The sequence below is a fragment of the Blautia parvula genome (assembly GCF_020215665.1).
GTDB lineage: Bacteria > Bacillota > Clostridia > Lachnospirales > Lachnospiraceae > Blautia > Blautia celeris.
Genome location: NZ_CP084061.1, coordinates 2924021 through 3039363 on the forward strand (window position 1 = coordinate 2924021; position 115343 = coordinate 3039363).

Below are 115343 nucleotides of genomic sequence, written 5' to 3' on the forward strand. Positions count from 1 at the left end.
TCATTGGCATCCAGCTTGTCGCCTGCCTCTTCCAGAGCTTTCTCTGTCTGGAATACCATAGCGTCAGCATCATTCTTGGTGTCTACAGCTTCTTTTCTCTTCTTATCCTGTGCTTCGTACTCAGCAGCTTCTCTTACTGCTTTATCAATATCATCATCGGACATGTTGGAGCCTGCTGTGATAGTGATGTGCTGTTCTTTGCCTGTTCCCAGGTCTTTTGCAGATACATTTACGATACCGTTGGCATCAATATCAAAGGTAACCTCGATCTGCGGAACACCTCTTCTTGCAGGCGGAATTCCGTCCAGACGGAACTGTCCGAGGGATTTGTTGTCTCTTGCAAACTGTCTCTCACCCTGTACCACGTTGATATCCACTGCTGTCTGGTTGTCGGCTGCTGTGGAGAAGATCTGGCTCTTCTTGGTAGGAATCGTTGTATTTCTTTCAATCAGCCTTGTTGCGATACCGCCCATGGTCTCAATGGACAGAGACAGCGGAGTAACATCCAGAAGAAGGATATCGCCTGCGCCTGCATCGCCTGCCAGCTTACCACCCTGTACGGAAGCACCCAGAGCTACACACTCATCCGGGTTCAAAGTCTTGCTCGGCTCTTTGCCTGTGAGCTGTTTTACTTTGTCCTGTACAGCCGGGATACGTGTGGAACCACCTACTAACAGTACCTGGCCCAGTTCGGAAGAGTTCAGTCCTGCGTCAGACAGTGCGCGGCGAACCGGCTCTGCTGTTCTCTCTACCAGGTCATGTGTCAGCTCATCGAATTTGGCTCTTGTCAGGTTCATATCAAAGTGCAGAGGTCCGTTGCTGTTCATGCTGATGAACGGCAGGTTAATGTTGGTTGTGGTTGCGGAAGAAAGTTCTTTTTTCGCTTTCTCGGCAGCCTCTTTGATTCTCTGCATTGCCATTTTGTCTGCGGAAAGGTCTACACCTTCGGCTTTTTTGAATTCAGCGATCATGTAATCTGCAACTTTCTGGTCAAAGTCATCGCCGCCCAGACGGTTGTCGCCTGCTGTGGATAATACTTCGATCACACCGTCACCGATCTCAATGATGGAAACATCGAAAGTACCGCCGCCTAAGTCGTATACCATGATCTTCTGCTCTTTTTCATTGTCCAGGCCGTAAGCAAGTGCTGCTGCTGTAGGCTCGTTGATGATACGTTTTACTTCCAGGCCTGCGATCTTACCTGCGTCTTTTGTTGCCTGACGCTGAGCATCGTTGAAGTAAGCGGGAACTGTGATAACTGCCTCTGTTACTTTCTCGCCCAGGTAGTTCTCTGCATCACTTTTCAGTTTCTGAAGGATCATTGCAGAAATTTCCTGCGGAGAATATTTTTTGTCGTCAATTGCCACTCTGTAATCCGTTCCCATATGTCTCTTAATGGAAGAGATTGTTTTATCTGCATTGGTAACGGCCTGACGTTTTGCCGGCTCACCTACCAGTCTTTCTCCTGATTTTGTAAAAGCAACTACGGACGGTGTTGTTCTTGCGCCTTCTGCATTGGCGATAACTACCGGCTGACCGCCTTCCATAACACCTACACAACTGTTTGTTGTACCTAAGTCAATACCTATAATTTTACCCATGATAAATTCCTCCTGAATTTAAAATCAATTACTTTTCCTGTTCTAAGCGGTTTAACGCTCCGCCAGAGCGTTTCATCTATGAGATATAATCCGAGCGGGCTGTCCCGCCGGAGAATTTGGGTTGCGCCTCCGGCGCACCATCTAAAACTAATTGGCAACCTTCACCATGCTGTGTCTCACTACGTGGTCTTTGTAAAGGTAACCTTTCTGAAACTCTTCTACAACTATATTCTCACCGGCTTCTTCATCCTCCACATGCATCACTGCATTGTGGTAATCCGGATTAAATTCCTGCCCTACTGCTTCGATGGCCTTTACGCCAATCTCTTCAAAAACGGTCATCATCTGCTTGTATATCTTTGTCATGCCGTCCGCAAAGGGGCTTTCCTTTTCATTTTCCGGAACTGCAGCCAGACCTCTTTCAAAGTTGTCAACCACCGGAAGGATCTTATCGATCACTTCACGCGCACCGATCTCATACATGGAAGCTTTTTCCTTCTCCGTACGCTTTCTGAAGTTGTCGAACTCTGCCATCTGGCGCTTTACCATATCGGTGAGCTCTTCTATCTTCTCATCTTTTTTATCTTTTTTCTTTTTACCGAACAGGCCCTTTTTCTCGGCTGTCTTTCCTTTTGCCTGCTCTTCTGTCTGGCCTTCTGCTGCCTCAGCAGCCTGGTCATCTTCCTCAACGGCCTCTTCGCAGGTGGCCTCCTCTGCCAGAGCCTTGTCGTCTTCCTCTAAGATTTCTTCTGCCTTCTCTTCAGAAGCCGCATCCGGCTGCATCTCTTCATATAATTCTTTTTCTTCTGACACGAATCCGTACCGCCTTTCTAGGTTTTCTTAAATATATTGTCCAACTGCGTCTTCAGCGTCTTCAAATTGTTCACAACATTCTCGTAATCCATACGCTTTGGGCCTATAATACCGATGGTTCCCTGCATACCGTCTCCCAAATCGTATGTGGCTGTCACAACGCTGCAGTCTTTCATAGTTTTAACAGGGGTTTCATTTCCAATGTATACCTGAATGCCGGTATTCTCTTCGGAATTCATAGTATCCTTTACCAGATCCACCAGCTCCTGCTTTTCTTCAAAAGCGGAAATCAGTTCACTGGCCTTGGAGGTGTCTGCCAGCTCCGGATATTTGAAAATATTCGTTGTTCCGCTGGTGTATATCTCCACCTCATCATCATCCACCGCAATGGCATTGGCCACCGCGTCAATGACGCTTCCCACAACCGCGCTGTGGATACCTGCCTGTTCTTTCATCTTAGTGATCATACCCAGATTGATCTCCTCAATGGTGAGGCCGTTTAGCTGGGTATTAAGAAGCAGGTTCAGCTTCAGCACTGTGTCATCATCCATAGGCTCCTGAAGGGTTATCATGTGATTCTTCACTATATTTCCTTCAATCACCAGAACTGCCAGAAGCTGCATCTCAGCCACTTTGGAAAGCTGGATGAATTTTAATTTGTTCCTGTGATAGGTCGGGCCGGTAATCATGGTCGCATAGTTAGTGTTGGATGCAAGAACCTTCACCACCTGTTTGAGCACCTTCTCCATTTTGTCGGTCCTCTCGATCATCAGTTCCTTGATCTCCGAAACTTCCTGTTCCTTCTCCCGCATCAGCTCATCCACATAGAGACGATAGCCCGCGTCTGAGGGAATCCGTCCTGCTGAAGTGTGGGGCTGTAAAATGTACCCCAGTTCCTCCAGGTCTGACATTTCGTTCCGGATGGTTGCAGAGCTGAGATTCAGGTCAGTGTATTTTGAAATCGTTCTCGATCCAACCGGTTCGCCGGTTTCCAGATACGTCTGGATAATGGCTTTTAATATCTTTTTCTTACGCTCATCCAGTTCACTGTCCATTATAATCTCCTTTCTGCTTCCGCATTGATGGCCCCGGATGTTGTTTCCGGTGTTGTTAGCACTCGTTTGTATGGAGTGCTAACATCTATGTTCTTAAGATAGCACCAGCGTGTTTATTTGTCAAGGGCTTTATATTTTTTTTAGAAAGTTTCAGAATCCGCAATAATAGGAAAGAAAAGGGACGCAAAAAAAACAGAGGGGAGCCGTTCAATATTAACAGCATTCCCTCTGTTTTATTATAATATCAGTAATTTCTTCCCGCTGTCCTTTATTTGGCAGGGACTATATAATAGTTTTCCTCTGTCAGTGGCGTTCCGTCCTCCGGAATGGATTTAAGAAATAAAAAGCTCTCGATCCGGTCAGTATCCAGTACCCTGTTGAGTCCGAATGTGTGGACATATTCTTCCCCCTCATCTGAGGAAAATCCACGTCTGCCCGGCCCGCCGTATAAATAGGAATATATGGTGCCGTCTTTCATCTTTACACCTTTCAGCTCCGGCGGATCTTCTGTTAACTCCACATCAATCTCTTCTCCGGAGTCATTATACCCCTTCTCTTTCGTCTTGGTTCTCGGAAACCGGTATGCCACCTGGGCAGAAATCGGTGATATCTCTATCTTTTCCACCACGGCACCGGTGTCTCCCAGAGCTGTGCCCGGGCTGCATATTCTTACCATGTCAGACCTTTCCAGGTTCCAGTCAAAGCTCCAGGTCCCTTCGATATTTGGTCTGTATCCATCCAGATACAGACCACCGAGTCCTGTCAGCTCCAGATGGATGGGTTTTTCCATAAAATAATCTTCACTCTCTGCGTTAAAAAGAATAATATTGTATTCCATACTGCCGTCTTCCAGCACATAAGAAATCTCCTGGTCTTCCGTAAACGGCGTCCCGTCCAGATTCACTGCCTTTCCATCCTCAGGGCTCTGCACAATGCTGTCAAAAAAATAAGATGAAAGGTTTACATAATCCTTCTCGTTTTCTTCATCGTCTATATTTTTCCCATCAATGGTAATCAATGTCCGGCCAAAATCAGGCTGTTCTCCCTGCGGTGGTTCATATCCCTCCACCTTTAAAGAGATGCGTAGAAAATGCTGATCCACAATTGTCTGTACTGCCGTAACCGTAACCCCCTGGTCCGTCACAGACTGATTAATGGGAGCTGCCATATGGGTATCTTCCAGTTCACGCTTCTGCTCCTCCTTCACAGCCATTCCGTCGGAAAGGCTTTCGCTCCACTTCATATAAGCTGCCCCGCCCGCGGTAACCGTACCGAAGGCAAGAATGGCTGCCGCTGCCAGAATCCAAAGCCTTTTCCCCGGCATTCTTCCCCCTGTTCTTCTTTCTGCTGCTCTTTCCTCTGCCGCTCCTGCCGCCGCGTCCTTTTTTATAGAAGCAAAGGCTTCATTGGCCTTCTGCCGGACTTTATCAGGAATCTCTACCTCTTTCCTGAGTTTCTCTATCATCTCCTCTTCTTTCATGCTCATATCAATTTCCTCCTCTCTGCCTTCGGATAATACTCCTCTGACATCTTCTTTCTGGCCCTGGCAATCCTGGTCCGGACAGTTGCCTCCGGTATCTCCAGGATCTCAGCGATCTCTGACATTTTAAAGCCTTCCACATAGTACAGGATGATCACAGTTCTGTACTTCCCATCCAGCATATCAAGCGCCTCATTCCATTCCAGATTGCCGTAGCCCTCCTCTTTTACTTCCACCTCAGGCATCTCGTCTGTGAAGAAGAGGTTCTCTTTTTTCTTCCTTATGTCATTGCATTTGTTGATCAGTATTCTGGTCATCCAGGTACGGAAATACCTATCTTCCCTGAGCCGGTCTATTTTCTCCCAGCAGGTGAGGATTGTTTCAGAGATGGCGTCTGCCGCGTCCTCCTCGTTGGAAAGCAGAGAACGCGCAGCTTTGTACATGTTCTGCATCTGAGACTGCATCAGCTCCGTGAATGCGTCCGCATCCCTCTCCTTTGCTTTTTTGATCAGATTATTCATATCAGGTTCCTTTCTTCCGTACGTACGTTTCCACATGTTTTTCATGTTTCTGCTTATTAGACCTAAGGATCGCCGGAAATGTTTCAACACATTCTTAATTTCTTCCAGACCTCATTTCCAAAGCACGGCCGCCTGCTGTTATTATCTTTTATATAAAAATGGCCGGCGTCCCGTAATATCCGGTGCGCCAGCCATTTTTATGCTGCTGCTTTTTTATTAAATACTTTATTGATCACAAATACCACAACGATCAGAGCCACAACTGCAAATCCCAATGATACAGCGCTCTTGGTCGCCCCTGCAATGATAAACGCAATAAGAGCGATCACACCGTTCACAAGCGCATAGGGCAGCTGGGTCCTCACATGTTCGACCAGATCACATTCCGCACCTGTGGAGGACAGGATCGTGGTGTCAGAGATTGGCGAGCAGTGGTCTCCGAACAGTCCTCCGGATAAAACCGCGCCTACGGCAATGGCAAACGGAATGGAGAATGCCTGCGCCATTGGTATGGCAAGAGGCATCATGATCGCAAAGGTTCCCCATGAACTTCCTGTGGAAAAGGACACGAATGCACCGAACAGAAAGATTGCCGCAGGAACCAGTGCCGCGGAAAAGCTCATGGATTTCAGCACATCCACAATAAACTGCGCCGTGCCCAGTTCACTGATCATGCTCCCCAGGGACCAGGCAAGAATCAGGGTGATTGCCACATCCGTCATCCCTTTCATACCGCCCACATACACCTTGAATGTCTCGCCGAAATTCATGACTTTGAAAAGACAGATCATTAGGATCAGAACCAGCGCCCCGAAAAAGTATCCCATAGTAAGTGCAACCCTGAACTCGTTGCCGTCCACCTTCTTAAACGGAAATCCCAGCGGTGCCAGCGTGGCAAACAAAGTGACAAATACAACTATGATGGGAAGGATCACCATGATCGGTTTTGCGTTCTTTTTGGAGTATACCCCGGTGTTTTCTTTTTCCGCCTCATGCTCTGTAAAGTTATAATCTGCCTTTTCTTTCTCTGCCTTTTGCTCCGCTTTTTTCATCTGGAAAAAATCTATCTTTGTAAATGCGATCAGCGGAATCATGATAATTGCCAGAATGGCATAAATCTGAAACGGAATGGCCTGCACAAAGGTAGTGTAATCTGATGCCTTTACGCCCAGATTGTCAAACTCTGACTGGATGAGTCCCATAATATACACACCCCAGCCGATAAACGGGATCAAAATAGCCACCGGAGATGAGGTGGAGTCCAAAATCCAGGCCAGTTTTTCCCTGGAGATTTTCAGCTTGTCAAACAAAGGCCGGAACACAGGTCCCACCAGAAGGGGGGTTCCCAGGTCGGAAAAGAAGATAATGATCCCGCCTGCCCATGCGCAGAGCTGTGCCTTTAACTTGGTGTTAACATAGCGGTATGCGCTCTGCCCGAAAGCCTGCGCGCCTCCTGACTTTTCCATCAGCTTGATAAATCCGCCGATGAACACCACCAGTACGATAACACCCGCATTATAGCTGTCTGTAAGCTGTACGAATAAATAATCACCGATCATAGATTTTACCGCTAAGAACGGGTTACCGTGGCTGAATATCAATACACCTGTAAGTCCTCCGCAGAAAAGGGAAAGAATCACATTTCGGCTCTTGATTGCCAGGATAACAGCTATGATGGGCGGCAGTAAACTTAAAATACCGTAATTCATAGGTTTCCTCCCAATATATAATATTTTCACGCAGAAAGGGCCGTGACCGGTTATCTGAAAGCGGCCATGGTCCTGTATTTCTGCCCTTTTTATGGGCAGTCCATGAGTAATATTACATGATTCTGAATAAATTTACAAGAATTTTATTTCGTTACCGGGGAAATATATTTTCGGCAAAAGAAAACGGCGGAGTAAAATCCCCCGTAAGGGACTTTGCCTCCGCCGCTCATCTATGCTTGGGCTTGTGAAGATTAGCTTGTGAAGATTTAATTCTCTGATATCTCTTCCAGATTTTTTCTCAGCTCTATCATCTTGTCACGCAGCTCTGCTGCCATCTCGAAATTCAGATCCGCTGCTGCTGCCCGCATCTGTTTCTCCACGTCCTTTATCAGCTTCTGCAGTTCCTTTTTGTTCATGGATTCCGGGTCCTTTATCAGTTTCTTCTCCGTCTCGGCTACACTCTTGGAGATACTGATAAGGTCACGGACTGCTTTTTTGATGGTCTGCGGTGTGATGCCGTGGGCCTCGTTGTACTCCTGCTGCAGCTTACGGCGGCGCATGGTCTCGTCAATGGCAAGACGCATGGAGTCTGTTATGGTATCCCCGTACATGATAACACGTCCGTCTGAGTTACGGGCCGCACGGCCGATGGTCTGGATCAGGGATGTCTCGGAACGCAGGAATCCCTCTTTATCTGCGTCCAAAATGGCCACAAGGGTGATCTCCGGAATATCAAGCCCTTCACGGAGCAGGTTGATTCCCACCAGCACATCAAAGACATTCAAACGCATATCACGGATGATCTCCGTGCGTTCCAGGGTATCAATATCAGAGTGCAGGTATTTGACACGGATGCCCAGCTCTTTCATATAATCCGTCAAATCCTCAGCCATCCGTTTTGTCAGCGTGGTTATGAGTATCTTATTGCCTTTTTCCACTTCTTTATTGACCTCTCCCACAAGGTCATCAATCTGTCCTTCCACAGGCCGCACCTCCACCATGGGGTCCAGAAGCCCTGTGGGACGGATGATCTGCTCAGCACGAAGCAGTTCATGGTTTGCTTCGTAATCTCCCGGGGTGGCGGATACGAACATGATCTGGTCTATTTTGCTCTCAAATTCCTCAAAGTTCAGAGGACGGTTGTCAAGGGCTGACGGCAGACGGAATCCGTAGTCCACCAGCGTGCTCTTTCTGGAGCGGTCACCTGCGTACATACCACGTATCTGGGGGATGGTCTTATGGGATTCATCTACAATGATCAGATAGTCATCCCCGAAATAATCCATCAGTGTATATGGCGCCTCCCCGGGTTCCAGCCCGGAAAGATGACGGGAATAGTTCTCGATTCCGGAACAGAATCCTGTCTCCTTGAGCATCTCAATGTCAAAGTTAGTCCGCTCTGAAATCCTCTGGGCTTCCAGCAGCTTATCCTCACTGCGGAAGTATTCCACACGCTCCTTCAGCTCCTCCTCGATGCCAACAGCCGCCTTCCGTATCTGCTCAATGGGCACTACATAGTGGGAGGCCGGGAAAATAGCAATGTGATTGAGCTGAGATTTTATTTCACCGGTCAGGGTGTCAATCTGGGTGATCCGGTCAATCTCATCCCCGAAAAACTCCACCCGCACTGCCATATCTGTATAATCCGCCGGAAAGATTTCAAGAACATCCCCGCGCACACGAAACGTACCGCGGTGAAAATCCATGTCATTCCTGTCATACTGGATATCGATCAGCTCTCTCACCACATCGTCACGGTCTTTCTCCATACCCGGTCGGAGGGAGATGATCATGTTCTGGTAATCCTTCGGGCTTCCGATACCGTAGATACAGGATACACTGGAGATGATGATGACATCCTTCCGCTCACTCAGGGAGGAGGTGGCGGAGAGACGGAGTTTGTCTATCTCGTCATTGATGGATGAGTCTTTGGCGATATAGGTGTCGGATGAGGGGACATAGGCTTCGGGTTGGTAGTAGTCGTAGTAGGACACAAAGTATTCTACTGCGTTCTCAGGGAAGAACTCTTTAAACTCACCGTAGAGCTGGGCGGCAAGGGTTTTATTGTGGGCAATGATAAGGGTCGGCTTCTGGATCTGCTGGATGACATTGGCCATGGTAAAAGTCTTTCCAGACCCCGTAACCCCTAGTAAAGTCTGGCATTGGTTGCCTTCTTTGAAGCCTTTCACGAGGGCTTCGATTGCCTGCGGCTGGTCGCCGGTGGGCTGGTATTCTGAGTGTAATTTGAACTCCATAATGTATGTTTACCTCCGTGGTGACCCAACAAAAAGTTCGCCTATAGACCAAAAATTCGTAAAACAGAGTATTCAGTACCGTGGTCTATAGGCGAACTTTTTCCATTTTACGAATAAAGGTCACCAAAACCTGTTTTGGGATACGTCGTAACACCAGATAATACCTGGTGGAAATAGTATTCTTTAAAGTCACTAAAAATTATAACATAGGCATATAAAAATGTATAGGTAAAAGCGGAACATTTGTTCTTTTTCTTTCTTTTCCCGGCTGAAAATGATGATTTTGGGCTTCGTCCTCTTATAAGATTTTGTTCCTGTAACAGGATTTATTTTAATATATCCGGAGATAACAGCCTCTTTTATAGCCAGATTCAGTATTTCCTGCCCGTTCTCTCCTGCCGATGGACTGGCTTTCGCAATACAGGCAAGCAGACTGTCCAAATATTCTACATTCGTATATTTCACTTTTACTTCTTAATAAACAAGCAGGATTTAATAGGAAGCAGACCAGATAATTTTTAAAACTTTACAAATATAAAAACCGGCATCTGCCGGCTTTTATATGTAACTTATTCTATTTTTTCGCATGCACGCTCTGCCTATGTCAATTTTCTGCTGCTGCTCTTTTTATATTCCGCATTTCATTTTTTTCTATGGCCACTCTTGTAATGATCAAAGCCAATATTAAAATAACACCTCTTATCAATTGATTTACATTTGACGTTCCACCTAATAATGTCAATCCGTTATCAAGCATGAAATAGGTCATAACACCAATGATCAATTTATAAATACGTGTACCAGAGCCTCCCTGTACCGGAATACTCGCCAAGAACATGCAGAGCATTACTTTCATCTCCACTCCTGCGCCCATTGTATTAGATGCCCCTCCAAGACGAACTACAACAAATATTCCTGCAATACCCGCAAGCAGGCCTGAAAGTGTATAAGCCACAATCTTTACAAGACTCACCGATGTCCCGGTAAATTCCATAGCAAGTTCATTTTCACCGATTGCACGTGTATATTCTCCAAAAGGCGTAAACCGGAAAATATATCCGAATATGATCAATACAACAAGGGCAATCAGCAATTTTATACCCAGGTTATCTAGCTTAAGCATCTGCTCATTGCAGATAAACACCTGAGACTGCAGCCACCAGTTTAATACAGCTCTGATTGCCAGCAGCATTGCCAGTGTACACATAAAGGAGGGAACTTTAAACTTTGATATAACAATACCATTTAGCAGACCTACTGCTGCCCCTACCAATATGGCTGCCGGAAACATGGCCCAGAAGCCAATGTTCAGAGCTGCATAAGCCCCCGCTGTTCCTGCCAGACCGATAATAGAACCACAGGTGATATCCGTTCCTCCCATAGCCACTGCAAAAATCATCCCCACTCCTGCCAAAAGATAAGGTACAGCCTGATTTATAATGTTCAGAATATTATTTACGGCAAATACCTGACCGCCTGTTAAAATGACAGCTGCTAATGTAATGACGAAAAAAATAATCAGGGGCATGACTGCGCCTATGTCAATATTCTTTTTACTCTTCTTCATCAGATCATCGCCTCCACTATTTTCTCTTCAGCAAATCCCTCATCCCTGCTCAGCATCCCAGAAACTTTTCCATCTTTCATAATGAGCACTCTGTCAGACATTCCCATCACCTCCGGAAGTTCATCGGATATCAAAAGGATTGCTCGTTTTCTTTCCTTCGCCTCTTTTTCCAGCAAATTATAGATATATGCCTTTACCCCGATATCCACTCCTCGTGTGGGACAATCCAGAATAATAAAATCCAAATCCTGGATCAGCCATCTGCTGAGATTCACCTTTTGCTTGTTTCCCCCTGACATGCTGTTTACCGGAGCATCTACACTGACACACTTTATTTCAAATCTTTTTTTTGCATCATCTGCCAGTTTTTTTAATTTTCGGGGGCTTACAAACCAGCAGGAGGATGCCATTTTGGACAGCGATGGAATCTGGATATTTGTAGAGATTTTAGCCTGCAGCATAAGCCCTTCTGAATCCCTGTCTTTTGAGAGATATGCCCCATGGTTCCCTGTAATGTCTTTTGTCCGCTTTACCGCCTTGACACCATCCTTTGAATAGATCAGAATCTCCCCGCTCCGGATATGTTCTTTGCCGTAAATAGCGCGTCCCAAATCATGAATACCGCCATCTGACAATCCGCAGACTCCAAGAATTTCTCCTCTGAACAGATCAAAACTGATACTCTGCAGCTTGTCTGTCGTTAGTTCCTTTACACTGAGCACCAATTCTCCGCTATTGGAAGCTTTTTTGTCTTCCCTGTAATAGTGGGCACTCACCTCCCGTCCAATCATGACCCGTTTTAATTCATCCAGATTAAATTCCTTCTTTTCCACAGTCATAACTGCACTTCCGTCGCGCAATACCGTAATACTGTCACAAAGTTCCAAGGTCTCTTCCAAGTCATGAGAAATCATAATGATCGAATGCCCATTCTTAACAAAGTCTGACATGATCTTATATAATTTCTGACGGTTATCATGTGACAATGCCTGTGTGATTTCATCCAATACCAAAATATCAGGCTCTATAGATAACGCTTTTACCAGTTCCACCAATTTTCTCTGTTCTATAGACAAATCCTGAGTCAATACTTTTAAAGGAATGTTCTCAAACCCGTATTTTTCCAAAATATCTGATGCGGCCTTTTCCATGGTTCTCACATTTAAAATTCCATATTTCGTAAACTGTTTTGTGTGTCCCATAAACATATTGACTGATACAGGAAGGGTTCCCAGAACTCCCAGTTCCTGTACTACCATTGCCACTTTGCAATTATTGGCATCAATCGGACTTTTAGGCGCATACTCTTTCCCGTTCAGAAACATGCGGCCGCTTGTAGGAATCTGAATCCCACAGATCTGAGAAGTCAGAGTGGATTTTCCAGACCCATTCTCTCCTATCAATCCCCTGATTTCTCCCCGCTTAAGCTGAAAATCCACATCAGCATTGGCATGGGTAACGCCATACCACTTATTTAATTTATCAATCTGTAATATCACTTTATCTGCCATCATTTCGATACTCCTTTATAATTGAGTTTTGAAATGACACCACAAAGGATAACGATCACACCAAGCAGGATATCCTGCCCTGTTCCGGAAGGTACACCGAGCAGTGTCAAACAGTTAAACAATCCGGCGATCAGCAGTGAACCAAACAATACCCCTGCCGGAACACCGATAATGGACTCAAAGGATGTGGCAAGCAAAAACACTGCCAGGGATTTAAATATCTGAGACACTGAGTTCATTCCCGTGACTGCTGTCAAATGGCCGTTAAAGCTGATATAACACATTGCGGCCACTCCGATGAACAGACCGCCGATCAACGTACCAATCAGCAGCGACTTATCTTTTTTGACCCCCATTGCGCCGGCTACTCCCGCATTACATCCCAGTGCACGTATATTCATTCCAATTGATGTATAATTATATAGAAAATAACATACTGCAAATCCGGCCAGCCAGACAATGATCATTCCCGGAATACGACCAAACCCTCTTGATGCTCCCATCTCCAGTACAGCCGTTCCCTGAGTTTTTGACATCCATTCAGAATACATTCCCATTACTGCCTCATACACCAGCGTCATTCCAAGGCCTGCGATCCATGAAGGGATTCTTGCTTTCAAACCAATGGTTACTGTCAATAATTCACAGCAGGCGGCACAGATGAGACAGCCTGCGATCAATCCTGCATAACCCAGGCCAAGTTCAGCGCTTAAGTATGCCCCCACATTCCCTGCTAAAATAACAGTAGCTCCAATTGACAGATCCACAATTCCCCCTGTCATGATAAACACCATTCCAAAACCGACTAATCCCGGAAATACTGCATGTGAAACTGTTGAAATGATATTTGTCGTGGAAAAGAATCGGTTCCCTGTCAGCACATTAGCAAGGACAAACAGCAGCGCATAACATACATAAAACACAGCCATCTTAAACCAGCGTTTGTTCTTTATTGAAGATTTCTCTGCCATAACATTCCCCTTCGCTTATTCTAATCCGGCTGCTTTCATCTCATCGGCCGAAATAGTGCCTTCCTGATACTTTGCGTTCAGTCTGTCTTCCAGAGAATAAGCGGTTACTATGTTGTCCTCAAAATCCTTTAATGACATACCAAGCATTGCCTGACATTCCTTGTCTGAATAGATACAATCCCCTGCGATATATGTATTAAACAGATCCATCTCCTCTACCGGAATACTAAAGGCAGGTACCATATCAACATAAGGCGCTGTACCATCTTCATTCAGCATAGGTGTACCATTTAATTTATTACACATCAGCGCTGAAGCATAAGAACCACACACTAAAAAATCGCCAATCAGGAATTGTACATAATCCTCATCCTTCATAGAAGAAAGAATCTTCTCATCAAAATCTGCTGTAATGATCTTCATATTCTTATCATTATATTTCTTAAGAGTTTCCAGTGCCGCAGAGCCAAATGTTGAAGCGCCTGTTGCCATAATGAAATCCGCATCCGTATGTGCAAGATACATATCTTCCGCCTGCGTCACCGCCTGGTTTGAATCATCTGTATGCTGTGTTCCCAGTATCTTTCCACCTGCCTTTTCAAAGGTATCAGTAAATCCCTCTATACGGGGAGTACCTGACGCATCTCCCACACCGGAAGCGAGGATAAAGCAGGTTTCATATCCCTGTTCAATGGCAAATTCTGCCATCTGTACACCGTAAGAATAGTTGTCCGGTGTGGTGGCACCGCAGTAGGTCTTATAGGTAGCTAATTTATCTGTGATTGCCTGATCTGTAGGAACTTTGTCTGCCAGAACAAACGGAACTCCTGCCTTTTCACAAAGCTCTGCAACCGACAGATACAGGGAATCATTTGGAATCCATAATACAAGTCCATCACAGCCAGACGCGATCATATTTTCAACATCAGTCACCAACTGATCCAGGGATCCGTTATCGCATACTCCCATTGCTTCATAGCCACAGGCTTCGATCACGTGTGACGTATTATTAGCCAGTGTATCAAGTGCATAATCACCAGCCGCAAAATAGTTGTACCCAATCTTTCCTTTTGAAGCTTCAGATTTTCCCTCCTCTGAAGCTCCGTCGGCTTCGCTCGCCGCTTTTGTTTCTTTTTTTGCTGTTGTTTCTGTTCCCGATTTGGAAGCCTCCGCCGGAGATGCTCCGCAACCTGCCAGACTCAGAAAAATTACAGATGCTACAGTTGCCGCAATTGCCTTTTTTAATCCTTTTTTCATACCGTTTTCTCCTTTTACTCTGTTAACTTGTGATCAAGTTACTTTATGACACAAAGTTTATCGAAAAACAGTATGTTTTTCAACGCACAAAACTTTTCATTTAGTGGAGAATATTATGATTTCTTGTTGCTGCATTTGCGGTAGCTTCCAGGTGAAACTCCTACATATTGCTTGAACACTCTGCTAAAATATTTCTCATCTGCATATCCGATCAGCGGAGCTATTTCATTTACTTTTAAATCTGTCTCTTCCAGAATTTCCTTTGCTCTCTCCACACGATAATAATTCATATATTGGACCAGGGTCTTCTGTGTTTTTTTCTTATAAAGGTCGCAGAGATAATTAGGTGTCAGATTAACTGCCTTTGCAATATCCTCCAGCGTGATTTCCTCTGAATAATGCTGATTGATATATTTTTGTGCCAGATATATACGTTCATCGGGACGCTGCATCAGAATCTTTATTTTACTAAGATACCGGCATGCAAAAAGATAAATCCAATCCAGCAGATCATTTAAGGTCCCATAAGAATCCTTTAATTCATAATACTCTTTGGATATCTCAGCCCATGTTTCTATGGAAATCAGATTTGACTTGTACATACGCCTTTCAAACTGTATATAAAACTCCTCCGCCATAGCATATGCAAAATCCACTGCTCCCTCTCCATACATCTGTATATTTTCCACCTTGTGTACATACCATATTCCGAACATTTCCATATCACAAACATCCAGAATATTGTTCAGTCTGCTCTTTTCCTCTACCGTATAATTATCATTCCAATGATCACTCTTATGATTCAAATCACTCCATCGAATGATCCGGTCTGTCCCAACCAAAATGCGGTTTCTGCAAATGTACAATGCTTCTTCTATATACTCGTCCAAACGGTAAATAGATGTACAGGTATGCGGAACTGTGATGGTATATTTCATTTCGGGATGTACTTCAATGACTGCTTCACATATTTTCTGTTCCATATCAAGAAATTCCTGAAAATCATATACATTATTTAGCACGACTAAAAAGTATTTTCGAAACTGATACACAGCAAACTCTCCGGCTGGTATACTGGAACTGAAAATATCCAGGATAATATGAAAAAGAACCGCGCTTGTCTCTTTTTCCTCACGCCCGTCCTTGCCATCTAATACTACCAGGCCAATATTAAACCTCCCCTCGCTCATATTCATTTCATACTCATCATTAATCTCCCATAAAAGCTTTGTCCTGAAATACGCATTGTTGCTGCTGATATTTTTAAGAAACTGCTGTTTTAGCTTATTAAGTCTCATTTCTGTAAACACTCTGAATTTCTGCTCTGCAAAGCTTTCCATACTTTCTCTTCTCAATATATTCAACAGCTTACTATCTTCAACCGGTCTGTAGATATATTCATACATCATATGATCCATTCTTCCATTATCTCTGAAAATCCCCGCATAGTCAGAGATAACAATGGTAATTATATTTTGTCTTATATTGAGTTCTTCCGCCAGTCTGTAAATTTCCCTGGCTCTTTCATCTATGATCACGACCTCCACAGATGCAGCGTCCAAAGACTCTATGGCCTTAATGACTGAATCTGTTTCATCAATAACTGCATATTCAAGCCTTTCTGAAGCAATCATTGTCTTTAGCTGTAGTATAAGCTGTGCGTCGGGCGATACGATCAACAGATTTTTCACGTTAATCCCTCCTGAGTATATGCAGCGAAAGCCAGCGCAAATACGCTGGCTTTACACACTTTGTCTTTAGTTATTGTTACTTCTCTTTTCTTCCAATTGTCTTCTGATCTCTTCACTGTCTGAATCGCTGAGGTCCCAGAAAAAGCACACCAGCGCGCCGAGGAAGAACAAAATAGCCGGAAGGAGATTGACTGTAAAGTTAATTCCCCTTAAAGTTTCTGCTGATTGCTGGATATTTGCCTGATAACCGAAGAATCCCAGAAGGAGGGCTCCTACAGCTCCGCCTACGGCATTACCTGCCTTGGTCGCCAATGTAAACATGGCATAGGATGTCCCATCCGTCCGCACTCCGCTTTTCAATTCCTGATAATCGATAGCATCTGATGTCATGGACAGTGTGATTGGAAAGGCCAGATTAAACGCTCCGAAAATAATGTGTCCAATGATCACTAATACAAGATTATCAAAGGGAGCCAGGTAAACGATCAGCAAGCCAACTCCCTGCATGGCAAGACCCGTCATCAGGGTTCTTTTCTTACCAAATTTGCGCATAAGCGGCGCCACAAAAAAGGATGCCAGCGTACCGCCTATTGCAGGAATCGTCATAATTACTGCGATCAATGTAAATGCCCCGAGACAATAGATCACATAGTAAGTTGTAATAGCAATCCTTCCCATAAAAGCAGTCATCTGAAGCAAAACAATGGCAAATACCAGAATCAAATATTTATTGCTGACGATATTCTTAATGGTCACCTTCAACGGTATTTTTTTGTCATTATTACCCGGCATGATCCTTTCTTTACATCCAAGGAAAACACACCAGAATAGAGGTACCGAAATAATACAATAAATCATTGCCGTCATGAAATAACCACGGCCTGTCGCTACTTTTGCACCATTGGAAAATGCAAGCATGATAAAGCTGGAACACACATTGATCAGTATCATACCAACACCCATACCAACTGAACGGCAGGCATTGATTTTGTTCCTCTCATCCGCATCTGTGGTCATAACGCCAGCCAAAGCGCCGTAAGGAATATTTACCAGTGTGTACAGCATACCGGCAATAATATACGTCACGGCAGCCCATGCAATTCCCTTCGTCCCATTTCCAAATGGAGCAGTAAATGTCAATATGATCGCCAGTGCCAAAAATGGACTGCCAAATGCTATGTACGGACGAAAACGTCCAAATCTGCTCTTTGTGCGTTCTGCAATCGCCCCCATCATGGGGTCATTGATTCCATCCCAGATCCGTGCGCACAGCATGATAGCAGAAACAGCAACCGGCGCGAGTCCTACAATATCCGTATAAAATATGGTAAGATACGAACCCACAAAAGTCCAGCCGAACTGGCTTGCCAAATCACCCAGTCCATAGCAGAACATACTCCATTTTGTAACCCTTTTTTCTTTCATTGCCTCATCCCTTCATCACTTTCTTAATTTTTTGATTTTAAATTGTTTTTATTGCAATTATCATAACATATTTCTCTTCATTTCGTTTTATCTGCAATATCAACATGTTGCCGGAATGAGCAAAAGTTTCTCTGCCAGAAACAAAAGAATTTACACCATTACTTTTTCTCTGAATCGGATAGACAAAAGATTAATGTACATGGCAAAACGATAGTCATCAATGATCCCCATATCACCCTCAAAACAATAAATATGATCTGCGTACTTTTTAAATTGGGGATAATAGGCATCCGTGAGCACAAACAGGGCCGCGCCCCGTTCTTTGATTTTCCTGATGATCTCGTTTACATCAACCGCATCAGATACAATGGGGGCAAGCATAATCACCATATCCTTTTCTGTCAGATTTTTGATATCCTCCAGTTGTTCCGATGCAGAATTTTTTATCTCACTCATATGGCCAGTCATGATCAAATCGCCCTGAAAACGGTATTCAGAAAACACGGTCCCATTGGTATAAAAATTAACCTTTTTACTGTTTTGGATTGAATCTATGATCTGATCCATTTTCTCAACACTGATATCCTCCCTCAGATTACTGACCTGTCTCTCCATCAATGCCAGATAAGCCACCAGGTCATCTTCATACTTTGCTTTTGCATTAAAAGAAACATATCTGTTTAGCATCTCATAGTTCTTTATCGTATTGATCAGGTTATTCTTAAAATCCTGAAACCCACGGTAACCCAGCTTTTTACTAAGCCGGCTAATGGTGGTTGGCGAAACATAGCAGAGTTCTGCCAGATCATAGATTGTGCAGTTCTTTACCTTATGAATATTTTGCAGAATGATTCCCACAACGGTATGGTAAATATCCCCATCTTTGCTATTATTATAATATACCTGCAAGCCTTCCAGTGCGTGCATATCAGACCCCTACCTTTCCTTCCATATATAACAATTCTTCTTATACCGTCCATACTACTATAAATGTCTCATAACTTCCAGCAGAAATCTCTACCTTTTTATCCTACGCAGCCGTCTTTCAAATACCGAGACACCTATTCCCACATAATACACACCAGCCGCCATTGATATCAGGATTTTAATGCTTTCTATCAGCCATCCCTCTGACATCCTTCCCAGACTACCCAGTGTCAGTGCAAAGCCGCAAAGCCAGGCCGGAAGGTATGGCTTCTCCCGGAATATCACATTTGCAAACAGGACAGCGCTCCCGCCCATAATAAACAGGACCAGAAAAAGCGCCGCATTTTCATTAAAATACTTACCCAACAATTTTATCTGCCAATCAGCCAGATTTCCCCAGATAACGCCGCCTGTAAATCCGAGCATGATCCCATTTGCTCTGCATGCCTGATTGCCCGCTGCCACATAAATTCCTGCGCACACCAATGCGATCCAGCTGCACTCAATACCGATTATTCCTCCGAGTACAGCCCATACAGGCGGCAGCAATGCAACTCCTAACGCTAAAATATATTTTTCTTTTTTTTCCATGATCTCCTCACATAAAGAAACGGCCATGTTTCCATGGCCGGCTCTTTTCATATTTCTACTGAATGTTTTGTTCTGCGTACAGCGACGGTAAAATCGATGCCAGATTTGCCATCTCACAAGCATTGTGTTCTGCCAGGCCCAAGAGTGTATCCAGTGTTTCTCTGGGTGTATCCGGTCCCATAGCACAAAATAATCCGTCAGGTCCAAACTGATACCCCTTCCAGAACCGGCTTCTCAGCTCAATCCCACTGCCGTCTGCCATTTCTCTGACAAAATGACAGACCACACCGGGCTGAGGGGCTGACAACGGTTCTGCGTCGATAGCTTTTGATATCACATTTCCTCCATCTGCCAGCAACAGGGAGGATTCCTTCGCTAATTTCCCATCAATCCCCAGATTTTCCGGGACAAGATGATCTAAAAATATCAAATCCTCCACACCTTTTCCCACATCTTCACTGGACCATCGAAATCCGGCTTTATAATGGTCCCGCGGATTCCAGATACGGTACCGCAAAGTCTGGTCCTCTTTTGACCACCAGTTATTCCAGAACTGATACATTTGAAAAGTCACTCCGGGCATTTTGTTCAGCATGGCAACGTATCCACCGCCATTTGGAAGCGTACATACTCCATACTCACACTTCATATACCCGTCCTTCAAAATATCATTCATATTGCCATTTTCTGCAAGAAGAGCATCTTCTACTGGTATTTCCTGTCTGCTTCGCAGATATTCCAGTGCCTCTTTTGCTGGTGTGGCAGGCTGCCTGTTCAAATATTTAGCATAAGGCTGACGCTTCTCTTCCTCCGTCAATTCCGGCTTTTGAATGGCTCTGCTTTTCATGGTGATTCCCCCATTTTTTCTATTATATTACATACTGTTCCATATACCGTTTACTGAGCTTCAGGCTGTTCAGAATAGCTTCTTCTGTACCCTCAAACGCCTTATCCTCTACTTCGATACAAGTATACCCATCGTATCCTATATCTGTCAATGCACTGACATATCTTCCCCAGTCTACATCCCCCAGCCCCGGTAGCTTCGGTGACATAAATTCAAGCGGATACGCCATAATCCCGGCACTGTCCAATCTGTCCTGATATATTTTGATATCCTTATAATGCACATGAAAAATTTTGTCTTTAAACTCATAAATTGGTTTTATATAATCTATCATCTGCCATACAAAATGAGATGGATCATAATTAAGTCCAAGATATTCACTTGGCAGGATTTCAAATACCTTTTTCCAGACTGCAGGAGTGGTCATCAGATTCTGCCCACCCGGCCACTGATCCGGTCCAAATAGCATGGGACAGTTTTCAATAGCAATCCTTACAGAATACTTTTCAGCCGTTTCTATGATTTCCGGCCAGATTTCCTTCACTAATTCCAGATTCTGCTCCACGTTTTTCGTCTGGTCTCTTCCTATAAATGTCGTAACCATTCCCACACCAAGTTTTGCACTTGCCTGTATCAATGCCTTTAAATGAGAGACTGCCAGGCATCTCTTTTCAGGATCAGCATCCATAGTATTGGGATAATAAGCCAAAGAAGAAATTTCTACCTTCCTCTTCCCAGCATATTCCAGAATATGCTGTGCGTAAGTATCATCCTCTATAACACGCTCTGCGTCAATATGTGACACGCCTGCATATCTTCTCTCTGCTTTTCCCTTTGGCCAGCAGGCAACCTCCACACACCCGAATCCTAATTCTGATGCTGTATCCATCATTTCTTCATAACTGCTCTGCTCTAAAATGGCAGATACAAAACCTAATTTCATGATGACACCCCCTGTTTATAATCGGATTTCCTTACCAAGTTCATCGGACTGATAAATCGCTTCCAAAATCTGTGTGACAACAAAGGCCTGTTCAGGCTTTACCAAAGGCTCTGTGTCATTCAGAACCGCATTCAGCCAATGTTCTGCTTCTATTACTCCCGGATCCCCTGCTCCGCCTTCAAAATAAGCCACATTTCCTTTTGCGGATATTTTTTCTTCCATAAGCTGACCATTCTTCCCTCGGTTATAGATCAGTTCATCTACCGGATATCCCATACCTGAACGGATTTCCGCCCCTGCCTTAGTTCCGCAAAGTGTTGTAGACGCCTCTCTGGAATCCAGCATATTGATCGCCCAGGCTGCTTCCAGATTGATCACAGAGCCATCCTTCATTTTGATAAAGCCCATGGCAGAATCTTCAACCTCATACGTGTCAGGGTCCCATGCCCCAAATTCATTTCCTTCAGTAGCTTGCTGTAAATGTCCCAGTTTATAGAAAACTTTTCCTGTTACACTCTCCGGCTCATAGTTGTCCATCATCCACAGAGTGATGTCTAATGCATGGGTTCCGATATCAATCAGCGGCCCTCCGCCCTGCAGCGCTTTATTCGGAAAAACACCCCAGGTGGGCACTGCTCTTCTTCTTACGGCATGTGCTTTTCCATAATAAATTTCACCAAGCTCTCCGCTTTCGCAGGATTTTTTCAAATTTTGGACCTCTGGTCTGAAGCGGTTCTGATAACCTATCGTAAACTTTTTACCGGATTTTTTCCATGCATCCAGCATCTTCTTTGCATCCTCTGTGTTGTGGGCCATGGGTTTTTCACACAATACATGCTTCCCCGCTTCAAAAGCCGCAACCGTGGCCGGACAATGGACCACATTTGGAGTCAGCACATGTACCACATCGATTTCCTTGTCCTTCAGCATTTCATTGTAATCTGTGTATACCTTTGCATTTTCTGTTCCGTATTCTTTGGCAGCTTTCTCTGCACGTTCTTTAATAATATCGCAAAAAGCTGTCATTTCACACTTATCGCTCTGGCTCTTCAATGCCGGCATATGCTTGTTATTGGCAATTCCGCCGCAGCCGATCAATCCAATCTGTAATTTTCCGTTCTTCATACTTATCTCCCCTTTACGAATTTAAAATCTTAGTATTCAATGCTACAAAGTGTTTCAACTGCTCTTCTGAATCAATAGTTTCATCAAAATGATGCCCCTCATACTCGCTTGCAATATAACCTTTATATCCCAGATCCCGAATTGTTGTAACAATCTCTTCAAACGGAATACATTCATCGTGTTCATCGTTATCCAGATAATAAAATTTTCCATGGATATAGAACGCACAATCAATGATATCCTTGAGCTGCTCTATTCGTGCCGGTGCACTGAATTTTGCAAACATTTCTTCGGCTGTATGTTTTTCAATTTCATTAAAATCCCCGTTTAAGATCCGGTCAAGATCTCCACCTTTTTTATGTAGTTCCGTGATTTCCTGTATCTTATCTTTTCTGCATCCAAAAGAAATCGCCTGATCAATATACAGCTGATGAGGGTATTTCTGGAAAATGCTAAAATCAGGTACAAATCCAAGCACGCCCCTTCCCTCATTCTTCATAATAGAAAAATACTCTTTCCATACAGGTACTTCCGGATGATGTGGGTGATGCATCTCAATGGTTAGTTTCATGCCCAGTTTCTTGCAGAACGGAATCATTTTTCGGAAAATATCCGGTGAAATCGCGTGCTGCGTTCTGACCATTGGAAATCCGGCTTTTTTCGCATATATTAAATCATTTTTAGTAAACTGGATGATTTCCTCTTCTGTCAGATCTCTGTCTGTCCTTATTCCCATATCAATATACGCACTCCAGCAAACAGGTTCAAGCTCATATTTTTCAAGCAGACTTTTGAACTCTGCCAGCCAATTATCCGATGGATACGGATATTCCGGGACCATCTGTGCTGCTACAATTTCAATCCCCTCATATCCCATATCCTTAGCCTTTTTCAGAACCCCTTCCAAATCCAGTTTTTCATGGATATATTCTGTTGAAAAACTATATAAAGAGATTCCCAATTTAATATCCTGCTTCATATATGTTCCCTCCTATTCCGCAATCTTTTTCTCCGTAACATCACTTTCCAACACCAGATATTGGCCGAAATAACCGGTATACGGAACTCTGTGTTTCATATATACATTCAGTTCATGAACTCCCGCTTCAAGGCCTCCATCTCTGAATACCTTTACCGTACCCTTGTCCCGCACAAACCAGTATTCTTTAAAACACTCTGAAAGTTCATCCATGAGAAATAATTTATTATTGACTTGCAGTTGAATGTCCTCTTTGGGAATCTCAATCCCATCTATTTTAAAGGTAAGTGCTTCGATACAGCTTAAAAAAGCTCCGCGATAGGACGGATATTTAATATCAAACTCATATCCTGTCTTTAAGCCATCCACGAACGTATTCCTGATATTCCCTTTGCAGATTAATATTTTATTATATGCCTGAAAATCCATAACATCTGCTCCCCTTTCTATTTTTCAAATTCCACTGCCTTTCCTGTTGCAGAAGATTTCCGCACTGCATCCATCAGGCACAATACCCGTCTTACTTCCGAAAGCCGGATTGCATCCTCTTCCAGCCCTTTTCTCGCATTAATGTAATTCACAAAGAAATCCCTATGCTCTGTATGTACTTCCGGTAATTCCTCCTCATACAGTAATCCCGGTTCCGGCTCGCCAAAGCTTCTGGTGGGGCCAGCGGAAGTCATGGTCAGTTTTCCGGGAACGCTCTCCAAAAGATGCTTTGTTCTTACAATTTTACCTTCTGTATTTCCCTGTGCCCGAAATGTTCCATCAATCACTGCACTTCCAGTGCTTCCTCCTATAAACCATGCTCTCTTAGGAGTCAGATAATAAGTACCGAGTTCGATTTCGGCAGTTATATGGTTTGCAAACTCAAAAATAATTTTAAAATAATCATCTACATTTTTATTGATGACATTTTTCAAATCAGCATATACTGTTAAAATTTTGCTGTCTACCATCTGCGCGATCTGGTCAATCAAATGAACACCCCAGTCATACAGCATTCCGCCTCCCATCTCAGGGTAAATGTGCCAGTCATGCATATTTCCATTAAATCCATATAACTGGGATTTTATAATATAGATATCCCCAAGAAGTTTCTGATCGTAAACTTCTTTCATTGTCCTGTAATCCACATCCCAACGTCTTTGCTGATGGACAGTAAAATGTACGCCCGCTTTTTCTGCTATTTCTACCATTTCGTCAAACTCTTTCACTGTCATTGCAGCCGGCTTTTCGCAGATAATATTTTTCCCGGCTGCGGCGCATTTTGTCACCATCTCAATGTGCAGTGGATTCGGGACTGAAATAATAACGGTATTGATATCTGCTTTTTCCAGCATGGTCTCCACATTCGTATAGCGTTCAACACCTTCCGGCGCATCTTCAAGCTGAGACGTATCTGTATCACAGACTGCTTTTAAACTAATCTCATCCAAAGTCTGCATCATATTGGCATGTTCATGCCCCATAAACCCAAATCCGATAATACCAAGTTTAATCTCCATATCTGTCTCCTATTCAAAAAATACTTCTTTTCCTGTTCTTGCAGATTCGTAAATTCCCTCTACGATCTGTGTCACCACCATGGCTTCCCTTGGCTTGATGAATGGCTCCGTATCCTCACGGATCGCTTTAATGAATTCCTGTGATTCACGGAACATTGGAGCCACTGGCTGTATTGCAAATGGGGCACCGGGAATACTCATATCCGGTTCCATCACGTATGGCTTTCCATGAGAAACTCCATTGATCCTGACTCCGCCTTCATTAAACATATCTACACCCGCCTCTGTTCCGCAAAGTGTTGTCTTCATATCTCCGCTCAGCATATTGATCATCCAAGCCGCCTCTACAAGAATGGTGGCTCCATTCTTCATTGTGACCAGAGCAAAACCGGAATCCTCAACCTTAAATTCCTGTTCTGTCCAGCCGCCCCAGATATTTCCTTCCGGCTTATCTATCATCTTTCTATAGGTATGTGCTTTCACACTTAACGGCTCATAATTATCCATTGCCCAGAGTGTCAGATCAAGAGAATGAGGCGCTCCATCAATCAGGACTCCTCCCCCGTTTTTGCCGGATAAATACTCTCCCCATTTTGGAACTGCTCTGTAACGGGTCGCATGGGCTTTGGCAAAATAGATTTCTCCAAGCTCGCCTTTATCACACATCTCTTTGATATACAGGGCTTCCGGGCGGTATCTCCACTGATAACCGATAGTCAGTTTCTTATCAGCTTTTTCTGCAGCTGCGATCATTTCTTCACATTCCTTTTTTGTGGTTGCCATGGGTTTTTCACATAAAACATGATTACCGTTTTCAAGGGCTGCCACTGTCATTTCACAATGCAGCGGATTGGGGGTTGCTATATGAACAATGTCTGTTTCCACTTCCGCCAGCATTTTTCTGTAGTCTGAATAGATTGCCACATCCGTCAGTTCGTACATTTTAGCAAGCCTATTTGCTTTCTCCACCGAAATATCGCACAGAGCAACAATTTCCACGTCTTTGTTTGCTTTTAATCCTGGTATATGTTTGTCCTCCGCGATCCATCCGCATCCAATCACTGCAACCTTATAAATTTCTTTATTATCTTTCATTGTTTTCTCCTTCTTCTAAATTAATATAGTTTCTCTTGCCTCTATTAACCCGGGTACCGGATCATTTTCTGTCATATATTCCAGTCCAATATATCTGTCATATCCAAGCTTATCAATCGCCTCAAATACATGCCGGTAGGCAATCTCACCTTTTGTGATTTCATTTCGGCCCGGATTTCCTGCTGCGTGAAAATGTCCGATTTTATTAATATTTTCGGTAATGTTCTGGATCAGGTTTCCCTCTGTAATCTGTTGATGATAAATATCAAACAGGATCTTCACATTGTCACTTCCAATCTTATCAATGACATCAAAGGAATCCTCTGAGGTAGACAGATGGTAACCCGGATGATTTACCAACAGATTGAGTGGCTCTATTACCAAATTCATGTTTTCTTTTTCCACAATTTCTGCCGCCTTACGCATGGTGTCTAAAAAAGTTTTCCTGTGTTCTTTTCTGGTGATTTCTTTTTGAAAGCTTTCAAATTCCCATCCTGCCTGAGCGATCAGGGTCCTGCAGTTAAGTTTTTTTGCTGTTTCAATACTTTCTTTTAATCCGTTCAGATAATCATTTTGTTTCTCTTTGTCACCCGGGTTGACAAATTTTGTACAGAAAGTTGCAATCTCCAGTCCCAGTTCTTTCCGGACTTTCGCAATTTCATCTACATCCTTATCCCACCATGTCCAAAATTCAATCGCCTCATAGCCAGCTTCTTTCACCTTTTTCATAGATTCCTTAAAACTGCCTTTGTTCATAAATACTGCATCAATACATACTGAATATTTCATCTGCACACTCCTTTCTTTTACCAAAATATTATCATGTATTCCCTGTTTTTCGCGCCTCCAGATGAAATAGTTATTCTTATATCAAAAATAAGTTTCTGTATGAGAAACTTATTGCAGGCTTTGAATCCTATCTTTATTTTACCCTACCATATCTCCCTACAATACGTCTGCAAAATGTGGTTTCAGACGTTTTAATATTTCAATACCAAAAACAAATATCATGATTGTTACAACCCAGAAATAGATTCCCTGCTTCCAATGAACAGTAAGCCATGTTTCGCAACAAACACATGAGTAAGTAAATTATAAACAAAGTCCTTTTTCCGGTATGACAAAAGAAAAATGGGGGTTTTGTTATGGAAAAACTGTTAACCGGATGGAAGATATTGAAGATGTACACCAGCACAAGTAAGGTACGCCATAAACCGAAAGATATTCTGGTGACTGCTCTGTTTGTAATACTTGCTAATGCGGACTACTGGGCAGAATTGGAACTGCTTACAAAAGAATATCCGGATTATCTCCGTAAATATATCGAACTCAAAAATGGAATTCCATCACACGATACTCTGAATCGTGTAATGGAAATGCTGTCTGTGAAGGTTCTCCAACAATTGTATGGGAAATGGCAGAAGCTCTTAAACAGAAATGAAGGAGGTGCCTTGAAAAAGGTCATCTGTATTCACGGAAGAAAGATGTGTTCCAACAAAAAAAGAAGGGAAACCTCCGCATATTGGTTCCGTATGGAGCCGGGAGGGTCAGCTCATTACGCTAGATGCAATAGGGTAGATAAGTACCAGTTTTACTCATTGCCTATTCAATCTACTGTGGTGTGACACGAACGTACCGTAGGCAGTTCAACCTGCATAAAACGATCCCTGCGAATGAGGAGCTGGTTATCAGTCTAATTAACGGACGTGAAGTCCAAGAAAGGAAGACGACATACCGATTGCTCCATCATTATAACAGCTTAAGCAACAAGATGGATAATTCCTTACTGGCTGTAAGGGATATTAACCATAAATATATTGTAGTAGAAAAAAATTTCGACACAACAAAAAACCATTATCGACAAAGTTCCTATACATATCTGATTCTTATCAGGAAAAGGCATTTTTCATAGACACGGAAATTTTTAAGCTCTCTTCCCCCTCCTGTCCAGCTCCATCCGGACATCACCATACTCCTCATCCAGCCCATACCTCCTCAGCACCAACGCCACCACTCCGCAAACCACCAAAGGTATCACCATAAATCCCAGCACCGCCAACTGTTTCCGGCCATCGGGCCGTATAGATGCCTCCACTAATCCGGAAAAATTCTGCTGATTCATGATAAACCCTGCCAAACTCTGTCTCAGAGCACCGGCCAAACCGCCCCCTATCGATACAACAGCGGCGATAAATGCTACCGGAAATACGGCGCGCGCTCTTCCGGTCATGTAGTCCACATGATCGAACACATCCGGTTCCATGGCCCACAGCATTGCCCACATAAATCCGTTTCCGATTTCTCCCAATACAAACGCCGGATAATAGACGGGCTGTATTTTCATACTCACAAGCATCAGCAAGCAGGCCGCTGCATAGATTCCTGTTCCCAAAAGGGCACACTGTTTTTTGGTAAGTTTCCTGTTCAGAAGCAGTACGGCAAAAAACGCAGCCAGGGGGATTCCATAACGAATCCCATTCATAACTGCAGCGTTTCCGGTTTCTCTTAAAATCCAGAAAGAATATTCCCCTGTAAGAGTGGCGAACACAGAGGTTCCGAACATCAGAAGGCCCCCATAAACCACCAGGATCAGAAAATACCGGTTTGTTAAAAAGGCTTTAAAATCCCCTGCGCAGTTTTTCAGGCTCATGCTCTGGCTCTCCGGAATCCGGGGAATATTTATCTCTTTCAGAAGAAAACTTCCTGTTAATATGGCGATAATTATGAGAACTGTAAATACTGTCACATACCGTTTTCCTCCATCTGCCCCCATGATTCCCGGCGCGGCGAGCCGGCCCGCAGGAAACACAGCACAAATCGCCGCCAAACTGCCTGCTATGCCCTTGACAGACGCCAGATTCCACCGCTCTGCTGCGTCCGCGGTCATCCCTGCTATCAGTGCATCTGCCGGGTAAAGAAGCAGCTTTACACTGGAACTCCAGACAAATATCACAATCTCCGCATACACTAATCTCGCTCCCATGGCGTTTCCCGGAACATGCATACTCATCAGTACACTTACCGCCAGCAGAAAAATCCCGCTGTATATCCAGGGTTTGCTGCGGCCTGATCTTTTACGGGTTCTGTCCATCACGAAACTTAAAATAAATACCGTCAGTGACGAAACGATCAGAGCAGCCATCATGATCATCCATACCCCGGAACCGGAAACCTCCATCCCCTCCAGCATATAAGACATCATACCCGATGCCGTGAGAAACGGCAGTAACCTTCTTCCAAATTCCACCGCTCCCAGGCCGCACCTCTGCTTCCGGCTAAAAGCCTTTACGCTTGCTGCAGTATTATCCATACCTTCTCCTCCCCTCTCCGAATCTCATCTTATACACTAATATACCCTAATACAATCCCGCTCACATATCATGTTTAATACCTGTCAATATTTATTTTAATTATACAATTTTCAGTCAAATCCTTCAATCCTAATCTCCGGTCCGCACCAGGCAACCGCGTATCCTCGCTTTATCATCACAGATCAATAGGGTATAATATTACTGCATAACACTATGACCTTTCCGTGTATACAGTACCCCCAAAAATTACAGCAAGTAAAATCAAGCATGCCCCCCTCCATTTTCTTTATAATGCATATAGGGTGGTTGAAACGAGGTAAACTGAAAAATGTATGAATGGCAGAAACAGATTCAGATCATTGTGGATGAGATCGATCAAAGTATCAAAAATTATAATGACGAATCCCTGACACTGCACGCTCTATCCGGCAGGCTGGGTTATTCTGAATTTTATACAACAAGGAAATTCAAAGAAATATCAGGTATGCAGTTCCGGGATTATCTCCGGCACAGAAAATTGGCATTCGCGTTAAAAGAAGTCCGGGACAGCGAAAAAACGCTTATTGATATTGCTTTTGCTTACGGTTTTTCATCCCATGAAGCTTTTACCAGAGCATTTAAGACAGAATACGGCGTCACTCCAAGTGAATACAGGAAAAAACCGAAACCTGTGGTTCTCCGGACAAAAATAAACCCTTTCGACCGCTACTTTCTAGGATTAGGAGAAATTGGAATGATAAAATCTACAGATGATATCAAAATTTATTTTATAACCATTCCCGCGCATAAATACTTACACATTAAAAACTATGAGAGCAATGGGTATTGGGACTTCTGGCAGAAACAGGCTCTGATCCCCGGACAGGACCGGGAAACGATCTGCGGCCTGCTGGACAGTATCAAGGGCAAGCTGGATGATGACGGCGGCAGTGAATCAGACAGCGGCAGCGGCCAGATCACAGCTTATATCAATGATCCGGACGGCAGACTCTGTGATTGGGGTTTTCCGCGCACAGAGTGTTATGGCGCACGTCTTCCTGCTGACTACAGCGGTGAAGTTCCGCCGCAGATGCTTATGATCGACGTTCCCGAAGCAGAATATATTGTTTTTGAACATGGACCCTTCGATTATGAACAGGAAAACCGCAGCGTGGAAGAAAAGATTGAAAAGGCAATGTCCTCCTTTGATTTTACGGACACCGGTTACTGCTATGATACATCCCCCGGAAGAATCATATATCTTTATTATAATCCCGAACGTTTCTTTAAGTATGTCAGACCGGTGAGAAAATAAATATTAAGTTTAAGACGGCGGTTTTGCCATATCATTCAAAACCGCCGTTTTCACTGCGGTCATGAATCTCCGAAAATCCTCCCCCTGTAAAAAATATAAAACTCTCTGTTGACATTATCCACACCTTATGCAACAATAGTTATGTAACATATGTTACCTTACAAACTTTACATAGAGAGGTTCGTACATGCCGCCCAAAGCCAAAATATCGAAAGAAATGATTTTGAATACGGTTCTGGATATCACAAGAGAATCCGGATTTGAAACGGTCAATGCCAGAAGCATTGCAAATAAACTGCAGTGTTCCACCCGGCCAATTTTTACCTGTTATGAAAACATGGAGGAATTAAAAAAAGAATTTCTTACATTCGCATATGAATATTACAAACAGTACGTGATACATTATCAAACTTCCGCCCATACCCCCTTCTGCTTATTACTTCCTCTTTCATACCTGGAATTTGCCGACAGGGAGCCGCATCTGTTTAAACTGCTGTTTGTAAATGATATGGATCTGATGATGACCGATGCAGAGGACTTTTACAGGGAAAGTGACAATGAAAGAAATGCAGAACGTTTCTCCGCGTCCATGGGATTGGAACCGGAAAACGGGAAAGCCATATTTCTTGATCTATTTCTCTATACCCACGGCATCGCCGTTCGGACCGTGACGAAAAAAACAGCTCTAAACAGAGAAACCGCTGAAAAAATGCTCAGAAATGTATTGTCTGCTTTTATAAAACAGGAAAAGCCGGATTGGGAATTTCCGGACGAAAGGGGTGCCGTATGAAAACAAATCCATACCTGACTGACTTTTACAAGCATTACGACGAGGACAGCCGGCTGATATCAAAACACGGCTCTGTTGAGTTTCTCACCACAATGCATTATATCGAAAAATATATAAAACCCTGCCACCGGGTACTGGAGATTGGTGCCGGAACCGGCCGGTACTCCCATGCATTGGCGCGTCAGGGATACACGGTAGATGCCGTGGAACTGGTTGCGTACAATATAGAGGTTTTCCGCAAAAACACCCGGGAGGAGGAACGCATATCCATCACCCATGGAAACGCCATGGATTTATCCGCCTTCCCCAACGATACCTATGACATTACGCTGCTTCTCGGCCCTCTGTACCACCTGTACAGCAGGGAGGATAAACTGCAGGCACTGCGCGAAGCCATCCGTGTGACGAAAAAAGGAGGCGTGATCTTTGCAGCTTATGTGATATCTGACGGCTGTCTCCTGGATGAAGGATTCCACCGGGGCAATATCAATGTTGCGGAATATATAGAAGGGGGCCAGCTTGACCCCCATACATTTGCCGTCATATCCAAACCGAAAGATTTGTTTGAACTTGTAAGAAAGGAAAACATTGATGACCTGATGTGTGAGCTTCCCGTAACCCGACTGCATTACGTGGCAGCAGACGGTTTCGCCCTGTATATGCGCGAAGCAGTGGACGCAATGGATGACCGTGCATTTGCGCTTTATCTGAAATACCACTTTGCCACCTGTGAACGGGAGGATCTGGCAGGTATCACAAGTCATGCGCTTGATATATTCCAAAAATAGACATCTATTCTGTCAAATCAGGTCCTTCTTCTCCGCCCCGCATACGGAAAGAAATGCAAACAGCAGGGAAATCAGTGTCAGAATTACCGGAAACACAGCATTGTCCGCCAGCGTAAAGTCGCCTACATTTGCCTGCGTCAGAAAGATCAGCAGAAATGAAGTGACGATCACTGCCTTGGAGGATTTCATCGCCAGGCCTGTGAACAGGGCGATAAAACTCATGCTGACAATAACGGCTGATTTCAGAAGCAGTTGGATATAAAACCCCAGACTCCCCATATGATAATCCAGTATAAACGATGACGCCATGAACCTGGAACCTATTAAAATAGTGCTGTAAAGCAGTAATTTTGTAAGCACCAACGCTGTAAAATTAAAGATCCACACAGCCGCCATCTGCGAAGCAATAATCTTCTGGCGCTTAATGGGATAAGAAAACATAAGATTCATGGTCTTATTCTTATAAGCACTGACAATAAAAGTGGACAGCATCACACTGGTAAATACAAGGAATACCATACTGGTAAACAGCTCCACCGACGCGGAGATCACTTCATTTCCGGGTGCCGCATCCGGCACCCCCGTGTCGGGATCATTGGCAATACCGAGAAAAGCCAGGGCAAACATAAAAATCCCCAACAGCACTGCTGCTGCCACAGCACCCCACAAATATTTCTTAATGTTATTTTTTCTATATTCCAGTTTTATTAATTTCCACATATCCATATTCCTCACTCCCCATCTGCCGTCAGCTTCAAAAAATAATCCTCCAGAGTCTCCATCTGTTTTCCAATAGAGATCACTTCCACTCCATTGTCATGCATGACCCTGGTGATCTCCTGTGTGGTGACACGGCTGTCATAAATACGGATTCTGTGTCCGTCCATGATCTTGAAGTTATCCAGTTCCAGTTTATCGGCCAGCACATAGGATGCCCGTTTGTTATCATTGACCTCCAGATAGATATAAGAAGTATTCATCTCCGCAACTTCTTTCATTGGCACTTCCTTCACCAGCTTACCGTGGTCAATGACGCCAATAGTGTCTGCAATGCTTTCAATTTCTGATAGAATATGGGTGGATATCATAACCGTGATATGGTATTCTGCGCAGAGCATTTTAAGCAGATCGCGGATCTGTTTCATTCCTGCCGGGTCCAGGCCGTTGGTCGGCTCATCCAGAACCAGAAGTTCCGGTTTCGTGAGGATAGTCCTGGCGATTCCCAGACGCTGCTTCATGCCCAGAGAATAGCTTTTGACCGGCTTGCTCCCTGCTTCTGTTAAATGCAGCAGTTCAAGGGCATTTTCAATGCTCCCCGGATTGTGGTATCCCATGTATTCACAGTGCAGTACCAGGTTGTCATACCCGCTCATGGTTTCATAAAAAGTGGGAAATTCTATGATACTTCCCATCCGTTTCAGCACCCCATAGGATGTGGGTGTAAGTTTTTCCCCGAAGATTTCGATCTCTCCCTCTGTAGGCTTCCACAGATTGGTGATCATTTTCATAACCGTTGTCTTGCCTGCCCCATTCGGTCCCAGAAATCCGTAAATCTCTCCCTTTTTTATATGGATGTTCACATCCCGGACCAGTTCCTTCTTTCCTATAGATTTTGTCACGTGGTTCGTCTGAAGAATATATGTCATTTCTCTTCTCTCCTTCCCTTGATACTTCTTATTATAGAGAGCCCGATTTGCAAAACTCTTGCATAATTCTTACGAATTTCTTTCGCGGGATGCTAAAATGTCATTTTCCTCAGTTTTACGGTAAAGGTTGTGCTGACATCCGGTTCACTCACAAGGGTAATGTCCCCTCCCATCTTCACAGCCAGATTCCTGGCAATGGTCAGGCCCAGGCCGTTCCCCTGGATTTCCCGGTTTCTGGAGTCCTCCATGGTGAAAAGCCGCTCAAACACGGTACCGGCAAAGGCTTTCTCGATTCCCTTTCCTCTGTCCGTCACATGGATCAAGGCAAATGCCCCTTCGGTACGAACAGCTATGCCCAGATACTTTCCGTCAGAACCATACCGCACGGCATTGGAGATCAGATTAAAAAGTATACGCTGAAGCGCCTCCTCATTGCCCTCAACAAACACCGGTTCCTCCGGGATCTCAATCTCCACCTGAAATTCCTTCTGGGTGAGCAGCTCATAAAAATCCAACACATTTTCCCTGCAGCACTCACTCAGATTCACACGTCCCATCTCTACTTGTGTGTCCCCGGATTCCAGCTTGGCAAGTGTGAAAAACTGGTTGATCAGCTCCATAACTTTCCGGGCCTTCTGTTCCACCTTCGCAACCATCTTGTCCTTCCCCTCCGCTTCCAGGCGCATGATTTCCAGATAACCCAGGATAACGGTCATAGGTGTCCTGATGTCATGGGAAATGTTGGAGAGCATATTTTTCGCAGAGATCTCGGACCGCCTGAAATCTGCCTGGATTCTCTGCCTGTCATCCAGAAGACGGTTGATCTGTGAGGACAGATGAATGAGAGCTTTATCATCCGTAAAGACCATAACCTTTTCGTCACTTTTTTCGTCCAGTATCTGCTCCAATGTATCTCCCATATCCCCGATTTTCTTCTGTATTCCCTTCCGAAATATGAACCGCTGGTACAGGACCACAAAAGACAGCACTGCAATAACTGCAGCCAGAAAAAATATGATCGTATCCTGACTCATTTGATCTCTCCTAACTTATAACCGATTCCCCAAACGGTTACGATATATTTCGGTGTACGGGGATTATCCTCAATTTTAGTCCTCAGTCTGCTCATGTGGACGTTTACTGCGTTCTCGTCCCCACAATAGGCATCATTCCAGATAAGGGAATAGATCTGGGCCTTAGTGTATACCTTTTTCGGATTCTGCAGAAGCAGCTTCAAAATGCCGAACTCTTTTGCGGTCAGTTCCACGCTCCTGCCGTTTTTCAGCACAGTGTAATCATCGGGATTCAGTACCAGCTCCCCATATGCGATGCTGCTGTTATTGTCTTCTGATCTGCCCAGGGCCGCTGCTGCATACTGGTTGGACCTGCGCAGATTGGCTTTAATGCGGGCCAGTGCCTCAGTCACGGAAAATGGCTTCGTGATATAATCATCCGCGCCAAGGCCCAGCCCAAGAGTTTTGTCAGAATCGCTGTCTTTTGCCGAGATAATAATAACCGGAACCACACTTTTTCTTCTGATTCGCTGCAATACCTCCATACCGCTGATTTTAGGTATCATCAGATCAAGCAGCACAAGATCATAAGACACAGATTCAAACATACTGCAGGCTTCTGCCCCGTCATGGGCTGTATCAGCCTCAAAATTTTCCGTTATTAAAAAATCCTTCAGCATTTCACTGATTTCCGGATCATCTTCTACGATCAACAGTTTCATATATCTTCTCCTTCTTCTGCGGATACCTGTACCGTATGAACTACCATAGAAAAAGAAACTGCTGATACATAGAATTTCCTGTATTCTATGAGTCAACAGCTTCTCCATTTTCATTTTCTGCCAGTGTTATATTCATCCGCCCATTTGTCCGGGAAACAAATGTTAAGCCTTATCAGCCTTTCCTCCTTCGCCAAGACGGCCGGAGAAATCTGCGCTTACCTTGTTGACAAGTATTCGGTTCTTTTATTTATTATAGCATGGCAGCAGATATTTGAACACCGTTTTCGGCCCCCCTTCTTTATAATTTTAAGATTCGTTTGCTGCCTGAATACGTTGTCATGAAATAAACCGCATATATAACAATCGAAAGTCCTGCTGCAAAAAAGATATTCTGAAATGCTTCTCCTTTTGTCAGATATGGAATATTTCTATATGCTCCTGCCATAGTAAATGCCGCGTTGAGGGCCGCCAGGCTAAAGGGCAGACCAAAGTACACTTTCATCTGGGTCATAAGGGATTTTCTCATCAGCTTCTCTCCTGCGCCCATTTTAGACAGAAGAGCATAACGCTTTTCATTTTCCGCTGACTGGGTAAGCTGCTGCAGCGCCAGCACGGCTCCGGCGGTCACCAGAAATATAATACCCAGATAAATTCCCACATAGGAAGAGGTCAACTGGTCTGACATGATCTCTACATTGATGTCTTTCTGACTTATATAGATAAAGTTCTTCGCCTTATTCAGATCCGCGGTTGCCTCCTCATATGCGATATTCGCATTTCCCTTAAACATGCCATTATTTACTTTCAAATACGGTGTACCTGTTTCAGCCGTCTTCTGCGGCACCACCAGAGTCCCTATATCGCCGAAGATATTACTGTTGTACAGTGTTGTTTCATATATGCCGCCTTCCTTCAGGGTAAGCTCTTTGCCTCCTATCTTAAGCGGCTCCTTCTGCTTCCCGGCATATTCTGACAGGAGGTCTTTCGCATCCGGTTCATTGTAGGTAAATGCATATTCATTTTCTCCTAAAGTGATCGGCTCCAGCTTAAGCAGTTCTCTTACCTTATTGTAATCATCAGCACCTAGCAGCAAAACAGGAGGATCCTCAAAATTTCTTCTTACTTTTGTATTCTCTGTACAGATGGCAAACAGGCTGCTTTCTGTCAGGTTTTCCTGTTCATACATGGTCAGATCCGCAGAACTTTCCAGATACTGCGGAAGTGCTGCCCCCTGCTGCTCCAGCTTCTCCAAAACAGACATCCCGTTCATCTCATCATCCGTGGAATCCCCAAAGTAATAGTACTCAACACTGATGTCATAAGGCGCTGTCTTATCCTTTTTGATGATGGCACTCTGCCCCAGCCCCATGCCTATCCCCATAACGGAAACAGACAAATACATAAGGATACTGACAACTGCAATGGATATCCCGGCTGTTTTTATACGGCTTCCAAGCTGGTTCACGTCAAAGATATGCAGCTTTCTGTAGTAAAACCTCTTTCTCTTCTTCATGATATCTGCGGCAATGCCGGCTGCTGATATAAAAAACAGGACTGTGCCGGCTGCCGCCAGGGCAGCACCTGCTGTCAGGGCTTCCAGAAATTTTGTTTCTGACAGGCAGAATATGAGCAGAAAGGCCGAGACAAAAAGCAGAATGGAGAGGATTCCCAAAAGCACATCTCTTTTCTTTGACTCCGGCACTTCCTCATTCTTTCTGTCCGCATAGAGCAGATCGATCAGCTCCATCTTCTTTAATTCCCGAACATTGAAAAAATGGACAAACGCAAAGGTCAGGCCAAAGAAAATGACAGCAGCCACAGCCGCACCGAAAGAAAATATAAAACTGTAACTGCCTAGCCCCGCCCCTGAGATTCTGGCAGTAATCATGGACAGCACCTGAGATGTGCCGATTCCCAGCAGAAGTCCGGATAGAAGAGCCGCACTGCCAATCTTCATGGTCTCTTTCATCAATAGCCTGCCCACATCTCTTCTGTCCATTCCCAAAGTAAAGTAGACACCAAACTCCTTTTTCCTTCGCTTCATCAAAAAACGGTTGGCATAGGAAACCAGAAATCCAATGATCATACAGGACACAACGGAAACCGCTGCGATCGCCCCCTGGGATGCTGCCAGATAATTGAAAGTGTCCGGGATTCCCAGAATCTCAAACTGATCTTTGATGGAGTTGAAGGTGTAAAAAAGACATACGGCAAAGGTAAGGGTAAAAAAATAGATAAAGTAATCCTTTGCACTTTTCTTCACATTTTTAGCTGCCAGCTCTTTAAATACTTTTTTTGATATTCTTTTCTTAGAACGCATGACCCTTGTCACCTCCCAGCAGGGAAACTACCTGCATAATCTTGTCAAAAAACGCTCTCCTGGAATCAGCCCCCCGGACCAGCTCATTGAATATCCTGCCGTCCTTCATAAAGAGAATGCGTTTGCAGTGGCTTGCTGTAAAAGCATCATGGGTGACCATCAGGATCGTGGCATGCCTTTCTTCATTTAAAAGTCCCAGGCTGTCCAGAAACATGCCTGCGGATCTTGAATCCAGTGCGCCTGTGGGTTCATCAGCCAGGATCAGGGAGGGGTTGGTAACAATGGCTCTGGCACAGGCAACCCTCTGCTGCTGCCCTCCCGACATCTCATAGGGATACTTCTCCAGAATCTCTCCGATCCCCAGTTCCTGGGCAATTTTGTTGATCTTACCGTCTATTTTCTTCGGATGTTCTCCCAGGATCGCCAGGGCAAGCGCAATATTGTCACGGCCTGTCAGTGTGTCCAGCAGATTAAAGCTCTGGAAAATAAATCCCAACTCCTCTCTGCGGAATCTGGCAAGGGCGGTTTCCTTCATATCCGTGACGTCCTTTCCGTTTACATAAATATGGCCTGCTGTTGCATGGTCAACGGTTGATATACAGTTTAATAGAGTGGTTTTGCCGCTGCCGGAGGCACCCATGATTCCCAGGTATTCTCCTTCCTGTACCTCAAAGCTGATATGATTCACTGCCTTTGTAAGACTGCCTTTATTTTTATAAAATTTTTCAATATTATCTACTTTTAAAATTGTTTTCATTTCTTCCTGTCTCCTTTCCTGTTCCCTTCTTTCTGCACACAGTGTACCATTATTTTTCTGCCGGTAAAACGTGTTTTCATAACATTAAAATTACATTTTTGTAATATAAGAGCACAGTCAAAAAAGCTTCCCAATTCCCTTACTCAGGTATTGAGAAGCTTTTTTTTAATTGAAAGATCAGTTTTGTCCCTTCCCCCTGCTTTGACCGGATCGCCAGAGGAATGTCCATCTTGTCACAGAGTTTTTTACAGAGATACAGCCCCATTCCGGTGGATTTCTGGACCACCCTTCCATTTTCTCCGGTGAATCCTTTTTGAAATACACGGGACAGATCACATGCCGGGATGCCGATTCCGTTGTCTTCCACGGTAAATTCCACCATATTCCCCGCTGTCTCTTCGGCTCTGAAAAAAATGCAGGATTTTTTGCTGCTGTCACTGTATTTTACCGCATTTGTGACGATCTGGCCCAGAATGAAGACCATCCATTTTGTATCGGTGAGGATTTCGTGATCCAGATTCTCCAGTCTGGGAAGTATCCCTGCTGCCACCATCATTTTCGTGTTCTTTCGGATCACTTCCATCACCATATGTTTCAGACTGGCAGGCTGAATGATGTAATCAGACTCCAGACTGCCGCTTTTTGTATAGTATAGCATCTGCTCCACATAGGACTCTATTTTTTCCACCTCTTCCTCCAGGCTGGACGTCAGAGGCCCTCTGTGGTTGTCTATGATCAGGTGTTCCACCGCGATCGGCGTTTTTATTTCATGTGCCCAGGTCTGCACATAGTTTTTGTATTCCATCATCTCAAGCTGCTGGTCCGCGATCACATCGTTTAAGTATTTGCCGTTCCTCTTAATGATCCTGTATAAAAGTCTGCCGTCATAAAAATCAGGCTCCTCTATGATCTCAGACAGATAGGATTTCTCCTCCAGTTCCTGCCAGGTACTTTCCAGATGGTCATAATACTGCTTCTTGCGGAAACAGTCATAACAGGCTGTACAGAAAAGGCCAAGAAAATACAGAACTGCCACAACAGCGATCACCAATTTATCCGTACCCATGATCCAGAGAAACTGGGCCACTAAAAAGCAGGTTAGAAATCCTGCGCTGATGGCAAACCATTTATCCCTGACATACTCTGAGAATTTCATACCATGTACCCCTGTCCCCGTTTTGTGACCAGGTAATGATCCAGGCCCAAATCAGCCAGTTTCTTTCTGAGGCGGTTGATATTCACATTCAGGGTGCTGTCCTCCACAAATTCTTCCATTGCCCACAGACTGCAGATCAAATCTGTGCGGGAAATAATACTCCCTGCATGTTCCATCAGCATTTTCAAAATGCCCATCTCATTTTTTGTCAGATCCGCCTCTCTGCCCTGGAAAGAGATTCTGCTTTTCATAAGGTCAAGGGACAGGCCGTTGTGGGTCAGGACCATGGATGGTTTCCTTCCGTAAGCCCTGTGCAGCACGGTAGCGATATGGGCCAGAAGCACATGCATATTGTAGGGTTTGGTGACAAAATCATCAGCCCCCGCGTGGAGACTCATAAGCTCATCCATATCACTGTCTGAGCTGGTGACAACGATCACAGGCACATCTGTCTGTTTTCTTACCTCCTGGCAGATATAAAATCCGTCCTGTACCGGCAGATTCAAATCCAGCAGCACCAGGTCAGGTGCTTCCCGGAGTATCTGTCCTGCCACATCTTCGAACTGCTCAGGCAGAATACAGGCATACCCCTTTTTCTCCAGGGCACTGCAAAGCTCTTCCCTTATTTTCCTGTCATCTTCCACAATCAGTATTTTTTCCATTTTGTGCCTCCCATGCATGGCCTGCCGGTCTCCGGCTGCAGAATAGGACCTATGTTCTATCGCTTCTTATAAGCCATATTCCTTTAACAGTTCTTCCTGATACGCCAAGTCCTGAACTGCCCTCAGCATATCCTCTTTCCTGTCATCCAGAAGCAGCCGGCGGTTCAGTTCGTTGATACGGTTAATACCTTCACACCGTCCTTCTTCTCGACCTTCTTCTCGACCTTCCTCCCGCAGGGTTCTGTTATGCTGTTTTCTATTATAGGTTGTCAGCAACACATTCATCACCTCCGCCCGATTCTGACTCAGGATATCTGCCAGAATATCCTGTTCGATACAAAACTGTACTGCCTGGTCAACGGCAATTTCCAAAGAGAATCCCTGATTCAGCTTATCACGCACTGCCTGAATAAAATATGCATAATCTGACAAACGTTTGCATTTATCCATAATTTCCTGATTATGTCCTTTATTGATATTCAGCACCACAGCCCTGCACTCCAGTGCGGGAGCCTCACCGGTCGTATCGTCAAAAGCATCAGACAGCAAAAGCTCTGATCTATCCGGCACATCCCGGGTTCCGTTATAAAAGATAATATACCTTGGAACAGGAAGGCTTATACGGGTGGAAGAATAGATATCCAGATCCTGCTTTTCAATATATCCCCGAAGCATATCCGCAAAGTATAACAACCCCCTCAAAGGCATATTCGGATTCCAGGTGCTCTGATGTTCATACAGGTTCAAATCACATCCGATCAAAAAAGCCACATCGTTTTTCATTCCCAGATAAATCACATCTTTTAGTGTCATAACAATCAACGCATTGGCGTCTGTATATTCCGTTCCATTCACCGCATTATACAGTGAAAGCAGCTCTTCCCTGTCATGAAAAATCATGCGGAAAAGCCGGTCCTTATATTGCCGGTAAACATGAATCCTGCGGAAAACCGTCTGTATCCCACGTACTAATTTTAATTTCATTTATCCTCCTTCATTGTAACATACACCTGCCAAATGGTACAAGAAAGATTTCTGCCCATAGGCATCACCTGCTTCTTTTCAATTATTTTTCAAGTGGAACTTTTGCAGAACTGCAAAGAACTTTCATTGGCATAGACTGCCGTCAGAATAAAAACAGTATAACACAAAGCCTCTCTTATGTCTACACATAAAACAGCAGCAGAACCATTTTCATGACTCCGCTGCTGCCGACTCAAACGAATCCCTTTTTATCACCGCATGATGATATAAGCCGTATATCCTCCATAGAGCACCAGAAGCAGTACTGCTTCTTTTCTGCTGATCTCTTCTCCCTTTTTTGCCAGGAAAAAAAGAAGGATGCTCATAACCAGCAGCACGGCTCCGTCATAGATGGACTCCATACTTATAGTCATCGGGGAGATTGCTGCTGACGCACCAAGGATCAGCAGAATATTAAATATATTGGACCCTATGACATTGCCCATAGCCAGATCATTCTCCCCCTTTGTGGAGGCAACCACAGAAGTTACAAGCTCCGGAAGGGAGGTACCGATCGCCACGATGGTCAGACCAATGAGTGTCTGGCTCATGCCGAAGGCTGCGGCAATCTCACTTGCACTGTCAACCACCAGCTCTCCGCCTATGATGATCATGGCAATACCCAGAACCGCATATACAACACTCCTTACAGGACTGAGCTTTTTGCCGATATTCTCCTCCTCAGGCCGGATGGTGCGGGTCTTCAGTGCTGACTTGATCTGCATATACAGAAATCCCGCGAACAACAGAAGCAGAACCAGCCCCTCCAGGCGTCCGATCTGCAGAACTCCCTTTCCTCCGCCAATGGAAAACATGCAGAATAAAAGCAGCAGCCCTGTGACCAGAATAGAAAAGGGCATCTCCTTTTTCAGCAGGCCGCCCTGTATTTTCATGGGGAGGACCACACCGCACACGCCGATCACGGCCAGGCTGTTGAACAGGTTGGAACCAATGACATTACTGATGGCAATATCATTATTTCCTGACAGGGATGCCATGATACTGACCGATGCCTCCGGCGCGCTGGTGCCGAATGCTACAATCGTCAGACCGATGATAATGGACGGAACCCGCAGCGTCTTCGCTATGGAAGAACAGCCGTCCACAAATAAATCCGCTCCCTTTACCAGAAAGACAAAGCCGAGCAGCAGCCAAAGATACATCATATTATTTCCCTCTCTTTTTAAGTTGTAAAATTATGACACAAATTTCCATCATTTCCTATAATATGATGAATACCGCCTCCAGTCAAGTCTAAAGAAGGGGATGTTCCGCTCTGGCCTTCAGGCGTTCCCAGCGTCTGTCCACCTCTGTCTGGATTTCTTCTGCTACCCGGCTGTAGGATTCCTCCGCCAGATGACGTGTCCTGCCCATAAGCTGCAGCCAGTCTGTGACCGGAATCTTCTTCTTCCGTTTCTCCGGATCGTAGTTCAGTGTGGTAATGCCGTTCTCTATCTCATAGAGGGGGAAATAACAGCAGTTCACAGCAGCTTCAATGACCCTTCTCTCCGTGTTCGGTTTATCTCCCCAGTTCAGAGGACAGGCGGACAGTGTCTTTATATATGCTGTGCCGAAACGGGACGCATACTCCCTGGCCTTTGCCGCTTTTTTGATAAAGTCTGCCGGATTGGATTCTGCTGCCGTAGCTGCGTAAGGCAGATTTGCGGCAGCCATGATCATGGGCATATCCTTGTGGAAAAATGTCTTTCCGTACTGCTCTTTTCCAATATGGGACGTGGAACTTTTTGCGCCTTTGGGTGTTGAATAGGACAATTGGTATCCGGTATTCATATATCCCCCGTTGTCATACTCGAAAATGATCAGATGATCATTTCTGAGAGCAGTTCCAAGTGCTGACCCCATGCCGATATCCATACCGCCGTCACCGCTGACCATAACAAAGGTGATCTCCTCATCCGGCAGTTCTCCCCGCTTCCGCCTCTGCCGGAAAGCCTCCACAACTCCTGCCAGCGTGGCGGCGCCGTTCTGGAACAGATTGTGGATATAGGGAACACGGAAAGCGGTCTTTGGATAAGAGGTTGTGACTACCATACCGCAGCCTGTCTGAAACAAAAGCACCACATTTCCCTCAATGCCCTTTAAGAGCAGATTTACATTGACCGGAATGCCGCAGCCGGGGCAGGCGCCGTGTCCGGGAGCCAGACGTTTCGGCATGGCTGTGCTCTCGTTTACTCTTCCTCCCGTCACTTTTATGGTTCCATTCTCCTCCATCCGGCTGGATATATATCCCGGTGATGCATCCTCTTTGCTGATCGGGGCAAAATACTGCTGCACCTGCAGATCTTCCTCTCCGGGATAGACCCCCAGGTAATCAAAAGCTGCTGCCTGTCCGTCCAGACACTGCCGGAAGAGCTCCAGGGCGTCCTGCACATAGAAATCCCTTCCGCCCAGCCCGTAAACGCGGCTTAAAACCCTGGCTTTACTGTTGTGGTCCTTCAGAGCTGCCTTCAGCTCCAGTGTCATGTTGCCTCCTCCGGCACCGTAGCTGTCCTGCCGGTCTGCTGCCAGCACAGTCACTGCGCTTCTGCACAGCTCATACAGTTCCTTCGCAGGGAAAGGCCGCAGGGCGTGAAGGGTCACAACACCCGCCCGTATGCCCTCTTCCCGCATTCGGTCAGCCGCTGTTTTTGCTGTATGATAAGAAGAACCCAGCAGAAATAAGATCACCTCCGCATCCTCATTCCTGTAGCCTTCCGCCAGCGGGTACTTTCTCCCTGACAGGGCTTCATAATCCTCCAGCACCTGGGGAATCACCCTGCGGGCCTGTTCCATAGCAAGGTGGAGCTGGTATTTATTGTTGAGCGTATCCGGTTCATTCATATAGGAGCCAATGGACACCGGATGTTCCAAATCCAGCACGGAGTATTCGGCATCGTAAGCACCGATAAAATCCCCCACGGTTTTGTCATCCTCAAACACGTAGCATTTTTTCTTCTGGTGGCTGGTAAAGAATCCGTCAAAGGCCACGATCACCGGCAGCCTGACTTTCTCGGCAATTTTAAGGGCACACAGATTCATGTCATAGACTGCCTGCGGAGTATCCGCAAATAAAATGATCCAGCCTGTGTTCAGCGTATACATAATATCACTGTGGTCCCCTTTGATGGACAAGGGGCCTGAGACAGTCCTGCAGGCCACATTGAGTACCATGGGAAAACGGGTACCCGACTGTACCGGAAGCTGTTCCAGCGCGTACAGCAGCCCATTGGCACTGGTGGCATTAAAAACCCTTGCCCCTGCTGCTGACGCGCCGTAGCAGATACCTGCTGCACTGTGCTCTCCCTCCGCTGCGATCAGGGAAATATCATGTTCTCCTTCTGCCTTCATCAAATCCAGGAATTCCGCGATCTGCGTGGACGGGGTGATGGGATAATAGCCCATTACATGGTAATTGATCTGTTTTGCCGCATAAGCCGCCAGTTCATTTCCGCTTTCAAATAATATTTTCTGTCTCTCCATCAAACCAGCCCTCCATCCATTCTCCGCTCTTCCAGATAAGAATCGCTCGTCACCCAGGAATTTGCCCCTGCATCCTCAAATTCCAGATGATCCACGATCAGATCCTTGTTTCTGACAAACCATTTTTTATCCGGGTGTTCTCTCTCAATCCCCTGCACCAGAGCGTTGACAGGGCATACATCCACACACCGCAGGCATCCCTTGCAGTGATGATAGTCAAGACCTTTGTTGACCATTGCCTCTCTGCCCTTGTATTCCCCCTTCACGAACTGAAAGACCATATCAGGGCATGTGGAATCGCACAGGCCGCAGTTGATACATCTGTCCTGGATGAACAGGGGAATGTATCCTTCCCTGGACGCGGAGAGATCATTGGATACCGTACTCCCATAGCGGGTGTTTACGCCTCCGTACGGAGCATTTTTATAGCCCCACCGGTTCTGTACCTCTGTGTAGGGAACTTTTTCATATCTGCCGTCAGGAGAAAAATGTACCTCCTCCGCCGACTCATATCCCCGTTTCACACCCTCCAGATTCCGCTCCAGAAGTGCGGGATACTTCTTTCCCACCGTGTCTCTTACCAGATCATACACCCGTTCCGGCGGTATGAATCCGGCGGCTTTTACAATGGCTCCAAGCATCACCATGTTTACCCGGCTTTTGCTCTCCATGGCGATTTTCAGGGCATCCACTGCATAGACACTGCCTGCGTAAAGCTTCAGATCATCCCTGAGCGTTTCCGGTGACTCCGGGGAATTGATCACAACTTTCGTCTCCTCCAGAACACCGGCTGTGACCGGCAGTTTCCCCGCGAGGGCTTCGTGAAAGAGGCCCAGGATATGGGGCTTTTCCACCGGACTGCTGATGCGGATTTCCCTGTCCGGCGCACACCAGCGGATGAATGCCTTTACCGGTGACCCTCTCTTCTCAGAACCATAGCTGGAAAAACTGGACGCATTGAGCCCCAGATACGATGCCCCCAATTCTCCCAAAAGCTTTCCGCACAGGTTTGCACCGAGGCCGCCTATACTCTCCAGGCGAATCTCATAGCAGCCCTCTTCGTTGACAATGGGCAGATTTATTTTTTCATCCATTTGCATTCTCTCCTTCTTCTCAGTTACCACTTATTATCCATAAAATCACAAAAGTTATACCAAAAGAATGCACGGACCATGTCAAAGGAAACACATAAACATCACGTTCTGTGGGAATGACTATAAGGCATCCGGTCCATCGCGGAGCAATTTTTAATGGCCGGATGCGTAACAGTTCGGCTTGTCCGAACTATTACAGACAAGGAGGTAATAAATTATGAATGAACCGCATTTTTACAGCAGAGAAGGATGCAGCACACTGATCGAAGTCATCTGTGCAGATCCAAAAGCCAGCTTTTCCTGCTGCGGAGAAGAGCTGACGGAATTAACGGCCAACACATCCGAAGGAGCCTCAGAAAAGCATCTTCCGGTTGTGGAGCAGAACGGAAATACGGTCACCGTAAATGTCGGAAGTATTGCCCATCCCATGACAGAGGAACACAGCATCGGCTTTATCTGTCTGGAAACGGAAAAGGGCCTGCAGAGAGTCCGTTTAAAGTCAGACGGCGATCCCAAAGCCTGCTTTGCCCTCACAGAGGGGGACAAACCCGTGGCAGCCTACGCATACTGTAATCTGCACGGATTTTGGAAAACAGAGATCCATTAGAGCGCATCTTAAAAAAGCTCCGGTCCAAAGGGCGTAAAACCTTTTGAACCGGAGCTTTTTTGAAAAATGTTTTCAACAGGCCGTGCATCACTGTCTGCAGGAGTTGCGGCTTAAACCACTTCATCTAAAAACACCCCCCGGATAGGACGGATAAACACGGCTTCTGCCGGAAGCTTCCCGGGCACACGGTATCCGAAAAGCCAGGCCGTCAGATCCCGGATGTGGATTTTTATGATCCCGGAGGTGTCTTTTCCGTCTTCTGCCGCAGACATACGTTCAAGAAAAGATGCAGTCCGGTCAAGGGTCCAGCGAAACACTCCCTGATTCTCCGCTAACAGCTCATCCGTTATTTCCAGACAGAAGACCAGACGTTCTGCAGGCGCTTCCTCCGCCAGGCGGATCACCTTCACAAAATCAGGCAGGCTCACGATCCTTGCCATAACAGCGGGTCTGGCCCTGCCCTTTTCCCGTAACAGGGGAGGTTCTGCCAGCAGAAGGCGCTGCTCCTGCCCGTCAAGGCCCCATGTCCCCAAAAAACCGGCGGTTTTCCCCTTCTCCTGAATCTCCTCCAAAGTTCCGTTCTCACTTTCCATCTCTTTTACAAGACGCCTCATATATTCCGCATCACGTCTGGTGAAAACTTCATACCTCTTTCCAAGCCACCGTTCCATCCATCTGCCTGCGCTCTCCATAAGTTCCTCTGATGCACCACCGGTGATCTGCCGCACTGCCAGTGTGCTGTCCTGAATCCGCATTGCCGGCAGTTCCCATTCAGGCTGGTCAAAAATAAAAGTAAAACCAAAAGGAAGATAAATCTCTTTTGCCGCGGGCATAAGAAAAGAAAAGGGCATCCCCTCTGCTCTCATATCCGCCAGCGCCCGCTCCATAAGCCTGCGCATATATCCTCTTCGCCGCCCAGCCTCTGCTGTGGCAACGCCTACGATATAATCGCATTTCCACAGCCTGTCCCCTGCATAGACCTCATAGGGATTTCTGTGGAGCATGGAGAGGATTCTGCCGTTTTCCTCAAGAACCAGAATCCGGTTGTCCTTTGTCTTTTCTTCCATATAGTAATCCACAAAAGATGCCGAATCCTCCGGGAATGCCTCCTCCCAGAGACTCCTGCACCTTTTTTTCTCAGAACTGTCCAGATACCGCACTTCCATGCCGCACCTCACACTTCTGCCTTGAAATCAATCTGTCTGACTTCATATTTTCTGGCAAATCCCACGGGATTGTAAGACATCTTCGCCTTTCTCAGCCCTTCGATGCCCAGGTCATCCTCGCGGTTTATAAGCTCTGCCTCCGGAAATTCAGCCAGAAGAAACTGCTGGTTAATGAACTGGTACAGTCCGCGTATCTCAGGGTTGGCCTTCTCTATATGAATCACTGCCATATTCTCCAGCGGATTATAGCTGCCAATGGTGAACGCTTCCAATTTGCCGTCAATATAGACACCACCCATGCGGACCTGGAGATTGGAGCAGTTCTTCAGGATCTCGTGTATACCTTCCACCTCGTAGTCCAGGTGCTCTTCCACTTCCTCACCCTTCTGCTCTCTCCAGTGGTCCAGGAATTTCCACACATCCCCTCTGTCGGAACAGCAGAGACGGCGGTATTCATACCTGCCCTCATATGCCCTCTTAAATCCGTTGAGATGATTTTTTTTCTTATGCAGCTTCTTTCCGGACAAGCTCCTCATAGCATCCCCATCATACAGATAATCCTTCAAATCCTCCTGCTCAGTCACAAGAAATCTGTCTTTCTGCTCCATAAGCCCAAGAGCCATCACTGCCTCCTCATCGGCAAGATGGATGTATAAAGGTTTCTTCAGCACTGTATTAAAATACTCCACGATCTCACCAAAGTAATGTTCCAGATCTTCCTGACTGCAGATCGGCATAGCTGTCCCTGTAATGCCGTCGTTCTCCATCAGCCACTGGATCGCCCTGCCGTCACTGACTGCAAAACGGACACCGTAAAGTTTGCTCCAGATGAAGCTGTCCAGAAACACGCTGTCACACGTTTTATTCGGCCGCCTGCAAAAAAGAGGGGTGAGTCTGTCTATATCTTCTGCTTCTACCGGTTTAAAATGTAAATCCATTCTGTCCTCCATATCTGAAAATCATAGTATCTGTCCAACAGGCCTGCGCACTTACTGCACTGACCATATATGTTTATCTATAACATTTTTTTCAGATTATATACTACATTCAGAAATATGAAAAGAGACTTCGTCACATTTTAATCGTAATGCACCTCCACCGGCATGCCTTTTTCTGCTGATTCCATAATAGCCAAAATGGCGATGGCGGTTCTTCTGGCATCCTCCATGGAGACGCGGAACTCTCTGCCGTCCACCAGGCGGTCAATAAAATCGCGGATACTTTCATAGGAAAGTCCCTTGCAGCGGTCAAAGACCCGGTTGGATACCAGGATATCCGGCGTGCTGGCTTTCTCCTCCGTCACCTCCTGGATCAGGTTATGACTGGACAGATCCATATTGATCATGCCTTTTGTGCAGAGAACGCTGAATTTGTAATCATTCACATTAGTATTTCCATTGGGGGTGATCCATCCGTTTTCCATATGGGCAATGCCGCCGTGCTCAAACTCTATGGTGGTCAGGTAGATATCATCGGTATCCACGCCCATTTCCTCCAGAATTCCTTTCCGCTTCACTGCGTAGACACGTTTTACCTCATCCTGGAAGATCCAGCGCAGAGTGTCGAGGCTGTGGCTGCCCAGAAACCAGAGGATTGAGGACCTGGAAGCCCAGGAAAGCATATCGGTCGCCACCCATTTTACATCGCTGTGGCGGATATAGCCTGTGTAAGGTGTTCCCAGTTTTCCCGACTCCACCTCCTGCTTGGCTGTGTTGAAGGGAGGATTCCACCGGTTGTGCAGGTCCACCATGCAGCGCACATGGTTCTCCCGCACGGCCTTGCAGATCCTCTCAATGTCCTCCCTGGTGGTTGCCAGTGGTTTTTCGATCAAAATATCCTTGCCCGCATTTGCCATTGCCACCGCAATGTCCGCATGGGCAAAGTCCGGCGTCACAATGGCTACCGCGTCCACATCCGGGTCTGCTGCCAGACTGTGATAGTCTGTGTACACCTTCCCGATCCCGTATTTATCCGCGATCTCTCTGGCGCGCTCCTCCCTGCTGTCACAGATAGCTACGGGATCAGCGCAGATATGCTCCGCATAGATAGATGCGTGTGTCTGTCCCCAGGTGCCTGCCCCCACAATACCCATTCTGATTTTCTTCAACTCCATAAAAATTCCCTCCTGTAAAAACGATTCTCTCTTACTGCCAGATTGCCTGCAGCTCCTCCAAAAGTGCCTTTACCTCCAGCGGCTTCACCAGATATCCCGTCATTCCCGCCTCATAGGCCTGCGCCTTGTCCTCATCAAACGCATTTGCCGTCATGGCCAGAATCGGGACCATTCCCCCTTTGTGTTTTTCCAGATCCCGTATTCTTCTGCAAGCCTCCAGACCGTTCATGACCGGCATACGGATATCCATCAGTACCGCTGAATAATACCCTTTCGGTGCCTTTTCAAATGCCGCTACAGCCTCAGCACCGTTTTCGGCTGTATCTGTCTGTATTCCGTGCATCTCCAGAAGAGACTGGGCGATCTCTCGGTTCAGGTCATTGTCTTCCACCAGAAGAACGCGGCGGTCCCCAAAATCCTGTTTTTCCATCTCTGCTTCCCTGCTCACCCCGCACGCTGTCCCCAGCCTGGAGAACGTATCAAAAATAGTGGAACGGAAAAGTGGCTTTGCGATAAAGAAATTGGCCCCTGCCTGTCTGGCCTCCTCCTCTATGCTGCTCCAGTCGTATGCAGATATGATGATGATCATGGTCTCTGTCCCGGTCAGTGCCCGGATGCGGCGTGTTGTCTCAACACCGTCCATATCCGGCATCCTCCAGTCAATCATGGCCACATCTATGGTCCTTCCCTCTGAAACGGCATCGCTGACCTGCTTTACAGCCTCACGGCCGGAAGTCACCCAGATGGAGTGGGCGCCTATCTCCTCCAGAATGGCGGATGTCTGCTCACACACCAGCTCATCGTCATCCACCACCAGAACCTCCACATCTTTCATAAGCTCTCTGGTCTTCCGTCTGTACTCTTCCTCCTCATCGTCCTCCACCAGACCGAGAGGAAGGCATACCGTAAATCTGCTTCCCTCGCCCTTACGGCTCTCCGCCCGGATACTGCCGCCCATAAGCTGGACCAGATTATAGACAATGGAAAGCCCAAGGCCGCTGCCCACATTGTTTCTGGCGCTCTCTGAACTCTCCTGCTCAAAGGGCTGGAAAATGCGCTTCATAAATTCCTCCGACATACCAATGCCGTTATCCTCAACCATAAGGCATACATAGGCATGTCCATTGGTACGTTTTTCCTCCCGGGTACACACAAGGATCTTTCCTCCTGCCGGTGTGAACTTCAGGGCATTGGACAGCAGGTTCATAAGTATCTGTTTGATCCTCAGGGCATCCCCCACATAGTAATGTTCAATGGGTTCGATTTGCCGGGCCTCAAAATCTATCATTGCCTCCACAGCCTGGGGATAGATAATGGAGGAGATTTCTTCGTACAGCTCAGCGAAATTAAATTTTCTGCTGTTGATCTCCATTTTTCCGGTCTCTATCCTGGACATATCCAGAATATCGTTGATCAGGGACAGCAGATATCTGGATGAAGCGTCAATTTTCCGGAAACAATCCTGGACTCTGGGTGTTTCCTCAATTTTCATCTGTCCGATGGTGCTCATGCCGATAATGGCGTTCATGGGAGTTCTGATATCATGGCTCATTCTGGACAGGAAGTCCGATTTGGCGCTGTTTGCCGCTTTGGCTGCTGCCAGTGCATCACGTAAGAGCTGCTCCTGTCTGGCCTGCTCTGCTCTCTGGCTGTCAAGCACCTTCACCAGCTCTATGGCCAGTACATCTGTCCCTACAGGATTATCCACGCAGATAAGCTGTATGGATATCCAGTGGTATTTTCCGTCGTGGCCCTTTTCCTGCATTTCCATGTAAAGCTCCCGCTCGCCGTTTTTAAACCGTTTCAGAACGGATTCCCTTCCGGAAAATTTCTCAAAATCTTCTCTGTAAGAGGGATAGATATCCTCCAGCGTCCGTTTCTGCATCTCTTCATAATTCCCGGTCCTGGCAAACGGGCAGTACTGTTCCTCAATAAAACAGTTGTAAGTATTCTTTGTCAGGTTAACACTCATGATCAGAGGATATGCCGTGCAGGTAGCTGCCCGCAGGGACTGGTTTTCAATTCTCTGCTCCAGCTCCTGCGCTGCCTGCAGAAGATGCATCCGCGTAATATCCGTAAAGATAGCCTGCACAACATCCACGCCGTCCGCATTGACCAGACGTTCCATGATCACACTGATCCACATAGGCGCCCCGTCTTTTCTTCTTGCCTGTCTTGTGTAAGTCACGGTACCGCCGCCCACACGCAGGCTGAGTATCTTCTTTTCTATTTTTTTCCTCTCGTCTTCCAGAACCATCAGAAGCGGACTATAGTATTTTTCTCTGTACTCCTCCTCAGATTCATAGCCGTAAGATTCCCAGACTCTCCGGTTGACATTGACGATGCGGTACGGCGGCTCCGGTTCAAACTGCAGAATACCGCAGGGTATGGAATCATAAAGCTGCATGAGAAAACGTGTCTGCCGGGCAGCTTCTCTTCCCGCCAGTTCAGCCTGGAGTTCTCTCTCCTTCTTCTCTGATATATCCGCGATGAAGCAGTAGATCACTTCCTCCCCGTCCTCATCCCACACACGTTTCCCCATGTCCGATGCCCAGAACCAGCTTCCGTCCTTTTTCATGACACGATATTCCACATAATAGAGATCACTCTTTGCCAGACTTTCTTCTGCCAGCCTCCTCATACCGCTGTAATCTTCCGGCAGTATAAAGCCCCTGCAGCAGTTTTTAGTACACTCGCTGAATTCCTCAGGCCCCACATAGCCCATGAGACTGCACAAATTATCACTGATCCACTTGGCAGAATACACCTCATCCCTACGGCAGATCATCATTCCGCCGGGAAGCTGAGACAGCATCAGCTCTATCTGCCTGTCCTTATCCGCCAGCTTTTCTTCCAGCTTTCTGTAAGCATCCCTGCCCGCCTGAACCGGAAACAGCTCTCCCTCCTGGATATCTGAAAAATCCACGGAATTATGGATATGAACCGTCTTCAGCTCATCCCCCACTAACCGAAAGATAAATGTAATCCTCTGATGCGTCTTAAAATACAGCCCGGTATCCTCTCCCGGCTGAATCCAGCTGTCCCCCTCACAGAGAAAGCAATCCCCGGAAAGCGCCCTTGTCACATACCGCTCCCCGTACATATGACAGCGCGCCAGATCTTCCCTGCCCTCCAGAAAACAGGCTGCCACAGCCTCCTTCCCCTCTGCCCGCTGCTGCGGCCCGGCCCCCAGCCAGACAATATCGTCATCAAACGTAGATATCAGAAACTCCACATCCGACTCACAAAAATATCTTCTCAAAATCAGCGAAGCAAACCCCTCTACTCTCTCCTGCATCTCATCATACATACGATTATCTCCTTACAAACCGTCACCCCGGCCGTTCCCATTTCCCTAATGATACTATTGTATCATTTAATCCGGCAGGATTCCATAAAAAATCCCTCCCATCCTCCATATTTAAGAAACTCAAAAAAATCCCTCCTCTTCTCATCTCACTTACCGCCCTATAAAACCAGGTGAAAGGGGTACGGCAGAAGGCGGCTGGCAGAGGGGCCCAAAAAAGAGGCCCCTCCGGTCCCCCAGAGTAAGCCTCTTCCCTCTATTTTTCAAACAAAAATCTCTCCGGCAGCTCCACCTTAAAATCCACCGCCAAATCCCTGAAATTCTCCGCAGTGATCGTCTGCAGCTTATCCGGCCTCATAGACAGCATCTTCACCAGAATCTCCGCCGACTTTTCAACTGTATGCATCAGCCCAAAAGTCAGATCAAAATCCTCCCCTGAGCAAAACATCCCATGGTGCGCCCAAACAGCCACATCATACTTTTTCATCAGTTCGCTGGTAGCAACCGCAATCTCTCTTCCGCCCGGTACCATCCAGCCCACAACGCCGATTCCATCCGGGAATACCACAGGACACTCGGTTGCCATTTCCCACAGCTCCCTGGTAAACACTTCATCCTTCAACGGCAGAACAAATGTAAGTGCGATCACATTTGTAGTATGCGCATGGTAGATCACCCTGTGCTTCCCGCCGGTCGCCTGCATCTTTACCTCATGATTCATCAGATGGGACGGCAGTTCACTGGTAGGTCTTCCCCCGTTCACCAGCCCCCAGCAGATGCGGTAATTTTCACCCTTGTCATCCAGCTCGATCACGGCAATAGAATCCTCCGGGTCGCTCATAACATTGCGGAAGTACTTCCCGCTCCCTGTCACCAGAAAATACTCCCCGGCCAGTGCGGGAACCGCTGTCCCGATCTCCTTCCACTCTCCATCCTCTGACAGCTCTTCCCTTATGGACTCTGCTTCCTCTTTTTTTATACGGTAAGTCAGATTTCCGCCGTTTCTCTCATGCCATCCCTGGTTCCAGCCGTCATCTGCCATTCTCATAAAGCCCTGTACAAATTTTGCTTCTAATACTCTCATTTTTCCTGTTCCTTTCTTTCTCCTCTGCGGATAACCATGCCTTTTGCCGGACATGTTTCCCTGCAGCCGCTGCGGTCTGCTATGCGCGTTTGCTGAGCACCTCATTTTCATACTGCTGCACTTCTTTAAACCAGTCCTCTTTTTCCGGAACGCTGCACTGTCCGCAGAAATAATTCCAGACATCCCCAAACGGATACAGCTTCAGCTCTTCCTGGAGCATCATAAGCTCTGTGAATTCACCGTTATTCTGCAGTTCTTTCAGCTTATCATTGGGCTGGAGCAGTGCAAACAGAAACGCTTTCTGCATATTCCGCATTCCCACTACCCATGCACTGATACGGTTGATACTGGCGTCAAAGAAATCCAGTCCTAAAAATACGCGGTCAAGCGCATCATTCCTCACGATCTCTTTTGCGATCTCTTTTGTCTCATCGTCAAACAGCACTACATGGTCAGAATCCCAGCGCACCGGCCTTGTCACATGAAGGGCAAGCTTCTCATTAAATAAAAGCATGGCCGGAATCTTATCGGAAACCACTTCTGTGGGATGATAATGCCCGTTGTCCATCAGACTTAAGATCCCATTGTTGGCTGCATAATTGATGCAGAACTCACTGGACCCCACCGTATAGGATTCCATACCGATGCCGAACACCTTGGATTCCAGGCATACATAGACCTTTGACCTGTCATAGTCAATGGATAAGATCTGGTCCAGAGAATCCTTAAATCTGGCCCTGGGAGACAGACGGTCAGCCGGTACGTCCTTATAGCCGTCCGGAATCCAGATATTCATCACGCAGGGCTGGCCCAGTTCCTCTGCAAAATACTGGGAAATGCGGATGCAGGCCTGTCCGTGGCGGATCCAGAACTGGCGGATCTCCTCATCCGGGCTTGAAAGTGTAAAGCTCTCTGCCTTCTCATGGGAGAAAAATGTGGGATTGAAGTCAAGTCCCATGCCTCTTTCTTTTGCAAACTCCACCCATTTCCGAAAATGTTTTGGCTCCAGGGCATCCCTGTCCACGAACTCCCCATCCTCAAAGACAGCGTAATTGGCATGCAGATTCAGCTTGTGCTTTCCCGGGATCAGGCTCAGTGCCTTGTCAATGTCATCCATAAGTTCCTGGGGTGTAGCTGCCTTTCCCGGGTAGTTGCCTGTTGTCTGGATACCGCCGGATAATGGCCCTTCATGGTCAAATCCCTGCACATCATCCCCCTGCCAGCAATGCATGGAAATGTGGATGTTCTTCAGTGTCTCCACTGCCCTGTCTGTATCAACTCCTATATTTTTATAAATCTCTCTGGCGGATTCATATCTCTGTTCTGTCGTCATATTGTTTTCCTCCTGACTTTCCTGTTATTTTTAAAATACTGTTTTCACGGCTCATATATTTTCATCTCAAAAGAATCATAGACACACTGTCTGGCTGCTTTTAAATCTGCCAGAACTCCCTTTGCCATCATCTGCACCATCAGGTTGCCGATAGCAGTTGCCTCCGTAGGACCTGCCAGTACCGTTTTTCCGGTGCTGGCTGCAGTGAGCCGGTTCAGATACCCGGCATTGGCACCGCCGCCTACCACGTGGAGCTTCTTATAATGCACCCCTGTCATTTCCTCTATCTCCCTCACGGTTTTTCCGTAACACTGCGCAAGGCTTCTGTAAATGACACACGCAAGCTGTCCCGGTGTCTTCGGAATCTGCTGTCCCGTATCCTCACAGTATTCCTGTACGGCCTTGATCATAGATTCCGGTGCCAGAAAACGGCTGTCGTTGCAGTCCACCAGGGAGGAAATCGTCTCCCCGGATGCCATTTCGCACAGCCCGGCAAAGGAATAGGCGTCCTGCAGTTCTTTTTTGAGAGACTGGATCATCCACAGCCCCATGATATTTTTCAGATAACGGAACCTGTAATCATAGCCGCCCTCATTGGTAAAATTCAGCCCTCGGCTTTTCTCCGAACAGTCCGCTTCCTTTCGCTCCACTCCCATCAAGGACCAGGTGCCTGAGCTTATGTACAAAGTTTTATCCTCATTGGAAGGCACAGCCAGAACTGCGGACCCCGTATCATGGGTAGCGGGCAGAATGACCTGACAGTCAAATCCCACTTCTCTTTGTATCTCCTCCGTAAAATTCCCCAGTACCGTGCCCGGCTTTACCACAGGCTGAAAAATCCGCCGGGGATATCCCAGCATTTCAATCAGCTCAAAATCCCAGTCCTTTGTCTTTGGACTCACAAGCTGGGTTGTGGTGGCATTGGTGTACTCAGACGCCTTTCTGCCTGTGAGCAGAAACTGGAAATAGTCGGGCACCAGGAGCATGGCAGATGCCTTTTCCAGACATTCCGGATGTTTTTTCTTCACAGCCATGAGCTGATAGATCGTGTTAAAGATCTGTTTCTGGATCCCTGTCCTTCCATACAGCTCCTGCTCTGGAAGTACCTCATAGACAAGCCTGTCCGTGCCCTCTGTCCTTTTATCCCGGTATCCCACTGCGTTTCCCAGAACCTTGTCCGTATCATCTAAAAGCACAAAGTCCACAGCCCAAGTGTCGATTCCCATACTCACAGGTATCTTCCCGGCCTCCCTGCATTTTTTAAGTCCTGTCTTGATTTCCTCAAATAACTGTTCCAGGTCCCAGCAGGCTTCCCCGTCCTTCACGGTGAGCCCGTTATAGAAACGGTGCATTTCCTCCATCACCATACGTCCCTGCTCCATATGGCCCAGAATGTGGCGTCCGCTGGACGCCCCGATGTCCACCGCCAGATAATATTCTGTCATCCTTTCCGACCTCCTTATGCTCCCATTTTATCGGAAATAACACAAAAGAAAAAGTACACGGTTTGCATAATTTTATAACCTTATTTGCAGTCTGCGGATTGCATTTTTTTCTCCTGCATATTACTATAGATACAGAAGGATTCCATAGGAGGGAGGAAGGCCATGAACCAGGAATTGTTAAAAGAACTGAAAAAGATAACACCGGAGGAGCAGGCACTGCTCAACGGGCAGAAGGGAATCAATCCCTCCCTCTACAATCTTGAGCATTCCATGACCATTGACAACAAAAAGCTGCTGGAGCACGGGAAACTGCTGCAGATCCGCCCTCATACCCGCTTTGTCCATTTCCCGAAACATAACCACAATTACGTGGAGATGATCTATATGTGTTCCGGCAGCACCCGCCACCTGATAAACGGCTCGGAGGTTCTTCTCGGCACCGGGGAACTGCTCTTTTTAAGTCAGACTGCCACCCAGGAAATATTTCCTGCAGGATATGACGACATTGCCGTCAATTTTATCATACTGCCTGAGTTCTTCGGCCAGCCTCTTGATATGATCGGTACGGAGGATAATATGCTGCGGACATTCATCATCGAATGCCTGAAAAACGGCAGCCAGAATGTCCATTATCTCCACTTTAAGGTGGCAGATATTCTGCCTATCCAGAACCTTGTGGAAAATCTTATCTGGACCCTGCACAACAAGCAGCCCAACAAAAGAAGCTCCAACCAGGTCACCATGGGTCTGCTCTTTCTGCAGCTCATGAACTATATCGACAAAGCGGAGATTGGACGGGAGAATTATGAACAGGAACTGCTGCTCACTGTCTTTCAGTATATCGAGGAACATTACAGCGATGGGGAATTGTCTGAGCTTGCACAGGAACTGGGCTATGACCTCTACTGGCTCAGCCGTATCATCAAGCGCCATACAGGAAAAAATTACAAGGACCTGCTCCAGGAAAAGCGGCTGAACCAGGCAGCCTATCTGCTCCAGAACACATCCCTGTCCGTGACGGATATCGGTCTGAATGTGGGATACCACAACTTCAGCTATTTCTATAAGATATTTAAGGCCCGCTTCGGCATGTCTCCCCGCTGCTACCGTCTTTCCAGGGAACCGGAATCCCGCTGAATTTCCGGCACCGGGCAGCGAAGGCAAAAAAGGCGCATCTCCCGGCGTCCGTTCAAACGCCGGTGCAGATGCACCTTTCTACTTCACTCTCTTATAGAGCGCTTTCATCTTATCTTTTGCCCTGCTCAGTCCCTCCATCAGAAGGGGGCTGAAGCAGCCGCATTCCCCGTTGCGTATCATCTCATATGCGGTCTCATGGGAATATGCCTTTTTGTATACACGGTCGCTGACTAAAGCGTCATAGACATCCGCTACAGATACTACCTGCGCCTGGATGGATATCTCATTTTCTTTCAGCCCGTCCGGATATCCTCGTCCGTCCCACCTCTCATGGTGATGCCGGCAGATATCATACGCGTATTTGTACACAGGGTTCTCACGGAACCGTGGTACACTGTCCAGAAGCTCGCATCCCCGTATGGTATGCGTCTTCATGATCTCAAATTCTTCTGCTGTAAGCCTGCCCGGTTTATTGAGAATTCCGTCGGGAATGGCTATTTTGCCCACATCGTGCATGACTGCAGCATCTGCTATCATCGGCAGGTCATTCTCCTCAATACTGCAGGAGGGGTCCAGATCCTTGATAACATGCAGAAGAATAAGAGTCAAATCCCGGATTCTTGTAACATGCTCGCCGGATTCACAGTCCCGGAACTCAATCGCTGTGGAAAGTGTCTCGATGATAGAGCTGTTCAGTTCCCGAATCTCCTGGGCCTGTTCCCGGAGCAGGGCTTCCTGCTCATTCACAATGTTATTGAGCCGTATCACATTGCCGATCCTTCGGCGGATAAAGAAGGGAATGATTGGTTTTCCGATAATATCCACAACGCCCAGCTCATACCCTCTTTTCAATACTTCCTGAGAGTTCTCTGCAGTTATCAGAAAGACAGGGATCTTATGCGTAAGCTCCAGCTTCTGCATCTCTTCCAGCACTTCAAATCCATCCATAACAGGCATAATTACGTCAAGCAGTATGGCGGCAAGCCTGTCCTGCTGCTCCATGATAAGCTCCATGGCCTGCTTTCCGTTCTCAGCTTCTAAGATTCTGTAGTCTTCCGAAAAGGTGGCATCCAAAATCGCACGGTTCATTTCCACATCATCTACGATCAGAATTGTCTGTCTGCTGTTCATAAACGCCCCAATGCCTCCTCCCGAAAACCTTCAGAAGAACTCCCACATCTATTGTCCATCGTGCATTTATCCTTTCATACACTTTTTCCTTGGTAAATCCTTCACTTCTATCAGTTTAACTTCTCTTGCTGAAAACTGTCAAGCGCTATATCCTATAATATAAAAAATTCAGTATGTTATCCGATTACTGTGCAAACGCGAAACGCACTGCCGGATACCAGCGGACAGCAGCCGTTATCTGTAATCACCAAGGAAAAACAGAGCTACGGTACCGGGGCCGGCATGGGCACCGATGGTAGCGCCTATGGGGTTCATCATAACATGGGTTATGCCGAATTTCTCTTCCACAAGCTTTGCCACATACGCGGCGTCTTCCTCACAGTCCCCGTGACTAATCATGATCATCTCATTCTTGCTTCGATAAGCGCCGACCCGCTCCTCCATCATGGAGACCAGCGTTGCCAGGGATTTCTTCCGTCCTCTCACCTTTCCCACAGGTATCAGCTTGCCCTCATTATCCACGTGGAGCATGGGCTTGATATTTGCCAGTGTCCCCAGAACTGCTGTGGCTTTGGAGACACGTCCGCCCCGATAGAGATGATTCAGGTCATCCACAGTGAAGACGTGGCAGGTATGAAGAATGTTCTCCCTGACCCACTGTACTACTTCCTCCATGGACCTGCCCTCTGCCTTCATCTTCGCGGCATACCATACAAGCAGACCTTCCCCCATGGACGCAGCCAGGGTGTCGATCACCTCTATCCTTCTGTCCGGGTAAGACTCCCTGAGCTCCTCCGCTGCAACACGACAGCTGTTGTATGTTCCGCTGAGGCCGGATGAGAACGCCAGATATAAAACATCCTTCCCCTCTTTGAGCACCGACTCAAAAATCTCCTCCGCCGCTGTGGGGTTTACCTGGGATGTGGTGGGCATGGAACCTGCTCTCATGCGCCTGTAAAATTCTTTATCGTCAATGACATGTTCCTTATCATATATTTCCCCATCCATGTTGCAGGACAGGCAGAGATAATCCACCTGGTTTTCCTGAAACCATGACAAGGGCATATCCACTGTATTATCTGTCATAATTACATATTCACTCATACGCTGTCTCCCTCTCTTTCCGTTTTAAACAGTTTACCACGGATTGCCCGTCTCTTCAACTGCATTTCCCCTACATTCCCCTGACCACCTCTATGGCTTTCTGAAGCTGGTTATCCTCAGACTTCTCTATGGTAACCTGCTGGCGGAGACTGTCATCCAGCTCTGCCTCCACATCCGGCTCAATCCCCGTTCCGTGGATGTTCCGCCCGTTTGGGGTGTAATATTTGGCGATGGTGAGTTTTACCGCGCTTCCGTCTGTAAGGGGAATGGGCATCTGTACGATTCCCTTTCCGTAAGTGGTGGTTCCCACCAGCTTGCCGATTCCATAATCCTGCACTGCACCTGAGAAAATTTCTGACGCGCTGGCACTGTTTTCATTCACGAGAACCGCCAGGGGAATCTGCAGTTCATTTTCCCCGTCGCAGGTGTATTCTTTTTTGTTCCCGTTCTTATCTTCCGTATACACGATCAGGCCCTTGGGCAGGATCTGCTCCAGAATATCACACACGGAGAGCAAAAGTCCGCCGGGATTATCGCGCAGATCCACGATCAGGCGTTCCATCCCCTGGCTCTGCAGGTCCTGAAAAGCAGACTCATACTGGGCAGTTGTCACCTCCGCAAATTCGTAGATCTGGATATATCCGATATGGTCCTCCAGCATCTCATGCTCCACCATGGGAACCTCCACATGCTCCAAGGGAATATCCAGGCTCAGATAATCACTCTCCCCCTCCCTGGCGATCTCCAGGTGGGCTGTTTTATCCTCTGACCCCTTGATGATCTTCACCACCTCTGTCAGTTCCTTGTCCATGACAGCCTCCCCGTTTACCTTATAGATCACATCCCCGGGCAGAAGCCCCGCCTTAGCTCCCGGCGCGCCCTCATAGCATCTGGTGATAGTTACGATTCCCGTTCTCGCATCCTGCTGCAGCACCACGCCCACACCCAGGTACTCACCGTCTGTGCTCTCATTCAGCTTGGCGTACTCCTCTGAGGTGTAATATCCGGAATAGGGGTCCCCGAGACCTGCCACCAGACCTTTGTACAGATAATCCTCCAGTTCCTCCTCGTCTATATCCTCCAGATAATATTCATCTATGATTCCCTCGATCACCTTTGCCTTCTTCACTGTGGAGGCATTCAGCACACCCTTCTGATCCTGCTGCCACAGGTATCCCAGTACACCGCCTCCCATCAAAGCCGTGCAGAGAACACCCAGCAGAAACCCTTTGATATATTTCTTTCTGTCCACTTTTCCAGTTCCTTTCCTGTAATCTATTATAAAATAAAAAAGAAGACACTGCCAAACAGCCCTCCCGCACGGCGGGAGGCAGCATCCATTTGGCAGCATCTCTTCTGTACTTTATCATTTTTATACCCTTAAATGTTTCCTTACGGATATCATACTTCCAATGAAACCGATACCGATACCAAGACCCACACCTACCGGAAGCAGAATGCGGAATACATGGGATACATCCAAAAACTGCAGGAATCCTGACAAAAGATGGAATTTTGTCATAACGAATTCGATCACCTTATTGTAGAGCACATAAAGGATTCCCATAGGAATGGCCGCGCCCACAATACCCAGCAGGATACCTTCGATGACGAACGGTGCCCTTACAAAGAAGTCCGTGGCTCCGATCAGCTTCATGATCCCAATCTCTTCCTGCCGCACGGAAATACCCATGGTGATGGTATTGCTGATCAGGAAGAACGCAACTGCCAGCAGTATAAATACAATGGCCAGGGACACGTATCCGATCAGTTTATTAAATGTGGACAGTGTCTTCTCCGCTGACTGTGACTGGCTGACACTGCGCACACCGTCCAGAGACTGGATATACTCTACAAGCTGGCTCTGTTCCTCAACATTTTTCAGATACACCTGATAGTTCGCTGAGTTGGCAAGAGGATTATCCTGATTTCTGAATCCCTCTGCCAGCGCCTCGTCACCGCCCAGATAGTCATCACGGAACTCTTCCCACGCCTGGTCGGCAGAGATGTATTTTACTTCCGCAACCTCTTCCCGGGCCTGTATCTTCTGGCCGATCTCATCGATCTGCTCCTGTTTTGTTCCCTCGTTAAAATATACAACAACCGCTACGCCTTCCTCCGCTGTGTGGACGATATATCTGAAGTTCATAACCAGTGCAAGAAACAGTCCAAACAGGAATATACATGCGGACATGGTGGCAATAGAAGCAAGGGAGAATCTTAAATTTCTCCAGATGTTCTTCACACCCTGTTTTAATATGTATGCTATTGTACTAATTCTCATACTGATATCCACCTTCTTGTTCGTCGCTTACAATGACGCCTTTCTTCATGGTAATCACTCGCTTCTTGAATGCGTTTACGATTTCCCTGTTGTGTGTAACGACAAGAACGGTTGTACCGCGCTCGTTGATCTCTTCCAGCAGTTTCATGATCTCAAAAGAGTTCTTAGGGTCCAGGTTACCTGTCGGCTCATCCGCAAGCAGGATGCTTGGACGGTTTACCAGTGCCCTTGCCAGGGCAACCCTCTGCTGCTCACCGCCGGATAACTGGTCCGGACGTGATTTGTATTTTTCAGCCAGGCCCACTAAGGTGAGGACCTCAGGCACGCGCTTTTTGATGACACGTGTGGGACGCTCAATGACCCGCTGTGCAAATGCTACATTTTCATAAACATTCCTGTCACGAAGCAGACGGAAATCCTGGAATACAACACCGACTCCCCTGCGGTATTTCGCCACTTTTCTCCGTCTTAACTTGTCCAGGCGCTGTCCGTTTACCGTAATGGTTCCGCTTGTGGGGTCCAGTTCCTTCAACAGCAGCTTTATCAGAGTGGATTTACCTGAACCGCTGTTGCCCACGATAAAAACAAATTCACCCTTCTCTACGTGAAGCGACACATTGTTAAGCGCCGGCTGGCCCTTACTGTATGCTTTACTCACGCCCTTTAAATCAATCATAAATATCCTCCTGTGTTCCTGATGCCCGCTTCCCCGGATATCAGTAATCAAGTGTCTCCATATACTTCATATATTTCACCACCATCAGGGCTATCTTAAATGTTATGGCATCTTCAAACACACGCAGGTCAAGGCCGGTACTCTTCTGGAGCTTATCCAGACGGTATACCAGGGTATTCCTGTGTATGTACAGCTGTCTTGATGTCTCTGAGACATTCAGGCTGTTTTCAAAGAATTTATTGATGGTGGTCAGTGTCTCCTCATCAAAATCATCCGGAGATTTCCCATCGAAAATTTCCCGGATAAACATTTTGCAGAGAGGAATCGGCAGCTGGTAGATCAATCGGCCGATGCCCAGGGAACTGTAAGCGATCACTTCTCTGTCTCCAAAGAAAATCTTACCAACGTCCAGAGCCATGCGGGCCTCCTTGTAGGAGCGCGATACTTCCTTTAACTCCTTCACAATGGTGCCGTACGCAATGTGCGTCCTGCCATCCTTCTCAATCCCCAGTGTGGTCAGAATCATATTTGCAATCTTATCCACCTGCGGATAATTATCCGTGACAGTCAGCTCTTTTACAATGATAATGCTCTTCTCATCCACAGCAGTGACAAAATCCCCTGTTTTGCCGCCCAATAGATTTTTAATATTTTCCAGAGAGCCGTAATCCTTATCCTGGTTGGTTTCCAGAATAAATACAACTCTGCGCACATCCACTTCGATGTGCAGCTTTTTGGCCCGGTTATGGATATCCACTAAAAGCAGATTGTCCAAAAGCAGGTTCTTAATAAAGTTGTCCTTATTAAACCGCTCTTTGTATGCGGTCAGCAGTCCCTGAATCTGGAAAACCACAAGCTTTCCCAGTGTATAGACATCGTCTCCGGCGCTATTGATAACCAGCACATACTCAAGCTGATGGTCATCGTAAATCTTAAAGAACTGATACCCTTTGATCACCTGACTGTCCGCCTGGGAATTTGCAAAAGCTAGGACTTCCTCCTGTGCACAGACGTTCTCAGAAAAAGTAGATGCCATCACTTTCCCTTCCATGTCCGTGATGTAGAAGTCTGTTCTGGATATGCTTTTCAGCCCGTCCAGAGTGTTTTGTAGTACCTGGTTTGATATCATTCTCTTTCCTTCTTTCATTATATAGTATACTTCCTTGTTTCCATCCCATAAAAACAAAAAACCCTACACTATATACTAATACATAATCGAAAAAAAATAAAGAGAAAATGTTAAATATTACATCTTTTTTTCAAAATGTAACATTTTGTTCACATTTTCCCTTTTCTTTTTACGATTCAGACAGAGGAAAAAATCACATTTCCTCGCCGCTGTGGAAACCTTCTCCAATGACCTCACGGGCATCTGTCACGATCACAAATGCCTTGGGATCGGTCCTGGTCACCAGCTCTTTTAACCGCACGATCTGCTTCTTTCCAACCACACAGAAGAGCATGGTCTTCTCCTCACCGGAATACATACCCCTGGCGGAGATCCCGGTCAGCCCTCTCTCCAGCTCCTCCATAAGACTCTTTGCCAGCTCGTCGTGCAGGTCTGTAATGATGAAGGCGATCTTGGCAAACTTCATACCTTCCAGGAACCCGTCCGTCACTTTTGTGGTGACAAAGATAGCGATCACCGCATAGAGCGCCCTCTGCAGCCCAAAGGTAAAGACACCTAAAATGACAATGGCCCCATCCACCACCTGCAGGATCTGGGCAATAGAATAATGGCGCATCTTATGCTGAATCAAGGCGGACACCATATCCGTTCCGCCTGTAGTTCCCTGTCCCATGAAGATAAAGCCAATGCCCACCCCCATGATCACACCGCCGAACAGGGCTGCCAGCAGCATATCGTCCGGTATGATGGGAAGCTCCGGTATGAGAAAGAGCCAGAGCGACAGGGCAAGGGCACCGAAGATGGACTTCTTGGTAAATCCCCATCCCTTGATGCTCACCCCGAGGAAGAACAGCGGAATATTTAAGACCGCATTGGTCAGCCACAGGGGGATTCCGCCGGGCATCAGATTCTCTGTCAGGGATTTGATAATGATGGCCAGACCGGAAAATCCTCCGGTCACCATCTGCATATGGTCGTAAATGGAAGTGATTGAGACGGCCATGACAGCCGTCCCGATCAGTATATACACATATGCCCGCCAATTTCCTTTTTTCTCAGCAAGCATGCTATTCTTCTCCTTTTCCCGTATCCTCATTCTCCTCATTATACTGTGATACCAGTTTTTTGAATGTACTCTTTTCCAGAAGTTTTCCCAGCCAGCCCTTTTTTAATCCTGTTTCCTGCTGAATTTCCTGACGCTCCCCCAGGCAGAACAGGATCTTTGTGTTCATCATTTTCCTATTATCCGCCACAAAGCGCTCAATCCCCATATTCCTGGAGCATGTGAGCACTGCCTGGGGACTGAAAGAATTGATCTCATTGATGACCCTGTCGATCTGGTCAGCATGAGCCTCCTGCAGGCTGTCTTTTCCCACGATCACAATATCCGGATACTTTTCCTCCACAAAATGACAGAAGGCCTCCGTATCCTCCTCTGTCTCGCCGAGGAGAAACACCTGGTTCTTATAATGGGATAAAAACCAGAACAGCGTGGAAAAGAAACCGTGCCTTGAAGCCTCCTCCTCAAGTCTTTTGTCCTCCACCCCTGCCGCTTTTAGAACCTCCGGTTCATCCACCACGGCCTTGTCCAGAATGCTGATATATTTCTTGAGCTTCTCGTCCTCCTGGGCAGCCATCAGCAGTTTCATGTTGATCACTCCATAGGTGGACAGCGCTTCTTTAAACCAGTTCTCATTGACGCACTCCATCACGTCCTCTACATAGCATTTCTCCACGGAAATGCCAAGTACCTCTATTTTTTCATGCATAATATTTCTCCAGTAATCCCGTACCGCACCCTGTTCAGCACCGCACATACGCTTTATCTTCCTACTATAGCAGACAGACAGAGATTTTTCAAGCCGCACATCCAAGGATTCTTTTCTGCTTTGTTCCTACACTTTGTATTTTCAGCCAAAAACGCCCATTCCATGCGTCTCCAAAAAAGAAAATACCGTATTGTAATACACTCCCGGCGCCTTGTCCGGTGCCTGTGCATGTCCGGCGCCCTCCACAATCAGAATTTCCTTTTCACAGTCTGCCGCATCGTACAGCTCATAAGCCATCTCCACCGGCACAAACGCATCTTCCTGCCCATGAATGATCAGAACAGGGCGCGTGCTTTTCTTCACTGCCTCCAGAGCAGAGGCTTTTTTCAGACTGTATCCCCCGCGCATCTGCAGCATCAGGCCTGCCCCGTCCACCAGGGGAAAGCCCGGAAGATGAAACCAGTCCCTGAGCTGTTTTTTGAAAATACTGTATGCATCCGTGTACGCGCTGTCCGATACCACTGCCTTAACACAGTTCGGAAGTTCTTCCCCTGTCATCATCAGGGCACAGGCGCCTCCCATGGACTGTCCGTGAATGACGATCTGTGCATCCGCGTCCTTTTCCAGTATGGTCTGCAGCCACAGCAGATTGTCCTTCCTGTCTGTCCAGCCCATGCCGATAAAGTCGCCTTCACTGTCCCCGCTGCAGCGCATATCCGGCACCAGGACCTGATATCCTCTTCTCGCATACTCATACGCAATCGGGTACATCTCCTCTTTCCATCCTGTATAGCCGTGCAGAAGCAGAACCCAGTTGTGACTCTCACTCTCCTGGTAAAAGGCCATTCCCTTCAGCAGATAACCATCCGCAGTTGTCACAGACAACGCTTCGCTGTCAGCAGTCTCAGCCCACCTGTTTGTCTTCTCCAGACTGGACATTCTGTTCTGCTCAATATCATCTGTCTGGACCAAGGCTTCATAGCTGTCCTCCGTGATATCTTCAAACGCCTGGGTCTGTTCCATCTTCTCCGGGACCAGTGCCAGGTCCACCACGATATTGGATGCCAGTACGAACAGAATGAGGAGTACCACCAGTGCCGCAGCCAGTCTTTTTAACCATTTTTTCTTCCGCATAAATTTACTGTCACCTTGTAGTTTTTTGTCATATTTTATACATTATACCTGCTTTTCTTCCACTGCGCAATAATTGGCAGATAAAAGCCTTTTTGAACATTTACACTGCTGTCCTGCTTTGTTATTATAATACTATATGAAATAGTAAGGGGGGTCTTATATGCCTCAGTCGGAAACACTGAACATGATCATTGAAAATATGGAGTCCGTGATCGTAGGGAAACGAAAGGCCATCGAGCTGGCACTCATCACCCTGCTCTCTGACGGACACCTTCTCCTGGAGGACGTGCCGGGGGTCGGCAAGACAACGCTTGGGAAAGCCCTTGCCCAGTCTATCCAGTGCAGCTTTGCAAGAATCCAGTTTACCCCTGATACCCTTCCCGGGGATGTGATCGGCATGTCCATGTACCAGATGCAGACCGGAGAATTTTCCTACATTCCCGGCGCTGTGATGAATGATATTCTCCTGGCAGATGAGATCAACCGTACCTCACCCAAGACCCAGGCAAGCCTTCTGGAAGCCATGGAGGAACAGCAGGTCACGGTGGACGGCACCACCTATGCCCTTCCCGGGCTTTTCATGGTCATTGCCACCCAGAACCCTGTGGAGCAGCTGGGCACCTATCGTCTGCCGGAGGCACAGCTGGACCGTTTTCTGATGAAGATATCCATGGGATATCCCGAGACACCAGGGGACGAGGCAGACATTGTCCGCCGTATGGTCAACGGGGAACCCCTGAAAAAACTGGGTCCGGTCACCACCAGGGAGGACATCCTGAAGATAAAGGAAGAGATCAAAACCGTGGCTGTGCATGATGATGTGATGGCCTACGCAGTTGAGATCGCCAGAAATACCAGAAAAAGCAGATATTTATCCCTGGGCGCAAGCCCCAGAGCCGCCATTGCCCTGGTGCGCGCCGCCAAAAGCCGCGCCTATCTGGAGGGCCGCATGTACACCACACCGGAAGATATTGCCGCTCTGGCTCCTCCGGTGCTGCTGCACAGGCTTATTTTGTCCTCCGAAGCACGGCTGGAGGGAAAAAAGGAAAAGGAAATGCTGCAGGAAGCCATGCGGGCAGCTCATGTCCCTGTCTTATGAAAAAAGCCGTCTGTCTGCTCTTCCTCATAGGCAGCACTGTGCTGGTCAGCTTTCAGGGCAAGGCGGTTTCTTATCTGCTCTTCTACTTTGCCCTGCTGCTGCCCCTGCTGGCTCTGCTCTACTCCCTGTACGTTTATTTTCGTTTTAAGATCGTACAGAATGTCTCGCACCTTGTAGTGAAAGGGCAGAAAGTCCCCTATCAGCTCATTCTGGGCAATGAAGACTTTCTGCCCTTTACGGATATTACCCTGCACTTTTATACCGATATGGTCAGCATGCAGCATGACAGCGTAGACCGGGAACTGCAGCATCTCTGTCTCCTTCCCCATGCCCAGAAGCAGGTGGAGACAAAAATGTACTGCAGACACAGAGGCACTTACCCCGTCGGCGTGAAAAGCGTCACAGTCACAGACTTTCTGGGGCTTTTTACCATCACATACCCCATGATGTCCCAGGTCCGCCTCACAGCCAAGCCCCGCATCCTTCCGCTGGAACGTCTCAGCCTGGCACTGCAGAAAAAGGACCCCAAAAACACGCTGTTTCCCACTTCACGTCTCCAGAATCTGCCCGATTATGAAGTCCGGCATTACCAAAGCGGAGACCCCAAGAAATATATCCACTGGAAAAATTCTGCCAGGACCGGGGAACTTCTCGTGCGCAGACAGATGCCGGAGGAGCTTTTTGAGACCATCCTCATGCTGGATCTAAGTCCTGTACAGGGAGATACGGAAAAACGGCTGCAGACAGAGGACAATATCCTGGAAGCAGCCCTCTCCTATCTGCAGGACTGTTATCTGAAAAAAATCCCTGTGCGGGTAGTCTATATGGATTCGGAAATCCGGGAGATCCTCATAGATGTATGTACCGGGTTTGAAGCTTTTTATGAAAAATGTGCAGATATCTCCTTTGAATCCGCGCTTCCTCTTGAGAAGGTATGGCGCCGGTACACCAGCCGTCTGGCAGGCACCAGAGCCTATATCCTCATTACCTCCTCCCAGACCCCTGCGCTTACAGAGACCATAGAGGAGAGCCGGCTTCTCGGAAATGAAGTGCTGTGCATCTATGCAGGAGAGTTGAATTTATGAAAAAATACCGGGAATTTATTGGCAAATATTATGAGAGCATCCACGGGGCCTGTCTCTGCACAGGTCTGCTTCTGCTGGCTGACTCTTTCTGGGTGCTGCACTGGCCTGCCCTTCTTTTAAGTGCCGGTGCCGTGCTCTTTTCCCTGCTTCTCCACTATGCGGTCCAGAAAAACATTGTCATTCCCGCAGGCTGTATTCTGCTGATCCTGCATGTGATACTTCTCATTTTCTTTTTCATGACCGGCAGGGATCTGTATACTATCCTTCCCTACATACAGATGGAAGCTGCCTGTATCGGAGGGTCTGTGCTGTGCCTCTTTGCGGTCCGGCATCTGTTCCTGACTTTTCCCATCCTGCTTGCGGAGATCACCTGCCTTTTTTATTACGGGGCAGTGGGGGTTCCCCTGTCCAAATGGAATATCTGCCTGATATTCTTCTGCTGCCTGCTGTTTCTGGCCGAGGCTGCAGGAAAGAAAAGAGGCATCGGAAAACAGGAAGTCTTTTTTCTGTCCCCCCTGTTTCTCGCATGCCTTATTCTCATCTGTCTGCTCCCTGTCAAAAGCACGCCCATCCGCTGGGAAACCGTTCGGAAAGCCGCAGGGGCTGTACAGGAAAAAGCAAACGCACTGCTGGTAAATCTGGATTATCTCTTTTCCGGTGCTTCAAACATATACGCCCTGTCCGAAACGGGATACGGTTCAGAGGGCGCGCTGGGCGGAAGCCTGATCCGGTCAGATAAACCACAGATTTCCGTCACCGGAACCATGACCAAATCCCCTCTTTATCTGGCAGGGACCATCTATGACACCTATGACGGGACCTCCTGGAAACCGGAAGAACCCACCGGGCAGGAGCGGGGAAAAGAATATCAGGAGCAATACAGGACGATCAACGAAGCACTGTCCGTTTCCGGGCTGACGGACACGGAGATTCGTTCCCTGACACATGTGTGCTCCATAGAAATAAAATTTGAAGGCCTCAAAACACAAAGCCTGTTCCACGCCCCCAACACCTGGAAATTCCAGCTTCCTTCCTCTCTGAAGCCGGAGGCTCACGGCGGCAATCTTCTGCTTCCAAAACCCAAAGGCGTCGGCTTTGTCTACGGCCTGCAGTATGTGGAGCTTAACTATAAAAGTGAGAATTTCCAAAAACTTCTGGCTGTACGTGGTGATTTTGACAGAGACAATACCCGCCGCTCCCGCATTTTTGAGGACTGCACTTTACTGCCGGAGGATCTTCCCCCCAGGGTATATGAACTTGCCGATGAGATCACCCGGGACTGTGAGACGCCCTATGAGGAGCTGGAGGCGATTCGTACCTATCTGCTGGGTTACAGCTATTCCACCACAACTGAGGTTTTGGAGGAAGGACGTGATTTTGCTGACTGTTTCCTTTTTGACACCAAATCCGGATACTGTACCTCCTTTGCCACTGCCATGGCGGTGCTGGGGCGCTGCCGGGGCATCCCCACCCGCTATGTGGAGGGATTTGCCACAGATCAGACATGCAGCGTGGAGGATACGGAAATCCATCTGGGCGGTTCCAGTGCGCACGCATGGGCGGAAGCCTATCTGGAACCTGTGGGCTGGATTCCCTTTGACTCCACCCCCGGATACTCTGCAAACACGGCATCCCCCTGGGAGGATGAAACCTCCAAAGATTCTTCTCTCCCCGCACCTGCAGGCCCCGAAAACAGCAGTCCCCATATGGAGACAGAGGATAACGGAAACACTGCCTCTGTCCGGGATACCGAGACAGAAGAGCCTTTTTATAAAAGCTTTCTGCTGATACTGCTGAAGCTTCTTCCTCTCCTCCTCCTTCTTACGGCTGCCTGCATTCTGGCCGGCGCTGTGCTCCTGTTCCGGAAATTCATGCAGCGAAGAGCCTATGCTGCCATGGACAGCTACGGGAAAATGCTCTTCCTCATGGATAAACTCTTCCTGCTCGGCCGGCTGTCAGGTATCCCCTTTGAGGACGGGGAAACTCTGCTTCAATACGAAGAAAAGGCTGCCGGCACACTGGATGTGCCCGGAACAGCCTTAACTGAAATCTTCCGTATGTTCCGGGAAATCCGCTACGGCGGCAGGGAATCCGGTCCGGAAACCATACAATATTTAAACAACTATATCCACGCCCTGGAGATTCAGTATCTCCAAGGCTGCTCCCGCACAAAACGCCTGCTGTACCGCCTTAAGTAAACGGCGGTCTGTCCGGCGTCAGCGGATTGCGATTCGGCCCTCCCTGATATTTCTGACAAATACAGGAACCAGTTTTGGGTCAAACTGCCTGCCCGCATCCTCTTCCAGATTGTGAAGGGCTTCCTCCACCTCTATGCTGGGCTTGTAGCTGCGGGCAGTTACCATGGCATCAAAGGAATCCGCCACACACAGGATTCTGGCCATCAGCGGGATTTCCTCCCCCCGGATGCCTCTGGGATATCCTTTTCCGTCATATCTCTCATGATGGCCGATCACGGCCGGGATCACATAGTCCAGGGAGGGAAGATGCCGGATAATGCCGATGGACAGCTCCACATGGGATTTCACGATCTCATATTCCTCGTCTGTGAGCTTTCCCGGCTTGTTCAGAATGTTCTCCTCAATCCCGATCTTACCGATATCGTGGAGAAGCCCCGCCTCATATATGATCTTCAGCCCCTCCTCATTCATACCGTACGCTCTTGCCAGCTCCCTTGCATAGTAAGCCACATTCTCCGAATGGCTGAAGGTATAGTGGTCTTTCGCGTCAATGGCTGCCGTCAGCGCATAAATAGTAGGCGCATAATCGGAATACACCCCCGGCTGGTAGGACAGCTCAGAAGGGCGTTCCCCGCCATTTCCTTCCTTGTAGATGACCGTCCTGTTTTTCCCGGCTTTCTTGGCATAGTAGACAGCCGTATCCGCATGTTCGATCAGTTCATGAAAATCATGGATGGGGCAGACACCCAGGGCGATACCGCAGCTTACGGTCAGCACCTTCATGGCATTTTCCCCGGACGCTTTATTCATCTCACGCACCAGATCCGATATACGACCCGCCAGTGCCTCCGCTTCACTCTCCGTGACCCCCGGAAGAAGGATTGTAAAGACCTTGCCGGAATATCTGGCTACAATTCCCTTCTCACCCACCTCTCCCCGGATCATCTCAGCGATCCGCTTCAGTGCACCGTCACCTGCTTCTGTGCCGTAGAGCTGATTATACAGCTTGAAATCATCCACGTCGATCATCACAAGGGAACCAAAATCATAAGCCTCACTGTCACAGCACTGTTCCAGCACTTCATAGAAATACCTGCGGTTGGCTACACCGGTCAGATAATCTCTCCTGGCCTCCTCACAGGCCTTCTCATACAGCCTGGAGTTCTGTATGGCAATAAAGGCCACAGAACTGAGAGATTCAAAGAAGCTCAGATCCCCGGGTGTATATCTCTCCCCGTTCTTCTTTCCGGCCAGAAAGATAAGTCCCTGATACTGCTCATCGTCCCTGATCCCGGCTATGCACTCAATCTTATATTTTGGCAGTTGTATGCGCATATCGGCAATGAATTTCTTATATACCGGCACGCTTTTGTATTCCCTCGTAAAAATACACCCGCCGGATTCCCTCAGCAGGTCAAAAACCTTCTCGTCCTTTGATATGACACAGGACAGTCCCTCTGTCTTCCCGCTTCCCAGAGTCAGTCTATAGTCCCCGCTCTCATCCTTGAGAAAAATAAGGACAGCCTCAGCCGGAACTGCTTCCTCTATGGTCTGCATCATCTGTTCCAGAATTCCATCCACATTCGTCAGGTAGGAAACCCCGCTGCTGAATTCTCCGATACTTCTGGACTGCATGATCTCATCTTTTTCAAATACCGTATCAAGGGCTGCCTTGATGATCAGATAGATCACCACTGCGGCAAGCACCATGCTGAAGGAAACCGCCATGGTAAGCTGTGTCTCCTCAAAACCGAAATGCTTTTCCAGAAGGGCGTTATAGTCAGGGATAAAACTGTAAAACAGCAGCATGGAGATCAAAAATGCCGCCACATAGCAGTTGGCCTTTGAAACCAGAAGATTCAGACGGAACAGACGCTTCCGGTACAATGCGTAATATACACACACAGACATGACAATACCGGAACAGATATCAATGGGAAATCCGCTGAAGGCCGGAAATGCGATGCATATCTGTCCCAATGCCAGGGCACCGATGCCATACCACACAGGCCTGAGGCTTTTTCCCGCAAATTTATTTTCCCTGCGGTTCTCATAGACCATACGCCCGCAGGCAGACAGGGCGCCGCCCTCCACCAGAAACGGTATCACTGCCTGCCAGTGCATATGATAAACATAGGCATTGCCGCCGTTCTCCAATCGGAGGACCTGGGGTGCCTGCACAAAGATCTCGTATTTGTAATTCACCAGCAGCATAAGGACAATGGCTGCAGTCCAGAAATAAATACGGTATGTCTTCTCAACACACAGAAATTTCTGCAGAAAATGAAAAAATATAAGCGGAATCATAAAAAGCCCGGTGAGTGACACATGAAACCAGAACCCCACAGAGGGCCAATAGGCAAGTCTCATAAAGAGGGAACCGCTGGCCCATATGACCATGGTCAGCAGAAGTTCCATAAAAGCATAGATCGCCGCATCCTTTTTTGCCGCCAAAAAGGATACCAGCAAAAATATATAACAGATCAGTGCAATAATAGGCACAATTGTAAAGCTGCTCATCTTTCGTTATTTCCTGTCATTTTATTTACCTTTTTACAGATAGTACCTTTTTATAATAGTACAGATTTCCCTGTTGTTCAAGTTTTTACGGTAATCCATTCCTGTATGGGAGGAAGCTCCGGATCACACGCCGTTTTGGGGGCAGATATCCTGCAGGCAGCACTTGCCGCATCGGGGCTTTGTCCTGGCTGTGCACACATCCCTGCCATGAAATACCAGTCTGTGGCAGAAATCACTGCCCTCTTTTGGAGGAATCAGTTTCCACAGAGCCATCTCCACCTTTTTCGGTTCTTTTATACCGTCCACCAGACCTATGCGGTTGACCAGGCGGATGCAGTGCGTATCTGTCACAATGGCAGGTTCCCCGAACACGTCTCCCATGATCAGGTTGGCGCTTTTTCTTCCCACGCCAGGAAGCTTCAGTAAGGCGTTAAAATCATCGGGTACTCTGCCGCCATACGCATCCCGCAGGATTTTCATACAGGCGCTGATATCCCTGGCCTTGCTCTTTCCAAGGCCGCATGGCCTGACGATCCGTTCTATATCCTCCACATCCGCGTCAGCCAAAGCGCTCACATCCGGATACTTTTCATACAGATCCTGTACCACAACATTGACTCTGGCATCCGTACACTGGGCCGCCAGCCGGACGCTTACAAGCAGCTTCCAGGCCTGGTCATAATCCAGGGTACAGCCCACATCCGGATATTCTTTTTTCAATCTGTCCACCACTTCCAGGGCCAGTTCTTCTTTTGTCATAATCTATTTCCTTTCGCAATTCTCTATTCAAAGGGAATCTTTATTTGACGCTGCCGCTTTCTGCAGGACCTGATACAGATATTCCGCATCCACCGGTTTTGTCACAAAACCATCCATGCCTGCCGCTGCCGCCGCATCCACATCCTCCTTAAAGGAGTTGGCTGTCATGGCGATAATGGGAATGGACACTGCATCCTCCCTTCCCAGTTTTCTTATGGCACGGGCCGCCTCAAGCCCGTTCATAACCGGCATTTGGATATCCATGAGAACTGCCCGAATCTCTTTTGGCCTGCTTTTTTCAAACATTTCCACTGCCTCTTTTCCGTTTCTGGCGCGCTGTATAACGGCGCCCTGCATCTTCAGCAGTTCCTGGGCTATCTCCGCATTCAGGTCATTGTCCTCAGCCAGAAGAATGTGATAATCCAAAAGGCACGGACCTTCTCTTTCCTCAGAGGTTTCTTCCTGTATATCCTCCGCATTTTCCACAGGCATTTCTATGGTAAAATAAAACTCACTGCCCTGTCCCGGCTCGCTTTTCAGCTTCAGTTCTCCCCCCATAAGCTTTACAATAGTCCTGCTGATAGCAAGCCCCAGCCCGGTTCCCTGACTCTTGGCAGAACTGGTCCCCGCCTGTTCAAAGGCCTCAAAAATGCGCTGCTGGTTCTCCTTTGATATCCCTGTTCCGTTATCAGCCACACGGAACTCATATACTGCCTTTCCATCCCTGTTTCCGGTCTGCTCTGCGTAGAGCTGTACAAGACCTCCGGCCGGAGTAAATTTAAAGGCATTGGAGATCAGATTCATGAGTACCTGCTTCAAACGCACGGCATCCCCTGCCAGGATATCGTCTTTGATCTTTTTGTGTATCTCAAATTCCAGATCGTATTTGCGGGCCTCTGATGCCATGATATTCTGTACTTCATCCACAAGCCGCACAGCAGAAAACGGTTCGGAAGTAATTGTCATCATTCCGCTGTCAATTCTGCTCATATCCAGTATATCACTGATCAGCCTCAGCAGATAATGGGAGGATTCCCTTATCTTTATCAGATTGCTGCTCACATCCTCCGGAACATCCTTCAGCATACAGGTCAGGTCACTCAGTCCCACAATAGCATTCATAGGCGTACGGATCTCATGGCTCATTCTGGAGAGAAATTCACCTTTTGCCTTGTTTTCCGCCTCCGCCTTCTCCAGGCTGGCCTGCATCTTTGCAGAGCGCACACGGGAACGGGCGGCCATAAGGACAAGAAATACGACCAGCAGAAATACACCCGCGATCACAGTGATAAACAGGATCGGATTGGCATACAGCAGATCCACTACGGTCAGTGAACTCATCCCCACAGATATCATATTCTGATTCACCAGGGTATCCTTCTCCTCACTGCTCATACTGTTGATGGCCTTATTCATGACTGTCAGCAGATCAGTCTCTGCAGGGCTCTTCATGGCAAACACGATATCATTTGCATTGTTGACCAGGGTGTTCGGCACCACCTTCGTATAATGATGCCTCTGGATCTCCTCCTCCATGTTGGCTGACAGGCCATAGAAAAAATCTGCCTCCCCGCGGTTTACAGCGGACAGAGCATCCGCCGCGTTGGGGTAATAAAGCACCTCTTCCGTCTTTATACCTGCGGGCATCTGCAGCCCCTCCACCACGGCGCCCACCAGTCCCTCAGAGGGAAAGCTGACGGATTTGTTCCTGGCTATAATATCATTCAGGGTACCGTAGGTCTGCGTCAGGGCCAGATTCATCTCTGCCCCCTGCTCCTCGTTTCCCAAAAAAGCCCCCATCATGTCGGCTTTTCCCTCCTGTACCAGCTTCAGGGCATCCGCATAGGACTCGGCATATACATAGGTAAATTCTAGACCGGTAAACTTCTTAACCTCCTCAAGTACATCCGGGATCAGACCGTTGTGCAGTCCCTCCGCATATTCAATGCAGAAAAGAGGATGCCAGTTCTCCACTACCGCGATGGAGACCGTTTTCTTCTGCTCAATATAGGCTCTCTCCTCATCATTGATATATATACTGGCTGTACCGCTGTCAGGAAAGTTTGCCTGGTAACACTCCTCCGCAAAATTCGGATTGGAGTCCGCTATTTTTTCCAGCGCCATATTCAATCCTTCCAGCACATCCTGATTGTCCGGTGTGGTCACAATGTAATGGGGCTGGGAGTCAAACGTGGCGACCGGACGGAAAACCTCCGTATCATCCGCAATATTGCCCAGCAGCATATCAATCTCCCCGCTCTCCAGATAGGGATACAGATTTCCGTTAAAGAGCTGGTCCTTGTTATAATATTTGATGGTACAGTCAATGGCATTGCTCTCTATGAACTGTTTCAGCCTGCGGATATTTTCCCTGGCATTTTCATATACGCCGATGGTCTTGCCGTTCATGCTCTTCCAGTCATATGTTCTGATGCTGCTGTCATTCCTGCGTGCCAGGATCAGAGACTTACCGTAACCGGCATTATAATCCGGATAGGAAAAGTACTCCTCCATCCCTTCCAGATAGTAGGTGCCCCCCATCAGATCATATTCACCGGCCATGAAATTATCTATCATTTCTTCGCCGGTCACATTGATATATTCATATTTCCATCCGGTATATTTTGCAATTTCATTCAGATAGTCTACCACAATTCCGTGGCGTGTTCCGTCCGTATCTGTCTCGGTGAACCCATCCACCTCCGGAAATGCCACCTTCAGAACCCTCTTCTCCGTATCTTCCCCCGCCCAAACCGTATCGCATGGCAGAAGAAACACCAAAAATAACAGAGCCAGCATTACCGGCACACTGACGCCTTTACCCGGCACCTGTGATCTTTCTCTCATATCAGAAACTCCTTTTAACCCGGCAGACTTTATCTGAAAAGTATTTCCGCCTTTTTCATTTTTTCCGTAATGACTACGCCAAAGGGACAGTTATCTTCACAGTTTTTACATTCCACGCAGTCCCCGCCGTTTGCGGACAGCCCGTCATAGTGGGCTTTTAAAGATGCCGGTACCTCAGGCTGCATCACTGCCAGGTCATACAGTTTATTGACCATTGCAATGTCGATCCCTGAGGGACATGGCGCACAATGTCCGCAGTAGGTACACTGCCCGTAATAGGCATGGGCCGGGGCATTGGCGAGAACTGTGGCATAGTCTTTCTCCTCCTCGGAGGCAGTTTCATAGGCCACAGCCTGATCCACATGTTCCGGTGTGTCATATCCTGCCAGCACACTGGCAACTGCAGGACGCGTCAGGGCATAGTGCAGACACTGTACCGGCGTCAGCGCAGTTTTGAATGGGGAAGTCTCAGCAGAAAACAACCGTCCCCCGGCATATCCCTTCATAACCGTGATCCCCACACCGTTTTTCTCACAGATTTTGTACAGCTCTGCCCGTTCAGGCGCAATACCTCCCAGCTCTTCCTCATAGTCTTCCTTAAAATATTCCGTTATATCCTCACTGGCAGGAAGCATGTCAAAGGCAGGATTAATGCTGAACAGAATCATCTCGATCCTTCCGCTCTCAGCTGCCATCTTTGCAACCGCAGGATTGTGGGTGCTCATTCCGATGTGCCGGATCGTTCCCTTCTCCTTCAATTCCCCGGCATACGCATAGAATTCCCCCTCCATGATGCGGTGGAATTCCTCCTCCTCATCCACAAAATGAATCATGCCCAAATCTATGTAATCCGTTCCCAGACGCTTCAGCAGATCATCAAAGGCGGCGGCGGCCTGTTCTATGTCACGTGTTTTTACATACTGTTCGCCCTGCCAGGTGGACCCCAGATGTCCCTGGATGATCCAACGCTCTCTTCTGCCTTTGATGGCTGCCCCGATATTTGACCTTACATTCGGCTCTGACATCCAGCAGTCCAGAATATTGATTCCCGCTTCCTCACAGTGTAAAATCACCTCACTAACCTCCCGGGCGCTGTGGCGCTCCAGCCACTCTGCCCCCAGTCCGATCTCGCTGACCTTCAGCCCTGTCTTTCCAAGCGCTCTGTATCTCATCTTTTCTACACCTTTCCATATCTGTCGGAACCTTATATGTTCCTGTGATATTGTTCTTTATTTATTTTCTTGCATTCATACATTCTGGCATCTGCCATGGTGACAATCTCTTTTAGGCCAAGGCTGTTTTTCTTCCCCTCTATCTCCACCACACCGTAGCTGAAGCTCACCGGATATGGTCTGGTATTCGTCTTGACAAAATCCTTAAGCAGATCAGCCAGCCTTTTTTCCGCCGCCCTTTTCTCGCCTTCTGACATGACGATACAGAACTCATCCCCACCGATCCGTACAAAGACATCCATACTTCTGAAAGATTTCTGGACTGCTTCCACAAAACTGTGGATATAGGCGTCCCCCTCGCTGTGGCCAAATCTGTCATTGACATATTTCAGTCCGTCCAAATCCATATAGCACAGGACAATATCCCGCTTTTCCTCCAGCACCTTTTCCATATATTCCACAAAAAACAGCCGGTTCTGTATTCCCGTTCCCGGATCACAGTAGGCCTTGCTCGTCAGCTTGTCGGCTGCCTTCTTGTCATCCGTGATATCCACCACAATGTGGGCATAGGCATTTCTTCCCTGCCACTCTATGAGAAATGTAGTGATGCGGTAGAAACCCTGCTCCTCATCTCCCATCTCCCAGACCTTGTACTGACCGCTTTCCTGCCAGTTCAGGATCTTATTTCTGAAGGACAGCCTGTGCTGGCAGATATGGCAGAATTCCGGATCTATCTTCTTTTCATCTTTTCTCTTATTGCAGTATACAATATCCCTGCTGTTTGCGTCCACCACCAGTATCCACTCATTCCTTTTTGTGGTCAGTTCCACCAGCAGTTCATTGTACCCCTCTATGACTTCCGCGCGCTTCTGCACTCTGGCAGTCTCTTCCTTCAACAGCGCCTCCCGTTCCTTCAGCTGGGCAGTCATGGTATTGAAGGCTTCTGAGAACTCTCCCAGGTAGGAGACATGCTGGGAATAATCACCCGCCGCCACCTCCTTTGCCTGCCATGTCAGATGGTTAAGATTGGCATGCAGATTCTTCAGATTGGCACACAGAAAATTATCCCTGGCCGGGAATTCCCCTGACAGGTTTCCCTGGGACAGGTCTTTTGTATATGCCTGCATCTCCTCCACGGCCTTCTGCAGATACTGAAGCCCAAGTCCCAGTTTTCGGTACGGGGCATCCAGCTCCTCCACATGCAGAGGCCGAATGGGTGAATCGTAAAGTATGCTTTTCAAATATTCAAAAAGCATTTCACAGTTATCCTTTTCCATGCCCGCACCTCATCATTCTTTTGGACCGGCACTGAACCTGCACACTCTGTCCCCGGTAGCCCAGCAGTCAATCTCCACAGCCGAATACTCTTTTCCCATATAGGCAGACAGGATTCCTGAGATAAATCCCTCATCATAATTGCACACGGTCTCCCCCAGAAGCGGCAGCCCGGAGCAATCCGCGTCCTCTGAGACTGTGAGCACGATCTTTCCTGTCTCCTTGTCCAGCTTCTCCACACGAAGCACCCCTATTTTCAATTCCTCCATGCGTCTTTGAAGCCCTGCTATAAACTCATTCAAAGACAGAGAAGTGTCCAGCATATTTTCTGCAAAATACACCCCGGCACGGTACCCTGCTTTTCTGAATATCTGTATCTGCTCCTCCCTGCCAAGCTGCTCCATCAGCTGCTCGCGGAGTGAAAATTCCATCAGCCGGTATACAGCCAGCGGTATGTCATCGCCCAGATTCCCCCGGCCCTGTACATTAAAGTTCATATAATCGGATAACTCCGGTTTTTTACTGTTTTTCAGAAAAATATTATCTCCCATTTTCCATCCTCTTCCGGTATCAGTCATTATTCCTTTTATTATAACACAAAATAATGCAGTCATCCCATAATTCCGAAAAATCATGTAATGACTGCATTATTTATTTTTTCCTGACCGGTATCCAGATTGCGCTTTCATAATCCTGGGAACTGCAGTCTCCCATGGAATACCATTCCAGATTGATTCCCGCCGCGATCTCATAATCCGGGTTGCCGGGAAGCCATTCGTGGAATATTTTTGTATTGATCGTCTGCAGTGCTCCCGGGAGAGGACCGGTACAGCAGAACTTTGCCCACTCCATAGCAGGGATCTCCAGCACTTTCATCCCCTCCGGGATTTCCCCGCCGTCATATCTGCCGGCTATCAGATACTTAAATTCGCTGCCCTTGTCCTCTGTCTCCATGCAGATACCGAATTCCCCGATGCCGCATCGCTCTACTGTCCGGCTGGCTGCACTTTCTTCTCTGCCGGATGAGCAGTAATCCCTGCTGAATATATCCCACAGCTTCGGAATTTCCTGATAGGAACTGTCATAACGCACTGCGCACTCCAGGCCGATGACCTGCATGCGTTCCATCTTTTCAACCGTGTAATCCATGTTGTCTCCTCCTTGTATGGTCACTGTGATTTTCAGAGGAAGAAACACCTTCATTTTCCCGGCACTGCCCTTGAGCTGCATAGGCGGCACTCCGTGAAATCTGCTGAATGCTTTGGTAAAGCTCTCCGGCGTACTGTAGCCGTATTTGTATGCCAGATCTATCACCTTTTCCTGTCCGGCCAGCACATCCAGCGCTGCCAGATACAGGCGTCTCTGCCGGATATATTCACCGACTGAATAGCCTGTCATAATGCTGAACCCCTTCTGGAAATAAAAAGGGGACATATATACAGCAGCTGCCACGTCCTTAACCTCTATCTCCTCAAGCAGATGGGCTTCTATAAACTTTACTGCCCCTTTCAGACATTCCGTCCATTCCATGCTTCCACCTCCTGTCTATACTCTAATACATCCAGGAGATTCCGTCCTGTCATTTTATGCTTTCTGCTGTCCGGACCGCCGTGTCTTTCGTATACCTGTTGTTGAAAACCTTGTTTCCGGATCAATTGGTTTCCTCCGTATCTCCCCACTGATTCTTCTTTTTCCATATAAAACAGTTTGCCAGAGCTTTCTTTAACTGTTCCATGGAAATCGGTTTTGCCAGATGGCCATTCATGCCTGCCAGCCGTGCGCTTTTGATATCTTCCGCAAAGGCGTCCGCTGTCATGGCGAGAATGGGAAGCTCGTTAATCCGTTCCATGCCGGAATTCCGGATCTCCCGGGCAGCCTCATATCCGTTTTTCACCGGCATCTGTATATCCATGAAGACAATATCATAGTAAAGAGGTGGATGGCTGCAGACAGCTTCCACTGCCTGCTGTCCGTCCTTCGCAGCCTCCACCTGTACACCCAGAAGTTCCAGCATCTCCACAGCGATCTGTCGGTTCAGCTCATTGTCCTCCACAAGCAGCGCTCGCAGAGCAGAAAACACGGAGATATCCTCCATCTGTCCCTCCACAGGAACCGTGACGGTGCCGTAACATTTTGTCATACACAGTGTGACCAGGAATCTGGAACCTTTTCCATATACACTCTCCACATCAATGGTCCCATCCATCATGGAAACCAGGTTCTTCACGATCGTCATGCCCAGTCCGGTACCCGTAACCTTGCTGGTCCGGCTGTCCTCCGCTCTGCTGAAAGGCTCGAATATATGTTCCAGATACTCAGGCTTCATACCGATGCCATTATCCTCGATCAGGAACTGGTATGTTCCGGCTCCCTGTTCCTCCTTCTGTGTCTCCCGGACAAGAAGAGAGATCTGTCCTCCTCGGTCCGTATATTTTGATGCATTTTCCAGAATATTCACCAGCACCTGTTTCAGCCTTCTGGCATCACCCAGCACCTGGGTATGTGTGCCTTCCTCCACCGAAGCTGAGAATATCTGCTTCTTCTTTTCAAGGGACATGCGCACCATCTCTGAAACCTCTTTTACCAGACTGTCCAGGTCAAATTCCCTCTCCTCGATCTCAACCGTGCCGCTCTCTATCTTGCTGACATCCAGGATCTCATTGATCAATCCGAGCAGATGGGCGCCGGAGCTTTGAATCTTCGTGAAATAATCCTTTAATTTTTCTGTTTCTTCCAAATGAAGCTGCGCCAGTTCTGTCATTCCCACAATAGCGTTCAGCGGCGTACGGATATCATGGCTCATTCTGGACAAAAAATCACTTTTTGCCTGGCTGGCTTTCTCCGCTTTTCTCAGTGCATCCTCCAAAAGCTGCTTTGCGCGCCTCTCCTTCTCCAGCGTTTCCTGCTGCGCCCTGCGCTCTCCGTCAATATTTCGTGAAAGCGTGATCTCGATCAGATCATCGGAGTAGGGACTGTCCACACGCACTACCTGTGTAAAATACCAGTGATACTTTCCGTCTTCCCCCTGATGTGGCACCTCCATGGAGACAATCCGCTCTCCTCTGGAAAACGCATGGACCAGGGAAAAATAGGAAAACTTCTCACGAAATTCCTCCCGGTGATCCGGGTGGACAGTGGCAAGCTCGGCTTCAATCAAGTCATCAAAATTCCCCTCCGTCCCGGGGCGGACAACAGGATAGCGCTCATATTCCAGCATGTGATAAGTCTTCTTCGTCAGGTTAATGGATATGAGCATCTGATATGCAAACCCTGCCGCTGTGGCAAGCTGTGTGATTTCCAGATTGCGCTGCTGTTCCTGCAGAAATTCGTCCTGTATATCACGGAATACCAGAATACACCAGCACTCCTTTTCCCCCAGTTCATCCACCCTGGCTGCCGTAAATTCCACCATATGATAAGTGCCGTCCGCGGTAAGACGGCGCATACGCCTGGAAATCTGCTTTTTCCCTTCACCGAACAGACGTAGCATGGCCTCCCTGGAAAAGTTCTCATTGAAAAGCTCCAGGTCATCCGGGTGCAGTACCTTTTGGGAATACTTCTGATTTTCCGCTTCGAAATTGCCCTGCTCCGGTATATCCGTCCACATGGCATCTTTCTGACAATTCATATAATAATCCCCGGTCAGATTCGCTATGATACATTCATCGAAAATGGTCACCAGGCTCTGGGCGTACATCTGCTCAATATTCTGAATCCACTGCTTTTCCTCAAAGCTCGGGCGGTGAGGGGAGGATGTGACCACCACAGCCGGAATACGGCCATCCCAGTTTATCCGGTCCGCCGTCACATCAACTGTGGTCTTCAGCAGCGGATCATAACACACCGTATGGCTGGAACCGCTGTCTCCCATAGCTTCCACAGGACAATTAGCACATAACTCAGGCCAGATCTCATGGCATTTTGCCCCCTGCACAGCCCTGCCGCGGCCTGTCTCCCTGCACCGCCGGTTAACATATAAAAGCCGGTGACTCTTCTCCTCTATGACATAAATGCTTGTTTCACGCAAAGAATCCAGCAGATTCATCAAATTATCCATGGACATGCATTTCCCTCCTCCTTCCGGTTATGTAACACATGATTAGCTGCCTACCTGCTGCAATAAGAAAAAAGAGAGGCATTTACGAACCTGGTAAGTATCGTAATGCCTCCCGGCTCCGTTTTTATTTATCTGTTTTTCAACCGAAATTTTCCAATCAGCTCTTTTAAAAGCTGTGCCTGTGCGGAAAGCTCCTCACTGGCAGCTGCGCTTTCCTCCGCTGTGCCGGAATTCACCTGAACCACACTGGAAATCTGCTCAATTCCCTGCGCCACCTGCTCTGCAGAGCGGGCCTGTTCATCCGATGCCTCGGAAATCCTGTTGATGGTCTCAGCCACCCCGCTGACCCCTTCCGTCACACGTCTTAATGTCTTCGCCGTTTCCTCCGCAAGCGCAGCGCCATTTTCCACTGCCCTGAGTGAGCTCTCGATCAGTGCTGTAGTGTTTCTGGATGCCTCCGCGCTCTTGGTTGCAAGGTTTCTCACCTCACCTGCGACCACGGCAAACCCTCTGCCGCTCTCCCCGGCCCTGGCTGCCTCCACGGCAGCGTTTAATGCCAGTATGTTCGTCTGGAACGCGATATCCTCAATGGTCTTCACTATATTGCCTATTTCGCGCGAACTCTCTCTGAGTTCCTGCATTGCGGCCAGCATTTCCTGCATACGGCTGTCACTCCTGGCCGCCTCCCTGCCCACTTCGGCTACTCTGCTGTTGGCATCAGCGGCGCTGTCCGCGTTTGCCGCCACCTGTCCGGATATCTCTCCAATACTCTCCGCCAGCTCCTCCACAGCTCCGGCCTGCTCCGATGCCCCCTGGGCAAGGGACTGCGCACCCTCTGATACCTGTTCGGAACCGCAGGATACCTGTTCCGCGGAAACATTGATCTGGCCCAGAGTCAAATTCAGTGACTCTATGATCTGTTCCAGTGCCTCCCGGATGAACCGGAAATCACCGATATAATTATCTTTCACCGTCAGGTCCAGATTCCCCTTTGAGATTTCACTCAAAATATGGGAAATATCATGTATCATCTCTTTCAAAGTGCTGACTGAAGAGCGAATACTGGCTCCCAGACGCCCGATCTCATCATTTCCATACTCCTTGATGTTCACTTCCAGATTGCCTCTGGAAAATTCCTGCATACCGCTGCTGATTTCCGCAAGTGGTTTCATTATCCTGCGGGTGATCACCATGACGATCGCAGTGAGAAGTCCAAGTACAACAACTGACAGAACAGCGAGTACCGCGATCAGATGATTGCGTGTGGCATTCACTTCTGACAGGGGCAGCGTGGCAATTGCCAGCCATCCGGTTGTCTCACAGTTTTTAAACATGGAGGTATAGGCAGTATCTCTGTAGTCAAAATTGAAGACACCGCTGTAATTGTCTTCCACTTTTTCTTTATATTCATTTGTTATGTCCAGTTCCCTGACATTTTTCCCCATTGCCGTGGAATCATCACTGTATATGTAATCTGAGCTGTTGGACAACACCTCCAGATATCCGTGTTCACCCACTTTTATCTCCGAGAGAAGCTTTGACAGGCTGCTTACATAAAGGTCAAACCCGAAAAATCCCAAAACGTCTGTATTGTCCTCAGAAAAAACAGGGGACACCACGGAAACTATGGATTCTCCTGTGGCCGGGTCCAGGTAGGGCTCAGACACCACGGTCTTCTTCCCTTCAAGCAACGGCTGGCGCCAGACCACATCTGCCAGATTCGCATCCACCACATTCCCGTCAGCCAGCAGATAGCTGTCTGTCTTTTCATCTGCGATCCATACCTGCAGAACCATTTCCCCGGCCATCCGTTCCAACGCGCCGGACAGTTCTTTTAAGACCACATCCTTTTCCTTATAACTGTCAATATCCTCAGCTCTATGCACAGCTTTAAAATAAGACTGGAGGTCATCACTCTCCTCAAACATACTGACTGCTGTCACCTTACTGCTGAAAAAATCATCTACAATGGAAACTGCGTAATCCGTCTGTACCTCCAGAAGATCATCATTCAGATCTGAAATGGTACTTGCCGCCATGATACAGGAAATGCCGATCAATATGACCAGTGACGGAACCAGGACGATCAGCAGACTCCCGGTTATTCTTGTGGATATGGACTTTTTTCTTTCCCTGTTCAAAATCTTTGACATTCTTTACCCCCGCTGTCATGGCATTGGCCTGTCCAGACAGACAGCAGCCCAATTCCACTCAAATTTTTTATCTTACATAAAAAATATTATACCATATGCCGGAGAAAAGGAAAAGAAAATCATACCCCTGTTGTCTGCAGAACAGGGGTGTTTTTCTCCATGGTTTACCGGTATGCGGCGGGTAAAATTATCATTTGCTGCAAGCTCAAACAATTGCCTTCCGCTACCCTGTATCTGATGCACTGCATTTGCAAAAAATAATGCAATGTGGCTGTCAGTGCAGTTTTTAGATAGGTAGTTCATTTTTTTCCAGTATATATTTTTCCAGATATTTGGCTGCTCCGTCGTTATCGTTGCTGTCCGTTATGGCATCGGCGGCCTGTTTTACTTCCTCAATGGCATTGCCCATGGCAACTCCCCTGCCGCATATTTGAAGCATTCCCATATCTGCGTAGTCATCTCCAAAAGATATGATTTCATCCAGTGTGAGGTGCCGCATCCCGGAAACCTTACGCAGTGCATTCGCCTTGGTGGCGCTGGCCTTTGTGAACTTATACCAGTCACCGTCTGAAAATCTGGCAAAATCACAATCTCCGATACTCTCGGCAATTTTCTCGGCTGTTTTTCGGTCAGTGGTTTCCACACAAATTTTAAGGGCCTCTCCGTGAAAATCTTTATAATCCGTATAGATCACTTCCCCCCAGTCAGGATATATCTCGTGTGGGTCTGTTTTATAATTCCAGTAATGACTTGTTCTCGTATCAACGGTAATTTCACTCTGTCCGTTTGTAAGAATTCCGACAGTGTCTATAATCCTTTTTGTCTCCTCAGGAGAAAAGGCCGCCGCGTAAACGAACTTCCCTCTGCAGCTAATCAAAGCTCCGCCGCTGGAAATAATGATGTCGGGATTTACTCTTGAAATAAAATTCTTGGCGTTCGTCTCCCCACGGGCAGTAGCGATGCCGATCAGGATACCCCGGGCTTTGCATTTTTCCAGGATATGAAGGGTGTATGGGGAGATGGATTTGTCCGTATGGAGAAGGGTGCCGTCCAAGTCCAGAATGATTAATTTGTACATAGTGTTTGCTCTTTATATAGATATTTGCTGCTACACAGAAAAATCCATATCCAACGCTGGTTTCAGGATCTGTTCATGTTTTTCGGTAATATACTGCTTATTAAAAATCCTATTCCATAATGCTTCACGGTGTAAATTTAAAATTGAAACACTGCTGCATTCACAGAATCTTCATTTTCAGTGTTTGCTTCCTAGAACCCTCATCTATCTATGGATGTAGGCAGCCTTTATATTAATAAGCTTTTGGCGTGAGAAGGCAAACAGTTTCCACATGCTCCGTCCAAGCAAACATATCATACGGTACCGCCCTCACCGCTTCATACCCTTTCTTAACCAAATATCTCAGGTCCCTTGCCAGCGTCTCCGGATTGCAGGAAATGTATACTACCTTTTTCGGTCCCAGCTTCACGACGGATGAGAGGAAAGCCTCATCACTGCCTGCCCTTGGAGGGTCCATGAAAACTACATCTGCCTGTTCTCCCGCTTCGGCCATCTGCACCATGAATGCGCCGGCGTCCCCCTGAAATGCCCGGAAATTTTTGCTGCCGTTTCTCTTTGCATTGATGCCCGCGTCGCGCACTGCGTCCTTATTTAACTCCACGCCGATCACTTCTTTTGCGTGTTTCGACGCAATGAGGCCAATGGTTCCGATGCCGCAGTATGCGTCGATCACGCGCTCTTTCCCTGTAAGCCCGGCAAATTCCACGGCTTTTCCATATAATTTTTCCGTCTGCACGGGGTTTACCTGGTAAAAGGAGGAAGGAGAAATGCGGAAAATACATCCGCACAGCTCGTCCTCAATATAGCCCTTCCCGTAAATGGTGATATTCCGCTCCCCAAGCACCATGCTGGTCCTCTTGTCATTTACATTGAGGATCACGGTCGTGATCTCGGGATGGAGCTTTCTAAGGGCCTTTACAAAATTATTCTTTGATGGGAAAATAGGAGAAGCCAATACCAGAACCACCATGATCTCCCCGCTTCTGAATCCCCTGCGCACCATAACATGCCGCAGAAGCCCGAATCCGCTGTCCTCATTATAAATCTTGATCTTAAAAGATTTTAAAAGTCCCCTGATATCTCTCACAATGGCATCTGCCTTTTCATCCTCAATCAGGCAGTCATCCACAGGCACCACTCTGTGCGTCCCCTCCGCATACTTTCCGGAAACTATACTGCCGTCCCGGAGGCGGGCAAAGGAGGCATGTATCTTGTTCCTGTAATGATAGGGATTCTCCATACCTATGATCGGCTCTACTTTACAGATTCCCTTTAAAAGCTTCCTCACCTTCTTTTCCTTGATATCAGTCTCTTCTTTATAGGAAATGCCTCTGCAGCCGCACCCTCCGCATTTTTTTACCACAGGACATTTTTTTGATTCCAGTTTGTTTTCCATATATAACAACCTTTCTTTTTCGCTCTTTTTTAACCCGGCAGCTCTCTTCCCCACTGCTTTTCATCTATTATATCCGTTAAACCCGCCCGCGTCTATAAGAAAGAAAAGATAATAAAACAACGGCAGATTCCTCCGTATCACCGTATCACCGAAGGCCTCTGCCGTCTGTACTATTCCTCTTTTTCCAATTGCCGAATCAGATATCTCCCCACCACTTTGGAAAATCCGTTTACATTGTGGATATAGGCAAAATCCTTCCCGAAGATTTTCTTCTCCGCCGGCAGATCCTTCTCCTCCCCTGCAAATACCCCCAGGACACACACACCCTGATTCCGCAGTCTCCGCACCTCGAAGGCCGTATCCGAGATGGCGTATTTTCCCTGGTACGGCTGCGGGTTTCTGGCATTTGGACGGTTTAATATCACATCATAGGGACGACCGTCGCTTAACACGATAAGGACTTTATGTTCCTCGTCCCGGTTCAGCAGTTCGTGGCCTGCTGCCTTCAGGGCAAGTCCGTCTCTGTTATTAGAGGATGTGATATATTCAAAAATATTACTGTTTGCACTCCTGTCATCCTCATAACCGCGGAAACGGTGCATGATCGTATAATCCCAGAAAGTGCAGAAACTCATCACCCTGTGGGGAATATTCACATTGCTCAGGGCTTCACTCAGAATATACGCCTGCATGGCAACCTGACCCTGCCGGCTCCTCTGGGAGCCGCTGGCATCAATGAGCACATCCACCACAAAATCACTATTGTCCTGCTTCAGTTCCCGTACAAAGAACTTGGCGTCATCTGTCCTGCCAATCCTCCACAGCCGGGAGGGAATGATTCTGCCCCTGTCCGACAGCACTTCATCTGTCTCATCCCGCATGGTAAACGCTTTTTTCAGCATGTCTGTAAGCGTCCAGATATTATTTTTCACCATTCTGTGATTATTGTGATAGGCATAAAGGTTCTTATCCTTCTGCTTTTTCGCATATTCATATTGATAATTGCGGAGCACCGGATTCTTTAAAACTCCCTCCGTAAAATACAGGCTGCAGTCTGCATGGATTCCCCTGCACAGTAAATAGTTCAGGCGTTTTTCCTCCGGTTCTGTCAGAAAAGTCTTCCCGTAATTTCTCTGTACATAGCTGTACATGCGCTCCAGGGCCTTTTCATCCACCACCAGCACCTTTTTCCTGTTGGTGTTCTCCTCTTCCCCGTCCTCTTCCTTCTCCTGCTGCTTTTCCTGCTCCATCATATCCAGGTTGGTCATGCTCTCCGTCACTTTGTCCAGGTAAGCGGAAAATGTCTCCTCCAGGGCTTCCTCCTCCAGATAATCCTTCCAGGAAAACTCTGTCAGTTCCTCCAGGGTGACCGCCAGCACCCGCTCCAGGGAACCATGCTGCTTTTCAAACCGGGGATCCACAATCTCATTATAAAGAAAATCCACTGTCCGTATGACTTCCATAGTATCTGCGGCATTTTTCAGCTCATAGACTCTCTCCATGAAGCCCCGGAGTCTGTCCGTGGCTGGTTCCTTTCCGTTCAGAGCCTCCTTAAAAAGAGAGATTTTTAACCGCCCTGCCTCATATCCTACCAATTGGGAAAAATCCAGCTCCAGGGTGTCCTCAAAAGCTCTTCTTCTGATCTCCCCTACGCCTTCTCTCTCCTCCATGATCCGATCACAGACGGCCCACTCAATACAGAGCTGCGCAAGGCTTATAAGCTCCCCTTCCGAAGCATGGAGGTATATTTTCTTGACCAGATAAAGAGATAGCTCCTCCCGGTCAAAATAGCGGGCAAATGCCCCCTGTTTGATACCGTCATAGAGGGCAATATACCTGGAACGCCGGAAACTGTCAAGATCCGGCTTCACATCCAGGGTATAATCCCCGCTCACCGTCCACATGAGGTTGCGGATTCTGTTTTCCAGCTCCAGCTCAAATTCTTCTCTCATTGAAACACATCCTCTGTGGTCCAGGATTCCGGTATTCTTGTCATAACCACATCCTGGACAATCTCTTTTTCAAACACGTCAAAGCATTTGTTGACTACCCCCATACGGACAGCAAGCGCCGGGCCAAGGCCGCAGGAAACCGCCTTCAGCGCCCCCAGCATTCCCCGCAGATCAAGGGACTTTGTGGTGATCTCACTGTTGCCTGCCTTTGTCTGCAGGTCCATGAACAGCCCAATCCACTGCTTCAGGGCGTTTTCTTTGATACTGGGGAATTTTCTCCGGAATATATATTCCAGGGTTTCCTCATTCTGAGGCGGCATATCGATCACAAGAAAACGGGAGACCAGGGCCTCATTCAGTTCTTTTGTTCCCGCATATCCGTAATTCATGGTTCCGATAAAGCGTGCTGCGTCGTGCAGGTCAATCTTGTCATATCCGGGCACATCAATGCAGCGCCTGTAATCCAGGGAGGCGTGAAGAACGGAAACCGCATCATTTTTTGCCATATTGATCTCATCCAGGACTCCGAAACCGCCGAACTCGGCACACCGGTAGATGCTTCCCTTTCTCAGCTCCACCTCATTATTGACAAATGTATCTGTTCCTATTAAATCACCGCTGTTGGTATTTACATGGAAAGAAACATTGTACACCGGACGTCCGAAAATCCAGGCCAGATTTTCCGCCAGCATATTTTTTCCTGTAGCTTTTGGTCCTGTCAAAAGCAGGTTCTCCCCTTCCAAAAGAGCAGCGATTCCCATTTCCAGAACTTCCCTGCCGTAAAAGGGCATATCCGGGCAGATCACACGCCCCTTTGCCTCCTCTGCCACATCATATTTTGCCCGAAATTCCTCCACGCCGTCAATGAGTCCGCTGTCCACGCCCTGTTCCCGTAAAAATTCCAATTCTTTATCCATGTCTGATTCCTCTCACCTGTTTATTCTACTCCTACCCTGCGTCAGGGTAATTACAAAATACTTCTTCACATATGAATCTCTAACTTTTATCCGATTATATCATCCCATATGGATTCCAGTCTGTTGCAGATGCAACACCGCTTTTATTATTATAACACAAAAGGTGTTCCGAATCTGTATCCGGAACACCTTTTCCTGTATTATTTATAATGATTCCCGGCAGCCGTTTTATACATCAAATAACAGATCCCCATAAGACGGCATGGGCCAGATATCCTTATCCACGATCATTTCCAGTTCATCCACAGGACGGCGCAGGGCTTCCATTGCCGGCATTACCTTTTCACGGTAATAGAAGGCACGGTCTCTTCCCTCCTCCATGTCCGCTGCTGTCTTTGCCACTTCTTTTAAGTGGTTCAGCGCATTTCTGGTATCCTTCAGAAGGCCGGATGTGTCCCTGAGCAGTTCTGTCTGCACATCTACATCCAGAATGCCTGCTGACACCACTGCATTGATGGAGTCTGCCAGATTCTTCGTGTATTTGATCACTGCCGGAATGATCTGTTTGCTGGCAATATCTATCATAGTCCTTGCCTCAATATTGATGGCCTTGGAATATGTCTCGTATTTGATCTCTTTTCTGGATTCCAGCTCAGCCTTTGTAAATACGCCGAACTCCTCAAACAGGCTCACGGATTCCTCATAAGTCAGGGCTTCCACAGCTTCCACCATGCATCCGATGTTGGGAAGGCCTCTCTTAGCAGCCTCTTCCACCCACTCCTCGGAATATCCGTTTCCGTTGAATACAATCCTCTGATGCTCTGTAAAATTCTTCTTGATCAGGTCATGGACTGCCATATCGAAGTCCTCTGCCTTCTCCAGCACATCACAGGCTTCCTTGAATGACTGGGCAACAATGGTGTTCAATACCATATTGGCCGGCGCTATAGAATCCCTGGAACCAACCATACGGAATTCAAACTTATTGCCTGTGAAGGCAAAAGGTGAGGTCCTGTTCCTGTCTGTGGTATCACGCATAAACTCCGGAATGGATTTTACACCGGTCTCCAGCTTCTCGCTCTCAATACTGTGGTCAGCCATTCCTGTTGTAATCAACTGGTTCATAACATCTGTAAGCTGGTCTCCCAGGAATACAGAAATGATGGCCGGAGGAGCTTCATTTGCGCCCAGACGATGATCATTTCCCACATCTGCGGCGGATTCCCGAAGCAGTGCCGCGTGTCTGTCCACGGCCTTCAGTACACAGCTTAAAACAAGCAGGAACTGGATATTCTGATGAGGTGTAATACCCGGATCCAGCAGATTTACACCTGTGTCCGTTGTCAGGGACCAGTTGTTGTGCTTACCGGAACCATTTACGCCTGCAAACGGCTTCTCATGAAGCAGACATTTCATCCCGTGCTGGGAGGCGATACGCTTCAGCGTCTGCATTATGATCTGATTATGGTCAACCTCCACATTGACTTCCGCATAGATGGGAGCCAGCTCATGCTGTGCCGGAGCCGCTTCATTATGCTGTGTCTTGGAGGTAACGCCCAGTCTCCACAGTTCCTCATTTACATGCTTCATATATGCAGATATTTTCTGGCGGATGGTTCCAAGATAATGGTCATCCATCTCCTGACCCTTGGGAGGCATGGCTCCGAAAAGCGTACGCCCTGTAAAAGTCAGATCCTTTCTCTGCATAAAATTCTTATCACTTACCAGGAAATACTCCTGCTCCGCTCCCACGGAGGGGGTAACTTTCTTGGCTGTTGTATCGCCAAAAAGGCGGATCAGGCGCAGTGCCTGTTTATTGACAGCCTGCATGGAACGCAGCAGCGGGGTCTTCTGGTCAAGAGCTTCCCCGGTATAGGAGCAAAAGGCTGTAGGAATACAGAGTGTGGCACCTGCCGCATCATGCCTTACAAATGCCGGAGAGGTACAGTCCCAGACCGTATAACCCCTGGCCTCAAAAGTGGCGCGCAGCCCGCCGGACGGGAAGGAAGACGCATCCGGTTCACCCTTGATCAACTCTTTTCCGGAAAAACTCATCAGGACTTTTCCACTTGGAAGCGGTGCTGTGATAAAAGAATCATGTTTCTCAGCAGTCACGCCTGTCAGCGGCTGAAACCAGTGTGTATAATGTGTTGCCCCTTTTTCTATAGCCCACTCCTTCATTTCATGGGCAATCACATCAGCCATCTCAGGAGACAGTTCTTTCCCCTCCAGAATCGCCTGTTTCAAATCCTTGTAAACCTTTTTCGGCAGACGCTGCTGCATGACAGTGTCATTAAACACGTCCTCTCCAAAAATTTCAGCTACGTTTGTATACTCGCTCATATGTTTTTCCTTTCCTTACTGTGCTGCCCCATATTACATCTCTCCCAGGCCCCATATCTACCCCTTAACAAGTCATATGTCCCCGCACCTGAGACCCGCAGAGACACCTGGTCATTGAAACTGTTTCTAAGATACCTCAAAAACCGCTAAAAATCAAGAAAAAATTTACAATTCATCCCCGCAGGGAGCCAATTGCCAGCAGAAGAAGACACACTCCGCTGAGCCAGGACAGGTCCCGGTTCAGTATATGCCTGGTCCCATGTCCCAGCATCCATCCAGCCTCCATCACAGCGATACCTGCCAAAAAAGAGCCGATGACCAGCATCACCTGCCCGGACTGCACCAGCCCGGTCCCGATGCCCACCGCAATACTGTCGAGAGACAAAATAAAAGCAAGCCCCAGTCCTTCCAGCAGATTCAGCTCCTTCACCTTATCTGTATCCGCTTCCCCCTTCTTCAAAAAATAAGAAAAAAGCCTGTAACATCCAATCCCAAACAGCAGAAGAAACCCCAGTCTTCCCGTAACTCCTTCCGGAAGCAGCGCTGCCAGTCGACTTCCCATAAAAATAGCGGTACCCAAAATTGTACTCATCAGCAGGTTCATACAAACCACAATACCAAAAGGCATCTTAGTCTTACTCACCCCATAAGCAAAACTGACCACGAAAGAATCCATGGTCAGTGCAAGAATCAACAATATACCCTTTAAAACAGCCAGAGAATTCATTGCACACCTGATTAGTTTCTGTTTCTATTATAGTATTCTGATGTGTGCAGAAGTGGTATCCCTATTCCAGCGTATTGATCAGAGGCACCGTCTCATCCTCTTTGATCATAATCTGTACTGCATGCTTCATATTCGTAATTTCCACATCCCTGTGCTCTCCCCCGAATTCCCCGTCCAAAGTCCAGGAAACAGGCCCGTCACAGGAAATCTTCAGCGAAGACGTCTTAAATGACTCGATCAGCTTCGTATCTGCCCCACCCAGCAGAGACGCAATGATCTCATTCAGCTCCAGTATATTTTTCGGCCTGTGCACCAGCATAACCTCAAACACCCCGTCATCCAGCATCACATCCGGCCCTGTCAGCTTCCGAAATCCTCCCACAGAAGTGGCATTACTCACCATCCCAAAGATAAATTCCCCTTCCATGTTACATTCCGCGCTCTCCACCGCCATATTATAGGACCTGATATTAAAAAGCCTCTGTGTTCCCTCTAATATATAAGCCGCATGCCCCAGAATATTCTTCAGATCCTGGTTCGTCTCATAAGAAACATCCGTAAACAGCCCGAACGCCGCAATATAAACAAAAAAGTCATCATTAAACTTTCCCACATCAAAAGCGTGCGCCCTTCCCTCCACAATATCCACAGCCGCCTCCAGCATATTCTTAGACACATGCAGACTATTGGCAAAATCATTAGTACTCCCCGCAGGAATATACCCCACCGGAGTCGAATGTCCCCCTTCCATGATCCCCGTCACAATCTCATCCAAGGTCCCATCCCCCCCGCTGGTAACCAGCAGGTCATACTCTCCCCCCTTACGTCTTGCCACTCTCTGCCCATCCCTATAAGCCTGCGTAGGATGCACAGTCACCTCATACCCAGCCTTCACAAATATATCAAGAATATCCACCAGCCTGTTCTTAATACTCCCCTTCCCAGCCCTGGGATTAAAAATAAACAACATTCTCTTACCCATAACCAATCCTCCCTTTTCATCTCCAGCTTATTTTACTACCGAACCCCCAATTATACAACCCTCATCCCCCGCATCCTCTTTTTTATTCTCTTTTTTTCCCGCATGACGCTCTCAGGGGAACCCGCGGCAGGGAGCAGCCCTGTGGTATCCTGTGAACGGTGTTCACGGAGCGCCTGGGAGATCCACCTGCCTCAGACGCTTAATGAGGAAGCCTCTGCTGACGAATTTAGCGACTGAGAGCAGGTTAGCTCCCTGGCAAGCGCAGTGCACCGTTCACAGGATACCACAGGGCTGCTCCCTGCCGCGGGTTCCCCGTCCCCTTCATCATACAAAAAAAGGCCCCCAGGTTCCCCCGGAGGCCCAACACTCATATTAAACTAACTCCAATACCACTTCCATAGCAGCATCGCCCTTACGCGGTCCGATCTTGATGATACGAGTATAACCACCATTACGGTCAACATATTTCGGAGCGATCTCAGTAAACATTTTGTCTACCATGTCCACTTCTTTGGTATTTTTCTTCTTACCAGCAGCTGCAGCCGGAACTTCCTTAATCGGATAGAAAACCTTCAGCATCTGTCTTCTTGCATGTAATCTGGAAGGAGCATCTTTTTTGATCTCCTTTTCCACTTCGTCATATACGGTAACTTTCTTACCATCAACAACTTCTTTTACTCTCTTTCCGTCAGCATCTTTGCGCGGAACTTTTGCCATAACTTTAACTGTCTCAAAGTTGTCTTTTTCTTTCACTGCCATAGCAATCAGTCCGTCAGCAATTTTGCGAACTTCTTTTGCTCTGGTCTCAGTGGTAACGATTTTACCGTGATATAACAGGTTTGTCACCTGGCTTCTCAGTAATGCTTTTCTCTGGTCAGATGTTCTGCCTAATTTTCTATATTTTGCCATCTCAATATTTCCTCCATTTGTGGAACCATATGCCATGCTTCTTCGGTCTTACTGACATATAGCTTTTTGCCCATAAATTCTTATCAGAGGCTTACTCCTCGCTGGGATTTAACTGTAAGCCCAATTCTTTCAGCTTCGCAAGCACTTCTTCCAGAGATTTGCGTCCCAGGTTACGGACTTTCATCATATCTTCAGAAGTACGGTTGCAAAGTTCTTCTACTGTATTGATACCAGCACGTTTTAAGCAGTTGTAGGAACGAACGGATAACTCAAGTTCATCGATGTTCATCTCCAGAACTTTTTCCTTCTCGTCATCTTCCTTCTCAATCATGACTTCTGCAGTCTTTGCACTTTCAGAAAGATCAATAAAGAGGCTTAAATGCTCGCTCAGTACTTTAGCCGCAAGGCTGACTGCCTCATCGGCGTCCAGGGTACCATTGGTGTAAATATCCAGTGTCAGTTTGTCAAAGTCAGTAACCTGACCGACACGGGTATTTTCAACAGTCATGTTCACACGCTCTACCGGAGTATAAATTGCATCAACAGCAATCACACCAATCGGCATATCGTCTGTTTTTCCTTTGTCAGCGCTGACATATCCGCGACCCTTGGTAATTGTCAGTTCTGCATTGAATTTGCATCCTGTGCCGCCGTTTAAGGTGGCAATTACCTGTTCTGGGTTCAGGACTTCGATATCCTGGTCAACCTGGATATCTGCGCCTGTGACAACACCTTCGCCTTCAAACTCGATATAAGCTGTCTTGGGTTCTGTGCTGTCGCTTGTGTTCTTGATTGCCAGGTTTTTCAGATTCATGATGATTTGTGTCACATCCTCTTTCACACCCGGAATCGAACTGAATTCGTGCAGAACACCGTCAATCTTGACCTGGCTCACTGCAGCACCCGGTAAAGAAGAAAGCATGATTCTTCTTAAAGAGTTGCCGAGAGTGATACCATATCCTCGCTCCAGTGGTTCCACCACGAATTTCCCATATCTCTTATCATCAGACATTTCTGTGATTTGAATTTTGGGTTTGTTAAAATCGAACATGCAAAGCCCTCCTTGCTACGTGCATATTACTTAGAATACAACTCGACGATTAACATCTCGTCAACAGGAACGTCGATTTCCTCTCTTGTCGGAAGTGCTTTTACTTCACCTTTCAGATTTTCCTGGTCAACATCTAACCAAGCCGGTACAAGACGTCCGCCTGTTGCTTCCAGAACGTCTTTATATCTCTGAGAAGATTTGCATTTTTCTTTGATTTCGATTGTGTCTCCGGCTTTTACCAGGTAAGACGGAATGTTTACCTGTTTGCCGTTTACCATTACATGTTTATGGTCAACGATCTGTCTTGCTTCTCTTCTGGTTCTTGCGAATCCCATACGGAAGATAACATTGTCCAGACGTGTCTCCAGCATGATCATCAGGTTTTCACCTGTCTGACCCTGTTTCTGGTCAGCCTTTACGTAGTAGTTACGGAAAGGTTTCTCCAGAACGCCGTAGATGAATTTAGCTTTCTGTTTTTCTCTTAACTGAAGTCCGTACTCAGACATTTTTCTGTTTGCTCTTCTTAACTGTCTGGTGGATTTCTTGTCAATTCCTAAATATACAGGATCCAGACCCAGGGATCTACATCTTTTCAGAACCGGTACTCTATTTACTGCCATGATTTCTTAACCTCCTAATTAGACTCTTCTACGTTTTGGTGGACGGCATCCGTTGTGGGGAACCGGTGTTACGTCGCGAATGCTTGTAACTTCCAGACCACAAGCTGAGAGCGCACGGATTGCTGCTTCTCTTCCTGATCCCGGTCCTTTTACAAAAACGTCAACAGTCTTCAGACCATGAACTAACGCTGCTTTTGTAGCAGTCTCTGCAGCCATCTGAGCTGCATACGGAGTAGATTTCCTTGAACCTTTAAATCCCAGACCACCGGCACTTGCCCATGATAAAGCATTTCCTTCAGCATCTGTCAATGTTACGATTGTATTGTTGAAAGATGACTGGATATGTGCCTGTCCGCGTTCAACGTTTTTCTTAATACGCTTTTTTGTCACTTTTTTTGTAACTTTAGCCATTTTTAAACTAACCTACTTTCTCACTTAATCAAAAATTATCATGTTTCTTATATTGACTTCAGAAAGTACGCACTGCGAACTCTCTCTTGTCATAAATTATTTCTTCTTGTTAGCAACAGTTCTCTTCGGGCCTTTTCTGGTTCTTGCATTTGTCTTAGTCTTCTGTCCGCGAACCGGAAGTCCTTTTCTGTGGCGGATTCCTCTGTAGCATCCGATTTCCTGTAATCTCTTGATGTTCAGAGCGATTTCTCTTCTCAGATCACCCTCTACAGCGATATTCAGTTCATCGATTGCATCACGAATCTTTCCTACTTCTTCGTCAGTTAAATCCCTGCAGCGAGTGTCAGGGTTTACTCCTGCCTCTACTAAGATACGGTCAGCACTTGTTCTACCAATTCCGTAGATATAAGTCAGACCAATTTCAACACGTTTTTCTCTTGGTAAGTCTACACCAGCTATACGAGCCATGTATTTGTTCCTCCATTGTTCTTAAAAAATATTGTTCCTAATTGGGATACATAAAAATGACGGGTCTCTATGCATCCAGCCGCAAAATAAAATTTTACGCAGCCTTTCCGTCACGGCAGAGCGACGGTATTAAGCAATATTCTGTAATCGCCCTCTCGGCAGGACGACAAACGTGATATATTACTATATTTAATCAGTACGAACAACGCAACCGCGCGTTTCATACTGCAGCCGCACTAAAATAATTCACACAAATCACATCGTTTAAACACGCATCTCAAATTTCATGCCAAAAAACAGCATTCTTTTAGAGTTCCATGCTTAACCCTGACGCTGTTTGTGTTTCGGGTTTTCACAGATAATTCTGATACTGCCTTTTCTCTTGATAACTTTGCATTTTTCGCAAATCGGTTTTACAGATGATCTTACCTTCACGGATAACCCTCCTTTCTGAATTTCTCTGCACATGGGCATAAAAAGTCCACGTACGAGCACAAAAGTACGTTTTTAATGATAACACTGTCGTTGCAAGAATGCAAGCACTTTTTCAAAAAAATTCTGCTTATCTTTAAAATGCTATATTTGCAGGCAAAGCGGACGCCGGAGGCTGTCCTGGGGTTCCCTGGGCGAACGAGAGCAGAGAACTTCCAAGCTAACACGTAACCCGCACTAAGTTCATCGCCTTAGGGCTCTTCACTAAGTGCTTGCTAACGTGTGGATCTTGTAAGCTTCTCTACCCGCTCTTAAACGCCCGCCCAGGGAACCCCAGAACCGCCTCCGGCTGTTTTTAGACACCGAAAGGCTCAATGAATGTTCATTTTTATTCTCAATAGCAGATTTGTATGAAAACAGGGAAGAATGTATTGAGGCTGCCTATCAGAGCACATCCACCATAATAGAAATAACCTCAACTATATCTCCAAAAATTATAGGATATCTTTGAGAAAAAAGGCGTATCTCCCCGAACTACCTACTAAATTCAATGATTCATTGAAACCTATAGGTAATTTAACACCAAAACCAGGGCATCCCTCACTCATTTACCTACTAAAATACAAGATTCAATGAATCCTATAGGTATTTTGGCACCAAAAGCAAGGTCTTACCTCACCTATTTACCTACTTAAAGGCAAGTTTCAGTGAATCCTATAGGTATTTTGGCACCAAAAGCAAGGTCTTACCTCACCTATTTACCTACTTAAAGGCAAGTTTCAGTGAATCCTATAGGTATTTTGCTCCAAAAACAGGCTTACCCCACTCATTTACCTACTAAAATACAAGATTCAGTGAATCCTATAGGTATTCTACCGCCAAAACAAGGTTGAACCCTACCATTTACCTACTAAAATACAAGGATCATCGAACCCTATAGGTACTTTGGCACCAAAATCAAGTCTTACCTCACCCACTTACCTACTGAATGGCAAATATCATTGAATCCTATAGGTATTTTACCGCCAAAACCAGATTTTACCTCACCTATTTACCTACTAAATGGCAAATTTCATTGAATCCTATAGGTATTTTACCGCCAAAACCAGATTTTACCTCACTTATTTACCTACTAAATGGCAAATTTCATTGAATCCTATAGGTATTTTACCGCCAAAACCAGATTTTACCTCACCTATTTACCTACTAAATGGCAAGTTTCATCGAATCCTATAGGCATACCGGATAGAAAACCTTTTCCACCAGTCTGTACAGCAATAAGGCACCTCCATAGATAAAAACATATCCGCGGAAAGAGAACACCAGTGAAACAGGGATCCGGCGGGGGCGGAGGTGGGAATGGGGTGAGCGGCGTTTCACGGAGCGTCTGGGAGATCCACCTGCCCCAGACACTTAATGAGGAAGCCCTTGCTGACGAATTTAGTGTATGGGAGCAGGTTAGCTCCCTGACAAGCGCAGTGCGCCGCTCACCCCATTCCCACCTCCGCCCCCGCCGCATCCATGTTTCACGTCCGCCCTCTATCCATCCCCCGCCTTAAACCAAAAAAAGGAGATGCCTCCCACTCCGCAAAGCAGCCCGCATCCCCTTCATAAAACCAACAACCAATATCAACCAAAACTCTTATTTGTCTCTCCAGATAATCCTGCCCTTACTCAGATCATACGGTGACATCTCAATCGTCACCTTATCTCCCGGAAGAATCCTGATGAAATTCATCCTCAGTTTCCCGCTGATGTGCGCCAGAATCACATGTTTATTCTCCAGTTCCACCTTAAACATAGCGTTCGGCAACTTCTCCAGTACCGTTCCTTCTACTTCAATAACATCTGCCTTTGACATATATCAAACCTCCTGTTTCCTTCTATATTCTTTTACAACTCTCTTGATAGTTTCATTCTTCCATTCCCCGCCTTCACTGAGAATACTCTCAATCTCCGGGGAAATCCTGCGGTTAATCTGGACATGCCTCATTTTCTTCTTCTTGGGATGCTCACAAGTCCTAAGCGTTCCGTCAGCCAGATAGACATATCCGTCCTCCGCTCTGACGATGATATAATATCTGCCGGTATCATGGCCAGCCATGGAAACCGCTGCCATTCCTGCTCTCACCTCGCTCATAGGTCCACCTACTCACTCAAGGTCAGTATTTCAGGATCGCCGTCTGTGATGAGAATGGTATTTTCATAGTGGGCTGACAGAGAACCATCTTCTGTCACCACGGTCCAGTCATCATCCAGCCAAACCACATCGGCTCTGCCTTCATTAATCATCGGTTCAATCGCAAGAGTCATACCTGCCTGAAGTCTCAGCCCTCTGCGCTTCTGACGGAAATTCGGTATCTGCGGGTCTTCGTGCAGGCTTGTGCCGATTCCATGTCCGACCAAATCCCTGACTACACCGTATCCGAACTTCTCTGCATATGCGCCGATGGCTGCGGAGATTTCATATAAATGCTGTCCTGCCCTGGCATACTTGATTCCTTCAAAGAAACTCTGTCTGGTCACATCAATGAGTTTCTGCGCCTCCGGCGCGATCTCGCCCACCGCATGGGTACGTGCCGCGTCTGAATGATATCCTTTGTAGATCAGCCCGGCGTCCAGACTCACAATATCCCCATCCTGGAGAATGTGGTCCTTACGCGGAATTCCGTGTACCACCTCATCGTTGACAGAGACACAGATAGATGCCGGATATCCATTATAGTTCAGGAAATTCGGTATACAGCCCATCTGACGGATAAGCTTTTCTCCATACTGGTCAATGTCGAGGGTGGAAATACCCGGACGGATAAAATCCCTCAGCTCGTCGTGTACCTTCTCCAGAAGCCTTCCGGCCTCCCTCATAAGTTCAATTTCATTGGCAGTTTTTATCGATACTGACATTTTTTACGCTCCTAATATTTTGACGATCGCCTGGAACACATCTTCCATATCGACGGTTCCGTCAACCTGTTTTAATATACCGGACTTGGTATAGTAGTCAATCAGGGGCTGTGTCTGGTCATGATATACTGTGAGACGTTTTAAAACAGTCTCCGGCTGATCATCATCTCTCAGAATCAGTTTCTCACCGCAGATATCACATACATCCTCTGTTTTCGGAGGATTGTACTTGATATGGTAAGTAGCGCCGCATCCTACACACGCTCTTCTGCCGGACATACGGTTTACAATATTCTCATCCGGAACATCCACGTCAATGGCATAATCCACCTTCTGACCCATTTTAGCCAGCGCTGCGTCCAGGCTCTCTGCCTGGGGAATTGTTCTGGGGAATCCATCCAGCACATAACCATTTTCACAGTCATCCTGTGCCACTCTGTCCACTACCAGGTCCACTACTAATTCATCCGGAACCAGCAGGCCCTGATCCATATAGGTCTTAGCCTTTTTACCCAGCTCTGTTCCGTTCTTGATGTTGGCACGGAAAATATCACCTGTGGAGATATGCGGAATCTGATACTTCTCCGCAATTTTCTTCGCCTGTGTTCCTTTTCCTGCCCCCGGTGCGCCTAACATAATAATCTTCATACTTCTCTTCCCCTTTCGTATTTCAATCCGCATTCCGCCTTAAAGTATAAGCGCGGAATCATAGCCCACGGATCGCTGCCCAGACCCCAATCAGGGTGTGTGTCCTTATATAGCATTTTAGTGCACCCACAAAAGTGGGTACACTTAAATCATATAAGCTTATTCACTTAAAAATCCCTTGTAGTTACGAACCAGCATACGGGACTCAACCTGCTTGATCGTCTCCAGGACAACGCCCACCACGATGATGATGGATGTACCGCCGAAAGAAACATTTGCACCGAACACACCATTAAAGAAGAATGGGATAACGGCAACAATGACCAGACCTGTGGCACCGATGAAGATAATGTAACTTAAGATTTTTTCCAGATATTCCTGTGTCGGTTTACCCGGACGGATACCCGGAATGAAACCGCCCTGTTTTTTCATATTATCCGCAACTTCCATCGGGTTGAAGGTGATGGATGTATAGAAATAAGCAAAGAAAATAACAAGTACGATGTAAACAACCAGACCAATGGAATAAAGAGGCTCATTCGGGTTGAACCAGTTGCTTGAAGTCAGACCTTTTAAAATCTTGCTTCCGATTCCTGTACCGCCGCCTTTACCCAGGAAGCTCGCGATGACTACCGGGAAAGACATAAGGGAGGATGCGAAGATAATGGGAATAACACCTGCAGTGTTCACCTTCAGAGGAATCGCACTGGACTGTCCGCCCATCATTTTTCTTCCTACCATCTTCTTGGAATACTGGACCGGAATCTTCCGCTCTCCACCGTTCAGGATAAGTACAAGTACCACTACCACTATAATGATTGCCATGATAATGATAGCTGCCAGGCCGCCTCTTGCGATGGTTTTCCCTTTTACGAATTTCTCGAACAGGGAAGCCAGGTCGCTTGGAATCCTGGATACAATGTTGATCATCAGGACGATAGAGATACCATTTCCCACACCTTTTTCAGTGATCTGTTCACCGATCCACATCAGCATTGCAGAACCGCCGGTTAAGGTCACTACTGCAACAACAATGCTGGTGAAGTTCATCTCTGTCAGCCAGCCGCGGTTACCGAAGCCGATCACCATGGCTACAGACTGGAACAGAGCCAGACCTACAGTCAGATAACGGGTGATGGCAGTCATTTTCTTCCTGCCCTCCTCACCGTCACGCTGCATTTCTTCCAATTTGGGAATTGCAATTGTCAGAAGCTGAATGATGATAGATGATGTGATATATGGCGTAATACTCAACGCAAAGATAGACATCTGTTCAAATGAACCGCCTGTAAATGCATTGAAGAAATTGAACGCATCATTAGACTGGCTTGCAAACAGGTTCTTAAAAAAGTCCCTGTCTACGCCCGGAATTGGCAGCTGAGAGCCAATCCGGACAACAACCAGCATTAACAATACATAGTAAATTCGACGTCTTACATCTTTTATTTTAAAAGCGTTCCTAAGAGTCTCAAGCATTAAATCACCTCGACTGTTCCACCTGCAGCTTCGATTTTAGTTTTAGCGGTTTCGCTTACAGCGTTAACCTTTAAGTTAACCTTCTTTGTGATTTCACCACTTCCGAGGATTTTAACGCCGTCGCCAAGACGGGAAATAGCTCCGGATGCCAGTAAAGCTGCCGGTGTTACCTCTGCTCCATCCTCGAATCTGTTTAACTCGCTGACATTGATCGCTACGATGTCTTTAGAGTTTCTGCATTTGAAGCCTCTCTTAGGAAGTCTTCTGTATAAAGGCATCTGTCCACCTTCAAATCCCGGTCTCTTAGCTCCGGAACGGGCTTTCTGTCCTTTATGGCCTTTACCTGCGGTCTTACCGTTTCCTGAACCGTGGCCACGGCCTCTTCTGAAGTTATCGCTCTGTCTGGAGCCTTCAGCTGGTTTTAAATTTGATAAATCCATGACTGCACCTCCTTCTTCAATGATTAGATTTCTTCTACTTTCACTAAGTGTCTTACCTGCTGGATCATACCGCGAACGGCTGCATTGTCAGGCATTTCCACTGTCTTGTTCAGTTTTCTTAAACCTAAAGCTTCTACTGTTTTTCTGTTTTTCGGAACAGCACCGATTGTAGATTTCACCAGAGTGATTCTTAATTTATCTGCCATTTTTCAATCCTCCTACGCAAAAATCTCGTCAACAGATTTTCCACGAAGTTTTGCTACTTCTTCCGGAGTCTTTAACTGACTTAAACCTGCGATGGTAGCCAGAACTACGTTCTGTTTGTTACGGGAACCCATACATTTTGTACGGATGTTTTTGATACCTGCAAGCTCGATTACCGCACGGGCCGGGCCGCCGGCGATAACACCGGTACCTTCCGGAGCTTTCTTCAGCAGCATCTCAGCGCTTCCAAATTTTCCGATGAAGTCATGGGTAATACTTCCGTTTTCGTCTCTTGCTACTGTAACAAGTTTCTTCATAGCATCCTCTTTTCCCTTGCGGATAGCTTCGGGAATCTCGGCTGCCTTTCCTAATCCAGCGCCTACGTGACCATTGCCGTCACCTACAACAACTAAAGCTGTGAAACGGAAGTTACGACCACCTTTAACAACCTTTGTTACACGCTTGATTGACACTACTTTTTCTTCTAATTCTAACTGACTAGCATCAATGATAGAACGTTTCATGTGTTCATTTCCTCCCTTATTAGAATTCTAACCCAGCTTCACGTGCTGCGTCTGCTAATGCCTGAATTTTTCCGTGATATATAAAGCCGCCTCTGTCAAAGACAACCTCTTTGATGCCTGCTTCGATAGCTTTCTTACCGATCACAGTTCCTAAATATGCTGCAGCATCAACGTTATTGGTTTTTTCCAATTCAGCTTTTACCTCTTTCTGAGTGGTAGAAGCGGAAACCAGAGTTTTTCCAACGGTATCGTCAATAATTTGAGCATACATATGATTATTGCTGCGGAAAACTGCTAAACGTGGAGTTGTAGCGGTGCCGCTCAGATGATTACGTAATCTTCTATGTTTTTTTGCGCGAACTTTCGCTCTTGATACTTTACTAACCATTTTTACACTCTCCTTAATTATTTCTTACCAGTTTTACCAACTTTACGTCTGATAACTTCATCAGCATACTTAATACCTTTACCTTTGTATGGCTCCGGTCTTCTCTTATCTCTGATTTCAGCAGCGTACTGGCCAACTTTTTCTTTATCGATTCCTTTTACGATGATTTTATTACCATCTACAGAAGATTCCAGTCCTTCTGGGTCTTCCATCTCTACCGGATGTGAGTATCCTAAGGAGAGAACCAGTTTCTTACCCTGTTTTGCAGCTTTATAACCTACACCGTTAACTTCCAGAGTTTTTTCATATCCCTGGCTTACACCGATCACCATGTTCTGGATCAGTGTTCTTGTTAAACCGTGTAAAGATTTCATTTTCTTTAAATCATTTGGTCTTGTAACGACTACCTGACCATCCTCTAATTTGATTGACATCTCTGTCGGTAACGCTTTCTCAAGTGTTCCCTTTGCGCCTTTTACGGTCACAAAATTGTTCTCAGCAATTTTAACTTCTACGCCTGCCGGAACAGCTACTGGCTGTCTTCCAATACGTGACATACCTGTTGTCCTCCTTACTTAAATTTTCGGAAGGGCCTATTATGGTTCCCTTCTGTTTTCAGTATCTCTATCTATGAAAATTGCATATTTCCGGCCAAAGCCGGGAGGCAATTACCATACGAATGCTAATACCTCGCCGCCAACGTGCAGCTTTCTTGCTTCTTTATCTGTGATAACACCCTGGTTTGTGGACAGGATTGCAATACCCAGTCCGCCCAGAACTCTCGGAATCTCCTGGCTGCCTGCGTATACACGTAAGCCCGGTTTGGAAATTCTTTTCAGGCCTGTAATGATCTTTTCATTCTTGTCTGCACCGTATTTTAAGGTGATACGGATGGTCTTGAATGCGCCGTCTTCCAGAACGTCGTATTTTGCGATATATCCCTCTTTTACCAGGATATCGGCAATAGCAAGTTTCATTTTAGATGCCGGAACATCTACTGTATCATGTTTTGCAGTATTTGCATTACGGATTCTTGTAAGCATATCTGCAATTGGATCGCTCATTGTCATTAGAGTTTCCTCCTTCTATTCTTTATCCCATATCCGCCCAGGCGGATGAACTGATTAGATACTTTTAGTCCGCGGCTTGCGCTCGCTAAATATTCAATGCCTACCAGGAAGCTTTTTTCACTCCCGGAATCTGGCCTTTGTATGCTAATTCACGGAAGCAGATTCTGCAGATTCCGTATTTTCTCAAGTAAGCATGTGGACGGCCACAAATTCTGCAACGATTGTATTCTCTTGAAGAGAATTTCTGTTTACGCTGCTGTTTTAATTTCATTGCTGTTTTAGCCATGAATTTTCCCTCCTATAATTACTTTGCAAATGGCATGTTAAATAATGTCAATAATTCGCGGGCTTCTTCGTCTGTTTTAGCAGTTGTAACGAAAATGATGTCCATACCTCTTACTTTATCGACTTTATCGTATTCCACTTCCGGGAAAATTAACTGCTCTTTGATACCGAGTGCATAGTTACCTCTTCCATCAAATGCGTTAGGGTTAACGCCGCGGAAGTCACGTACTCGAGGCAGTGCTAAGTTGATAAGGCGATCAGCAAATTCATACATTTTTTCGCCTCTCAGAGTTACTTTACAACCGATCGGCATGCCTTCACGGAGTTTGAAGTTAGCAATGGAGTTTTTTGCTTTTGTTGTTACAGCTTTCTGACCTGTGATCAGTTCCATGTCAGCTACAGCTGCATCTAACAGTTTTGCGTTTTCCTTTGCTTCGCCTACACCCATGTTCACAACGATTTTGTCGAGTTTCGGCACTTCCATGATATTTTTATAACCAAACTTTTTGACCATAGCGTCTACGATCTCATTTTTGTATACTTCTCTCAGTCTGCTCACTTTAAAATGGCCTCCTCTCTAATTAATCGATTACTTTGCCTGTAGCTTTGGCGAAACGCACTTTCTTGTCGCCTTCCATCTTGAAGCCGACTCTGGTAGCTTTGCCTTCGTGTACTAACATAACGTTAGATACATCCAGCCAAGCTTCCTTCTCAACAATACCGCCCTGCTGATTAGCCATGGAAGGTTTTGTGTGCTTTGTTACCATGTTTGCGCCTTCAACCAGAACAGCACCTTTTTTCGGATTAACAGAGATTACTTTTCCTTCTTTGTCTTTATCTTTACCGGCGATCACTTTAACAGTATCACCTTTTTTAATCTTAAATGTTGACATCAGGTTACCTCCTATAATACTTCGGGAGCTAAGGAAACAATTTTCATAAACTGTTTCTCACGAAGCTCTCTAGCTACTGGTCCAAAAATACGGGTTCCTCTCGGAGTCTTGTCATCCTTGATGATGACTGCAGCGTTCTCATCGAATTTGATGTAGGATCCGTCTTTACGACGAGCGCCTTTTTTAGTACGAACAACAACGGCTTTCACAACATCACCTTTTTTAACAACACCACCTGGTGTTGCATCTTTGACAGTAGCAACGATCACATCACCGATGTTAGCATATCTTCTCGTAGAACCACCCATAACACGGATGCAGAGGATTTCTTTTGCACCTGTATTGTCAGCGACTCTAAGTCTACTTTCCTGTTGAATCATGCTTGGATTCCTCCTTACGAATTATTTGGCTCTTTCAACTACTTCAACAAGTCTCCATCTCTTGTCTTTGGACAGAGGTCTTGTTTCCATAACTTTTACAGTGTCACCGATATTGCATGTGTTTTCTTCATCATGCGCTTTTAATTTATATGTTCTCTTCACAATTTTTTTGTAAAGAGGATGTTTAACGTGGTCTTCAATCGCTACAACGATGGTTTTATCCATCTTATTGCTTGTAACTTTACCAACACGTGTTTTTCTAAGATTTCTTTCCACGGTTATGCCTCCCTTATTACTCTGCTGCTTTTGCCTTGTTCTGGGCAATCAGTGTCTGAATTCTGGCAATATTTTTGCGAACCTCTTTGATTCTGCTTGTATTGTCCAATTGATTGGTTGCATTCTGAAATCTCAAATTGAAGAGTTCCTTTTTAGCAGCTACTAATTCTTCCTGTAATTCTGCAGCTGATTTTGTTTTTAAATCTTCTACATAATTTTTAATTTTCACTGTTATCACCGCCTTCTAAGTCTGCACGAGAAACGATTTTACATTTACATGGTAACTTGTGCATAGCAAGACGCAGCGCTTCGCGTGCTGTCTCTTCCGGCACACCTGCGATTTCAAACATTACTCTGCCTGGCTTTACAACTGCTACCCAGTATTCTAAGGCACCTTTACCGGAACCCATACGTGTTTCTGCTGGTTTTGCTGTTACTGGTTTATCCGGGAAAATCTTGATCCAAACTTTACCACCACGTTTGATGTAACGGGTCATAGCAACACGGGCTGCCTCAATCTGGTTGGATTTGATCCAGCACGGCTCAGTTGATACTAAGCCGAACTCACCGTAGTTGATTTTATTTCCTCTTAATGCTTTTCCTTTCATGGATCCGCGGAATTGTTTACGACGTTTAACTCTTTTAGGCATTAACATAATTATTTATCGCTCCCTTCCTTAGTTCCTTTAGTTGGAAGTACCTCGCCATTGTAGATCCATGCCTTAACGCCAACTTTGCCGTAGGTGGTATCTGCTTCAGCGAAACCGTAATCGATATCTGCTCTAAGTGTCTGCAGCGGAATATTTCCCTCGCTGTAGAACTCTGTACGTGCCATATCTGCACCGCCAAGACGTCCTGATACAGCAGTCTTGATTCCTTTTGCTCCGGCTCTCATGGTTCTCTGCATAGTAGATTTCATGGCACGACGGAAGGAAATACGGTTCTCTAACTGTAATGCAATGTTCTCAGCTACTAACTGAGCATCTTTGTCCGGTCTCTTTACTTCTTTGATATCAACGATCAGTTTTTTGCTTGTGTAGTTCTGTAATTCAGCTTTCACTTTTTCGATCTCAGAACCGCCTTTACCGATAACAACGCCCGGTTTTGCAGTATAGATGATCACTTTTACTCTGTCAGATGCTCTCTCGATTTCAATCTTAGAAACACCTGCGCTGTATAATTTCTTTTTCAGGAATGTCCTGATGTTATAATCTTCCACTAAGTTATCAGCGAAGTCGCCTTCAGCGTACCATTTGGAATCCCAATCTTTGATAACGCCGACTCTCAGTCCATGTGGGTTAACTTTCTGTCCCATGATTGTCCTCCTTATCTCTCATCCAACACAACGGTAACGTGGCAGTTTCTCTTTTCGATCCTGTAAGCTCTGCCCTGTGCTCTCGGTTTGATTCTCTTCATAGTCGGAGCTTTGTTAGCGTAGCACTCAGCGATATAAAGGTTTTCCGGGTTCATACCATTGTTGTTTTCAGCATTTGCGATTGCTGATTCCAGTAATTTCTTGATTACGCTTGACGCGTATCTTGGGTTATATGTCAGGATACCAAGGGCAGTCTGAACGTCTTTCCCACGGATTACATCCAGTACATAGCATGCTTTCTGTACGGACATTCTAGCGTAGGATATCTTCGCAGACGGTCTTGTATCTTTATTAGCATTTCTTGCTCTTTTAATCTGACTTCTATGTCCTTTAGCCATGATAAAAGCCTCCTTCTAAAATATTAACGAACACCTGATTTTTTCTCGTCTTTGCCATGTCCTCTGTAGGTTCTGGTAGCAACGAACTCACCGAGTTTGTGACCAACCATATCCTCTGTTACATATACCGGCACATGTTTTCTTCCGTCATGGACAGCGAATGTGTGTCCAACGAAGGACGGGAAGATTGTAGAACGACGTGACCAGGTTTTGATAACTGTTTTATTTCCAGCCGCATTCAGAGCGTCTACTTTTTTCAGTAAGCTTTCATCTGCGAACGGTCCTTTTTTTAATGAACGAGCCATTTAGCCTTACCTCCTTATTTCGCTAATGTTTTACCATCTCTTCTTCTTACGATATACTTGTTAGACTGTTTGTTTTTCTTTCTTGTCTTCAAGCCAAGAGCCGGTTTGCCCCATGGTGTACACGGACCCGGACGGCCGATACCGGTCTTACCTTCACCACCACCGTGCGGATGGTCATTCGGGTTCATAACAGAACCACGAACTGTAGGTCTGATACCCATGTGACGTTTACGTCCTGCTTTACCAATATTGATAAGGCTGTGCTCGCCGTTACCTACTACGCCGATAGAAGCGCGGCAGTTAATCGGAACCATTCTCATTTCACCTGACGGCAGACGAAGGGTTGCGTATTTGCCTTCTTTTGCCATTAACTGTGCACCGTTTCCAGCGGAACGAACTAACTGACCGCCTTTTCCAGGATACAGCTCAATGTTGTGGATCATAGTACCAACCGGAATCTCAGACAGAGGCAGGCAGTTACCTACACGAACCTCGGCATTTGCACCGTTCTGGATCTTCATACCAACCTTTAATCCTTCCGGAGCAAGGATGTATGCTTTCTCACCATCTGCATATGCAACTAATGCAATGTTTGCAGTTCTGTTCGGATCGTACTCGATTGTTTTTACTGTTCCGGGAATATCATCTTTTCTTCTCTTGAAGTCGATGATTCTGTATTTTCTTCTGCTGCCGCCACCACGGTGCCTAACTGTAATTTTACCTTGATTATTTCGTCCAGCGTTTTTATTTAAGGACACTACCAGAGACTTCTCAGGTGTTGCTGTTGTGATTTCAGAGAAATCAGAACCTGTCATGTGTCTTCTGGAAGGTGTATATGGACTATAGGATTTAATTCCCATTTCTGTCTCTCCTTTCATTCTCCACGCCGCAAGCATTGTTATTCACAACGCATCCTGGCGTTTTCATGCCGGCAGTCAAATATCGGATTAATTTTTCTTGACTGCGCTTAGTTACTATTGGTTAAGGGCTGATTAAAGTCCCTCGAAGATTTCGATATCCTTGCTGTCCTCTGTTAAAGTAACAACAGCTTTTTTGGTTTTTGCTGTTTTGCCGAAGGTCATTCCGCGTCTTTTTGTCTTGCCATCTAAATTCATGGTGTTGACAGTTTTTACTTTTGCTCCCTCGAACATTTTCTCAACAGCTTCTTTGATCATGGTCTTGTTTGCTTCCGGATGAACTAAGAAAGTATATTTCTTCTCGCCCATAGCAGCCATGCTCTTCTCGGTAATAACCGGTTTCAGGATTACATCATAATACTGTACGTTTGCCATTATGCGTATACCTCCTCAATTGAAGCTACAGCAGATTTTGTCAGGATTACCGTATTGTATTTCAGAACATCATATACGTTAATGGTGTTCGGTAATGCTGTGATCACATCCGGGATGTTTCTTGCGGATAATACTACGTTCTGATCATTGTCAGCCAGTACTACCATTGCTTTGGAAACATTCAGGTTATTTAAAACTGCCTGCATTGCCTTGGTCTTTACTTCATCTAATTTCAGGTCATCAAGAACGATGAGCTTGTTCTCCTGTACTCTGCTTGTCAGAGCAGATTTAAGAGCTGCTCTTCTTTCTTTCTTGTTCATTTTGATTTCATAATCTCTCGGAACCGGAGCGAATACAACACCGCCGCCTGTCCACTGCGGAGATCTTGTTGAACCCTGTCTAGCATGACCGGTTCCTTTCTGTCTCCACGGTTTTCTTCCGCCGCCGCTCACTTCAGAACGTGTTTTCGCCTTCTGAGTTCCCTGACGTTTATTTGCAAGCTGACGAACAACAGCTAAATGCACTAAATGGTCGTTGATCTCAACGCCAAACACTGCATCGTTTAATTCCATTGTTCCAACTTCTTTGCCTTCCATATTATAAACAGATACGTTTGCCATCTGTGTGGTCCTCCTTTCCCAGAAAAACTTTATTTCACGGTTTTAACAGATTCTTTGATTGTTACTAAGGATTTCTTCGGTCCCGGAACGCTTCCTTTAACTAAAAGCAGGTTGTTCTCAGTATCTACTTTCACAACTTCCAGGTTCTGAACTGTAACTTTTACATTTCCCATCTGGCCCGGCATCTTTTTGCCCTTGAATACTTTACTCGGATCTGATGCTGCACCGTTGGAACCTGCATGACGATGATATTTAGAACCGTGAGCCATAGGTCCTCTGGACTGTCCGTGTCTCTTGATAGCGCCCTGGAATCCTTTACCTTTGCTGATTGCAGTAGCGTCGATCTTATCGCCAGCTTCAAAAACATCGCATTTGATTTCCTGGCCCAGTGCCATCTCCTCAGCACCGTCTAATTTGAATTCTCTTACAAATCTCTTGCAGGAAACACCAGCTTTGTCAAAGTGTCCTTTCATCGGTTTGTTGACAAGGTTTTCTCTCTTGTCTGCGAAACCAACCTGAACTGCGCTGTATCCGTCGTTATCCTGTGTCTTAACCTGTGTTACTACACAAGGACCAGCCTGCAGCACTGTTACGGGAGTTAAAACTCCGTCTTCATTGAAGATTTGAGTCATTCCGACTTTGGTAGCTAAAATCGCTTTCTTCATTTTTTCTTTACCTCCTGTGAATCTACAGCGGATTACACTGTGTTGTGCAATCATCCTAGACAAACAGTCAATATAGACTATATATCAACCTTGTAAGGACAATCTCATATCTTACCGGGCTGCCCCGTTAAGCATGACTTATTTCTGTTTCATTTTGATATCAATGTAAACACCGGCCGGCATCTCTAAACGAGACAGGGCATCAACTGTTTTCTGAGTTGGTGTGATGATATCGATCAGTCTCTTATGAGTTCTCTGCTCGAACTGCTCTCTGGAGTCTTTGTATTTGTGTACCGCACGCAGGATAGTTACTACTTCCTTCTTAGTGGGAAGCGGCACCGGTCCGCTAACAGTTGCTCCATTCTTCTTTACAGTCTCGATGATCTTGCTTGCGGATGCATCTACTAACTGATGATCGTAAGCTTTTAATGTGATTCTCATTACCTGACTTGCCATAAAAAAAGTCTCCTCCTTTTCGCACTTATAAGTAGTACGACAAGCGGCGACTGTACACATTCCCGTGTGTGTCATCTAACGTTTCACACACTCCCACATTCCCGTGGTAAGTCTTCAAGATTTTGTACAGTGACTTGTCGTCAGTTTCCTAACTTGACATTCGCTCCACGGAAAACCTGCCACTTGGGCAGCAACCTCACGCTTCACAGCTATCAATGTCACAGCACTAGTTAGTATACAGGATGTTTTTCCAGAATGCAAGGTATTTTTTTCTTTTTGTTAAAAAAAGTTTGCATTTTTTCCCGTACACAGCACTTTTCCGATAAAAACCACAAAAACAGCGGCACATCTCTGCCTTTTTTAAGGGATGCGCCGCTATATTGCTGTCCATCCTTACCGATATATGCTGCTTCTCAGCTGTTCCTGACTGTCCGGCAGCCTCCGCAGGCGGGATTATCAACCTGTCCTTACGATCCGATGACCTGTTCTGTAAACGCTCTCAGAATATCCACGGATTTATCCATGTCTGCCTTTTCTTTCTCATTCATGGGAATGCGCAGGGTCTGTTCAATTCCGTCCCATCCGATTCTGCAGGGCAGGGAAACCGCAACGCCTGCCCACTCCTCAAAGCTCTCATCCAGCACATGTGCCACCGGAAGTATGGCATCATCATCTTTCATGATTGTCTCTACGATATTGGAAACCGCCATGGCAATTCCATAGAAGGTAGCTCCCTTCAGCTTGATCACCTCTGCACCGCCGTCTTTTGTCCTGTGTGCGATCTCCTCCTCATCCAGCGTGATTCCCACCTGCTGTGCATAATCATAGAGCGGAAATCCCCCGATATTGGCGGAGCTGAAGATAGGTACCTGGCTGTCACCGTGCTCTCCTAAAATATAGGCATTGATATCCTCCACGTTAACATGCAGCTTCTCACTCAAAATATATCGGAAACGCGCTGTATCCAGAGATGTTCCGCTGCCGATAACACGTCCTGACGGCAGCCC

Annotated in this window: 110 protein-coding genes (2 of these 110 running past the window's edge); 9 read left to right on the forward strand and 101 right to left on the reverse strand. The window is 46.7% G+C overall.

All coding sequences use genetic code 11. The features are described 5' to 3' along the window. From dnaK to LC508_RS13750, 23 genes are all read right to left on the reverse strand, one after another. Positions 1-1601: the 5' portion of a molecular chaperone DnaK gene (gene dnaK / locus LC508_RS13640; RefSeq protein WP_033142361.1), read on the reverse strand. The gene continues 271 nt to the left of window position 1, outside the view; the window shows 1601 of its 1872 coding nt (coding positions 1-1601); the start codon lies at positions 1599-1601; its stop codon lies off the left edge, out of view. A gap of 147 nt (positions 1602-1748) precedes the next feature. Then, positions 1749-2384 carry a nucleotide exchange factor GrpE gene (gene grpE / locus LC508_RS13645; protein WP_033142398.1) on the reverse strand — a complete coding sequence of 212 codons (636 nt, stop codon included), beginning with the start codon at positions 2382-2384 and terminating at the stop codon, positions 1749-1751. Positions 2385-2431: 47 nt separating this feature from the next. Continuing rightward, on the reverse strand, positions 2432-3469 hold the full coding sequence (gene hrcA / locus LC508_RS13650; protein WP_181014503.1) for a heat-inducible transcriptional repressor HrcA: 1038 nt from the start codon (positions 3467-3469) through the stop codon (positions 2432-2434). A gap of 268 nt (positions 3470-3737) precedes the next feature. Further along, a complete protein-coding gene (locus tag LC508_RS13655; protein ID WP_103732594.1) occupies positions 3738-4955 on the reverse strand; it encodes a DUF4179 domain-containing protein in 1218 nt (405 codons plus the stop codon). Then, positions 4952-5506, reverse strand: a complete 555-nt coding sequence (locus tag LC508_RS13660; RefSeq protein ID WP_225305378.1) for an RNA polymerase sigma factor — start codon at positions 5504-5506, stop codon at positions 4952-4954. The genes LC508_RS13655 and LC508_RS13660 overlap by 4 nt, the downstream gene beginning before the upstream one ends. 161 nt (positions 5507-5667) lie before the next feature. Further along, a complete protein-coding gene (locus LC508_RS13665) occupies positions 5668-7179 on the reverse strand; it encodes a Na+/H+ antiporter NhaC family protein (protein ID WP_103732593.1) in 1512 nt (503 codons plus the stop codon). A gap of 266 nt (positions 7180-7445) precedes the next feature. Next, entirely contained in the window at positions 7446-9434 is a 1989-nt protein-coding gene (gene uvrB, locus LC508_RS13670; protein ID WP_033142357.1) for an excinuclease ABC subunit UvrB, read from the reverse strand. A gap of 604 nt (positions 9435-10038) precedes the next feature. Continuing rightward, positions 10039-11001: an ABC transporter permease gene (locus LC508_RS13675; RefSeq protein WP_033142355.1), complete on the reverse strand. Its 963-nt coding sequence runs from the start codon at positions 10999-11001 to the stop codon at positions 10039-10041. After that, positions 11001-12515, reverse strand: a complete 1515-nt coding sequence (locus LC508_RS13680; protein ID WP_052099586.1) for a sugar ABC transporter ATP-binding protein — start codon at positions 12513-12515, stop codon at positions 11001-11003. The genes LC508_RS13675 and LC508_RS13680 overlap by 1 nt, the downstream gene beginning before the upstream one ends. Continuing rightward, complete coding sequence (locus tag LC508_RS13685) at positions 12512-13483, reverse strand: ABC transporter permease (protein WP_033142354.1); 972 nt, start codon at positions 13481-13483, stop codon at positions 12512-12514. Before LC508_RS13685 ends, LC508_RS13680 begins: the two co-directional genes overlap by 4 nt. A gap of 15 nt (positions 13484-13498) precedes the next feature. Further along, positions 13499-14740: a sugar ABC transporter substrate-binding protein gene (locus tag LC508_RS13690; protein WP_033142353.1), complete on the reverse strand. Its 1242-nt coding sequence runs from the start codon at positions 14738-14740 to the stop codon at positions 13499-13501. A 113-nt stretch (positions 14741-14853) separates the two neighbouring features. Next, a complete protein-coding gene (locus LC508_RS13695) occupies positions 14854-16431 on the reverse strand; it encodes a helix-turn-helix domain-containing protein (RefSeq protein ID WP_054351926.1) in 1578 nt (525 codons plus the stop codon). A gap of 66 nt (positions 16432-16497) precedes the next feature. Next, positions 16498-17856, reverse strand: a complete 1359-nt coding sequence (locus LC508_RS13700; RefSeq protein ID WP_033142351.1) for an MFS transporter — start codon at positions 17854-17856, stop codon at positions 16498-16500. Between the two features lie 150 nt (positions 17857-18006). Continuing rightward, positions 18007-18783, reverse strand: coding sequence for a MurR/RpiR family transcriptional regulator (locus tag LC508_RS13705; protein WP_033142350.1), 777 nt, complete (start codon positions 18781-18783; stop codon positions 18007-18009). A gap of 90 nt (positions 18784-18873) precedes the next feature. Next, the gene (locus tag LC508_RS13710) at positions 18874-19374 is read right to left on the reverse strand and encodes a DUF1097 domain-containing protein (protein ID WP_033142395.1); all 501 of its coding nucleotides are present in this window, start codon (positions 19372-19374) and stop codon (positions 18874-18876) included. 55 nt (positions 19375-19429) lie between these two features. Continuing rightward, positions 19430-20221: a DAPG hydrolase family protein gene (locus LC508_RS13715; protein ID WP_033142349.1), complete on the reverse strand. Its 792-nt coding sequence runs from the start codon at positions 20219-20221 to the stop codon at positions 19430-19432. 22 nt (positions 20222-20243) lie between these two features. Further along, positions 20244-21164, reverse strand: coding sequence for a sugar phosphate isomerase/epimerase family protein (locus LC508_RS13720; protein ID WP_033142348.1), 921 nt, complete (start codon positions 21162-21164; stop codon positions 20244-20246). A 15-nt stretch (positions 21165-21179) separates the two neighbouring features. Continuing rightward, entirely contained in the window at positions 21180-22289 is a 1110-nt protein-coding gene (locus LC508_RS13725) for a Gfo/Idh/MocA family protein (RefSeq protein WP_033142347.1), read from the reverse strand. 13 nt (positions 22290-22302) lie between these two features. After that, positions 22303-23268, reverse strand: a complete 966-nt coding sequence (locus tag LC508_RS13730) for a sugar phosphate isomerase/epimerase family protein (RefSeq protein WP_033142346.1) — start codon at positions 23266-23268, stop codon at positions 22303-22305. Positions 23269-23280: 12 nt separating this feature from the next. Next, on the reverse strand, positions 23281-23697 hold the full coding sequence (locus LC508_RS13735) for a C-glycoside deglycosidase beta subunit domain-containing protein (protein WP_033142345.1): 417 nt from the start codon (positions 23695-23697) through the stop codon (positions 23281-23283). Between the two features lie 17 nt (positions 23698-23714). Then, on the reverse strand, positions 23715-24776 hold the full coding sequence (locus tag LC508_RS13740) for a Gfo/Idh/MocA family protein (RefSeq protein WP_118593775.1): 1062 nt from the start codon (positions 24774-24776) through the stop codon (positions 23715-23717). A gap of 9 nt (positions 24777-24785) precedes the next feature. Next, positions 24786-25871, reverse strand: coding sequence for a Gfo/Idh/MocA family protein (locus LC508_RS13745; protein WP_033142343.1), 1086 nt, complete (start codon positions 25869-25871; stop codon positions 24786-24788). A gap of 15 nt (positions 25872-25886) precedes the next feature. Beyond that, a complete protein-coding gene (locus tag LC508_RS13750) occupies positions 25887-26660 on the reverse strand; it encodes a hydroxypyruvate isomerase family protein (protein ID WP_033142342.1) in 774 nt (257 codons plus the stop codon). A gap of 356 nt (positions 26661-27016) precedes the next feature. Between LC508_RS13750 and LC508_RS13755 the strand changes: the two genes are divergently transcribed. After that, positions 27017-27496, forward strand: a complete 480-nt coding sequence (locus LC508_RS13755) for a transposase family protein (protein WP_052099584.1) — start codon at positions 27017-27019, stop codon at positions 27494-27496. 299 nt (positions 27497-27795) lie between these two features. On the opposite strand, the gene LC508_RS13760 is transcribed toward LC508_RS13755, so the two are convergent. Continuing rightward, complete coding sequence (locus tag LC508_RS13760) at positions 27796-29181, reverse strand: MFS transporter (protein WP_103732924.1); 1386 nt, start codon at positions 29179-29181, stop codon at positions 27796-27798. A gap of 329 nt (positions 29182-29510) precedes the next feature. On the opposite strand from LC508_RS13760, the gene LC508_RS13765 reads away from it, so the two are divergent. The 3 genes from LC508_RS13765 (at position 29511) to LC508_RS13775 (ending at position 32054) form a co-directional block, all read left to right on the forward strand. Beyond that, complete coding sequence (locus tag LC508_RS13765; protein WP_103732923.1) at positions 29511-30476, forward strand: helix-turn-helix transcriptional regulator; 966 nt, start codon at positions 29511-29513, stop codon at positions 30474-30476. Positions 30477-30663: 187 nt separating this feature from the next. Beyond that, complete coding sequence (locus LC508_RS13770; protein ID WP_054351918.1) at positions 30664-31266, forward strand: TetR/AcrR family transcriptional regulator; 603 nt, start codon at positions 30664-30666, stop codon at positions 31264-31266. Further along, positions 31263-32054 (forward strand): class I SAM-dependent methyltransferase, encoded by a 792-nt coding sequence (locus LC508_RS13775; protein ID WP_103732922.1) that lies wholly within the window; start codon positions 31263-31265, stop codon positions 32052-32054. The genes LC508_RS13770 and LC508_RS13775 overlap by 4 nt, the downstream gene beginning before the upstream one ends. 12 nt (positions 32055-32066) lie before the next feature. Here LC508_RS13775 and LC508_RS13780 read toward each other — a convergent pair whose 3' ends face one another. From LC508_RS13780 to LC508_RS13835, 12 genes are all read right to left on the reverse strand, one after another. Further along, positions 32067-32774: an ABC transporter permease gene (locus tag LC508_RS13780; RefSeq protein ID WP_118593797.1), complete on the reverse strand. Its 708-nt coding sequence runs from the start codon at positions 32772-32774 to the stop codon at positions 32067-32069. A gap of 11 nt (positions 32775-32785) precedes the next feature. Then, positions 32786-33700 carry an ATP-binding cassette domain-containing protein gene (locus LC508_RS13785; RefSeq protein WP_103732829.1) on the reverse strand — a complete coding sequence of 305 codons (915 nt, stop codon included), beginning with the start codon at positions 33698-33700 and terminating at the stop codon, positions 32786-32788. 92 nt (positions 33701-33792) lie between these two features. After that, positions 33793-34734 carry a sensor histidine kinase gene (locus LC508_RS13790; protein WP_033142336.1) on the reverse strand — a complete coding sequence of 314 codons (942 nt, stop codon included), beginning with the start codon at positions 34732-34734 and terminating at the stop codon, positions 33793-33795. Continuing rightward, entirely contained in the window at positions 34731-35435 is a 705-nt protein-coding gene (locus LC508_RS13795) for a response regulator transcription factor (protein WP_103732828.1), read from the reverse strand. The genes LC508_RS13790 and LC508_RS13795 overlap by 4 nt, the downstream gene beginning before the upstream one ends. Before the next feature lie 298 nt (positions 35436-35733). After that, positions 35734-37755 (reverse strand): FtsX-like permease family protein, encoded by a 2022-nt coding sequence (locus LC508_RS13800; RefSeq protein ID WP_103732827.1) that lies wholly within the window; start codon positions 37753-37755, stop codon positions 35734-35736. Then, positions 37745-38512 (reverse strand): ABC transporter ATP-binding protein, encoded by a 768-nt coding sequence (locus tag LC508_RS13805; RefSeq protein WP_054351915.1) that lies wholly within the window; start codon positions 38510-38512, stop codon positions 37745-37747. The genes LC508_RS13800 and LC508_RS13805 overlap by 11 nt, the downstream gene beginning before the upstream one ends. A gap of 139 nt (positions 38513-38651) precedes the next feature. Continuing rightward, complete coding sequence (locus LC508_RS13810; RefSeq protein WP_103731695.1) at positions 38652-39668, reverse strand: sensor histidine kinase; 1017 nt, start codon at positions 39666-39668, stop codon at positions 38652-38654. Further along, a complete protein-coding gene (locus tag LC508_RS13815) occupies positions 39665-40330 on the reverse strand; it encodes a response regulator transcription factor (RefSeq protein ID WP_103731694.1) in 666 nt (221 codons plus the stop codon). Before LC508_RS13815 ends, LC508_RS13810 begins: the two co-directional genes overlap by 4 nt. A gap of 66 nt (positions 40331-40396) precedes the next feature. After that, on the reverse strand, positions 40397-41314 hold the full coding sequence (locus LC508_RS13820) for a hypothetical protein (protein WP_054351912.1): 918 nt from the start codon (positions 41312-41314) through the stop codon (positions 40397-40399). 251 nt (positions 41315-41565) lie between these two features. After that, on the reverse strand, positions 41566-42519 hold the full coding sequence (locus tag LC508_RS13825; RefSeq protein ID WP_033142330.1) for a calcium/sodium antiporter: 954 nt from the start codon (positions 42517-42519) through the stop codon (positions 41566-41568). An 88-nt stretch (positions 42520-42607) separates the two neighbouring features. Continuing rightward, on the reverse strand, positions 42608-44833 hold the full coding sequence (locus LC508_RS13830) for a thiamine pyrophosphate-dependent enzyme (RefSeq protein ID WP_197064118.1): 2226 nt from the start codon (positions 44831-44833) through the stop codon (positions 42608-42610). After that, positions 44833-45927 (reverse strand): 2-oxoacid:acceptor oxidoreductase family protein, encoded by a 1095-nt coding sequence (locus tag LC508_RS13835; protein ID WP_103731693.1) that lies wholly within the window; start codon positions 45925-45927, stop codon positions 44833-44835. Before LC508_RS13835 ends, LC508_RS13830 begins: the two co-directional genes overlap by 1 nt. A gap of 217 nt (positions 45928-46144) precedes the next feature. Here LC508_RS13835 and LC508_RS13840 point away from each other — a divergent pair, with 217 nt between their 5' ends. Then, positions 46145-46534, forward strand: coding sequence for a desulfoferrodoxin family protein (locus LC508_RS13840; protein WP_033142327.1), 390 nt, complete (start codon positions 46145-46147; stop codon positions 46532-46534). 110 nt (positions 46535-46644) lie between these two features. On the opposite strand, the gene LC508_RS13845 is transcribed toward LC508_RS13840, so the two are convergent. From LC508_RS13845 to rhaB, 7 genes are all read right to left on the reverse strand, one after another. Next, positions 46645-47700, reverse strand: coding sequence for a GNAT family N-acetyltransferase (locus LC508_RS13845; RefSeq protein ID WP_103731692.1), 1056 nt, complete (start codon positions 47698-47700; stop codon positions 46645-46647). A gap of 8 nt (positions 47701-47708) precedes the next feature. Then, positions 47709-48638, reverse strand: a complete 930-nt coding sequence (locus LC508_RS13850; protein ID WP_118743287.1) for a DUF2156 domain-containing protein — start codon at positions 48636-48638, stop codon at positions 47709-47711. Between the two features lie 140 nt (positions 48639-48778). After that, positions 48779-49813: a Gfo/Idh/MocA family protein gene (locus LC508_RS13855; RefSeq protein WP_033142324.1), complete on the reverse strand. Its 1035-nt coding sequence runs from the start codon at positions 49811-49813 to the stop codon at positions 48779-48781. A gap of 31 nt (positions 49814-49844) precedes the next feature. Continuing rightward, positions 49845-53123 carry a response regulator gene (locus LC508_RS13860; protein WP_033142323.1) on the reverse strand — a complete coding sequence of 1093 codons (3279 nt, stop codon included), beginning with the start codon at positions 53121-53123 and terminating at the stop codon, positions 49845-49847. A gap of 253 nt (positions 53124-53376) precedes the next feature. Next, positions 53377-54204 (reverse strand): rhamnulose-1-phosphate aldolase, encoded by an 828-nt coding sequence (gene rhaD, locus LC508_RS13865; protein WP_103731696.1) that lies wholly within the window; start codon positions 54202-54204, stop codon positions 53377-53379. Between the two features lie 79 nt (positions 54205-54283). Next, positions 54284-55537 (reverse strand): L-rhamnose isomerase, encoded by a 1254-nt coding sequence (locus tag LC508_RS13870; protein ID WP_033142322.1) that lies wholly within the window; start codon positions 55535-55537, stop codon positions 54284-54286. A 44-nt stretch (positions 55538-55581) separates the two neighbouring features. Then, positions 55582-56982: a rhamnulokinase gene (rhaB, locus tag LC508_RS13875; protein WP_118593778.1), complete on the reverse strand. Its 1401-nt coding sequence runs from the start codon at positions 56980-56982 to the stop codon at positions 55582-55584. A 162-nt stretch (positions 56983-57144) separates the two neighbouring features. Between rhaB and LC508_RS13880 the strand changes: the two genes are divergently transcribed. Beyond that, positions 57145-58119, forward strand: coding sequence for an AraC family transcriptional regulator (locus LC508_RS13880; RefSeq protein WP_103732494.1), 975 nt, complete (start codon positions 57145-57147; stop codon positions 58117-58119). 78 nt (positions 58120-58197) lie between these two features. Here the strand turns inward: LC508_RS13880 and LC508_RS13885 are convergent, their stop codons facing one another. The 9 genes from LC508_RS13885 to LC508_RS13925 form a co-directional block, all read right to left on the reverse strand. Further along, positions 58198-59250 (reverse strand): HD-GYP domain-containing protein, encoded by a 1053-nt coding sequence (locus tag LC508_RS13885; RefSeq protein ID WP_033142319.1) that lies wholly within the window; start codon positions 59248-59250, stop codon positions 58198-58200. A 234-nt stretch (positions 59251-59484) separates the two neighbouring features. Continuing rightward, positions 59485-60354 carry a DegV family protein gene (locus LC508_RS13890; protein WP_033142318.1) on the reverse strand — a complete coding sequence of 290 codons (870 nt, stop codon included), beginning with the start codon at positions 60352-60354 and terminating at the stop codon, positions 59485-59487. 70 nt (positions 60355-60424) lie between these two features. Continuing rightward, positions 60425-61606 (reverse strand): S41 family peptidase, encoded by a 1182-nt coding sequence (locus LC508_RS13895; protein WP_033142390.1) that lies wholly within the window; start codon positions 61604-61606, stop codon positions 60425-60427. Positions 61607-61726: 120 nt separating this feature from the next. Beyond that, positions 61727-62638: a permease-like cell division protein FtsX gene (gene ftsX / locus LC508_RS13900; protein WP_033142317.1), complete on the reverse strand. Its 912-nt coding sequence runs from the start codon at positions 62636-62638 to the stop codon at positions 61727-61729. After that, the gene (gene ftsE, locus LC508_RS13905; RefSeq protein WP_033142316.1) at positions 62628-63314 is read right to left on the reverse strand and encodes a cell division ATP-binding protein FtsE; all 687 of its coding nucleotides are present in this window, start codon (positions 63312-63314) and stop codon (positions 62628-62630) included. Before ftsE ends, ftsX begins: the two co-directional genes overlap by 11 nt. A gap of 40 nt (positions 63315-63354) precedes the next feature. After that, positions 63355-64443: a PucR family transcriptional regulator gene (locus LC508_RS13910; RefSeq protein WP_103732495.1), complete on the reverse strand. Its 1089-nt coding sequence runs from the start codon at positions 64441-64443 to the stop codon at positions 63355-63357. Between the two features lie 193 nt (positions 64444-64636). Beyond that, complete coding sequence (locus LC508_RS13915) at positions 64637-65509, reverse strand: YitT family protein (RefSeq protein ID WP_103731770.1); 873 nt, start codon at positions 65507-65509, stop codon at positions 64637-64639. A gap of 1 nt (position 65510) precedes the next feature. Continuing rightward, complete coding sequence (locus tag LC508_RS13920) at positions 65511-66212, reverse strand: WecB/TagA/CpsF family glycosyltransferase (RefSeq protein WP_033142388.1); 702 nt, start codon at positions 66210-66212, stop codon at positions 65511-65513. A 141-nt stretch (positions 66213-66353) separates the two neighbouring features. Next, positions 66354-67346 carry an alpha/beta hydrolase gene (locus LC508_RS13925; protein ID WP_103731769.1) on the reverse strand — a complete coding sequence of 331 codons (993 nt, stop codon included), beginning with the start codon at positions 67344-67346 and terminating at the stop codon, positions 66354-66356. Between the two features lie 160 nt (positions 67347-67506). Here LC508_RS13925 and LC508_RS13930 point away from each other — a divergent pair, with 160 nt between their 5' ends. From LC508_RS13930 to LC508_RS13940, 3 genes are read left to right on the forward strand one after another with little or no spacing between them, the layout of a single operon-like run. Then, a complete protein-coding gene (locus LC508_RS13930) occupies positions 67507-68445 on the forward strand; it encodes an AAA family ATPase (protein ID WP_054351909.1) in 939 nt (312 codons plus the stop codon). Then, positions 68442-69530 carry a DUF58 domain-containing protein gene (locus tag LC508_RS13935; protein WP_103731768.1) on the forward strand — a complete coding sequence of 363 codons (1089 nt, stop codon included), beginning with the start codon at positions 68442-68444 and terminating at the stop codon, positions 69528-69530. Before LC508_RS13930 ends, LC508_RS13935 begins: the two co-directional genes overlap by 4 nt. Beyond that, positions 69527-71728, forward strand: coding sequence for a DUF4129 domain-containing transglutaminase family protein (locus LC508_RS13940; RefSeq protein ID WP_103731767.1), 2202 nt, complete (start codon positions 69527-69529; stop codon positions 71726-71728). The genes LC508_RS13935 and LC508_RS13940 overlap by 4 nt, the downstream gene beginning before the upstream one ends. A gap of 18 nt (positions 71729-71746) precedes the next feature. Here the strand turns inward: LC508_RS13940 and LC508_RS13945 are convergent, their stop codons facing one another. The 49 genes from LC508_RS13945 to LC508_RS14185 all read right to left on the reverse strand — a co-directional run. After that, positions 71747-74248, reverse strand: a complete 2502-nt coding sequence (locus tag LC508_RS13945) for an HD domain-containing phosphohydrolase (RefSeq protein ID WP_033142311.1) — start codon at positions 74246-74248, stop codon at positions 71747-71749. A 123-nt stretch (positions 74249-74371) separates the two neighbouring features. Then, positions 74372-75007, reverse strand: coding sequence for an endonuclease III domain-containing protein (locus tag LC508_RS13950; RefSeq protein ID WP_033142310.1), 636 nt, complete (start codon positions 75005-75007; stop codon positions 74372-74374). Positions 75008-75034: 27 nt separating this feature from the next. Beyond that, the gene (locus LC508_RS13955) at positions 75035-77854 is read right to left on the reverse strand and encodes an ATP-binding protein (RefSeq protein WP_103731766.1); all 2820 of its coding nucleotides are present in this window, start codon (positions 77852-77854) and stop codon (positions 75035-75037) included. A 29-nt stretch (positions 77855-77883) separates the two neighbouring features. Next, complete coding sequence (locus LC508_RS13960) at positions 77884-79026, reverse strand: aldo/keto reductase (RefSeq protein WP_103731765.1); 1143 nt, start codon at positions 79024-79026, stop codon at positions 77884-77886. Between the two features lie 32 nt (positions 79027-79058). Continuing rightward, positions 79059-80303, reverse strand: coding sequence for a GGDEF domain-containing protein (locus tag LC508_RS13965; RefSeq protein WP_103731764.1), 1245 nt, complete (start codon positions 80301-80303; stop codon positions 79059-79061). A gap of 12 nt (positions 80304-80315) precedes the next feature. After that, a complete protein-coding gene (locus LC508_RS13970) occupies positions 80316-80852 on the reverse strand; it encodes a V4R domain-containing protein (RefSeq protein ID WP_118593779.1) in 537 nt (178 codons plus the stop codon). A gap of 100 nt (positions 80853-80952) precedes the next feature. Continuing rightward, complete coding sequence (locus tag LC508_RS13975) at positions 80953-81831, reverse strand: AraC family transcriptional regulator (RefSeq protein WP_103732837.1); 879 nt, start codon at positions 81829-81831, stop codon at positions 80953-80955. Between the two features lie 121 nt (positions 81832-81952). Further along, positions 81953-84364 carry an ATP-binding protein gene (locus tag LC508_RS13980; protein WP_054351906.1) on the reverse strand — a complete coding sequence of 804 codons (2412 nt, stop codon included), beginning with the start codon at positions 84362-84364 and terminating at the stop codon, positions 81953-81955. Positions 84365-84486: 122 nt separating this feature from the next. Beyond that, positions 84487-86511: a methyl-accepting chemotaxis protein gene (locus tag LC508_RS13985; protein ID WP_054351905.1), complete on the reverse strand. Its 2025-nt coding sequence runs from the start codon at positions 86509-86511 to the stop codon at positions 84487-84489. Between the two features lie 286 nt (positions 86512-86797). Then, the gene (locus tag LC508_RS13990; RefSeq protein ID WP_103732445.1) at positions 86798-87589 is read right to left on the reverse strand and encodes an HAD family hydrolase; all 792 of its coding nucleotides are present in this window, start codon (positions 87587-87589) and stop codon (positions 86798-86800) included. A 232-nt stretch (positions 87590-87821) separates the two neighbouring features. Beyond that, positions 87822-88985, reverse strand: a complete 1164-nt coding sequence (gene rlmD, locus LC508_RS13995) for a 23S rRNA (uracil(1939)-C(5))-methyltransferase RlmD (RefSeq protein WP_103732446.1) — start codon at positions 88983-88985, stop codon at positions 87822-87824. 170 nt (positions 88986-89155) lie between these two features. Then, positions 89156-90937, reverse strand: coding sequence for a cobaltochelatase CobT-related protein (locus LC508_RS14000; RefSeq protein ID WP_103732444.1), 1782 nt, complete (start codon positions 90935-90937; stop codon positions 89156-89158). Then, positions 90934-91854 (reverse strand): AAA family ATPase, encoded by a 921-nt coding sequence (locus LC508_RS14005; RefSeq protein ID WP_054351904.1) that lies wholly within the window; start codon positions 91852-91854, stop codon positions 90934-90936. Before LC508_RS14005 ends, LC508_RS14000 begins: the two co-directional genes overlap by 4 nt. A gap of 228 nt (positions 91855-92082) precedes the next feature. Continuing rightward, entirely contained in the window at positions 92083-94197 is a 2115-nt protein-coding gene (locus LC508_RS14010; protein ID WP_033143860.1) for a glutamine synthetase III family protein, read from the reverse strand. Between the two features lie 172 nt (positions 94198-94369). Further along, complete coding sequence (locus tag LC508_RS14015; RefSeq protein WP_033143861.1) at positions 94370-94924, reverse strand: manganese efflux pump; 555 nt, start codon at positions 94922-94924, stop codon at positions 94370-94372. A gap of 61 nt (positions 94925-94985) precedes the next feature. Then, positions 94986-95906, reverse strand: coding sequence for a diacylglycerol/lipid kinase family protein (locus LC508_RS14020; protein WP_033143862.1), 921 nt, complete (start codon positions 95904-95906; stop codon positions 94986-94988). A 372-nt stretch (positions 95907-96278) separates the two neighbouring features. After that, on the reverse strand, positions 96279-96815 hold the full coding sequence (locus LC508_RS14025; protein WP_033143863.1) for a bL17 family ribosomal protein: 537 nt from the start codon (positions 96813-96815) through the stop codon (positions 96279-96281). A gap of 91 nt (positions 96816-96906) precedes the next feature. Further along, positions 96907-97866 (reverse strand): DNA-directed RNA polymerase subunit alpha, encoded by a 960-nt coding sequence (locus LC508_RS14030; protein WP_018595063.1) that lies wholly within the window; start codon positions 97864-97866, stop codon positions 96907-96909. 26 nt (positions 97867-97892) lie between these two features. After that, positions 97893-98486, reverse strand: coding sequence for a 30S ribosomal protein S4 (rpsD, locus tag LC508_RS14035; RefSeq protein ID WP_033143864.1), 594 nt, complete (start codon positions 98484-98486; stop codon positions 97893-97895). Positions 98487-98504: 18 nt separating this feature from the next. After that, the gene (gene rpsK, locus LC508_RS14040; RefSeq protein ID WP_018595061.1) at positions 98505-98897 is read right to left on the reverse strand and encodes a 30S ribosomal protein S11; all 393 of its coding nucleotides are present in this window, start codon (positions 98895-98897) and stop codon (positions 98505-98507) included. 96 nt (positions 98898-98993) lie between these two features. After that, positions 98994-99365 (reverse strand): 30S ribosomal protein S13, encoded by a 372-nt coding sequence (rpsM, locus tag LC508_RS14045; RefSeq protein WP_018595060.1) that lies wholly within the window; start codon positions 99363-99365, stop codon positions 98994-98996. A gap of 321 nt (positions 99366-99686) precedes the next feature. Next, positions 99687-99800, reverse strand: coding sequence for a 50S ribosomal protein L36 (rpmJ, locus tag LC508_RS14050; RefSeq protein WP_003022746.1), 114 nt, complete (start codon positions 99798-99800; stop codon positions 99687-99689). 1639 nt (positions 99801-101439) lie between these two features. Then, positions 101440-101658 carry a translation initiation factor IF-1 gene (infA, locus tag LC508_RS14055; protein WP_003022750.1) on the reverse strand — a complete coding sequence of 73 codons (219 nt, stop codon included), beginning with the start codon at positions 101656-101658 and terminating at the stop codon, positions 101440-101442. Between the two features lie 3 nt (positions 101659-101661). Then, positions 101662-101937, reverse strand: a complete 276-nt coding sequence (locus LC508_RS14060; protein WP_033143865.1) for a KOW domain-containing RNA-binding protein — start codon at positions 101935-101937, stop codon at positions 101662-101664. 8 nt (positions 101938-101945) lie between these two features. Then, on the reverse strand, positions 101946-102701 hold the full coding sequence (gene map, locus LC508_RS14065) for a type I methionyl aminopeptidase (RefSeq protein WP_033143866.1): 756 nt from the start codon (positions 102699-102701) through the stop codon (positions 101946-101948). 3 nt (positions 102702-102704) lie between these two features. Beyond that, the gene (locus tag LC508_RS14070; protein WP_033143867.1) at positions 102705-103349 is read right to left on the reverse strand and encodes an adenylate kinase; all 645 of its coding nucleotides are present in this window, start codon (positions 103347-103349) and stop codon (positions 102705-102707) included. A gap of 159 nt (positions 103350-103508) precedes the next feature. Continuing rightward, positions 103509-104825, reverse strand: coding sequence for a preprotein translocase subunit SecY (gene secY, locus LC508_RS14075; protein ID WP_033143868.1), 1317 nt, complete (start codon positions 104823-104825; stop codon positions 103509-103511). Continuing rightward, the gene (rplO, locus tag LC508_RS14080; RefSeq protein ID WP_033143869.1) at positions 104825-105265 is read right to left on the reverse strand and encodes a 50S ribosomal protein L15; all 441 of its coding nucleotides are present in this window, start codon (positions 105263-105265) and stop codon (positions 104825-104827) included. Before rplO ends, secY begins: the two co-directional genes overlap by 1 nt. Positions 105266-105288: 23 nt before the next feature. Continuing rightward, complete coding sequence (gene rpmD, locus LC508_RS14085) at positions 105289-105471, reverse strand: 50S ribosomal protein L30 (protein WP_033143870.1); 183 nt, start codon at positions 105469-105471, stop codon at positions 105289-105291. Positions 105472-105483: 12 nt separating this feature from the next. Then, on the reverse strand, positions 105484-105993 hold the full coding sequence (gene rpsE, locus LC508_RS14090) for a 30S ribosomal protein S5 (RefSeq protein ID WP_033143871.1): 510 nt from the start codon (positions 105991-105993) through the stop codon (positions 105484-105486). Between the two features lie 19 nt (positions 105994-106012). Beyond that, positions 106013-106381, reverse strand: coding sequence for a 50S ribosomal protein L18 (rplR, locus tag LC508_RS14095; protein WP_033143872.1), 369 nt, complete (start codon positions 106379-106381; stop codon positions 106013-106015). A 17-nt stretch (positions 106382-106398) separates the two neighbouring features. Next, positions 106399-106938: a 50S ribosomal protein L6 gene (rplF, locus tag LC508_RS14100; protein WP_033143873.1), complete on the reverse strand. Its 540-nt coding sequence runs from the start codon at positions 106936-106938 to the stop codon at positions 106399-106401. A gap of 111 nt (positions 106939-107049) precedes the next feature. Further along, entirely contained in the window at positions 107050-107451 is a 402-nt protein-coding gene (gene rpsH / locus LC508_RS14105) for a 30S ribosomal protein S8 (protein ID WP_033143874.1), read from the reverse strand. Positions 107452-107551: 100 nt separating this feature from the next. Then, a complete protein-coding gene (locus tag LC508_RS14110; protein WP_018597906.1) occupies positions 107552-107737 on the reverse strand; it encodes a type Z 30S ribosomal protein S14 in 186 nt (61 codons plus the stop codon). Between the two features lie 18 nt (positions 107738-107755). Then, entirely contained in the window at positions 107756-108295 is a 540-nt protein-coding gene (gene rplE / locus LC508_RS14115) for a 50S ribosomal protein L5 (RefSeq protein ID WP_033143875.1), read from the reverse strand. A 22-nt stretch (positions 108296-108317) separates the two neighbouring features. After that, the gene (gene rplX / locus LC508_RS14120; RefSeq protein WP_018597904.1) at positions 108318-108629 is read right to left on the reverse strand and encodes a 50S ribosomal protein L24; all 312 of its coding nucleotides are present in this window, start codon (positions 108627-108629) and stop codon (positions 108318-108320) included. A gap of 11 nt (positions 108630-108640) precedes the next feature. Beyond that, positions 108641-109009, reverse strand: coding sequence for a 50S ribosomal protein L14 (gene rplN, locus LC508_RS14125; protein ID WP_033143876.1), 369 nt, complete (start codon positions 109007-109009; stop codon positions 108641-108643). Between the two features lie 21 nt (positions 109010-109030). Next, the gene (rpsQ, locus tag LC508_RS14130; RefSeq protein WP_033143877.1) at positions 109031-109285 is read right to left on the reverse strand and encodes a 30S ribosomal protein S17; all 255 of its coding nucleotides are present in this window, start codon (positions 109283-109285) and stop codon (positions 109031-109033) included. A 16-nt stretch (positions 109286-109301) separates the two neighbouring features. Then, positions 109302-109514: a 50S ribosomal protein L29 gene (gene rpmC / locus LC508_RS14135; protein ID WP_033143878.1), complete on the reverse strand. Its 213-nt coding sequence runs from the start codon at positions 109512-109514 to the stop codon at positions 109302-109304. After that, complete coding sequence (gene rplP, locus LC508_RS14140) at positions 109504-109941, reverse strand: 50S ribosomal protein L16 (RefSeq protein ID WP_103731980.1); 438 nt, start codon at positions 109939-109941, stop codon at positions 109504-109506. Before rplP ends, rpmC begins: the two co-directional genes overlap by 11 nt. A 2-nt stretch (positions 109942-109943) precedes the next feature. After that, positions 109944-110600: a 30S ribosomal protein S3 gene (gene rpsC / locus LC508_RS14145; RefSeq protein WP_033143880.1), complete on the reverse strand. Its 657-nt coding sequence runs from the start codon at positions 110598-110600 to the stop codon at positions 109944-109946. A gap of 11 nt (positions 110601-110611) precedes the next feature. Next, complete coding sequence (rplV, locus tag LC508_RS14150) at positions 110612-110998, reverse strand: 50S ribosomal protein L22 (RefSeq protein WP_018597898.1); 387 nt, start codon at positions 110996-110998, stop codon at positions 110612-110614. Between the two features lie 23 nt (positions 110999-111021). After that, positions 111022-111303 (reverse strand): 30S ribosomal protein S19, encoded by a 282-nt coding sequence (gene rpsS / locus LC508_RS14155; RefSeq protein WP_018597897.1) that lies wholly within the window; start codon positions 111301-111303, stop codon positions 111022-111024. 14 nt (positions 111304-111317) lie between these two features. Beyond that, entirely contained in the window at positions 111318-112163 is an 846-nt protein-coding gene (gene rplB / locus LC508_RS14160; RefSeq protein ID WP_033143881.1) for a 50S ribosomal protein L2, read from the reverse strand. Between the two features lie 132 nt (positions 112164-112295). Beyond that, positions 112296-112595, reverse strand: coding sequence for a 50S ribosomal protein L23 (gene rplW, locus LC508_RS14165; RefSeq protein WP_033143882.1), 300 nt, complete (start codon positions 112593-112595; stop codon positions 112296-112298). After that, the gene (rplD, locus tag LC508_RS14170) at positions 112595-113215 is read right to left on the reverse strand and encodes a 50S ribosomal protein L4 (RefSeq protein WP_033143883.1); all 621 of its coding nucleotides are present in this window, start codon (positions 113213-113215) and stop codon (positions 112595-112597) included. Before rplD ends, rplW begins: the two co-directional genes overlap by 1 nt. Before the next feature lie 29 nt (positions 113216-113244). Further along, positions 113245-113880: a 50S ribosomal protein L3 gene (rplC, locus tag LC508_RS14175; protein ID WP_033143884.1), complete on the reverse strand. Its 636-nt coding sequence runs from the start codon at positions 113878-113880 to the stop codon at positions 113245-113247. A 138-nt stretch (positions 113881-114018) separates the two neighbouring features. Further along, a complete protein-coding gene (rpsJ, locus tag LC508_RS14180) occupies positions 114019-114336 on the reverse strand; it encodes a 30S ribosomal protein S10 (RefSeq protein WP_018597892.1) in 318 nt (105 codons plus the stop codon). Between the two features lie 467 nt (positions 114337-114803). Beyond that, positions 114804-115343, reverse strand: the 3' portion of a protein-coding gene (locus LC508_RS14185) for an L-lactate dehydrogenase (RefSeq protein ID WP_033143885.1). The gene runs 408 nt beyond the window's last position; 540 of the gene's 948 nt are visible here — the last part of the coding sequence; the start codon falls outside the window, past its right edge; it ends in the stop codon at positions 114804-114806.

Bases quoted from the DNA above. Each gene is read 5' to 3' on its own strand.
- LC508_RS13705 (WP_033142350.1), bottom strand. From the start codon at position 18,783: ATGCACGCACTGGAAGGCTTGCAGGTATATTATAATAATAGCAAAGAT.
- LC508_RS13760 (WP_103732924.1), bottom strand. From the start codon at position 29,181: ATGGATAATACTGCAGCAAGCGTAAAGGCTTTTAGCCGGAAGCAGAGG.
- LC508_RS14000 (WP_103732444.1), bottom strand. From the start codon at position 90,937: ATGAGAGAAGAATTTGAGCTGGAGCTGGAAAACAGAATCCGCAACCTC.
- LC508_RS13970 (WP_118593779.1), bottom strand. From the start codon at position 80,852: ATGGGAGATAATATTTTTCTGAAAAACAGTAAAAAACCGGAGTTATCC.
- LC508_RS13930 (WP_054351909.1), top strand. From the start codon at position 67,507: ATGCCTCAGTCGGAAACACTGAACATGATCATTGAAAATATGGAGTCC.
- LC508_RS13730 (WP_033142346.1), bottom strand. From the start codon at position 23,268: ATGAAGCAGGATATTAAATTGGGAATCTCTTTATATAGTTTTTCAACA.
- LC508_RS13825 (WP_033142330.1), bottom strand. From the start codon at position 42,519: ATGATGTATCTTTGGCTGCTGCTCGGCTTTGTCTTTCTGGTAAAGGGA.
- LC508_RS13965 (WP_103731764.1), bottom strand. From the start codon at position 80,303: ATGGAAAAGGATAACTGTGAAATGCTTTTTGAATATTTGAAAAGCATA.
- rplX (WP_018597904.1), bottom strand. From the start codon at position 108,629: ATGTCAACATTTAAGATTAAAAAAGGTGATACTGTTAAAGTGATCGCC.
- LC508_RS13765 (WP_103732923.1), top strand. From the start codon at position 29,511: ATGTATGAATGGCAGAAACAGATTCAGATCATTGTGGATGAGATCGAT.
- LC508_RS13770 (WP_054351918.1), top strand. From the start codon at position 30,664: ATGCCGCCCAAAGCCAAAATATCGAAAGAAATGATTTTGAATACGGTT.
- rplB (WP_033143881.1), bottom strand. From the start codon at position 112,163: ATGGGAATTAAATCCTATAGTCCATATACACCTTCCAGAAGACACATG.
- LC508_RS14070 (WP_033143867.1), bottom strand. From the start codon at position 103,349: ATGAAGATTATTATGTTAGGCGCACCGGGGGCAGGAAAAGGAACACAG.
- LC508_RS13815 (WP_103731694.1), bottom strand. From the start codon at position 40,330: ATGGAAAAAATACTGATTGTGGAAGATGACAGGAAAATAAGGGAAGAG.
- LC508_RS13935 (WP_103731768.1), top strand. From the start codon at position 68,442: ATGAAAAAAGCCGTCTGTCTGCTCTTCCTCATAGGCAGCACTGTGCTG.
- rpsD (WP_033143864.1), bottom strand. From the start codon at position 98,486: ATGGCAGTAAATAGAGTACCGGTTCTGAAAAGATGTAGATCCCTGGGT.
- LC508_RS13955 (WP_103731766.1), bottom strand. From the start codon at position 77,854: ATGAGAGAAAGATCACAGGTGCCGGGTAAAGGCGTCAGTGTGCCGGTA.
- LC508_RS13800 (WP_103732827.1), bottom strand. From the start codon at position 37,755: ATGCGTTCTAAGAAAAGAATATCAAAAAAAGTATTTAAAGAGCTGGCA.
- map (WP_033143866.1), bottom strand. From the start codon at position 102,701: ATGTCAGTATCGATAAAAACTGCCAATGAAATTGAACTTATGAGGGAG.
- LC508_RS13820 (WP_054351912.1), bottom strand. From the start codon at position 41,314: ATGAAATTAAAATTAGTACGTGGGATACAGACGGTTTTCCGCAGGATT.
- LC508_RS13725 (WP_033142347.1), bottom strand. From the start codon at position 22,289: ATGAAGAACGGAAAATTACAGATTGGATTGATCGGCTGCGGCGGAATT.
- LC508_RS13830 (WP_197064118.1), bottom strand. From the start codon at position 44,833: ATGGAGAGACAGAAAATATTATTTGAAAGCGGAAATGAACTGGCGGCT.
- LC508_RS13720 (WP_033142348.1), bottom strand. From the start codon at position 21,164: ATGAAATTAGGTTTTGTATCTGCCATTTTAGAGCAGAGCAGTTATGAA.
- secY (WP_033143868.1), bottom strand. From the start codon at position 104,825: ATGCTTGAGACTCTTAGGAACGCTTTTAAAATAAAAGATGTAAGACGT.
- LC508_RS13990 (WP_103732445.1), bottom strand. From the start codon at position 87,589: ATGTACAAATTAATCATTCTGGACTTGGACGGCACCCTTCTCCATACG.
- LC508_RS13975 (WP_103732837.1), bottom strand. From the start codon at position 81,831: ATGGAATGGACGGAATGTCTGAAAGGGGCAGTAAAGTTTATAGAAGCC.
- LC508_RS13920 (WP_033142388.1), bottom strand. From the start codon at position 66,212: ATGCATGAAAAAATAGAGGTACTTGGCATTTCCGTGGAGAAATGCTAT.
- hrcA (WP_181014503.1), bottom strand. From the start codon at position 3,469: ATGGACAGTGAACTGGATGAGCGTAAGAAAAAGATATTAAAAGCCATT.
- LC508_RS13810 (WP_103731695.1), bottom strand. From the start codon at position 39,668: ATGAAATTCTCAGAGTATGTCAGGGATAAATGGTTTGCCATCAGCGCA.
- LC508_RS13950 (WP_033142310.1), bottom strand. From the start codon at position 75,007: ATGACAAAAGAAGAACTGGCCCTGGAAGTGGTGGACAGATTGAAAAAA.
- LC508_RS13710 (WP_033142395.1), bottom strand. From the start codon at position 19,374: ATGGAAAAAAAAGAAAAATATATTTTAGCGTTAGGAGTTGCATTGCTG.
- rplN (WP_033143876.1), bottom strand. From the start codon at position 109,009: ATGATTCAACAGGAAAGTAGACTTAGAGTCGCTGACAATACAGGTGCA.
- LC508_RS13735 (WP_033142345.1), bottom strand. From the start codon at position 23,697: ATGGATTTTCAGGCATATAATAAAATATTAATCTGCAAAGGGAATATC.
- rpsC (WP_033143880.1), bottom strand. From the start codon at position 110,600: ATGGGACAGAAAGTTAACCCACATGGACTGAGAGTCGGCGTTATCAAA.
- LC508_RS13740 (WP_118593775.1), bottom strand. From the start codon at position 24,776: ATGGAGATTAAACTTGGTATTATCGGATTTGGGTTTATGGGGCATGAA.
- rplF (WP_033143873.1), bottom strand. From the start codon at position 106,938: ATGTCACGTATTGGAAGACAGCCAGTAGCTGTTCCGGCAGGCGTAGAA.
- LC508_RS14015 (WP_033143861.1), bottom strand. From the start codon at position 94,924: ATGAATTCTCTGGCTGTTTTAAAGGGTATATTGTTGATTCTTGCACTG.
- LC508_RS14010 (WP_033143860.1), bottom strand. From the start codon at position 94,197: ATGAGCGAGTATACAAACGTAGCTGAAATTTTTGGAGAGGACGTGTTT.
- LC508_RS13850 (WP_118743287.1), bottom strand. From the start codon at position 48,638: ATGGATTTACATTTTAAACCGGTAGAAGCAGAAGATATAGACAGACTC.
- LC508_RS13675 (WP_033142355.1), bottom strand. From the start codon at position 11,001: ATGAAGAAGAGTAAAAAGAATATTGACATAGGCGCAGTCATGCCCCTG.
- uvrB (WP_033142357.1), bottom strand. From the start codon at position 9,434: ATGGAGTTCAAATTACACTCAGAATACCAGCCCACCGGCGACCAGCCG.
- infA (WP_003022750.1), bottom strand. From the start codon at position 101,658: ATGTCAAAGGCAGATGTTATTGAAGTAGAAGGAACGGTACTGGAGAAG.
- rhaB (WP_118593778.1), bottom strand. From the start codon at position 56,982: ATGACAGAATATTATCTGGCGGTGGACATCGGGGCGTCCAGCGGACGC.
- LC508_RS13910 (WP_103732495.1), bottom strand. From the start codon at position 64,443: ATGATATCAAACCAGGTACTACAAAACACTCTGGACGGGCTGAAAAGC.
- LC508_RS13775 (WP_103732922.1), top strand. From the start codon at position 31,263: ATGAAAACAAATCCATACCTGACTGACTTTTACAAGCATTACGACGAG.
- rplV (WP_018597898.1), bottom strand. From the start codon at position 110,998: ATGGCTAAAGGACATAGAAGTCAGATTAAAAGAGCAAGAAATGCTAAT.
- LC508_RS13665 (WP_103732593.1), bottom strand. From the start codon at position 7,179: ATGAATTACGGTATTTTAAGTTTACTGCCGCCCATCATAGCTGTTATC.
- LC508_RS13745 (WP_033142343.1), bottom strand. From the start codon at position 25,871: ATGAAAGATAATAAAGAAATTTATAAGGTTGCAGTGATTGGATGCGGA.
- rplW (WP_033143882.1), bottom strand. From the start codon at position 112,595: ATGGCAAACGTACAGTATTATGATGTAATCCTGAAACCGGTTATTACC.
- LC508_RS13880 (WP_103732494.1), top strand. From the start codon at position 57,145: ATGAACCAGGAATTGTTAAAAGAACTGAAAAAGATAACACCGGAGGAG.
- rpsS (WP_018597897.1), bottom strand. From the start codon at position 111,303: ATGGCTCGTTCATTAAAAAAAGGACCGTTCGCAGATGAAAGCTTACTG.
- LC508_RS13805 (WP_054351915.1), bottom strand. From the start codon at position 38,512: ATGAAAACAATTTTAAAAGTAGATAATATTGAAAAATTTTATAAAAAT.
- LC508_RS13655 (WP_103732594.1), bottom strand. From the start codon at position 4,955: ATGAGCATGAAAGAAGAGGAGATGATAGAGAAACTCAGGAAAGAGGTA.
- LC508_RS13980 (WP_054351906.1), bottom strand. From the start codon at position 84,364: ATGTCCATGGATAATTTGATGAATCTGCTGGATTCTTTGCGTGAAACA.
- LC508_RS13680 (WP_052099586.1), bottom strand. From the start codon at position 12,515: ATGATGGCAGATAAAGTGATATTACAGATTGATAAATTAAATAAGTGG.
- LC508_RS14005 (WP_054351904.1), bottom strand. From the start codon at position 91,854: ATGGATAAAGAATTGGAATTTTTACGGGAACAGGGCGTGGACAGCGGA.
- LC508_RS13890 (WP_033142318.1), bottom strand. From the start codon at position 60,354: ATGAGTGAATATGTAATTATGACAGATAATACAGTGGATATGCCCTTG.
- LC508_RS13940 (WP_103731767.1), top strand. From the start codon at position 69,527: ATGAAAAAATACCGGGAATTTATTGGCAAATATTATGAGAGCATCCAC.
- LC508_RS13700 (WP_033142351.1), bottom strand. From the start codon at position 17,856: ATGAAAGAAAAAAGGGTTACAAAATGGAGTATGTTCTGCTATGGACTG.
- rlmD (WP_103732446.1), bottom strand. From the start codon at position 88,985: ATGGAAAACAAACTGGAATCAAAAAAATGTCCTGTGGTAAAAAAATGC.
- LC508_RS14030 (WP_018595063.1), bottom strand. From the start codon at position 97,866: ATGTTCGATTTTAACAAACCCAAAATTCAAATCACAGAAATGTCTGAT.
- LC508_RS13785 (WP_103732829.1), bottom strand. From the start codon at position 33,700: ATGACATATATTCTTCAGACGAACCACGTGACAAAATCTATAGGAAAG.
- LC508_RS13885 (WP_033142319.1), bottom strand. From the start codon at position 59,250: ATGAACAGCAGACAGACAATTCTGATCGTAGATGATGTGGAAATGAAC.
- LC508_RS13945 (WP_033142311.1), bottom strand. From the start codon at position 74,248: ATGAGCAGCTTTACAATTGTGCCTATTATTGCACTGATCTGTTATATA.
- LC508_RS13840 (WP_033142327.1), top strand. From the start codon at position 46,145: ATGAATGAACCGCATTTTTACAGCAGAGAAGGATGCAGCACACTGATC.
- LC508_RS13845 (WP_103731692.1), bottom strand. From the start codon at position 47,700: ATGGAAGTGCGGTATCTGGACAGTTCTGAGAAAAAAAGGTGCAGGAGT.
- rpmD (WP_033143870.1), bottom strand. From the start codon at position 105,471: ATGGCAGATAAATTAAGAATCACTCTGGTGAAATCTACAATCGGTGCT.
- LC508_RS14020 (WP_033143862.1), bottom strand. From the start codon at position 95,906: ATGGGTAAGAGAATGTTGTTTATTTTTAATCCCAGGGCTGGGAAGGGG.
- ftsX (WP_033142317.1), bottom strand. From the start codon at position 62,638: ATGAGAATTAGTACAATAGCATACATATTAAAACAGGGTGTGAAGAAC.
- rpsK (WP_018595061.1), bottom strand. From the start codon at position 98,897: ATGGCTAAAGTTACAAAAAAAGTGACAAAAAAGCGTATTAAGAAAAAC.
- LC508_RS13925 (WP_103731769.1), bottom strand. From the start codon at position 67,346: ATGCGGAAGAAAAAATGGTTAAAAAGACTGGCTGCGGCACTGGTGGTA.
- LC508_RS13790 (WP_033142336.1), bottom strand. From the start codon at position 34,734: ATGAGTCAGGATACGATCATATTTTTTCTGGCTGCAGTTATTGCAGTG.
- LC508_RS13795 (WP_103732828.1), bottom strand. From the start codon at position 35,435: ATGAAACTGTTGATCGTAGAAGATGATCCGGAAATCAGTGAAATGCTG.
- LC508_RS13660 (WP_225305378.1), bottom strand. From the start codon at position 5,506: ATGTGGAAACGTACGTACGGAAGAAAGGAACCTGATATGAATAATCTG.
- LC508_RS13780 (WP_118593797.1), bottom strand. From the start codon at position 32,774: ATGTGGAAATTAATAAAACTGGAATATAGAAAAAATAACATTAAGAAA.
- LC508_RS13835 (WP_103731693.1), bottom strand. From the start codon at position 45,927: ATGGATGAAAAAATAAATCTGCCCATTGTCAACGAAGAGGGCTGCTAT.
- LC508_RS13715 (WP_033142349.1), bottom strand. From the start codon at position 20,221: ATGAAAAGCAGAGCCATTCAAAAGCCGGAATTGACGGAGGAAGAGAAG.
- rpsH (WP_033143874.1), bottom strand. From the start codon at position 107,451: ATGACAATGAGCGATCCAATTGCAGATATGCTTACAAGAATCCGTAAT.
- rplR (WP_033143872.1), bottom strand. From the start codon at position 106,381: ATGGTTAGTAAAGTATCAAGAGCGAAAGTTCGCGCAAAAAAACATAGA.
- LC508_RS13915 (WP_103731770.1), bottom strand. From the start codon at position 65,509: ATGCTTGCTGAGAAAAAAGGAAATTGGCGGGCATATGTGTATATACTG.
- rplD (WP_033143883.1), bottom strand. From the start codon at position 113,215: ATGGCAAACGTATCTGTTTATAATATGGAAGGCAAAGAAGTTGGAACA.
- LC508_RS13870 (WP_033142322.1), bottom strand. From the start codon at position 55,537: ATGACGACAGAACAGAGATATGAATCCGCCAGAGAGATTTATAAAAAT.
- rpsE (WP_033143871.1), bottom strand. From the start codon at position 105,993: ATGAAACGTTCTATCATTGATGCTAGTCAGTTAGAATTAGAAGAAAAA.
- rplC (WP_033143884.1), bottom strand. From the start codon at position 113,880: ATGAAGAAAGCGATTTTAGCTACCAAAGTCGGAATGACTCAAATCTTC.
- LC508_RS14110 (WP_018597906.1), bottom strand. From the start codon at position 107,737: ATGGCTAAAACAGCAATGAAATTAAAACAGCAGCGTAAACAGAAATTC.
- grpE (WP_033142398.1), bottom strand. From the start codon at position 2,384: ATGCAGCCGGATGCGGCTTCTGAAGAGAAGGCAGAAGAAATCTTAGAG.
- rplP (WP_103731980.1), bottom strand. From the start codon at position 109,941: ATGTTAATGCCTAAAAGAGTTAAACGTCGTAAACAATTCCGCGGATCC.
- LC508_RS13690 (WP_033142353.1), bottom strand. From the start codon at position 14,740: ATGAAAAAAGGATTAAAAAAGGCAATTGCGGCAACTGTAGCATCTGTA.
- rpsM (WP_018595060.1), bottom strand. From the start codon at position 99,365: ATGGCTCGTATAGCTGGTGTAGACTTACCAAGAGAAAAACGTGTTGAA.
- LC508_RS14025 (WP_033143863.1), bottom strand. From the start codon at position 96,815: ATGGCAAAATATAGAAAATTAGGCAGAACATCTGACCAGAGAAAAGCA.
- LC508_RS13960 (WP_103731765.1), bottom strand. From the start codon at position 79,026: ATGAGATACAGAGCGCTTGGAAAGACAGGGCTGAAGGTCAGCGAGATC.
- LC508_RS13755 (WP_052099584.1), top strand. From the start codon at position 27,017: ATGGAAAAACTGTTAACCGGATGGAAGATATTGAAGATGTACACCAGC.
- rplO (WP_033143869.1), bottom strand. From the start codon at position 105,265: ATGGATTTATCAAATTTAAAACCAGCTGAAGGCTCCAGACAGAGCGAT.
- LC508_RS13985 (WP_054351905.1), bottom strand. From the start codon at position 86,511: ATGTCAAAGATTTTGAACAGGGAAAGAAAAAAGTCCATATCCACAAGA.
- rhaD (WP_103731696.1), bottom strand. From the start codon at position 54,204: ATGAGAGTATTAGAAGCAAAATTTGTACAGGGCTTTATGAGAATGGCA.
- rpsJ (WP_018597892.1), bottom strand. From the start codon at position 114,336: ATGGCAAGTCAGGTAATGAGAATCACATTAAAAGCTTACGATCATCAG.
- LC508_RS14060 (WP_033143865.1), bottom strand. From the start codon at position 101,937: ATGAGCGAGGTGAGAGCAGGAATGGCAGCGGTTTCCATGGCTGGCCAT.
- LC508_RS13685 (WP_033142354.1), bottom strand. From the start codon at position 13,483: ATGGCAGAGAAATCTTCAATAAAGAACAAACGCTGGTTTAAGATGGCT.
- LC508_RS13860 (WP_033142323.1), bottom strand. From the start codon at position 53,123: ATGTATGATGAGATGCAGGAGAGAGTAGAGGGGTTTGCTTCGCTGATT.
- LC508_RS13855 (WP_033142324.1), bottom strand. From the start codon at position 49,813: ATGGAGTTGAAGAAAATCAGAATGGGTATTGTGGGGGCAGGCACCTGG.
- LC508_RS13750 (WP_033142342.1), bottom strand. From the start codon at position 26,660: ATGAAATATTCAGTATGTATTGATGCAGTATTTATGAACAAAGGCAGT.
- ftsE (WP_033142316.1), bottom strand. From the start codon at position 63,314: ATGATTGATTTAAAGGGCGTGAGTAAAGCATACAGTAAGGGCCAGCCG.